Source organism: Streptomyces sp. NPDC047061, from assembly GCF_040643955.1.
GTDB lineage: Bacteria > Actinomycetota > Actinomycetes > Streptomycetales > Streptomycetaceae > Streptomyces.
In genome coordinates, this window is the sequence record NZ_JBEYVI010000016.1 from 1 (window position 1) to 113,684 (window position 113,684).

Here is a 113,684-nt window from a genome sequence, read left to right on the forward strand (position 1 = left end):
GGTGGGGGTGGTGGTATTCGTCATGCGTCCAGCGTGGCGAGAGACCGCCTCCCGGCACCATGGCATGAATGCCAAGTTCCAACGGGATCACGCCAAGGTCCGGAGAAACTCCCCTGGGCCGGCCGGGCCACGGAGGGGAACGCCCCGCCGCCCGGCCGGCACCGACGGCCGGAACCCGGTCTTCCGACCACCGAATCGGTCTCCTGACCGCCACAGGGCCGGGGCGGCAGCCGCCCCGGCCCTGTGTGTTCGCGGTCCCGCCGTCAGATCTTCGTCTTCTCCCGGACCCACGCGCCGATCCGCGCGATCGCGGCGTCGGCCTCCGGAACGCGGCCGGCGCCGAAGACGTACGAGTGCTGACCGCCCGGCACCACCACGGTCGCCGTGTCGATCCCGGCGTCCCGGACCCGCGCGGCGAACTCCTCGTCCTCGCCGGCCAGCACCTCGTAGGTCCCCCATGAGACCAAGGTCGGCGGGAGGCCGGTCAGGTCCGCCCGGTTCAGATTGATCCTGGGATCCGTGAACTCGATGCCCGTGCCGCCGACCCAGGACTCCCGGAAGAACTCCAGCAGGCTCTTGCTGAGGATCTTGTCCGTCCCGGCGTTGGTCTCCATGGTCTCGTTGCCGATCTCCAGGTCACACCAGGGGGAGATCGACACGATGGCGCCGGGCATCTGCTGCCCCTGGTCGCGGAGCCGGAGCGCCAGCGCGACGGCGAGGAACCCGCCGATCGAGTGGCCGATCGTGATGATGTTCCCCGGCTCGTACCCTTCGGAGACCAGCCAGTCGAAGGCCGCCTCCACGTCGTCCAGTTGGGCGGGGTACTTGTGCTCCGGCGACCGCCGGAAGTCCAGGACCAGGACGGGGACCCCGGCGGCTTTGGCGATGTGGCCGGCGAGCTTCCGGTCGACGTAAGCCGACGACAGCACGGAGCCTCCGGCGTGGCCGTGCAGCAGGACATGGCCGGTGTCGGCGCCGACCGGCTCGCACCAGATGCCCAGGACCCCGCCCGCGTCCACCTCCCGGTACGTGACGCCTTCCGGCTCTCGCGCCCTGAGGTGCACGCTCTCCACACGGGTGCGGATCGCGTCCACCTCCGGCTCGGGGACGACCAGGCCCGCCATCCACTCCGCGAACTCGACCGCTTCCCGACTCAGCTGGATGTCGCTCTGATCGGACATGTGATACCTCCTCGTCGCACGTCAGAACATGGTGTTGTCGTTGGCGGAGTACTCCGGCACGTCCTGGACGGCGTCCCAGTGCTCGACGATCCTGCCGCCGCGCACCCGGAAGAGGTCCACGACCGCCTGGCCTCGCTCTCCGGGCACGTTGACGGTGTGGCTGTGCACGGCCACCAGGTCACCTTCCGCGATCACCCGCTTGGGAGTGGCCACCAACTGCGGAAACTGTGCGTAGTAGGCACCCAGCCCGGCCTTCGCGCCCGCCACACCATCGGGGATGTACGGGTTGTGCTGGTGATACTCGGGGCCTACGTAGGTGTCGATGGCAGACAGGTCCTTCTTCACCAGGTACTGCTCGACGAACGCGGTGACCAGCTTCTCGTTGCGCGCGGTGAGGTACGCGGGGCCGGGTTCCTCGGTCCGCGGGCGGCTGATCGTGGAGAACATGTCGTTGCCATTGGCCGTGGTCGCAGGCACGTCCTGCAGCACGTCCCAGTGCTCGGCGATCTTCCCGCCCTGGAACCGGAACATGTCGAACGCGGCCATTCCAGGGGTGCCGGGAACCAGGACGATGCTGGAGTGCATCAGCACCATGTCGCCCTCGGAGATGACACGCCTGATGTCGTACGTGGCGTCCGGGTACTGCTGCCGCCAAGCGGCACCGAAGGCCTTCAACGCCTCCGCGCCGTCAGGGGCGAGGGGGTTGTGCTGGATGTAGTCCGGCCGCACGAAGCGGTCGACCACCGACATGTCGCCTCGCTCGAAAACGCCCCTCATCATCTTGACGGCGACGGTCTTCTGGTAGGCGAGGCGGGCGTTGTCACCATGTCCGCCGACGAGGGTGCGTGCCGCTCCGGCGCTCTCGGGCGCCCGGGACAGCGGACCGGCGACGGCCGAGGGGGCGGCGGCGACCGCGGCGAGGGCGGTGGCCGTGAGTGCGGCAACCAGGACACTGCGGCGGCCGGGTGCTGTGGGGTTCACGGGGTCTGTTCTCCGAACTCGGTTGAATAGCGGGCGTGTTGACGAGTCACGCGCCTGGCGGCGGCGTTCCCCGTGCGTCCAGCGTGACCTCCGCCGCAGAGCGATACCATGGCATGAATGCCAACTATCGACGGGATCACGCCATGACATCCGTTCACCGAGTTGCCGTTCTGGCCGTCGACGGGGTGTATCCGTTCGAACTGGGCATTCCCAGCCGGGTGTTCGGGGCGACAGAGGGTCACTACGAGGTCCTCACCTGCACCGTCGACGGCCGCCCGGTCCGCACCAACTCCGACTTCTCGATCACCACCGAGCACGGCCCCGAGACGCTGAGCACCGCCGACACCGTCGTCATCCCGCCCTTCAGCACCACCGCCGTCACCCCGGAGGTGCCACAGGCCGTGGTGGAGGCGCTCAGATCAGTCGCTCCCGGCACCCGCCTCGTGTCGATCTGCACCGGCGCCTTCGTCCTCGCCGCGGCCGGGCTCCTCGACGGGCGGCCGGCCACCACCCACTGGGTCGTGGCCGACCTCTTCCGCTCGTGGTTTCCCAAGGTCGCACTGGACCCGAACGTCCTGTTCATCGACGACGGGGATGTACTGACCTCCGCCGGCGCCGCCTCCGGGCTCGACGTCTGCCTGCACATCATCCGCAAGGATCACGGCAGCGAGGTCGCCAACCATGTGGCCCGCATGTGCGTCGTCCCGCCCTGGCGCGACGGCGGGCAGGCGCAGTACATCCGCCACCCGGTCCCCGAGGCCACGACCAGCGGCACGGCCACCGCACGCCAGTGGGCGCTGGAGAACCTCCACGAGCCGATGGCCCTGACGGACCTGGCCGAGCACTCCCACATGAGCCTGCGCACCTTCGTCCGCCGCTTCACCGAGGAGGTGGGCACGAGCCCGGGACGCTGGCTGATCCAGCAGCGCGTCGAGCGGGCGCGGCACCTCCTGGAATCCACCGACCTGCCGGTGGACGAGATCGCCGGCCGGGTCGGCTTCGCCGGCGGCACATCCCTGCGCGAGCACCTGCACGCCGCCATCGGTGTCTCACCGCTCGCCTACCGGCGCACCTTCCGCGGCGCAGCGTCGACGTCCTGAACCCACCGCCGGCCTCCGTCTTGCGGCCACCGACTCGACCCACTTAGGATTATGATCGTAAGTCCAATAGTCCGGAGCCGGACCACCCACGGAGGTTCATCCGCAGCATGCCGAGCCAGCACACCCCGAAGCCCGTCCGCGCGGACGCCGCACGCAACCGCACCCGCCTGCTCGACGCCGCGCGTACCGCGTTCGCGTCCGAGGCGCCGGTGTCCCTGAAGCAGATCGCGCGGGACACAGGGGTGGGCATCGCGACGCTCTACCGCCACTTCCCCACCCGGGAAGCACTGGTCGAGGCGATCTACCAGGAGGAGCTGGCGCAGCTGCGTGCCGACGCCGACACCCTGCTCGGCACGGAGGATCCGGCCCGCGCGCTGCGCACCTGGATGGACCGCTTCGCCGACTACGCCGGTACGAACCGGGAGACGGCGCACGCGCTACGCGCGGTTCTCGCGTCCTACCAGGGCCCAGCGTCACCGGCGCGCGAACAACTGCGCACCGCGGTTCAGGACATCCTCGACGCCGGTACGGTCGTGGGGACACTGCGCGACGACGTCCGCGCCGAGGACCTCGTCATCGCCCTTGTCGGCATGCTCACCACGACCTCGCCGGCCGACGGGCGCGAGCAGCTGGACCGCCTGCTCGATCTGCTGATGGACGCGGTCCGGGGTACGGCCCCGCCGGGGCCGTACCCCCCTCCGCCCGCCTGCTGACTACATGTTGATCATGTGGCCGGCCAGCCCGTGCACGGCCTCCTTGACCGCCTCGCCCAGGGTCGGATGGGCGTGCACGTTGCGGGCGACCTCGTGGACCGTGAGGTCCCACTGCTGGGCCAGGGTCAGCTCGGGGAGCAGTTCGGTGACGTCCGGGCCGATGAGGTGGGCCCCGAGAATCTCACCGTACTTCGCGTCACTTATGAGCTTCACGAAGCCGGTGGCATCGCCCAGGCCGTGCGCCTTGGCGTTCGCGGTGAACGGGAACTTGGCGACCTGGACGTCGTAGCCGAGGTCACGGGCCTGGGCCTCGGTGTGGCCGAAGCTCGCGATCTGGGGCTGACAGTAGGTGGCGCGCGGGATCATCGCGTAGTCCAGTTCCATGGTCTCGGCGTCCGCGAGTGTCTCGGCGGCGATCACGCCCATCGCCTCGGCGGTGTGCGCGAGCATCAGCTTCGCCGTCACGTCGCCGATGGCGTAGAGGTGCGGGACGGAGGTCCGGCAGCGGCCGTCCACGTCGATCGCACCGCGCTCGGTGAGCCGTACGCCCGTGTTCTCCAGGCCGTAGCCGGTGACGTTCGGTGCGAAACCGATCGCCTGAAGGACCTTGTCGGCTTCCAGGACCTGCTGGGTGCCGTCCTTGGCGGTGACCGTGACGCGAACCTGCGGGCCGGACTCGTCGATGACGTCGACACGGGTCGAGGTGAGGACGTCGATGCCCAGCTTCCGGTACTGCTTGGCCAGTTCGGCGGAGACCTCGGCGTCCTCCAGCGGGGCGACCCGGTCCAGGAACTCGACGATGGTGACCTTCACACCGTAGTTGTGCAGGACGTAGGCGAACTCGACGCCGATGGCGCCGGCGCCGGCGATCACGATGGAGTGCGGCAGGTCCTCGGCGAGGATCTGTTCCTCGAACGTGACCACGCGCGCGCTGCGCTTGGTGCCGGGGAGCAGCTTCGGAGTTGCGCCGGTGGCGATGATGCAGTGGTCAAAGACGATGGTGCGCGAGTTGCCGTCGTAGCCGGCCACCTGGAGGGTGTGCGGGTCCAGGAACGTGCCGCGCCCGGCGATCTCCGTGATGTTGTTCTTCTTCATCAGGTAGTGGACGCCCTTGACCCGGCCGTCGGCGACCTTCCGGCTGCGGCGGTAGGCCTCCCCGTAGTCGAAGGTGACCTCGCCGTCGGTCCTGATGCCGAAGGTCTTCGCCTCGCGCGTGAAGATGTGCGCGAGTTCGGCGTTGCGCAGCAGGGCCTTGGTCGGGATGCAGCCCACGTTCAGGCAGACACCGCCCCAGTACTTCTCCTCGACGACCGCGACGCGCTTGCCCAGTTGGGCGGCCCGGATGGCGGCGACATAGCCGCCGGGCCCGGCACCGAGTACGACGACGTCGAAACGCTCACCCTGCTCGTCCATGGACGGTTCCTTTCCGCTGGGCCGGCCTGCTCCCGCCAAGGGGCTGACTCGCACCCGGTCGAACAACCTGTTACCTGTTCATCGCTCGGCATCCGGTCTCCCGGACGTCCGGCTTCAGCACCCTTGTGCCGTGATCTATGCCCGCGAACGCCGTCATGGGCGGTGGTCCGACGCCTCGGTGACCTCGTGCACTCCCGCCTCGGCAGCGCCGAGCGCGAGGGTGTCGAGCCCGAATGCCGCGACCGGGCCGTGCGCGCCCGGCTTGAGGACGGCGTCCGGCGCCGCCGCCCGGACGGCGCCCCAGGCCAGCAGGGATCCCGTCATCTCGTAGGGATCAGGTCCGGTGAGGGCCGTCCTGGCGAGATGCCGGCCCGAGTCGTCCCGGGCCACGGCGATCACCAGGGAGCGTCCGTCGCTGTCCGGGTCACGGTGCGCTCCCGGAAGCCGCCCGGACAGCCGGGTCAGCGCGGACCGTACCCGTGCCGACCTGAGCAGGGGTGACTGGAGGGCGGCGGCGATCTGCACCGGACGCGTCCACCGGCCGAACCCGCCCAGTCCGACGTCGACGCTCTCCAACTGCGGGAACAGCTCCGGCAGTCCGAGATGCTCCGAGCCGGGGACGGTCATGGTCGCGCGCCGCACACCGGCGTGGTGGAACATGCGGACGCGCTGGGCGGCACGCTCGTCGACCAGCCGGGGAGAGGCCCCCGGGCGCGGCGGGCGGTAGGCGAACCCCTCTTCGGCCGCCGGCAGGTCCACCCCGAAGCGGTCCGCCACGGTCCTCATCCTGGCGCGGCTGCGCCCGGCCAGGGTCGGCTCCGCACCGCGTTCGAGGAGTTCCCGGAGCACTCGCCGGCCGGTGTACCCCGTAGCGCCCAGCAGGACGATCCTGCGACTGCCCACGATCACGCCTTCCGGACGGACCCGTCGGAGCGGGTTGTCATCACACCCACTCATTGACTCGCGGTCATTCATTGACCCTAGGTCATCGAATATACGATGGTGCACATGAGCAGGCCAAACCGGCGGCAGATGTACGCGGAGCAGACCCGGACGGACCTGACGGCCGCCGCCCGCAGGCTCTTCATGGGCAACGGGTTCGCCGGCACGTCGGTCGAGGCCATCACCGGGGCGGCGATGGTGAGCAAGGGCACCTTCTACCACCACTTCCCTGACAAGAAGGCGATGTTCGCCGAGCTGTACACCGAGCTGATCCAGCAGGTCGCGGCCCTCGGCGCGACGACCGCGAAGGAGGCCGCAGCGACCCCGGGCACCCCCGCCCTGGCGGAAGCCCGTTCTCTCGCCCTCACCTTCCTGCGGCGGTCCGTCGACGACCCGCTGCACCGCGAACTGATGGCCCAGGCACCCGCGGTCCTCGGCGAGCAGTACCGGCACATCAACGAGACGGTCGCCCAGCCGCCGATCGAACAGCTGCTCACCGTCATGGCCGCACGGGGGGAACTGAAGCCAGACACGCCGATCGCCACCACCGCGCGGTTGCTGCTGGCCTGCCTGTGCGAGGGCAACCACATCATCGCGACCGCGGAAGACCCGGAAGACGCCCTGGTCCATACGGGGCGTGCACTCGCCCTCCTGCTTTCGGGCCTGGCAGCCGACGGCGCCTCCCGCTGACGGCGCCCCCCCATAGCGCGCCACCACCCGCGACACTCCGGCCACCGACGAGCCGTCCGTAGACTTCCATCATGGAACGGAAGAGCTTTCAGGACATGACCTGCCCGGTCGCGCTGACACTGGAACGGGTGGGCGAGTGGTGGAGCATCCTCATCCTGCGTGACGCGACCCACGGCATCACCCGGTTCGACGAGTTCCAGAAGAGCCTGGGCATCTCGCCGAACTCCCTGACCCGCCGGCTCGGCGCGCTCGTCGAGGCGGGCCTCCTCGAACGACGCCGCTACAGCGAACGGCCACCGCGCGACGAGTACGTACTCACCGAAGCCGGGCACGCGTTCCGCCCGGTGCTCATCGCGCTGTACGCCTTCGGCCTGGAACACTTTCCGCCGGAGGCGCCCAACATCCGTGTGGTGGACAAGGAGTCGGGCATCGATGTCAGCCCCCTGATGATCGACCGCACGACTGGCCACCCCATCGACGAGGAGCATTCCATGTTCCTGCCGGGCCCGTCGGCCGACGACCGGCTCCGCGCGCTGATCGAACGACGGAACGCGCACACCTCCTGAACCAGAGACCGGATCCGAACGGTGACTTCCATCACTGCAGTTAGTTACTTGCATGATGGTAGTCACCCTCTTACTGTTAGCGCTTGAGCCCACAGGCGAGGACGAGCATGTGGGCGATCCGCTCGGGCCGCACGGCCGAGCACCGCTCCACCGGCCGCCGCCCAGGCGGGGCAGTCACACGACGAGGTGTGCCATGAGCGCTTCAGCAACGAACCGAGCCTTCCGGCCCCGCCGCACGACGATCGCGACGAGCCGCCGTAGTGATCGACGTCAGTACGGTTCGCATGAACGAACCATCGTCACCCGGCAGTGCTTCCGTGCCGGGGCACGGGGTCGCTCGGTCACCCGTTTACTCCCCTGCACGCACACGGATTTCGCATCCGCGTCCGCCGTGAATCCGCGGTCCCGTCCGGACCAACGGTCAACCGCCTGACGCCGGACGGCTGTTCACCACCTCCTGAGAGAGCCTGTCCAACAGGCCTCCCCGCAACGGCACCACCCTCCGAGTCCGGGCCCGTGGTGCGCATTGCCTCTTCCTCCGGCCACGGGTCCCGCCCAGGGACAGCCGTGCCCATCGGTCGTACCCCGACGTCCCGGGGCTGCCAGGGCACCACCCCGAAACACCTCAACCGCAAGGAAAAACCCATGTCGATGACTGCTGTTGTCATGCGCAAGGGCGGGCTCGAACTGATCGAGACGCCGATCCCCCAGCCCGGCCCGGGAGAAGTACTGGTCAAGACCCTCGCGAACGGGATCTGCGGGAGCGACCTGCATGCCGTCGCGCACGGCTCCGAACTGATCGAGGGATACAAGGCGGTAACCGGCATCACCCCGTTCGATCTCGACGCGCGGACCTCTCTGGGTCACGAGTTCTGCGCCGAAGTGGTCGAGTACGGGCCGGGCACCCGCGGTGTGCACGCGCCCGGCACCCGAGTGATCTCGGTGCCGTTCCTGCTCCGGCAGCCGCAGCCGGTGCTCATCGGCTTCGGGGGTGTCGACACCCCGGGGGGTTACGCCGACTACATGCTCCTGTCGGAGGACCTCCTCATTCCGGTGCCGGACAACGTGCCCACAGACATCGCCGCACTGACCGAACCGCTGGCCGTCGCCCTGCACGCCGTCAACCGCGGCGCCCTCGGATCCGACGACGTGCCCATCGTCATCGGCTGCGGCCCGATCGGGCTCGCGGTGATCGCCGTGCTCAAGATGCGAGGTATCGGCCCGATCATCGCCGCGGACTTCTCTCCGACGCGGCGTGCGATGGCCGCCGCACTCGGCGCCGACATCGTGGTCGACCCGCGCGAGACCTCGCCGTACGACTCCTGGCGTTCGGTCGCTGCCGTGTCGGACCCGGCTCGGTTCGGCCGCCGGACGGTGACGTTCCCGGACTCCGCGTTCCGCCCGTCGGTGGTGTTCGAGTGCGTGGGCGTCCCCGGAGTGATCCAGCAGATCCTCGGCGGGGCCGCCGCGTGCACGAAGATCGTCGTCGCCGGGCTGTGCATGGAACAGGACACCTTCTACCCCACCTTCGGTGTCTTCAAAGAGATCGACCTGGTCTTCTCCGTCTCCTACACGGTCGAGGAGTTCGCCCAGACCCTCGGACACCTGGCCGCCGGCGAACTCCACGTCGATCCGCTCATCACCAGCCGGATCGGACTCGCCGACGTGGCCGACGCCTTCGTCAGGCTCCGCGACCCCGAGCAGGACGCCAAGATCATCATCACCCCCCACGCCCGCTGACCCCCACTCACCGCACACGCACCGGAGGAAGACCATGACCGCAGTACAGACCGCGAGCAAAGTGCCCGTCGTCTCGCTCCCGCAGACCGAGCTGCTCACGCTCAACGTGAACGACGTCCCCCTGTTGAAGGACGCGCTCGGCCCCGGGATCAGCTTCCAGCCGCTGTTCCTCGACCCCGAGATGGGCATCTGGTCGATCCTCGGCACCTTCGCTCCCGGGGTGGAGCTGCCCATCCACCTGCACACCGGAGGGGTGCACGGATACACCCTCAAGGGCGAGTGGCTCTACAAGGAGTACCCCGACCAGCGGCAGACCGCCGGCTCCTACCTCTACGAGCCGGCCTCGTCGGTGCACACCTTCGCCGTGCCTCCGACCAACACCGAGGACACGGTCGTGCTGTTCGTCATCAACGGCGCCAACGTCGGCTTCACCGAGGACGGACAGTTCCACTCGGTGCTGGACGCGGTGACCGTCCAGAAGCTGACCGAGCAGTGCGCCGAGGCCCAGGGTCTCGGGCCCGTCAAGTACCTGACGGGCGGCACGGCGAAGTACACCACCGGCTGACCGAGCGAACGGAGAATCCCTGTGCCCGCCGTATTCGTCCATGGCGTCCCCGACACGCACCACGTCTGGGACGACGTCATAGCCCACCTGACACGTACCGACGTCATCGTCCTTTCCCTGCCCGGCTTCGGAAGCCCCGTGCCGGACGGCTTCACCTCCACGAAGGAGGAGTACGCCGACTGGATCATCGCCCGGCTGGCGGAGATCGGCAGCCCTGTGGACCTCGTGGGCCACGACTGGGGCTGCATCCTCACCTCCCGCGTCGCCTCGGTCCGTCCCGACCTGGTGCGGACGTGGGCCGCCGGCGGCGCCCAGATCGCCGGCGCGGACGAGTGGCACGACCTCGCGAAGGTCTGGCAGACCCCCGAGGCCGGAGAGCAGTGGATGGCCGCACTCGATCCGTCGGAACTGAGCAAGCTGCTCCAGGCCAACGGCGTGCCCGCACAGCACGCGGAAGAGAACGCGAGCCGCATGGACGCCACGATGAAGGACAGCATCCTGCGCCTCTACCGCTCCGCGGTCCTGCTGTGGGAGGACTGGCGGCCCGGTCTCGCGGACATCACCAGCCCTTCTCTCGTGTTCTGGGGCAACGACGACCAGTTCGCGCCGGTTCAGTACGCCGAACCCGTCGCGAAGGCCGTCAGGGCCACCGGCGTGATCAGACTGGAGAGCGGGCACTGGACGCCGCTCCAGCGGCCGCGGGAACTCGCCGCCGCGCTGACACAGCACTGGGAGAGCGTGCCCGCCTGAGTGCAGCTCAAGGAGCGAGTGTGCCGGCAGCAACGGACTCTGCTGCACCGGACCCTGCCGGCGCTCTCCTCTCCATTCCCACCGTCGTGAAGAGGAGAGCTCCGTGTCCCGACTGAACCGGGTGACCGTCCTGGGCTCGGGTGCGCTGGGCGGACAGATCGCCTGGCACAGCGCGTTCGCCGGGACCAGGGCCTGCTCGGGCTGCAGACCGGCAAGGGCTACCACACCTACCCCGACCCTGCCTACCAGCGCCCCGATTTCCTCGACGTGCCCCACCTCTCCGCCGTCCCGCGCCTCGTGTCCTTGATCTCGCAGCAGTGACCGCGGCCTTCGCGGATCCGTCACCCACACCTCACGAAACGAAGGAAACCGACATGAGCGGAACCGCCGAGGCGACAGCGAGACTTCAGCACGTCGACGTGCTGATCGTCGGGGCCGGCATCTCCGGCATCGATCTGGGCTACCACCTGACCAAGAAGCAGCCGGGCCGGACCTTCGCCATCGTCGACGGCCGCGACGCGATCGGCGGGACCTGGGACCTTTTCCGCTACCCGGGCATCCGCTCCGACGCCGACATGCAGAGCTTCGGCTTCGAGTTCAAGCCGTGGACCAAGGACAACGCGATCGCCGACGGCAACGAGATCCTCGACTACCTGCACGAGACGATCACCGAGAACGGCCTCGACCGGCACCTGCACCTCGGTCACAAGGTGCTCCGCGCCGACTTCTCCTCCGACACGGTACGCTGGACGGTCACGCTCGAACGAACCAGTGACGGAGAACAGTTCGACGTCACCTGTGGCGTGTTGTTCTCTGCGGCCGGCTACTACGACTACGCCGACGGGTTCACCCCCCACTTCGAGGGACGCGAGGACTTCGGCGGCCTGATCGTCCACCCGCAGCAGTGGCCGGAGGATCTCGACTACACCGGCAAGAAGGTCGTCGTCATCGGCAGCGGCGCCACGGCCATGACGCTCCTGCCGTCGATGGCGGGCACCGCGGGACACGTCACGATGCTGCAGCGCTCACCGTCGTACGTCCTGCCGGTCCCGCGCCAGGACCCGGTCGCCAAGACCCTGCTCCGGCTCCTGCCGGACAAGGTCGCGTACGGGATCACCCGGCGCATCAACATCAACCGTCAGCGCCTGATCCTGTCCCTCAGCCGACGCTACCCACGGCAGATGCGCCGACTGATCCGCCGGGTCAACGCCTCGGCACTTCCCGAGAGTTACGCGGTCGACACGCACTTCAACCCCAGCTACAACCCCTGGGACCAGCGGCTCTGCGTGGTCCCCGACTCCGACCTGTTCAAGGCCATCTCCAGCGGTGCGGCCTCCGTGGTCACCGATCACATCGTCCGGTTCACCGAGCGGGGCATTCTGCTAAGGTCCGGCACCGAACTCGACGCGGACATCATCGTCACCGCCACCGGACTGAACATGCTGCCGTTCGGCGGGATCGCCCTGCACGTGGACGGACAGCCCGTGGAGCTCCACGACCGGCTGATGTTCAGGGCCATGATGGTCAGTGGCGTGCCCAACTTCGCGTTCGCACTCGGATACACCACCAACGCGTGGACGCTCAAGGTCGATCTGGTCTCCGACCACCTGTGCCGACTGCTGGCCCACATGGACCGCTTCGGCTACGCCGCCTTCACCCCGGTCGTCGACGACCCGACGCTCACCCGGCGGCCGTTCCTCGAAATGGACACGGCGTACATCAAACGCGCCATGCACCTGTTCCCGCAGCAGGGGTCCCACGGCCCCTGGACGGTGGACCAGAACTACGCGCTCGACCGTGAGCGGCTGCGCGGCGGACCGGTCGAGGACCCCGCGCTGAAGTTCACCCGTGCCGTGGTGGGTGCGGCGCAGACGCCCAAGGAAACAGTCGCGTGAGCGCCCCCGCCTTCCTCGCCGTCAACGGCCGGCGCATCCGCGTCCGCGTCGACGGCGACCCGGCCGACCCACCGGTGCTGCTGTTGCACGGGATCGGCCGCAGTGTGGAGGACTGGGCCCCGCAGTACCCGCGGCTTGCCCAGGGGTATCGGCTGATCGCCCTCGACCTTCCGGGTTTCGGGTTCTCCGCCCGCTCCCCCGAACCCATCACTCTCGAGGTGCTGGCCCGTGGAGCGCTCGACACGCTTGACGCGCTCGGCGAACGGCGACCGCTGCACGTGCTCGGCAACTCGCTCGGCGGCGCGATCGCCCAGCAGTTGCTCGTCCTGGAGCCGGAAAGGGTGGCCTCGCTGGTACTGGTCAACAGCGCGGGATTCGGCTCCGAGGTCGCACTCCCGCTGCGGCTGCTCGCCCTCCCCGTTCTCGGCCGTATCGCCACCCGACGCACGACCCGTGCCGGAGCGCGGATGGCCGAGCGCCTGCTGTTCGCCGACCCGCTACTGGCCACCAAGGAGCGGATCGATCACGCCTTGGCCATCGCCCGACAGCCCGACCCGAACGCCGTACTGCTCGAGACCGTCCGACAACTCGCCACAGTGCGTGGTACCAGGCTCGGCTGGCAGGCGGACCTGGCTGCCGCTGTCAGGAAGCACCCTCGCCCGACACTCGTCATCTGGGGCGACCGGGACCGAGTCCTGCCCGCCCGCCATCTCGACTCCGCACGTGGGCTCCTCCCCCACGCCGAGACGCATCTCTTCGCCGGGATCGGCCACATGCCGCAGATCGAATGCCCCGACGAGTTCGCCGCCCGTGTCCTGACGTTCCTCGCACACAGCACCAACAGCACCAGTAGTGGAGCCCCTTGATGTTCACCAGCCCGTTTCCCGACGTCGAGATCCCCGAAGTGAGCGTGTATGACATGCTCTTCGCGGACATCGATCAGACCGACCTGGACCGGATCGCGCTCATCGACGCAGCCGATGGCGCGCGGACGACCTACCGGGAGCTGATCGGGCGGGTGAACGCGACAGCCGGCGCCCTCGCCGCCCGCGGGGTCGGCGTCGGGGACGCGGTGGGTCTCCTCGCTCCCAACTCGTCCCTGTTCGCGGTGGCCTTCCACGGCATTCTGCGGGCCGGCGCCACAGCGACCACTGTCAACGCGTTGTTCACCGCCCAGGACATCACCAAGCAGCTCACCGACGCGCGCGCCACGACACTGATCACCGTCGGCGCGCTGCTGCCACAGGCCCAGGAGGCCGCACGGTCGGTGGGGATCGCGCCGGAACGTCTCATCGTCCTGGACGGCGAGGGCGAGACCGCCACCGGCCACCCGAACGCCGACGATCTGCTCGCCCAGGGCGCCCCGGCTCCGCAGGTCTCCTTCGATCCCGCCACGCACCTGGCCGTGCTGCCCTACAGCTCCGGAACCACCGGCAATCCCAAGGGCGTCATGCTGACGCACCGGAACCTGGTGGCCAACATGGCGCAGATCCGGCCCCTGCTGGGAATGAGGTCCGACGACAACATGCTGGCGGTGCTGCCGTTCTTCCACATCTACGGCATGACAGTGCTGCTCAACGCTGCCCTGCAGGCCCGGGCGACGCTGGTCGTCATGCCCCGGTTCGAGCTGGCCGTGTTCCTGGACACCATCCAGGAACACCGGATCACCTACAACTTCATCGCGCCCCCGGTCGCGGTGGCCCTGGCCAAGCATCCGCTCGTCGACGAGTACGACCTGTCCTCCCTGCACACCGTCCTGTCCGGTGCCGCACCACTGGACGCCGAACTCGGGAACGCCGTGGCCGAGCGGTTGGGCGTCCGGGTGCTCCAGGGCTTCGGCATGAGCGAGCTGAGCCCGGTCAGCCACGCCATGCCGCTGGACGGCGGCCAGGCACACTTCGGCGAGGTGGCGCCGCTCAGCTCGTGCGGCTGGCCTGTCCCCAACACTCTCAACAAGATCGTCGATCCCGTCACCGGCCAGGAGGTCGCCTACCCGACGGCAGGCCTGAGCGAGCCGGGCGAGCTGTGGGTCAAGGGACCGAACGTGATGGCCGGCTACCTGGGCAACGCAGCGGCGACCGCCGACACGATCGACGACGACGGGTACCTGCACACCGGAGATCTCGCCCAGGTCGACCGCATCGGCCGGGTGTTCATCGTCGACCGGCTCAAGGAGCTGATCAAGTACAAGGGTTACCAGGTCCCGCCCGCCGAGTTGGAGGCCCTGCTGCTGACCCACCCGGATATCAGCGACAGCGCGGTCATCGGGGTCCCCGACGACGACGGCGAGGAGATTCCCAAGGCCTTCGTGGTCCGCAGGGCCGGGGCCGAGCTCACCGCAGACGAGGTCATCGAGTTCGTCGCCGGCCGGGTCGCCCCGTACAAGAAGGTCCGTCGGGTCGAGTTCATCGACGTCATCCCCAAGTCGGCATCGGGCAAGATCCTCCGCAAGGACCTCCGCACCTCATCCGCCTGACGCCGAACCGGGCCTTCGGCGCACGCACGGCCTCGTGCACAGGGTGCCGTGCCCGTCAACGGGCACGGCACCCTCGGCGATCCCCCGGATCAGGCGGTGCCGCCCCGAGGCAGGAGTGCCTCGCCGAGCATGCGCCAGTACGGCATCGCGGACGCACCCGGCTTGATCCCGATCACCTGGATCGCGACATGATCGGCGCCGGCCCCGACATGGGCGTGGAGCTTCTCCACGATGGTGTCCAGGTCGCCCCAGAACACGAGGTCGTCGACGATGCGGTCGCTGCCGCCCGCGATCTCTTCCTCCGAGTAGCCCAGCCGGCGGAACTTGGCGACGTTGTACGGGCTGTTGAGGTAGATGTGCAGATGCTCGCGTGCGATCGCGCGGGCCTTGCCGGGGTCGGACTCGAAGAGCACCGCGTGCTCGACACCCAGGAACGCGTCCGGTCCGAGAATCTGGCGCGCCTGTGCGGTGTGCGCCACGTTGACGTGATAGGTCTGCGCGCCGGCTGTGCGCTCACCGGCCAGCTGGAGCATCCTGGGCCCGTATGCGGCCATGATGCGGCGCATCGGAGCCTTCGGCAGGGGATTGAGCGTCTTGATCGCGTCCATCTCGTCGAGGTACACGGTCATGGCCGCCAGGGGCTTGGGCGCCGGTCCCAGCCCCGGACCCGGCCCGCCGCCGTATCCGAGACCGAGCACATGCCGGTCGGGATAGGCGTCGGCCAGCAGAAGGCCTGCACCGTACGCCCACCGGGCGCCGCGTGACCAGATCTGCGCGATGCCGTTGACCACGCTCAACCGCTCGGTGCAGGAGAGCAGATAGCCGGCGTGCGTGAACGCGTCGCGCCCGAGAAGTTCGGGAATCCACACCGCTCGCCAGCCGTCTTCCTCCAACTCCTGGACCGACTCGCGGATCCGCGCCGCCGGCTGGGCCTCGAAGTCGAAGGTGTAGACCCCGAACCTGCCGAGATCAAGACCGTCAATGCTGCCCATCAGAACATCTCCTCGCAGTCGACCACACGTTAAGGACAGACAGGTCTGTCTCTAACTTGCGAGTAGACAGACCCGTCTGTTAACTTACACGGCATGAGCACGATGTCCATCCGGCGCCCGGCCCGGGAGCGCATTCTCGACACGGCCTGCGAGCTGTTCTACACCCATGGCATCCACGCGGTGGGAGTGGACAGGCTGATCGCCGAGTCGGGAGTCGCCAAGGCCACGCTGTACAAGCAGTTCCCCAGCAAGGACGACGTGGTCGCCGCGTACCTACGGCGGATGGACGACAGCTGGCGGCGCCAACTGCGGTCGGCGGCACTGGCGGCCGGAGAGGACCCGCGCGAGCAGCTGTTCGGCCTCTTCGTCGCACTGGAGCAGGCGGCCCGAGCGGGCACCTTGGGCTGTGCGTTCATCAACGCGGTGGCGGAGTACGACCCCGGCAGCACGGCGCACGCCATCACCGCCGAACACAAGGCGAACGTCCGCGACTGGGTACGGGGCCTGGCCGCCGCGGCCGGCGCCACGGACCCGGGCATGCTCGCGTTCCAGCTCACCCTCCTCATCGACGGCACCCTGGCGGCCACCCGCGTCGAGCGTGCCGCCGAGGCCGCCGAGGCCGCCAAACAGGCGGCGCGCACTCTGCTCGACGCGGCCTGCGCGGGGCCTGCCTGAAACCACTGGGTCGACAACGCCCGGCTTCTCCCATCAACCAATCACACCACCCACCACGTTGTTCGCGGGCCTAGTAGACAGACCTTTCTGTCTACTAGACAGACCTTTCTGTCTCCATCACCTGCGGAACCCCACCCCTCACCACAAAGGATTCGATCCACATGTCCGAGCAGACTCTCCCCACCACCGCGCACGCCTGGTTCCTGGACTCCCGCCCGGAAGGCCGGCCCAGCGCGGCCAACTTCTCGCTGCGCGAGATCGAGCTCCCCACGCCCGGCCCGGGACAGCTCCTCGTCACCAACGAGTACCTGTCGGTCGACCCCTACATGCGTGGCCGGATGAGCGACAAGAAGTCCTACATCGAGCCCTACGACGTGGACGCGCCGATGGACGGCCCCGCGATCGGCCGCGTCCTGGTGTCCAACGCGGAGGGTTTCGCGCCCGGCGACTACGTGGTCCACGTCCTCGGCTGGCGCGACCACGCCGTCCTCGACGCCGTGGGCGCCCAGAAGGTGGACCCGAACCTGGCCCCGCTCACCGCCTACCTGGGCGTGCTCGGTGTCACCGGCCTCACCGCCTACATCGGCCTTGAGCGGTTCGCGAAGATCAAGGAGGGCGACACGGTCTTCGTCTCCGGCGCGGCAGGCGCGGTCGGCAGCCAGGTCGGCCAGATCGCCAAGCTGAAGGGTGCCGGCCGGGTGATCGGCAGCGCGGGCTCGGACGAGAAGGTCAAGTTGCTGACCGAGGAGTACGGCTACGACGCGGCGTTCAACTACAAGAACGGCCCGGTGGCCGAGCAGCTGGCCCAGACGGCCCCCGACGGCATCGACGTCTTCTTCGACAACGTCGGCGGCGAGCACTTGGAGGCGGCGATCGGCGCGCTCAAGCTGCACGCGCGGATCGTGCTGTCCGGGATGGTCTCGCAGTACAACGACGAGAAGGTCGTGGGACCGCGCAACCTGTGGAACCTGTCCGTGACCCGGTCGGACATCCTGGCCTTCATGTTCAGCGAGGAACTGGACCTCCAGCCCAAGTTCGTCCAGGAGGTCGGCGGCTGGCTCGCCCAGGGCAAGCTCCACTACAGCGAGACGGTTCGAGAGGGCCTCGACAACACCCTGGACGCGTTCCTGGCGATGATGCGCGGCGAGAACGTCGGCAAGATGATCGTCAAGCTCTGAGCGCGCTCCGTAGCCCCGAAGCCTGAGGGGCCCGCCGCACGCACGGCGGGCCCCTCGTCCATTGGGGCTCGGGAGCTCCGGGGTCAAGAAGGGACTCGGGGCGATTCCACCGTCGCCATAAGCGCGGCCCGCTTGCGATCACTCGCCTCACCCTCTTAGCATTATGATCGTAATTCAATACGGGCACGCCCCTACTCCCCAGGAACTCCCCATGGACCTTTCCACCAGCACAGCCCTCGTCACCGGCGCCAACCGGGGCTTCGGGCGGGCTCTCGCCGCCGAACTGCTCGCCCGGGGCGCCACCGTCTACGCCGGCGCCCGCAACCCGGACCAGGTCGACCTGCCCGGTGCCAAGCCGATCGCCCTCGACATCACCGACCCCGCCTCCGTCGCGACCGCAGCCACGGCCACCGGTGATGTGACCGTCCTGATCAACAACGCGGGGTCGAACACCGGCGCCGACCTGCTCGCGGCCGACCCGGCCGACATCCGCCGGGAGATGGAAACCCACTACTTCGGCACTCTTTCGGTGGTCCGGGGCTTCGCACCCCAGATCGCCGAACACGGCGGCGGGGTGATCCTCAACGTCCTGTCGGGTCTGTCCTGGGTCAGCTTCCCGGAGTTCGGCGCCTACTGCGCCGCCAAGTCCGCCGAGTGGTCCCTCACCAACGCCCTGCGCGTGCAGCTCGCCGACCGGGGCATCCGGGTGGCCGGACTGCACGTCGGCTACATGGACACCGACATGGTCCGGGACATCGACGCCGCCAAGTCCGACCCCGCCGACATCGCCCGGATCGCCGTCGACGGCATCACCAACGGTGCCTACGAGATCCTCGCGGACAACGCGGCCCGGCAGGCGAAGGCCGCCCTGTCCGGGGACCTCTCGGTGCTCTACCCCCAGCTCCCCTGAGAGCCGGCCTCTCAGAAGCCCCCGCCCACAGACCTACCGCACAGTACGCCCAGCAAGGAAACATCATGACAGAGCACCGCAGACAACCGGCTCAAAGCGGCAGCGCCGCCTGGGCCATCGTCATCACCAGCGTCGCGGGATTCATCACCGCGCTCGACAACCTGATCGTCACCACCGCCCTCCCTTCCATTCGCAAGGACCTCGGCGGCGGCCTCGAAGACCTTGAGTGGACGGTGAGTGCCTACACCCTCACCTTCGCGGTCCTGCTCATGTTCGGCGCCTCCCTGGGCGACCGCTTCGGCCGCCGCAGACTGTTCGCCGTCGGGCTCGCGATCTTCACCGCCGCCTCGGCCGCCGCCGCCCTCGCCCCCGGGATGAGCGAGCTGATCGCCGCCCGCGCGGCGCAGGGTGTCGGGGCCGCGATCGTGACGCCGCTGACGCTCACCCTGTTGTCGGCCGCCGTCCCGGCCGAGCGGCGCGGCGCGGCCTTCGGCATCTGGGGCGCGGCCAGCGGTATAGCCGTCGCCACCGGACCGCTCATCGGCGGCACGCTCACCCAGCACCTCTCCTGGCAGTGGATCTTCTGGGTGAACGTCCCGATCGGCCTGGCGCTGATCCCGCTCGCCCTGCTCCGGCTGGACGAGAGCCACGGCCCGCACCCGAGCCTGGACCTCGTGGGCACGGTCCTGGTCAGCGGCGGCCTGTTCGGCATCGTCTACGCCCTCGTGCGCGGTAACGCCGACGGCTGGACCAGCACCCCGGTTCTGGGCGGCTTCTTCGCGGGGGCGGCCCTGCTCATCGGCTTCGTCCTGTACGAGCTGCGCGCCAAGCACCCGATGCTGCCGATGCGCCTCTTCCGCCACCGTTCGTTCAGCACGATCAACATCGCCAGCCTGCTGATGTTCCTGGGCATGTTCGGGGCGATCTTCCTGCTCAGCCAGTATCTGCAGACCGTCGGCGGCTACTCGCCGATGCAGGCCGGAGTCCGGATGCTGCCCTGGACCGCCATGCCCATGATCGCCGGGCCGCTGGCCGGGGTGCTCTCCGACCGCATCGGCGGCGGTCCGGTCGTCGCGGTGGGCATGGCCCTGAACGCCGTGGGCCTCGGGCTCTGGGCGCTCGCCGTCGAACCGCAGGTGGCCTACACCCACCTGCTGCCCGCGCTGATCGTCTGCGGTATCGGCATGGGCATGTTCTTCGCGCCCAGTGCGAACCTCGTGATGAGCACGGTCCGTCCGGAGGAGCAGGGCATCGCCTCCGGCGCGAACAACGCGATCCGCGAGGTCGGCGGCGCCATCGGCGTCGCGTCGCTGGCAGCGGTCTTCTCCGCCCAGGGCGGCTACGGCTCCGCCTCGCTGTTCGTGGACGGGCTGGTCCCGGCGCTCTGGGTCGGGGCCGGAGCGGTCGGCGTCGCGGCGGCCCTGGCGTTCCTGATGCCCCGGCGACGCGAGGGCCACGGTCCGGCTGCCGGACTCGCCGCCGAGGACGCGCCGCTCGCGGCCTGATGCGGACAGACCGACGGGCGGCCCAGTCGATCGCGGCTGGAGCCGCCCTTCGGCGCGTCCTGCCCCTGGCTCAGCCGCCCCACGGAATCGTCACTGATCCGCCTGCGTCACCCCGGTCGTCACCGTCGGCTGTCCCATGAACACTCCTCCCCGGCGTCGACCGGCTAACCGTCTTAGACGGTTAAGCTAACGTGCAGAATGGAGGCGTGGCAACGGACGACCTGTGGGTCTGGGACGGCGGGCGGATCTGCCTGGACTTCGTCAACACGCTGCGCTTCCGGTGGCGGACCACGCCCGAGGAGACGCTCCGGAGTGCAGTCGACCTGTCGCGCTGGCTTCAGGAGGCAGGCCTGCTAGCGCCGGATGCGGCCGCCGTGGATCCCGTTGCTACCACTGTTCTGGCGTCGGGCCTACGCCTGCGCGAAACACTCGACCGGACCGTACAGGCGGTAGCCGACGGCCTGATGCCGGACTCTCGCGACGTCACGCTGCTGAACCGCTCCGCGGCGGCAGCCCCTCGGCCCGCTCTGCAGCTGGCCGTCAGGGACGGGCGCCTGGCACCGGCCGGTACCGCGGACCGGGCCTGCGACCCCATGGCCGCGCTGGCGCTGATCGCCCAGGACGCCGTCGCTCTTGTGCTGTCCGACGAGATCCGGCGGGTACGCGTCTGCGGCGCGGAGCGCTGCGCACTGCGCTTCGTGGACCGTTCGCCCGCCCGTAATCGCCGCTGGTGCTCCATGTCCCGCTGCGGCAACCGCGCCAAGGTCCGCCTCCACCAGGCCAGAGCACGGGGCACAGGACCCCGCCCGGACGTGCGGAGCGGGCGTGCACCGGACAGCTGAACGCGGCACCGGCTCGGTCACTTCCCGCCGTTCACCCCACGGGCTTCAGGCGGAACGCAGGGCCGGGAAGGCTCTCGACGTCTTCGGCCTGCACGGCGTGACCTTCTCCGCAGCGGATCTGGACGCCGACGGGTGCGCCGCACTCGCGATGGCGCGTCAGCACGGCCGGCCCCTCGGGGTCGGCGGCGTGCCGGTCCCCCCACTGCAGAAGCCCCATCACCGCCGGCACCAGGTCCATGCCCTTTGGGGTGATGACGTATTTCGGGCGGCTGCGGGAACCGGGCTCCTGATAGCTCTCGGTGGCGAGGATCCCCTCGGCCACGAGCATCCGGAGCCGCGCCGCGAGAAGGTTGCGGGGGCACCCCAGGACGCGTTCGAAGTCGCCGAAGCGGGACGAGCCGTACCAGACCTCACGCAGGATCAGGATCGTCCACTTCTCGCCCACGATCTCAAGAGTCCGCGCGATCGAGCAGTTCGACGTGTCCCGGTCGAGGCGGAGGTCCGCGCCGGTGTCCTTGGCAAGTTCGGTCCACGCAGTCATGGGCATGATTCTAACGCGATCTGAGTTTACTTTTCGATACCTAGAAGCCAGTCCATTCATCCGCTGCGCGCGTCGGCACCGGACCGGCCTCGCACGCCGACATGCCGCCACAACGGCGACGCCGCCGATCCGCAACGGCGGGGCCGCCCGCGACCCCGGCGAGACGAAGAGACCCGGTCGCGTCCAGGAAAGATTCCATCGCCTCCTGGGTTTACTTTCAGATACTCAGGAAGTAGCGTCCAGACCAGCACACCCACCCGGCGGCGTCCGGCGCGGCCGGGCCCGGGACCGACCCGAGCGGGAGCTTCGCCATGGCAAGGCCCCGGGTACAGCACTTCACGCGGTTCGTCGTGAGAGTCGGCGCGCAAGCGGCGAACCCTCGGCCCTGACCTCCCGGTCGTCCGCGACGTCGCCGGATCCCACCGGATCGGCACTCGGCTCAGCCACCACCTCGGCAACCGAGCCGGCAACCGGTTCGCCCCGGGCCCTCCTCCTCGCCTCTGCCCGCCGGTATGCGATAGGGGTGTCCCGTACCGCCCTGTTCACCGCCGCGCCCCGGAAGCGGCACGACCCCGAAGCCACAAAGGAGTGCGCGATGGGAATGTACGAGGATGTCTTCCGTGCCAGCCTCGAAGAGCCGGAATCCTTCTGGCTGAAGGCGGCGGAAGGCATCGACTGGGACACCCCTCCGCGACGCGCCCTGGATTCCTCGGACGCGCCCTTCTACCGCTGGTTCCCCGACGGGCGGCTGAACGTCTGTTTCAACGCGCTCGACCGGCATGTAGAGGCCGGCCGGGGCGAGGAGCCCGCACTGGTCTACGACTCGCCGGTGACCGGCACGCGGCGCACGTACACCTACGCGGAGCTCACGGACGAGGTGGCGACCTTCGCCGGAGCGCTCGCACAGCTCGGCGTGGGGCAGGGCGACCGTGTGGTGATCTACATGCCGATGGTCCCCGAGGCCGCCGTCGCGATGCTGGCCTGCGCGCGGATCGGCGCGGTCCACTCGGTCGTCTTCGGCGGGTTCGCCCCGCACGAACTCGCCCTCCGTATCGACGACGCGGCTCCGAAGGTGGTCGTCTCCGCCTCCTGCGGCATCGAGGGGCAGCGCGTCATCGCCTACAAGCCGCTGCTCGACCGGGCTGTTGAACTGGCGACCCACAAGCCCGACAAGCGCGTGATCCTGCAACGCCCGCAAGAACAGGCCGAGTTGGGGTCGGACGACCTCGACTGGAGCGAACTGGCCGCCGCCGCGCGGCCGGCCGCCTGCGTTCCCGTTTCCGCCACCGCCCCCCTCTACATCCTCTACACCTCGGGAACGACCGGAAAACCCAAGGGAGTCGTCCGCGACTGCGGCGGCTACGCGGTCGCCCTTCACTGGTCGATGGGTGCCGTCTACGACGTGGGTCCCGGCGAGACGATGTTCACCGGCTCCGACGTCGGGTGGGTCGTCGGGCACTCGTACATCGTCTACGCGCCCCTGCTCGCCGGCGCCACGACGGTCCTGTACGAAGGCAAGCCGGTCGGCACCCCGGACGCGGGCCAGTTCTGGCGTGTCGCCGCCGAGTACGGCGTCAAGACGATGTTCACGGCACCGACCGCGTTCCGGGCCATCCGCAAGGAGGACCCGGAGGGCACCCTCACCGCCGGCTACGACCTGTCCGCCCTGCGCCACCTGTTTCTCGCCGGTGAGCGCCTCGACCCCGAGACGTATCACTGGGCGAGCGCTCTGCTGGGCGTCCCGGTGATCGACCACTGGTGGCAGACCGAGACCGGCTGGCCCATCGTCGCCAACCCCATGGGCATCGAGGCCGCTCCTCTCAAGCCGGGGTCTCCGACGCGCCCGCTGCCGGGCTGGGACGTCCGGGTCCTCGACTCTGCGGGCAAGCCGGTGCCCACGGACGTCGACGGCGCGATCGTCGTGAAGCTCCCTCTGCCGCCAGGCGCGCTGCCGACCCTCTGGAACGACGACGAGCGCTACGTCGCCTCCTACCTCTCGGCGTACGAGGGCTACTACCTCACAGGCGACAGCGGCCACATCGACGACGACGGGTACGTCTTCGTCATGGGCCGTACCGACGATGTCATCAACGTCGCCGGACACCGGCTGTCCACCGGCAGTATGGAGGAGGCCCTGGCCGCCCACCCCGACGTCGCCGAGTGCGCCGTCATCGGTGTCGCCGACGCCCTGAAGGGACAGATCCCGCGCGGCTTCGTCGTGCTGAAGGCCGGCACCGACCGCGCACCGGGCGAGGTGGAGGCCGAACTCGTCCGACTGGTGCGCGAGCGCATCGGTGCCGTCGCCTCCCTCAAGGACGTCGCGGTCGTAGCCGCTCTGCCCAAGACCCGCTCGGGAAAGATCCTCCGCAAGACGATGCGCGGCATCGCCGACGGTCACGACGAGCCCATCCCGTCCACGGTGGACGACCCGGGTGTCATCGAGACCCTGCGTCCCGTGCTCCGCCGCCCGGATCACACACCGTGAGCGCCGGCGCGCGGCCCTTCCGCCGGCGGGCGGAGGAACTCCGGCGAACTTCGCAAGGCACGGCCCTGCTACCAGGTCGGGGGTACATTTCGGACATGGGGACTGATGTGCATCTCTTCCTCCGTGATCTCGCCCTGGGGCTCCTGCCGCGGACGGATCACGTGGCGGACGTGGTGCTGCAGCGCCTGCACGGCGAGTTTCCCGAGCTGTGGAAGTACGAGGACATCGCCGCCGCGGCCCCGGCCGGGCTGTCCGAACACGTCGTCGCCGCTCTGGACTTCCTTGCCCGCGGCCGTGACCTGACCGAGGTCAGGACACCGCCCGCGGCCATCGAGTTCGCCAGCCGGCTCGCTGAGCACGGAGTGCCCATCAGCGAGCTCCTGCGCGTCTACCGGATCGTGCACGCGGGTGTGCTGCACGAGTTCTATGCCGAAGCGGCCCGCGTCACCGACTCCCAGGAACTGCTCAGCCAGACCGCCGTCACACTGAGCGCGCTGGCCTTCGAGTATGTCGACCGCACGTCGGACCAGGCTGTCGCCGCCTACCAGAGGGCACGTGACCGGTGGCTGCAGCGACGACTGCTCGTGATCAACGAGGCCGGGACCCGGATCGGAACGACCCTGGACATCGCCGTCACCGCGCAGGAGCTGGCGGACGTCGGAACCGATCACTTCGCCGACCTCGCCACCGTCGACCTGCTCTCCTCCGCCCTCCAGGAGGAGGATCTCTATCCGGCGCCCGCTCCGGCGACCCTGCGCCGTATCGCCCAGGCGACCGCGGCCGGCTACCCGGAGCTGGCATGTGCCGCAGGGCGGACGCACAGCTACCCGGAAGGGTCGGAGCCGGCCCGTGTACTGGCGAACGGACGGCCCCTCCGCCTACACGTCACAGCCGATGACGTTCCCGCCTGGCTGGCGACATCGGCGGACCACGCACTCGCCCTGCGTGCGTGGGGTCCGCACTCCCTGCTCCTGGTCCCCCTGTGGGCCCGCGGCAGTCCGCTGGGACTCGCGCAGTTCGTCCGCCGCCGGACAGCGGATGCGTTCGACGACGACGAGATGCTGCTGGCCCAGGAGATCGCGTCGAGAGCAGCGGTCAACATCGACAACGCCCGTCGCTACACGCAGGAGCGGTCCACCGCGCTCACTCTGCAACGCAGCCTGCTGCCGCACCGCACGCCGGAGGAGTCCGCCGTGGAGACGGCGTCGCGCTACCTGCCCAGCGGATCACGCGCCGGAGTGGGGGGCGACTGGTTCGACGTGATACCGCTCTCCGGAGCCCGCGTCGCTCTCGTCGTGGGCGACGTGATCGGCCGCGGCATCCATGCCGCGGCCACCATGGGCCGACTGCGGACGGCCGTCCGCACCTTGGCCGACCTCGACCTGCCTCCCGACGAACTGCTGACCCATCTTGATGACGTCGTCATCCGGTTGCAGCGCGAGGAGGAGGAGTGCGCGGACGAGATCAGCGCCACCTGCCTGTACGCGGTCTACGACCCCGTCTCCCGCGTCTGTTCCCTGGCCAGCGCCGGACATGTGGCCCCGGCCGTGGTGGCTCCCCTCGCCGGTGACACCGATACCCCCACATCACGCCGGGTCGACTTCCCTGAGCTGCCGGTCGGCCCGCCCCTGGGCCTGGGCGGACTCCCCTTCGAAACGGCCCAGTTCGAGGTGGAGCACGGCAGCCGGCTGGTGCTGTACACCGATGGTCTCGTCCAGAGCCGCACGCGCGACCCGGACCGCACGCTCGCGCTGCTCCACGACGTTCTCGCCAGGTCGCCGGCATCACTCGACGAGACCTGTGACGAACTGCTGTCCGCGCTGCTGCCCCACCGCCCCACGGACGATGTCGCCCTCCTCGTGGCACAGACCAGAGCGCTTGACTCCGGTCACGTCGCCACCTGGGATCTGCCCTGCGACCCGGCCGTCGTCGCCGAGGCCCGCGCCCGGGCGTCCGCCCAGCTGGCCGCCTGGGGTCTGGAGGACCTGGCCTTCACCACCGAACTCGTGGTCAGCGAACTGGTGACGAACGCCATCCGCTACGGCAAGGGCCCCATCCAACTGCGCATGGTCCTTCAGTCCACGCTGACCTGCGAGGTCTCCGACGCCAGCAGTACCGCCCCGCACCTGCGTCGCGCCCGGGTCTTCGACGAGGGCGGCCGCGGCCTGCTCCTGGTCGCCCAGCTCACCGAGCGCTGGGGGACGCGGCACAACCGCGAGGGCAAGGTCATCTGGACCGAGCAGCTGATTCCCAACCCTTCGGCCGAGGCCCCGTCCACTCCGGTGTGAGGGTCCGCACGGGTTCCGCAGGATCCCCGCTTGCCACATCACACAGCCCCACATAATATTACGTTCGTAATTCTACGATCGCGCCGACACACGCTCGGCTGGCCGGCCGGGGTGACTGATCACTGCCTCCCCCGCGCCCCTCGGCGATCCATCACCCCTTGCAAGAGGAATCCCCATGCTCAACGCCCTGTGGAACCCGACCACCGTCGGAGACACCCCCCTGCCGCACCGCCTGGCCATGGCACCCCTGACCCGGAGCCGGGCCACCCCGGAGGGCGTGCCGACCGAGTTGAACGCCGAGTACTACGCCCAGCGCGCCTCGCACGCGCTCATCATCACCGAGGGCACCCAGCCCTCCGCCGACGGCCAGGGCTACCCGGTGACCCCGGGCATCTACACCGAGGAGCACATCGCCGGCTGGCGCAAGGTCACCGACGCCGTGCACGCGGCCGACGGCCGGATCGTCATCCAGCTGATGCACGCCGGGCGGATCGCCCACCCGGACAGCACCCCACACCACCGGCAGCCGGTGGCCCCCTCCGCGATCAGGCCGCAGGGCCTCACCTTCACCCCGTCCGGGATGCAGGAGATGCCCGAGCCGCGCGAGCTGTCCACCGAGGAGGTCGCCGCGACGGTCGAGGACTTCCGCCACGCCGCCGCGGCCGCCATCGCGGCCGGCGCCGACGGCGTCGAGATCCACGGGGCCAACGGCTACCTGGTCAACCAGTTCCTCTTCCCCAGCGCCAACCAGCGCACCGACCAGTACGGCGGCTCCCTCGACAACCGCATCCGTTTCGCGGTGGAGGTCGCCACGGCCGTGGCCGACGAGATCGGCGCCGGCCGCACCGGCATCCGGCTCTCCCCCGGCAACCCCTTCCAGCTGAACGACCTCGTGGAGAGCGACCCGCACGAGCTCTACCCGCACCTGCTGCGCGCCCTCGCCCCGCTCAACCTCGCCTACCTGCACATAGGCCACGGCGGCGACGAGGAACTCCTGCACACCCTGCGCACGCTGTGGCCGACCACGCTGCTCCTCAACCGGGCCGGCGCCGACATCGCGACCCGTGCCAAGGACGTCGAGGACGGCGTGGCCGACGTCGTCACCGTCGGCACCATGGCCCTCGCCAACCCCGACCTCGTCGCGCGCGTACGCTCCGGGGCGCCCCTGAACACCCCCGACCCCAACACGTTCTACGGCGGCGGCGCGGCCGGCTACACCGACTACCCGGCCCTCACCGACTGACCCCGGACCCACACGCCCGGGGAGCCGTCGGCCCGTGTGCTCCGCACTGGCCCCGATAGACGTCGGCCCGGCACCCCGTTCCTTGCCAGGGCTGCCGGGCCGATACCCACAGCGGGCGACGCCGTGCACGCCGCCGACCGGGTTGTGGTGCTCCTCCCCCGGCGTCAGGGAGAAGGACGCCCGGCCTGCGTTCACGCGAGAAGGCGATCGGCCGTGCGCACCACGGCCGATCGCCTTCCTGCCTGCCCTTTTTCAGTGAAGCCGGCCCCCGCTCACCTGACTGCCGACGGTGAAGCCAGGGGCGTGAGGATGGCGCAATGGAGTGGCTTGAGGCGAGCACCGAGAACTGCCCCGTCCAGCGCGCACTCGACGTGGTGGGGGAAAGGTGGACGTTGCTGATCCTGCACGACGCCGTCAACGGGGTCCGCCGGTTCGGCGACTTCCGCCGCCACATCGGCATGTCCGAGGCGATCCTCAGCGATCGGCTGAGGAAGCTGGTCACCGCCGGGATCCTGGACACCGTCCCCTACCGGGAGCCTGGTAGCCGCTCCCGCAACGAGTACCACCTGACCCGCAAGGGCTGGGACCTGTGGCCGACCCTGATGGCGCTGAGTCAGTGGGGCGAGACGTACACCCTCGGCCCCGAGGGTCCCGTGCTGGACATCCGCCACACCGATTGCGACGCGCCGGTCCGCGTCGTCGTGGAGTGCTCCGCGCACCACTCCACCCTGAACCCCGGCGACGTGACCGCCCGGCTGGGGCCTGGCGCTCGACCTCGGCGGTGAGCCGAGGACCGGCCGTTGCCTGACGCCCGCCATCACATTACGTGCGTCAGGCAATCGGTTAGGCTTGTGTACGGGGCAACGGCCTTGAGGGAGCGAACGGAGGACGCCCGTGGTGCGCTACGCCAAGGAGCACAAGCAGGAGACGCGGAAACGCATCATCGAGAAGGCCGGTGAGCGGTTCAAGCTGGACGGGATCGACGGATCGGGCGTCTCCACGTTGATGTCCGACGCCGGGCTCACCAACGGAGCTTTCTACGCCCATTTCGCGTCGAAGGACGACCTCGTCGCCAACGTCGTGACCGACCAGCTGCAGACGCAGCTCTCGCGGTACGACGAGCTGCGGCCCGGCCGTGAGGGACTTGAGGATCTCGTGCGCGAGTACCTGTCGCCGGAACACCGCGACCACCGGGGCGCGGGCTGTCCCTCCGCCGCCCTTCTCGACGAGATCGGCCGCTGCGGGGAGCAGACCAAGCAGGCCTACACCGACGGCGCGCGGGCCATCGTGGAGGGCATCGCTGCCCGTCTGGCGCCTGGTGATCCGCGATCCGCCCGAGGGAAGGCGATAGGGCTCTACACCATGCTGGTGGGAACTCTGCAGCTGTCCCGCGCGCTCTCCGACCCGAAGTTCGCCGACGAGGTCCTTGAACAGGGCATCGAGAACGCCCTCGCGTTCATGCACTGAGCCGGGTATCACCCGGCGTTCGTTCCGGGAATCAGTTCCGCACCCCGATCAGCGACCTCGTGCCGCAGAGCGTTCCACAGGGCACGGACGGCGGGGTGCGCCACCGCCTCGCGACGAACGGCCAGGGTGATGGGAAGCCGGATGTCGATCTCGTCGGCGAGCAGTCGGCGAAGCCGGGTCCGCCGGGCGAGAAAGGCCGGCAGGACCCCGATACCGGCCCCCTGCTCGGTGGCTTCGAGCTGGGCGAAGACGTTCGTCGAGGAGAACGCCGGGCTCACCCCTGGCAGGTGGCGCTCGATGTCGAGGTCGCCGACCTGCAGCATCGAATCGATGTAGAAGACGAGCGGGTGCTCCCGCAGCTCGGCCACCGACTCAGGCTTTCCGTGCCGGGCGAGGTAGGCATCGGAGGCGTAGAGCCCCAGCGTGTAGTCGGTGAGGTGCTCGGTCACCAGACGGCCGCTGGAGGGAACGCCGATGACGAGAGCGAGATCGAAGCCGGACGGGCGCAGGGCGAGCTGCCGTGTCGCGGTGACGAGTTCCACCTGGAGCTGCGGGTGCCGGCGGCGCAGTCGCACCAGGGCGGGCGCGACGAACAGGGTGCCGAAGCCATCGGGTGCACTGACGCGCACCGTACCGCGCAGGGACGGCACGTCCTGGCCCGCCACGGTGTCGACGACGCGGTGCACTGCCTCCTCGATCGCGCGCGCGTTCTCCGAGACGGCCCTTCCGATGTCCGTCAGGGCCCATCCCTCCGTGCCGCGCTCGACGAGGCGAAGGCCGACGCTCTTCTCCAACGCGGCGATACGACGTGACACGGTGGTGTGATCCACTCCCAGTGCGTCGGCGGCGGCCACCAGACGCCCCGTACGGGCTACCGCGAGCAGGTAACGCAGGTCGTCCGCACGGATTTTGCGCGGGTCGACGGAGCGGCGGGCGTCGACCGGTCGCGAGGCCGAGCTCTCGTCCTGCTCGTCCGACTCATGTGCGGAGCGTGGGCGCACGGCAACTCCGTATCTGCGTTTTCGCACAGTTGATGTGCGTTATTGGTGGTTGATTGCACATTGGGCGGGTCGCACAGTCGAGGGGGTGGGCGCGCCGCGCCCCGCCGTTCCTGCTGAAAGGGCCCCCATGATTACCAGCCTTTCCCTGCCCCGGATCCTGCGCGTCGGGCGTGGCGCCGTCGGTGAACTGGGCGATGTGGTCACGGGGCTGGACCTGCGTCGCCCCCTGCTGGTGACGGACGCGTTCCTCGCCGGAACCGGTGCGGCGGAGCGGCTGATGACGACGTTGAGGGAAGCCGGTCTGCAACCGCGCCTGTTCGCCGAAACCGTCCCGGATCCGACGACCGACTCGCTGGGCGCGGGACTGGACGTCCTGCGGGAGCACGAGGCGGACTCGGTGATCGGATTCGGTGGCGGCAGCCCGATGGACACCGCCAAGGCCCTCGGTCTGCTGGGCGTCCAGGGCGGGCGGATGCGGGACTACAAGGCACCGCGCGCCAACCTCGGCCCGGCACTTCCGGTGATCGCGGTCCCGACGACCGCCGGCAGCGGCTCCGAGGCCACCCAGTTCACCGTCATCACCGACAGCGCCACGGACGAGAAGATGCTCTGCACGGGGCCCGCGTTCCTGCCGGTCGCCGCCGTCGTCGACTTCGAACTGACCCTGTCGATGCCCGCCCGCCTGACCGCTGACACCGGCGTCGACGCGCTGACGCACGCAGTCGAGGCGTATGTGAGCCGCAAGGCCAACCCGTTCTCCGACGGCCTCGCCCTGAACGCGATCCGGACCATCGGCCGCCACATCCGCCGCGCCTACGCCGACGGGGAGGACATCGAGGCCCGCGAGGCGATGATGCTCGCCGCGACCCAGGCCGGCATCGCCTTCTCCAACTCCAGCGTGGCGCTCGTCCACGGCATGAGCCGTCCGATCGGCGCTCACTTCCATGTCGCGCACGGCCTGTCGAACGCGATGCTCTTCCCGGCCGTGACGGCGTTCTCCGTGCGCGCGGCCGAGAGCCGGTACGCCGACTGCGCCCGCGCGCTCGGAGCCGCCGACGACAGCGACGACGACGCCGGGGCCGCCGGGAAGTTCGTGGCGGCACTCCGTGCCCTGTGCGCGGACCTCGAGGTGCCCACGCCGCAGACGCACGGCATCGACAAGGACACGTGGCTGGGGTTGTTGCCGCTCATGGCCGAGCAGGCACTCGCGTCCGGGTCTCCCGCCAACAACCCGCTCGTACCCACCGCGGACGAGATCCAGGATCTGTATGCGCAGATCTATGCCTGACACAGCGAGAACGGGCCGTGACGACCCCGGAGTACGGAGCGCCGATCCATGACTGACGCCCTGTACACGGGGCTGGCCACGCACTTCGTCGCCGGGGACAGCCTCGACGCGGTCACGGACGCCCTGGCCGACCGTCCCGGCGACCCGGTGGACGTCGTCCTGAACCGCCTGGCCGGCTCTTCCCCCGTGGCGGGGAGCGGGCTGGCGAAGGTACGCGGCGAAGTGGACTGGGCGTTCGGTGCCCCGCTGCTCGGTGAGATCGAGACACGCCTGCACCACCTCGGCACTCCATGGGCTGCGGCCGCGCTGACCGCATTGGAGGCCGCCTCGCCGCAGAGCCTGGAGATCACCCACGCCCTGCTGACCCGGGGCAGGCAGCAGACGTTGCGCCAGTGCCTGGACACCGAACTCGCCCTCACGCGCACGGTCATCCGGACGCCGGACTTCCTGGAGGGCGTTCGCGCGGCCCTGGTCGACAAGGACCGCAGTCCCGCATGGCGACGCGCGGCGGACGACACCCGCACCCAGCCGTCCTGACGATCTCGGGGTGCGGGCGGGGCGCCGCCCGGCGACTCGGGCGTATCCGAAACCGCCGCGACAACGCCGCATGAAGCGGGCGCAGTTGCGGAGCTGCACCGTTGTGACCGACATTTCGCCAGCTCCTCATGCAGGTGGAAGCGCCAGTGGCCCCGAGCGGACGCCCGGAGACCGACGACCCTGCTCAGCCCGCGGCCGCCGTGGGGGCGCCGACCGCAGGCCGTGCGCCCCCACTCCGGTGCGGAGCGGGGGCGCACGGCCTGCGGTCGGCCCGCTCTCAGTCGTTCTCGGGGACCATCGAGACGACGACCTTGCCGGCCTTGGTACGGCCCTGCTCGACGTGCGCCATCGCGTCGAGCGTCTGGTCGAACGGGAAGACCCGGTCGATGACGGGACGGAGCTGCCCGCTGTCGTAGAGACCGGCGAGTTCGCGCAGCTGGGAGCCGCTGGCCCGCATGAAGAGGAACTCGTAGCGCACACCCAGTGACCTGGCCTGCTTGCGGATCTTCCGGCTGAGCCCGTTCATCACCACACGGAGGAAGGCGGGAGCGCCGAGTTGCTTGGCGAACCCCGCGTCCGGCGGACCGACGACACTGATCGCCAGGCCGCCGGGCTTGAGCACGGTCAGCGACTTCTTGAGGTTCGCCCCGCCCACGGAGTCCAGCACCAGGTCGTAGCCGGACAGCACCTTCGAGAAGTCCTCCTTGGTGAAGTCGATGACGAGGTCCGCGCCGAGGCTCTTGACCAGTTCCTCGGTTCCGGGGCCCGTGGTCGTGGCCACCGTGGCTCCGAGGTGCCTGGCGAGCTGGACGACCGTCGAGCCGAGACCCCCGGAGCCGGCGTGGACAAGCACCCTCTGTCCCGGCTGCACGCGGGCGCGTTCGACGAGAATCTGCCAGGCGGCCAGCGCCACCAGCGGGACCGCGGCGGCCTCCTGGAAGGTGAGCGACTGCGGCTTGGGCGAGACGTCGTCCTCGTGGATCGCGACGAACTCCGCGAAGCCTCCGATCCGCAGGTCACGCGGACGGGCGTAGACCTCGTCGCCGACCTTGAAGTGACGCACGGCGGAACCGACCCTCGTCACGACGCCCGCCACGTCGTGGCCGAGCACGAAGGGGCGCTTGTACTTCAGGAGTTGCTTGAACTCCCCGTTGCGGACCATCTTGTCCAGCGGATTGATGCTGGTGGCGCTCACTCTTACCAGAACGTCGCGATCCCCTACGGCGGGTTCGGGCACTTCCGCAGCGCGCACACCGTCCTTGTCGTACTTCTCGACGACGAATGCCTTCATGTCAGTCAGCCTTCTGCGTGATCTTCTCGGTGGTTCTCTTGCTGGTTCTCTTGGTAGTTCTCTTGGCGATCGATACAGCGGTGAGCTCGTCCTCGGCTCACTTGCCGAGGTGGGTGCGGAGCCAGCTGCCCATCTGCTGGATGGCGTGGTCGACCTCGGGGACGCGTCCGGCACCGAGGACGAAGGAGTGCTGGCCTTCGGGCATCGGGTGCACCTCGGTGGTGACCTTGAAGTCGGCCAGACGCTGGGCGAGCTGGGCGCCGTCCTCGGCGAGGGTCTCGTACTCGCCGTAGTGGACCTGGGTGGGCGGCAGGCCGGTGAGGTCTGCGTGGACGAGGCTGACGGCGGGGTCGGCGAAGTCGAGGCCGGGCTCCTGGAGCCAGGCCCCCCGGAAGAGTTCGAGGGTGGCCCTGCTGAGCATCTTGTCGGTCGGCTCGTTGGCGTTCACGGCGGGGTTGGAGATCGTGAGGTCGGTCCAGGGCGAGACGCTGATGACCGCGCCGGGGGTGGCTTCACCCTTGGCGAGGAGACGCAGGGGGAGCATGACGGCCAGGGTGCCGCCGATCGAGTGGCCGGTGCTGCCGATGTTCCTCGGCTCGTAGCCCTGCGAGAGCAGCCAGCGGTAGGCGGTCTCGGCGTCGTCGAGCTGGGCCGGGTGGGGGTGCTCCGGGGCGAGGCGGAAGTCGACGACGAGGGAACGAGCGCCCGCGGCCTTGGCGATGTGGCCGGCGGCCTTGCGGTCGGAGTGCATGGAGGCGGTCACCGAGCCGCCGAAGTGGAAGTGGAGCAGGGCCTTGTCGGGGTCGGCGTTCTCGGGGATGGCCCACAGGGCGGGGACGCCGCCGGCGTCGACCTCGGCATAGGTGACGCCCTCGGGTTCGGTGGCCGCCTTGTGGTTGGAGTCGACGATGTCGCGGATGATCGCCAGATCCAGACCGGGGGTCGCGGACTTGGCGCTGACGCTTGCGAGGAACTGCGCGAACTGCTGCGCCTCGGGGCTTACTGCCATGGTGATGCTCCTGCTCTGATCCGTGTGCTGAAGGGGGTGTGAGAAGTTCCGCGGCGCATGCCAGGTGTGGCTGCGCGGCTGGATCGATGTGCTGCTCTGGACGCTACTGGCTGAGTATGGGAAAGTAAACCCAGCTCGCCCGACGGATGCCCGGCGCTCCCCGTACCGCGCACCCACTTCCGCCGAGAGGCGCCTACTCGCGCCCGAGGAAGTCGAGGGCCGTCTTCACGAACTCATCGTGGTACTGGAAGATGCCGCCGTGCCCGGCGTCGGGGTAGAGCACCAGCTCGCCGTTCTGCACCCGCCGGGCCAGGTCGACCGAGTTCTGCGTCGGGACCATCCGGTCGGCCTCACCGTTGGCAACGAGCACCGGCTGACTGATGCCGGAGAGGTCGTGGGGCCGCTCCACTCCCCACCGGTGAATAGCCTTGAGCTGGGCACGGTACGCCCCGAGCCGGATCGCCTTGTCCCGGTCGCGGGTGCGCTCCTTGAGCCGGGCCAGGAACTCCTTTCCGGCGCGGCGCCCGTTGGCGGTGCGCGTGAAGAACAGGAACTGCTTCGGGTCCTGAAGGGTGAACAGCGCCCGGACGGTGTCCAGGTTGGACAGCCTGGTCACGTTCTTGATGCCCTCGCCGCCCGCGGGACCGGTGCCCGTGAGGATCAGCTTGCGGACGAGCCGCGGTTCCCTCTCGACGACCACCTGGGCGATCATGCCTCCCATCGAGAAGCCGTGGATGTCCACGTGGTCGAACCCGAGCGCACGGATGAAGGTGACGGCGTCCGTCGCCATCTCCTGGATGGTGCGCGGCGTGGAACCGGTGGAGGCACCGACACCCCTGTTGTCGAACGTGACGACCCGGTGCTTGGCGGCGAACCCGTCGACGACCCGCGGGTCCCAGTTGTCGAGCACCCCGGCGAGGTGGTTGAAAAAGATCACCGGAACACCGGACCGCGGACCGAGGTCGCGATAGGCGAAGGTCACCCCTCCGGCGGCGACCGTGCGGGTGGGAGCGTCCTTGTACGACGTCACCACGCGTTCTCTGGCTTCTCGTGAATCACTCATGGTCATGCCCTTCAATGCGGAGGTTTCCGCGAGCGGGCCCCGACTCCTCCAGAAGGAGGGGGCGCAGAGCGGTCGCCTGCGTCTCCCGGCTACGGCTGCAGCTGCGGGGGGGGGGCGACGATCACGCGGGGCGGACAGAACCACGGGAGCGGCGACTCCGAGTGGCTACGCCCTCCGCATCACGTCACCATTGAATTATGACCGTAATTCCATCAGCCCGCAAGGCGTCCACGTATCCGGTTGGGCAAGAGTCCTCACCTGGGCCGCCCCAGCGCGAACACGCCACCGGCGACGTATCGGCTCCCGACCAGGTTTCCCGGCGGGGCCGTGCGGGCCGACAAAGAGGTGCCGCCTCACGTCACTGTGAAGCGGCACCGGCAACGGGAGCCGACCACCGCCCCCGCGTCGTTCCCGGCGGGCGGCGGAGCGGCGCGGGTCAGGCGGCGAGGAAGTCGGTCACCTGCTTGGCGAAGGCCTTGGCGTACTGGAAGAGGAAGGCGTGACCGGCGCCGCTGTAGAGAACGAGGGTCGCGTTGTCGAGGTGCTGGACCGCGACGTAGGAGTTGTGGGCGGGGATCATGACGTCCTCCAGGCCGTTGGCGTAGAGGACGGGCTGCTTGATGGCCTCCAGCTCCGCCTTGACCTGCTCGAAGGGCGCCGCCAGAAGGGCACCCGCCGCGGTGAGCATGCCCTGTGCCGCCGTCTCGGAGACGGCGGGTCCGCCGGCGGCCAGCCGGGTCGAGACATGGTCGAAGTGCCGCAGCCCCGAGGCGCGGGCCGCCTCCGTCTCGGGATAGAAGAGGAACAGAACGTCCTCCAGGTCGGCGTCGGGCTTGGCCATGATGCCCAGGACCTTCTCACTGAAGTCCGGCGCGCCCGGCACCCAACCGGCCGGGCCGCTGCCCGCCACGACGAGCCTGCGCACCAACTCGGGGCGCCGCAGGGCCACCCGCTGGGCCACGATGCCGCCCAGGGACCAGCCGAGCAGGTCCACGTGCGCGAGGCCGAGCGCCTCGATGAACTCGATGGCGCCTTCGGCGAACCCTTCGAGGGAGTCGCGCGGTTCGCCGTCGGTGTAGCCGACACCCACATTGTCGAACAGGATCACGTCGTGGTCGGCGGCCAGGTAGTCCAGGAACTCCGGGTCCCACCAGTCGATGGTCCCGCGGAACCGGTTCAGCAGGACCAGCGGCACGCCACCCTGCGAACCCAGCCGCCGGTAGGTGAAGCGCGCGGAGGGACCCTCGACCGTGAGGTCCTCGGCCTTGTCTGCCAGATACGTACTCATACTGCCCTTCTCATTTCGGCGGGTGCGTGACATCTCGCAATACCGCTCGCGGCGACACCAGCACGGAGGGGCCGGGCATACGGATCGGAACTCTCCTCGCCGAGCCGGGCACACCGGACCGTCTGGCGCACCAGGCCCTGGTTCCGTCCAGCGAGGCCCGATCCCCGGCTCGGCCACAGCGGCAGTCTTCGCTTCGCCGGCCGCGTCGGCCCAAGAAGGCCAGTCGCCACGGAGGGCGACCACGAACCTTCCAGCCCACCCGGATCACTCACCACCGGCATAGCGAGATAAAATTATGGCCATAATACTATGAAGGGAGGGGCCGCGGCCGCAAGAGGACCGCCGCCCGGGCCCTCGCCGAAACCCCTGGGAGCGGCCGCCGACGGCCGACCTGCCCCTGCACCGGAGGGTGATCAGCCCGACCGACAGACGAAGGAGAATGCGTGCGATACACGGACGAGCACAACCAGGCCACCCGGCAGCGGATCATCGAGGCAGCCGGCCGCCGGTTCAAGCGGGACGGCATCGACGGCTCAGGCATCGCGGCGCTCATGAAGGACGCGGGCCTGACCAACGGCGCCTTCTACACCCACTTCACCTCCAAGGACGAGCTCGTGGCCACCGCGGTCGCCGACCAACTCGAGGCGCAGAACGCCAACGTCGTCGAGCACGCGGCACCCGGCCGCGCGGGACTCGAACAGATCGTGCGCTGGTACCTGTCCACACAGCACCGCGACAACCCCGAATGGGGCTGCCCCTCCGCCGCACTGCTCGACGAGATCACGCGCTGCGCGACCCCGACCCGGCAGGCGTACACCGATGGCGTGCTCGCCGTAGCGGACGGGATCGCCACCCGCCTGGCACCCCACGATCCACTCTCGGCCCGCACCAGGACGCTCACCGCCTACGCCATGATGGCCGGGGCGCTGCAGCTCTCCCGGGCCCTCGCCGACACGAGGCTCGCGGACGAACTCCTCGACCAGGGCATCCGCAACACCTTGACCCTGCTGAACATCGAGCACGATCACGCAGCAACCCCAGAGTGACCGACCCGCGGAGCATACGGAGCCCGACACCGTCGGCGCTCCCGCCACGGCCGGATGCCCCCGCACCACCCGGCCCACAGCACGTTGCGGTTCACCCGTCGACCATTTAGAATTACGAATGTAATTCAATGAATCGCACCCCTGCCCAATGAAGCGCACAGCCCGGTTCGGGCCATCGGACACGGCGAGGCCCGGCGGGAAGGTCATCGGCGCCGTTGTCGACACCGCGTTCGAGTCGGCAGGAGAAGCGCCGGAGCGCCTCGCAACAGGGCGGGCGACGGCCGGCGAGGTCGCACCCAAGACGACGTGAGGCAGCCCCGCAGATCGGTGAAGACCCTCCACAAAACTCCAGGACGACACCGCCGCACGGCGACGAGAAGTGCCCCGAAACCTCGCCACCAGAAGGACCCGACCATGACCACATCGCGGAATTCGCCCACCCACCCGGCGTCGCTGTACACGAACGCGCCGACCCGCACCGTCTCCGTTCAGGGCGTGGACTTCGCCTACCGGGAACTCGGCCCCCGAGAGGGCGTGCCGATCGTCCTGCTGATGCACCTGGCCGGGGTCCTGGACAACTGGGACCCTCGGGTCGTCGACGGACTCGCCGCACGGCGTCGGGTCGTCGCCTTCGACAACCGCGGAGTGGGCGGGTCGGGCGGGTCGACGCCGGACACGATCGAGGCGATGGCTCACGACGCGGTTCTGTTCGTCCGAGCCCTCGGGTTCGACCAGGTCGATCTGCTCGGTCTGTCCATGGGCGGTTTCGTCGCACAGGTCGTCGCGGAGGCGGAGCCGCACCTCGTCCGCAAGGTCATCCTGGCGGGCACCGGCCCAGCCGGCGGCCCCGGCATCGACAAGGTCCCGGCACTCACGCTGCGCGCCACGCTCAAGGGCGCTCTGACCCGCCAGGACCCCAAGCTCTCCCTCTTCTTCACCGATACCGCAAGCGGCCGGCGGGCGGGACGCGCCTTCTTGAGACGTCTGAAGGAACGCACACAGGACCGCGACAAGAACATCTCCCTGCTGTCACTCCGCGCCCAGTTGAAGGCCGTCAAGCGGTGGGGCCGCCAGTCCCCGTCGGACCTGTCGGTCGTCCGCCAACCGGTCCTCGTGGCGAACGGCGCGGACGACAGGATGGTGCCCAGCCAGAACACGCTCGCCCTGGCCGCGCGCCTGCCCCGGAGCGAACTCGTCCCCCTTTTCCCGGATGCCGGACACGGCGGGATATTCCAGTACCACGATCAATTCGTGACGAGAGCGCTCGGGTTCCTCACGTCATGAACCTGAGCGTCGCCGCAAGGGAATGACCGCACAGGACGAGAGCGGCAGCCCGCCGTCGTTGCAGGACATCTCCGTCCGCGACGGGGATGCCCAAGTGTGATCAGAAATCCAGACTCATAACATTACGGTCATGCGTCAATAATCCGGCACATGGCTTCCCACTGTTGCTCACCCAGTCGGCACGGACAGAAACGAGGCTCCCTGTGCATGACCTTCCGTTCCAGTCAGCTGCGGATCAGATCAGCGCAATCGCCTCGGGTGAGGTGTCGAGCGAGGAACTGCTCGATGTCTACCTGAGCCGGATCGGCACCCACAACGCGCGGCTCAACGCGATCGTCACGCTCGACACCGACCGAGCACGGCGTGAGGCCAGAGAAGCCGATGCGAAGCGTGCAAGTGGGGCGGAACTCGGGCCGCTCCACGGGCTGCCGATCACGTTGAAGGACAGCTATGAGACCGCAGGCCTGCGAACCGCCTGCGGCCGTCCCGACCTCAAGGCCTACGTACCCGAACAGGACGCCGAGGCGGTGCGGAGGTTGCGTGCCGCCGGTGCGGTGATCATCGGCAAGACCAACATGCCCGCGGGAAACCAGGACGTCCAGGCAGACAACCCGGTGTTCGGGCCCACGCTGAATCCGTGGAACACCACCCGCACGTCCGGAGGCTCCGCGGGTGGTGGCGCCGTGGCGACGGCCGCGGGACTGACCGCCTTCGACTTCGGCTCGGAAATCGGCGGCTCGACGCGCATCCCGGCACACTTCAACGGCCTCTACGGGCACAAGGCGACCTGGCGTTCCATTCCGCTCATCGGCCACGTCCCGGGGGGACCGGGCGTGGGGCGTTGGGGAGAGATCGATCTCGCCTGCGCGGGCGCACAGGTACGCGAGGCGCGTGATCTCGTTCCGATCCTCCGGGCGACAGTGGGACCGCCGGAGCGCGACGGCGGATTCGGCTACACCCTCGCACCGCCCCGGGCGAGCGAACTGGGCGGCTTCCGGGTCGCGGTGTGGACCGAGGACCCGTCGTGCCCGGTCGACGACGACGTCGCCGCCGCGATGGACGACGCGCTGAACGCCCTCAGGGCGGCCGGCGCCAAGGTCGATGTGAGGCCCACCAGCCTCCCCGTCTCCATGGCGACCAGCCATGACGTCTTCCTGCGCCTGCTCTTCGGCGCGTTCACCTACGACCGGTCCGGACTGACCCCGGCCTCCAACGCCGCGCTGCTCGCGCGAGTCGTCCAACGCCCTCGCGGAGAGGCGATGTACGCGCTGCGGGGAACCTTCCAGTCCCACTACAGCTGGCTCCAGGCGGACGTCGAACGCCATGAACTCCGACAGCGATGGACCGAGTTCTTCCGGGACTTCGACGTCCTGCTCATGCCTGTCACCTCGACGACAGCACCGCCTCACCATGACAAACCGATCGACAGGTTCGGACGCCGGATCCTGGTGAACGGGCAGTCCCGTCCCTACTGGGAGCAGGTCAAGTGGAGCGCGATCGCCAACGTGGCGGGCTCCCCCGCGACGACCGTCCCGGTCCGGACGGGCAGGGACGGCATGCCCGTCGGCCTGCAGGCGATGGGGCCGAGCGGCGGCGACCTCACCACGATCAAGTTCGCCGAGCTCCTGGGCCAGGAGCTCGCGGGCTACCAGCCCCCTCCGGCCTTCGCGTGACCGTCCGTCGGGCCGCACCACCGCCCAGAACCCGGCCCTCCGAGCCGTGCCGACACCACCACCCCGAGAAAACCGCCGATGAACACGCTGGACACCCCGCTCACCCTTCCCAACGGCCAGGTGCTGCCGAACCGTCTGATGAAGTCCGCGCTCAGCGAGGCGCTGGGCGACAGGAACAACGCACCGGACGAGCGTCTGGGACGCCTCTACTCCACATGGGGCAGAGGCGGGTACGGCCTGATGATCACCGGCAACGTCATGGTCGACCGGGCGCAGCTCGGCGAACCGGGCAACATCGTCATCGAGGACGCGCGTGACCTTGACGCGTTCTCGCGCTGGGCCAAGACCGCCCAGGACTCCGGTGTCCCGATCTGGGCCCAGCTCAACCATCCCGGACGCCAGGCCAATCCCCTGGCTCTCGGACACACACCCGTGGCACCCAGCCCGGTCGCACCGAACCTGCCCGGTGCCAGAACACCGCGCGAGCTGCGGCCGACGGAGATCGAGGAGATCATCGAGCGTTTCGCCACGGCCGCGGCCGTGTGTGAGTCTGCCGGCTTCAACGGCGTGCAGGTGCAAGGCGCTCACGGGTACCTCATCTCCCAGTTCCTGTCCCCGCTGTCGAACCGGCGCGACGACGACTGGGGCGGCGACCTCCAAGGAAGAATGCGTTTCGGCCTCGAAGTCGTCCGGCGCATCCGCGCTCGTGTCTCGCCCGGCTTCGCAGTGGGCGTCAAGCTCAACTCGGCCGACTTCCAGCGCGGCGGCTTCACCGAGGACGAGTCACGTGCCGTACTGGCCTCCCTCGCCGGGGAAGGCATCGACCTCGTCGAGGTCAGCGGCGGCAGCTACGAGTCCATGGCCATGAGCGGCGCGGCGGCCCCCAGCACCAGGGCACGCGAGGCGTACTTCCTGGAGTACGCCCGCACGGTGCGCGAGCTCGTGGGGGGCATCCCGCTCGCCGTCACCGGCGGATTCCGCACCCACGAAGCCATGCAGGGGGCCGTACAGACAGGCGAATGCGACGTGGTCGGCATCGGCCGGCCGACGATCACCACGCCGGACGCCGCCAGGCTCATCCTCGACGGGAGCGCCGAGACACTCACCGCACACCGGATCAGCTACGGCATGAGAGGCCTGCTGGGCAGGATCGCCGACCTCAAGGCGCTCGACGGGGTGCTGGACCTCAGCTGGCACACCGACCAGATCCATCGTCTGGGGAACGGACTGCGCCCCGACCTCGGTCGGGGGAGACTCGCCACCACCGTCGCGATGGTGCGGCGAAACGGGCGTACGTCCTTCCGCGCCAAGCGCGGCGGCTGAGGAGAGCCGACCGGCAAATCCCGACCGCTCACGCCCCGTCCTTCCCACCGAGTGGTCGACTCGCCCGACAACACCTCACCCACACCCACAGCCGGACGGCACCACCATCTGGTCGGACCACCAAGTGCCGTTCGGCTCCTGAGCCCTTCACCCACCCGACGCGTACGAGCCTGCGACCGGCTCGATCGGAGACCTCGTGGTCAACGCGCGCTGATGGAGACCCTCTCAGCGCACGTAGAAGGTCGAACTACTCGGCCGCAGACGGTGGCTCACCCGCCTACGGCTGTCCATCCCGCTGTTCCGGCAACGTAGGTACTGCGCATGCTCCATGAGCCGCGGAGCGGTTTGAACGCCGCGAGCCCGAACCCACACAGACGACTGCCCTGGTGCGAACGCGCTCGCGGCGATCCGGGGCGGCGGCCCCGATGCCCGGCGGTCTCAGCTGGTCAGGAGATCCTCACCCACGCGGGCGTCAAGGCTCGCGACGAGGCTCTGGATTTCCCCATCGGCGGCCATGCGAGCATCCAGGACGGGCGAGAGAACGCCGCGAAGAGCCGAGACCGCCGACCATCGGCGGGGGCGGACCACCCTCGCGTCCCGGCGGGAGAGTCCGGCGACGATGGCACGCGCCGCGCTCTCGGGGCTGATCCGCTTGTGGAGCACCTTCGGCAGAGTGTCGAGCAGCGCCCGCGCCGCGGGATCCTCATCGATGCTCTGCCGGATCATGTCCGTATTGATCATGGCGAAATAAGCCGTTGTGACACTGACCCCATGAGCGGCGAGTTCGACCCGCAGGCCTCGCCCAAGCTGCTCGACGGCCGCCTTGCTCATCGCATAGGGCACCGTCCCCGCGCCGTTGACGTAGGCGAACACCGACGAGAGCAGCACAATGCGCCCCGCGCCGTCGATGATGTGCGGCAACGAGGCATGGACGGTGTTGAGCACACCCCCGACATTGATGTCGAAGAGCCGATGCATCCGAGCAGGCGACGAGGCGCGCAACGTGGCCCCCCTGGCGGCCACACCCGCGTTGGCAATCACGATGTCGAGACGGCTGGCCTCCGCTACCACTCGCTCCACGGCTTCCGAGATGTCTCCCAGCTCGGTGACATCACCTCGCAGGACGGTGATGCCGTCGTCGGCCGACCGGCCCGCGTCCGGCTGGAGGTCGACCACGAAGACATGAGCGCCCTTGTCCCTCAGTCGTTGTGCAGTAGCGGCACCCAGCCCCCGGGCCCCGCCGGTCACCAGCGCGACTTCCCTGCTATCGAAGTACTCTGCCCGGATCTCACCATGGCACCTCCCTGAACACACCCCACGTCCCTGGGGTGAAATGCCGATACAACTGCGGGTCCGCGCGGCCCAGCCATAGTATGACGTTCATAATTCATTGCCAAGAGGGTCACGTCGGGGCCTTCCACACCGGCCGCCGAAGGACGCGATGCACACGATGCGCGTCGCATTCGGCGACTCGGGCCCTCCCGAGGGACGAGCCGGTACCGACCGCAGGGAAAGGAGGAACACTTCGACCGTGCGATGAACCCCTGGGACCGACGGAAGGCGGACCCGACCCCTGGCAGCGGCGGTCAGACCTCGGGGAAGGCGTCGCCCGTGGTGTGCCGACTCGCCTGAAACAGCATGGCGTCGGCGGGATCACCTTGCAGGAACACTCCACGCCGATCACGGCGCGTCATGGACCACCGCGCTGCATTACTGCTCTCACCCGAAGCTCACGGCCAGGAATTCGATTGCGTCCACTGCGTGAAGGCCAGGGAGAATGAGGAGGTGACGGATGTGTCGACGACGGCCGTCCGGCGAGCCCATTCGGGCCGCGGAGCAACGGCCTCCTCACCCACCGCCGGCGGGGCGTAGCGAACGACAAACCCCTTTGAGTCGGCATCCCCGCCACCGGCGAGCGCCAGGCCCGTGGGGCCGTCGAACGCGACGTACCGGTATCCGACGGCGTAGTGGACCGGCCGTTCACGATGAACCACGAGTCGGTGTCGTTGTGGCGATCCGGGTACAGCGGTTCGCCGTTCAACCCCAAGCCCGCACAGGGAACCTGCGCGATGCGGCCGTTCCCGTCGACAGCCCGGGGCCCACCGCCAGCAGCTGCACGCCGCTTTCGTCCAGGCCCGACGCACCGCCACCGGACACCTGCACGGCCAGCACCTGACCGTCCTCCTGGACGCCGCCCGTGACGACCTCGGCTCACCCGGGAGCGGAGCCGCCCAGCGGCTGCACGAGGTGCTCCAGCAGATCCGCGCCGTCGTCGTCAACACGGAGGGCACTCACCGCTGACCGTCGTCGGCGAGCGACGACGGTGTTCTCCGCGGCACGGTTCGACGCGCCGACCACGCCCCCGGGACCGGACACAGGCACTCCTGCGTGCTCAGCACCTTTCCCCACCGTCGCGCGGGAACGCCCGTGTATCGGCGCAGTCGGACACGAAGTTGCGCGGTCCGAGGATTGCGCCCTGGACGCTGATGCATCATCAGGCGATGACCACGCCTTCGCCCTCGAACTCTCCTCAACCGAGCGTTTCTGCCCGGGTCCGGTGGTCGGCAACGAAGACCGCGTGTGGCTGTGGCAGCCGGATGAAGAACGTACGGTGGCCCCGTTGCCCGGGTACCGTTCGGGGGGCGGGCGACCGACGAACTGGACCGGGATGGCGAGGCGCGCGCTGTCGCCGAGCTGGTAACCGCACGCTCGGCCCGTCCGTCGCTGGCGGTGGGGCTGTTCGTCGACCGGGGCAAGGGGAAGAGCCACCTGTTCGTGGTCGTGGTCGCCATCGACCCCCGCTGGCTCCTGCGCTGCGTCGCCGCCCACTACCGCGACGTCCTGCACCTGGCCGGCGGCGGACCGCCGGACATGAACGACGCTTGGATCTCCACACCCGCCCAGGACCTGGAGAAGATCTTCCAGCTCGTCCTCGCTCTTCCACCCGTCGACGATGCCGGTTACGCCCGGATGCTCGACGCCCTCATCGCCGTGCCCGCCCCGCCAGCCCCTGCCCCCCGGTCCGTCAAACGTCTGACCAACAGCTACGGTCTGCTGACCGCGCCACGCCAGATCACCGACGCCGCCAGCGCCCACCAGCTCGATCAGCCCATGTTCCTCGGCCTCTGGAAACCGTGCGCCATCCCCGTCGCCCGGCTCTCCTTCCCCGGCCAGATCGTCAAGTACCTGCGGCACACCAACGAAACAAGCAGCGATTCCACACAGCACGGCAGGTTCACCCGCCGGCGACGGTGGCGACGCTACGCAGAACCCGTTGCCGGGCGGCAAGGTCCGTGATCTCGCCCAGGCCGTCGACCAGCACCAGCCAGTGCCGTGACCGGGAACGTTCACGGTCACGGCTGTCCCACCATGGGCCGTTCCGGGCGCACGGCGTTGCAGTGTGAAGCATCCGCAAGCCCCGTTTCAGCCGCCCAGCTTGACCGCACGGTGTACGTCGGCGGCGTAGGCCTCGGGCTGTTCCCAGGCTGCGAAGTGGCCGCCGGCACGGTGTTCCACATAGTCGCAATTGTTCAGGAACGCCTCGGCGTAGCTGCGCGGCTCCGGTTTGATGTCGCGCGGGAACACGGAGAGCACGGTCGGAGTGTCAATCCGGTCAGGGAGGGCGGCCGGTTCGACATAGGTGGTGAAAGACGTGCCGATCGTGCCGGTGACCCAGTAGGCGGTGACCCAGGTGAGAAGTTCGTCCGGAGTGAAGGCCGACTCGTCGGACCAGGACTCCAGTTTCTCGATGATCCAGGCCGCGAGGCCGGCGGGTGAGTCCCCGAGGGCGACGGCGAGTGTGTTCGGCCGCGTCGACTGCTCCGCGATGTACCCGCCTTCGCTCCGGAACCACTGCGCCGACCGGCGGAGGTAGGCCGCCGCGTCGGGCGCGAATTTCGCCGGGTCCGCCGTGAGCGCACGCTGCGGGGCGATGTTCGTGAGGTGCAGGGCAGCCACCCGGTCCGGGTGTTCGGCCGCGAGGAGTTCCGCGACGGTGCCGCCCACATCGCCGCCGGACACCGTGTACCGCGAGTAACCGAGTTCATCCAGCGCGTCCGCGACGATCCCGGCGATCCGGTTGACCGACATGCCGGGAGTGGTGAGCGGGGTCGCGAACGGGTAGCCCGGCAGTGCGGGAACCACCACGTGCAGGTCCGCGAGGAGAGGCAGGACGCGCTCGAACCGCAACACCGAGTCCGGCCAGCCGTGCAGCAGCACGACAACCGGAGCGTCGGGATTCGCGGACCGCTGGTGGATCACACGCAGGCCGGTGTCGCCTGCCTGCACCGTCACCCAGGGGAACTCGCCGATGCGGCGCTCGTGCACGCCCCAGTCGTACCCGTTCGCCCAGCGTGCGAGTAGTTCGTCGAGGTGGGTGCTCTTGATGCCGCGCGTCCCGTCGTCACTCCACGGGGTCGTGACACGCCGCGTCCGCTGGAGTCGATCCCGTATCTCACTGTTCATGTGTACGAGCATACACATGATGTGTATGCTCGTACACATGAATATGCGCAATGCGAGCGCCACCAGGCAGCGGATCCTGGAGCACGCCCGACGCCAGTTCGCCCAGCACGGGTACGCGGCGATCACGGTCAAGGGCGTGGCCGACGCGGCCGGGGTGTCGCCCAACCTCATCACGCGCTATTTCGGAGGCAAGGACGGCCTTTTCCTGGCGGCGACCCGGGTGGAGATTCCGGTATCCGACTCGTTCGACGGTGACCGTTCCGCGCTGGGTTCGCGCCTCGCGGCAAGCATCGTCCAGCGCTGGTTCGGCGCACCCGGGGAGGATCCGCTGCTCGTGCTGCAACGGGCGTCCGGCGAACGCCCGGAGGCTGCGGAGGCGCTGGCCGCCTTCCTCGACACGCACTCGCTGGAGCCGTTGCACCGCTACCTGCGCGACAGCGGCCTGGACGACGCGGACGCCCGCAGCCGAGCCGCAGCGATCGATGCCTTCGTGCTCGGCGTCTCGACCCGCCGCCGGGTCCTGCGTTCCGAACTCGGCGACCCCGCTGATCTCCAGGCCTGGCTGAGCGCCACCATCCAACGCCTGGCCGACGGGTGATGCGCGACGGCAAGAAGTACTGGAACTCCACCACTTCCGGTCAGCATCTGCGGTGCAGTCATCGGCATCTGTCCGGCCATCGCGATCACGGTACTGGCGCCGCGACCAAGCACGTTCGAGGTGTGGGGGCCAGGCTGCTCGGGGGGTGGGGCGGCCAGGACGTCGGGGTGGCGGGCGTTGGCGTTGCGCCAGCGCAGGTAGGCGTGCAGTTTCCGGGTCGGCACGGTGTGGTTCGGGTGGTTCGATCCGGCGATCACGAACGTGCGTAACGGCCCGAACTGGGCCTCGATCGGGTTGGCCCAGGACGCGTAGGTCGGGGTGAAGCGCAGTTCGACCTTGTTCCGGGCCGCCCCACGTTCGGATCTACGCGCCCTTGTGGGCGGACAGGTTGTCCAGGATGACGTAGATCGGTGCCCCGTCCGGCCCGCTCGGCGGATGGATTTGAGTGCGGCGAGGGTGTTCAAGGCGCCTTTGCGTCGGTAGACGACGCCCCAGAGCTGGTCGTCGCCCACGCTGTTGCGGCCGTGGAACTGCCGGACGCCGTGCTGCTTGTGATGGTTCGCCGGCAGCCGGTCGGGATGCCCGGCGGACGCCCACCCGGCACCTGCCCGCGGGCGGATCGCGAGGGGTCCGAACTCATCGAACGCGAACACCCGCTGCGGACAGTGCCCCATGCGCTCGGGGAGCGGGTCACGATGCTCATCGCCACCCGTGAGGGCGACCGACGCTGCAAGCTCCGCCCGTCCCAGCGCGCGATGGTGGCACTGGTGTACCTGCGCGAACACACCACCCTCGCGACGATCGCTGCCGGGTTCGGGATCAGCGAGTCCACGGCCCACGATTACACCAGCCAGGTCATCCAATTGCTCGCCGACCGTGCACCGGGTCTGCTGAAGGTCCTGCGCGAGGCCGATGCCGACTTCGTCCTGCTGGACGGCACCCTCGCCGAGTGCGACCGGGTCGGCGACGGACGGGCCGACCACTCCCACAAACACCGCGGCACGGGGGGGGGACGTGCAGGTGGTCACCGATCCGGACGGTCGGCTGCTGTGGCTCTCACCCGCGTTGCCCGGTCGAGCTCACGACCTGACCGCGGCCCGCACCCGCCGGACCATCCGTATCTGCAAGCGCCAAGGCGTCCCCGTCCTTGCCGATCTCGCCTACCAGGGCGGCCCCTCGGTGACCACGGGCATCAAACGCCGGCCCCTGCAGGATCTCACCCTCACCGAGAAGACCGGCATCATGTCGACGACCAGCGTGGACGCGTGACCGCCGGCAGTCCGTATCGCGCGCAGTTGTTCGGGTGACGGGATGACAGTGCGCGCCGGGTCGCACCGCGGTGCTTTGACCCCGGCAACGGGGTTGTCCGTGAAGAGTCCAGGCCTGTGGGCGTCGAGGAGGATCGCACGCAGTTTGTCGAAGGCGTTGGACTGGGTGGCCAGACCGGCGCCGTTCCGTTCCGTGGTGCGGATGAAGGCGTCGACGACCTTGTGATCGAACGAGTTCATCCGCCGACTGCCAAACACCGGGTAGATGCGGTGCTCCAGGAGCGAGTCGAGGTGCTTGACCGACTGCGCAGCCAGATGCCGTTGCCCGGCCCTCCACTCCTCCGTGCAATCCGCGAAGCGCATGGACCCGTACGGTAGCTTTCACGGGAGCAGGCTTGCCGTCACAGGGCTCGAGGCTCGCAGGGTGCGAAGGCTGAGCGGCCGGCGATCCCGGCTGTCGTCCTGTACGGCAAACGTGCCGATGCTCACTGAGACGGGCGGGTGTGGTCCTGTGCCGTCTCGCCGGGTTTCTCGCGGTCCGGGTCGGTGTCGGAAGCGGGGCGGTGCGCTCGGTTGGTGGCGATGAGCTCGTTGAGAGACTCGAGGGTGCGCGTGAGCCCGGAGATGTGCGTGAGGAGCTTGTCGCGTTCTTCGATCAGGCGGTCGAAAGCGTCGTCGGAGGTGGCGGCGCTGGGCGATTGCAGGCAGGGAAGCAAGCTGACGATAGTCTGGCTGGACAGGCCCGCCGCATAGAGCCGCTGCAAGTATGCGACCCGGTCAACCCCTTCCTCACCGTAGTAGCGATGGCCGCCAGAGCTGCGGCTGCTGTCCAGCAGGCCTTGCTCCTCGTAGTAGCGCAGGGACCGGACGCTCACCCCGGTCCGTGCCGCCAGATCCCCGATCCGCATCCGGTCTCCCGTGTGTTCGTAGTCACAAACAGTTGATTCTCACATCGGTGTGAGGTTCTAGCGTACCCGCCATGACCTACTCGAACCTGTCGACCATCAGCGTCGACATCCAGCACGGCGTCGCGACCGTCACGATCGACCATCCTCCCCTGAATCTGCTCGACGGCAAGCTCATCACGGACCTGACGGCCCTCGCCGCACAGATCCGCAACGACGACACGGTCCAGGTGATCGTGTTCGAGAGCGCCGACCCGCAGTTCTTCATCGCGCACGGCGACATGCACTTCCTCACCGATCCGGCGCTGGTGGCCGCTGACGGCGACCTGCCCGCCGGAACCAACGTGGTGCAGGCAGTAAACGAAGAGATCCGGTCGCTGCCCCAGCTCACCATCGGCAAGATCGCGGGCTTCGCACGTGGCGGCGGCAACGAGTTCGCCATGGCGCTGGACATGCGTTTCGCGGCGATCGGAACGTCCGGACAGGCGCAGCCGGAAACCCTGATGGGCATCTACCCGGCCGGAGGCGGCACGCAGTACATGACCTCCCTCATCGGCCGCGCCCGCACACTCGAGCTGATCCTCGGCGGTGAACTGGCCGACGCGGAGCTTGCCGAGCGCTACGGCCTCGTCAACCGCGCTTTGCCGGCGGACGAACTCGACACCTTCGTCACATCGCTCGCGCGCCGCATAGCCGCCCTGGGCCCGACCATCATCGGCATCGTCAAGACGGCCGTCGACGCTGCCGACTACACCAAACGGGACCTGGCCACAGAGATGAGCCTCGCCGCCCGGCTCTCCTTCCCCGAGGTCGCCGCACTCGCCCACAGACTGCTCGCCGCGGGAGTGCAAACCCGCGAGGGCGAACTCCGCCTGGAAGAGATCCTCAACACGGCCCAGCAGGAAGCGGCGCCGTAACCTACGGACAAGGCACCCACACCCCGCCTCCCGCAGGACCCAGGACGGGGCTCGGACTTCGATCACGGACACTCTCGTTCGGTCTCACCGAGGCTGGGTACTCATACCCCTGCTGCGCCGGGCGGCAGCGACAAGAAGCGTGCCGACCATGTGACGGCTACCGCGCTTCGTCCTGGCAGAACTGCAGGTCACCATTGACCGGGTGACATCTGTCGTGGTTCGACACACGGGTCGGACGGTGGTGTTCGCCGGTGCCCGGTGTGGGCGGGGCAGGATACAGATGCAGGCACAGCGCCGATGATCATGTGGTTGTCGAGACCCATGAGAAGCGAACGAGACCGTGCCTGTCTCTGCATCATCTCCCATGCCCGCCGCGCTGGAGCACCTGGCCCACGCCTCCTCTTCCGCACCCCTCGTCGACGCAGCCGGTCTGCGTCCTTTCCCGGACGCGGTGCCCGACCCGCGGGATGGCAGGGTCCGACTTCACCGACAGGTAGTCAGGTCTCCGGGCGGGCTCCGTTCTCGTCTCACGCACCGCACTCATTCCGGCGTTCCCGGACTCGCACCACGGGTCGCCGACGGAGCGCCCCTCCCTCAGCGAGCAGAAGTTCCCATCCCTCTGGGGAACCATGCTGCCCGCAGCCCCGATTTGAGGGTCTCGACAAACGCAGCACGCAAAAGTCCAGGCTCGTGTCACCAGGCGACGTGCACCATTCCGCATTCGGCCTGCCGGCCGGGCCGGGAACAGCCCCGCGGGCGCGGGGATGCTCCCGGTTCTGTCCGCGGTTCCGTGCATCCCCAGGTCAGAGAGGTGAGCGAGGGATTGTCCCGGCAGCGTATGTCTCGCCATGGCAAACAAGGCGGTCGAGGCTGTGCTGTACCTGCCACCAGCACGGCGGCTGCCCGCACAAACAAGGCGGGGAGGACTCGGTGACCGAGGTGCCGGAGCCGCTCCTGATGCTGTTGCCGGCCACTGAACCGCCCCGCACCCAGATCATCGAACACGCCCGCCACCGCTGCAGCGAACAGGCCTGACGAGGCGCTGTTCGCCGTCTTGAAACGTGTACTGGTGCCGTTTGAGGGGGAGCCTCAGAGATCCTTGAGGGGGAGCCTCAGTGATCCGTGCTCGCGTGGGAGGCCGTCCGGGAGAAGCCGTCGTGCCATGCCGCCTTCGCCCCCGAGTCCCCAATGCGGTAGACGTCCACCACGGCGCCCGCCGCCACGGCGAGCGAGAGGACCACCGTCGCCACGCGCACCGGCGTGGCGGACCAGACGGCCGTGCCCTTGGCGTCCGGCCGGGGCTCGGTGGTTGTGCGGGCACCCCACCAGACCAGGGCTGCCAGAACGAACAGGCCCGCGGTCCACGGGAGCAGGCCGTCTCCGAGCTCGGCGTGCCGCTGCACCAGCGCGTTGTCCGTGACATGTCGCTCCAGCCATTCACCGGCCTGCGTCGTGAGCGGCACGCTGACCAGCGAGACAAGGGCCAGGAGGGGCAGCACCTCACCCATGCGCCGGGCGGCTCGCCGAGAGATCGCCGCGAGCACGAGCACCAGGGCGGTCAGAGGAACGAGCACCACGACGAGGTGCACGAGCAGGACATGTGCGGGCAGGTCGTTTATGAGGGTCATGAACAGGTCCTCGGACTAGACGTTCGCAAGCAGGTACGAAGGCGCGCCAGCGTTGCACAGGAACCTCTCAGTCACCTCTCAGGCAGCTGATACCTCTCAGGCACCGTCCGGGAGCACCAACCGGCAGGTGTCCCCCGGCTCCACGCGGACCGCGCGGTCCGGCAGCCGGATGTCGATCGGCGACCGGTCCGAGGCAGGCACCAGCATCTCCAGCCGTCCTCGCTCCAGGTGCAGCCGTACACCCCAGTGGCCGCGGTAGCGGAGGGAGAACGCGTACGCCGACAACTCGGGCAGCGGCACCGGGTCGAGCCAGAGCGCTCCGTCACGGGTCTCCAGCCCGGTGAGCCCGCGCTGTACGAGGTCGAGGGTGCCCGCCATCGCGCCGAGGTGGATCCCCTCTCCGGTGGTGCCCCCCTGGACGTCGGCGATGTCGCCCCGCAGCGCCTCCTGGACGAAGCTCCACGCGTCCGTGCGCCGGGTGCGGGCCAGGACCCAGCCGTGGACCAGACCGCTGAGGGTGGAGCCGTGGCTCGTGCGGCGGAGGTAGTGGTCGACGGTGCGTGCCCAGATCCCGTCGTCCAGTGAGTAGCCCAACCGCTCGAACATTGCCCGGAGTTCGTTCGGTGAGAAGAGGTAGCCCTCGGCGGTGAACTCGGTGCGCAGGGCGGCCAGCTGCGGGTCGGCCATGTGGACGACGCGTTACTCACGGACGTAGAGCACTCCGCTGTCGATGAGGGCGAAGCGGGTCCGGCGCTCCAGGAGGCCGGTGGCGAGGTGCAGGACCTGCCGGTGGTCGAGCACCGCGGCGGTGTCCGGGGTGAGCCAGTCACCACCCGGCAGCCGGAACCGGAGAGGCAGCCAGTTCGGCAGGTTGACCATGTCCTCGTTCTCGACCCGGTGTCCTGCCACGTCCGAGGTGAGCCGGTTGTAGCAGCCGGCCGCGTAGGTCCCCGGGTGGTGCACGTCGTCGGCGGTGCATTCGGGCAGGGCGCCGCGGGTGGCGAAACAGCCGTTGCCCAGCGTGCACAGGGACTCGCGCAGCCGCTCGTCGGCGGGCAGGTATCCGTCGTACTCCCACGTCCAGCCGTTCACTTCGGCTCCCTCCGTGCAAGTGGCCGGTGTGGACGGCGGGCGGGCCGCTCGGCCAGGGCCGCCCCCGCAGCACCAGGGTGATCACGCGATGAGGCCGAACGGCCATGCGGCGCTCCCCTCCGCTGCAGGAACCGACCGAGCGGGTCAGCCGCTCGGCGTCTGTCGGCAGGTGCGACGATCACTCCGCCTGCGGTACGACCGCCACCGGGCACTGCGCATGGTGAAGCAGTGTGTGGGCCACCCGGCCGAGCTGAAGGCCGACGTGTCCGTGCCGACGCCTCGCTCCCACGACGACGAGGTCGGCGGCGGCCGAGCGGTCCACGAGGATCCGGTGGGCCGGTCCCTCGGCCGTCACGCTGCGGACATCGACCTTCGGATGGGCGGCCATGGCTTCGCCGAGCAGTACGTCGAGCAACGCCGACGCCTTTCCCTCGTACTGGCGGGCGATCTCCGCGAGCGCCAGCTGGTTGCCGACCTCGTGGGCGGGGCAGCGCCAGGCCCGGACGACGTACAGGGCGCATGCGCGGGCCTCGGCCTCACGGAAGGCGAACCGTACGGCTTCATGTGCGGTGGCGGGTTCCCCCGCGCCCAGCAGGATCCGCTCGTGGCCTCCGGTCAGGCCGGCCCTGTCGCCCCGGACCACGATCACCGGGCAGTGCGCCCTGGCCGCCACGGCCAGGCCCACCGATCCGAGGAGCAGGCCGGTCAGCTCACCTCGGCCGCGCGACCCGGTGACCAGAGCATGCGCGTTGTCGCCCTCGCGCAGGAGGGCGTACGCCGCGTCGTCGGGGAGGATGTCGGTGGTGACCTTCACATCCCGGCAGCGCTGTGCGGCGCGCTCGGCCGCGGAGGCGACGATGTGTTCGGCCAGCACACGTTCCGAGGGGCGTTCCGTGCCCTCCGACGGCACTCCGGTCTCGTAGCGCTCCCAGCGGGAGGCGTACACCAACCGCAGCGGAATGTCGTGGCGAGCGGCCTCCTCCGCCGCCCAGTCGACCGCGAGCAGGCTCCCGTCCGATCCGTCGACGCCCACGACCAGGGGAAGTGTCATCGTCCCCACCGCCTTTCGTCGGACTGCCACGTCGTGCAGCAGGGGGCTCCGATGTCACCGTGTCACCTCCCGGCGGCGGGCCGGAGGGGCCACTCGGCCCGTTCGGGTACCCGGTCAGCCCCTGTCGGCGTGGAGCAGTGCGCCGGACGCTGGGCCCGGGCCCACCGGAGGGGAGGGCTTTCGGTACGACCCGTCTCCGCACGGGTCATGGCCTTGAAGGAGGCTCGGACATGAAGCCCACGAAGGTCGGCGCCGTCATGGTCGCCGACGTCGTCACGGCTGGGTACGGCACGCCGTTCAAGGAGTTGGTGCGGCTGCTGGAGGAGCACCGCATCAGCGGCCTTCCGGTGGTCGACGGGGACGGCAAGGTGGTCGGCGTGGTCTCCGAGACCGACCTCATGCAGCACCAGACCCGCGATCCCGAGCAGGACCCTACGCACGTCATGGGCCGAGGGGCTCGGCGCGCGGCCGTGAAGAGCAACGCGGCCACGGCGGGCGGTGTCATGTCGACGCCTGCCGTCACCGTCCGCTCCGATGCCACGGTCGTCGAGGCGGCCCGGCTGATGGCCGGGCACCGTGTCGAACGCCTGCCCGTGGTCGATACGGAGGACCGGCTGGTCGGCATCGTCACTCGTGGCGCCCTGCTCGGGGTCTTCCTGCGTTCCGACGACGAGATCGTGCGGAAGGTCCGGCAGGAGGTCCTCGGCAACGCCCTCTGGCTGGCCCCTTACGCCGTCGATGTCACGGCGCAGGACGGTATGGTCACTCTCAGCGGCCGGCTGGAACGGCGAAGCGAGATGGCCGTACAGGGCCGGCCACCGCTCGGCGGCCGGTGGTGCGCGACCGGACAAGGAGCAGCAGGCTCGGGCGGGAGCCGCGGGCTGGCAGACTTTGTCGTGTGAAACCCGTGGTGAAGCGAACGACGAGCGACTTGCGGCGGCACAACCGGTCCCTCCTCCTGTCCGCGCTGTATGTCCAGGGACCCACCAGCCGGAACAACCTGACCCGTACCTCCGGCCTCAGCTCCGCGACGGTGAGCAACGTCGTCTCCCAGCTCATCGCCGAGGGACTGATCGCGGAGGGCGGCTCCGAGGACTCCGACGGGGGCAGGCCGCGTTCGGTGCTCGAGATCCGCCCGGACTACGGCACCGTGATCGGCGTGGACATCGGCGAGACGCACGTCAGGATCGGGCTGTTCGACTGGACCCTGTCAGTGATCAACTCCGAGGTCTACCCGATCGCCGACACCCGGCTCGACGCCGAATCGGTGGCCGCACTGGTGCTCCGGGGCATCTCCGAAGTGACCCGGGCCGCGGGCGTCGACCCCGCGGACCTGCTCGGCGTCGGCGTCGGCGTACCCGGCGCGGTCCAGCCCGACCTGCGGATTCCCGGGCGCACGCTGGTGCACTCGCCGACGCTCGGCTGGTCCGGCGTCCCGCTCGGGGAGATGCTCGCCCCGGGCATCCCCGCACCGCTCATGCTGGACAACTGCGCCCGCACCCTGGGCCAGGCGGAGATGTGGCGCGGCGTGGGGCGGGGCGCCGACCGCGTGGTCACCGCGCTGATCGGGGTCGGGGTGGGCGCGGCCCTCGCGCCGGGCGCGGAGGGGGGCGTCGCGGGTCTGACCCCTGCCACGATCGAGTGGGGTCATACCGTGATCTACGCCGGAGGGCTGCCCTGCCGCTGCGGCTCGCGGGGCTGCCTGGAGGCATACGTCGGGGCCGAGGCCATCCTCCACCGTTACCAGGCCACGCTGGGCAGCCTGCCGTTCCGTGCTTCCGGGACCGAGAGCCGGCTCGCGGAGCTGACCGCACGGGCGGCCGCCGATCCGGTGGCGACCGAGACCCTGGAGCGGGTCGGGGAGTACATCGGCATCGGGATCGGCAACCTGATCAACCTGCTCCACCCGGATCTCGTGGTGCTCTCCGGATGGGCGGGCTCGGTGATGGGCGGGGTGGTCCTGCCCACCGTGCGCGAGACGGCCGAGCGGCACGCACTGTCGTATCTGCGCGGGCGTACCCGGATCGAGGTCGGGCGACTGGGCCAGGAAGCGGTGGCGATGGGGGCCGCCACGCTGCCGGTGGCGCACTTGCTGGAGACGGGCGGCCGACGGCCGGCGGTCATGTCCGGTGCGTCCGGCGGGTCCGGTGCATCCGCGGCGCAGGCCTGGGCGTAGTTCCGCGGCGATCCCGCCGCCCGGAGGGCTGCTGTGCGGCGGGATCGGTGGAGGACCGGTTGACGCCAAAGACTGTCGCCTCTTGGTTTAAGTCGAAGCCAAAGTCTCCTGACCTCCGTGGAGTCTTCATGACGTCTCAGTTCCCCGTGGCCCAGCTCTACATCGACGGAGCGTTCCGCCCGGCCTCCTCCGGGCGCACCGCCGACGTCGTGGAGAAGGCGACGGGTGCCGTGATCGGTACATACGCCCTCGGCGGGGCCGTGGACGTCGGGCGGGCGGTGACCGCGGCCCGCGCCGCCCAGCCCGGCTGGGCGGCACTCGGCGCTCCCGAGCGCGCCGCCTGCCTAGGGCGGATGGCCGACTTCCTCCAGGCGCACCACGCGGAGCTGGTCGAGCAGAGCATGCGCGAGACCGGCGGGGTGCGGGCCAAGGCCGAGGACGAGGTGTCCACCGGCATCCGCCAGCTGCGGATCTCCATGATCCAGGCGAGCGAGAACGCCGGCGACCTGCTGCCGCCGTACAAGGCGGGAAAGCTCTCGATGTCCCGGGCGGTCCCGCTCGGGGTGATCGGCGTGATCACCCCCTGGAACTACCCGGTCAACCTGGCCATGCGGGCAGTCGCACCGGCGCTGGCCTTCGGCAACACCGTGGTGCTCAAGCCCGCCGAGCTCACCCCGGTCATCGGCGGCCAGGTCCTCGCCGAGGCGGCCCGGGCCGCCGGACTGCCGCCGGGCGTCTTCAACGTGGTGACCGGCGACGGCCTCGACGCGGGGCACGCGCTCGCCGAGCACACCGGCCTGGACCTGCTGGACTTCACCGGCTCCCGCGAGGTCGGCCTCGCGATCGCGGCCTCCGCCGCGGCCACCCTGCGGCCGATCCGGCTCGAACTGGGCGGCAGCAACGCCTTCGTGGTCCTGGACGACGCCGACATCGACCTCGCGGCCTCCTGCGCGATGGTCGCCTCGCTGGAGTTCCAGGGCCAGACCTGCATCAGCGCCAGCCGCCACATCGTCACCCGGGCGGTGGCGGACCGCTACCTCGACGCCCTCACCCGCCGTGCCGCCGCCCTGCGGGTCGGCGATCCCATGAGCGGGACGGCGGAGCTGGGCCCCCTGATCAGCACCCGCCAGCGCGAGCGGGTGCACGCCCTCGTGGCGGCGTCGGTCGAGATGGGGGCGGAGGTGCTCACCGGCGGCACGTTCGACGGGTTCGACGGGCTGTTCTACCGGCCCACCGTGCTGGCCAAGGTGACACCCGAGATGCCCGCCTTCACCGAGGAGATCTTCGGCCCGGCCCTCCCGGTCACCGTCGTGGACGACCAGGAGGAGGCGGTGGCCGTGGCCAACGGGCTTCCCATGCTGATGAACTCGGTGTTCTCCGCCGACCTCGTCCGGGGCCTGTCGGTGGCCGAGCGGCTGGACGCCGGCGAGGTGCACGTGAACGACGCCCATGCGCGACACGGCGCGGACGACCAGATGGCCGGCTTCACGAAACGGCAGTGGATCGGTGTCCAGCGCACACCGCTCACCCTCCCGGCGTGGACCGCCGACCCCGCGACCCGTTGATGGCCGCGGCACGTTCGGCGCTGGTGGTCCGCGGCGGCTGGGAGGGCCACGCGCCACGGGAGTGCACCGACCTGTTCCTGCCCGCGCTGGCCGACGCCGGCTTCGCGGTGACGGTGCGGGAGGACCTGGATGCCTACGCGGACGCGGATCTGATGGCCCGGACCGATCTCGTCGTCCAGTGCTGGAGCGAGGGCCGGCTGACCGACGCGCAGTGCGCGGGGCTCGTGTCGGCCGTCGAGGCGGGCACCGGCTTCGCCGGCTGGCACGGCGGCGTGGTGGCGACGTTCTACGACAGTCCGGCATACCTGCGCATGGTCGGCGGCCTGTTCCTGCACCATCCCGAGGAGCACCTGGAGTACCGGGTCCGCATGCAGCCGGAGCACCGGGAGCATCCGATCGTCGCCGGACTGCCCGACGTGACGGTGGTCACTGAGCAGTACTGGATGCTGACCGACGCGTTGAGCACGGTGCTCGCGTCCACCACCGTCGCCCCGGGCGCCGCCGGGCAGGGCGAGCAGCCTGTCGTCATGCCCGTCGCGTGGACCAGGCGGTGGGGGCGGGGGCGCGTCTTCTTCTCCGCCGTGGGACACCGGCCGGACGACCTGCGCGAGCCCACCGTACGAGCACTCACCACACGCGGACTGCTGTGGGCAGCCCGGTGACGAGCCGGCGGGCGCGGGCGGCCCGGTAACGAACCGGCGGGGACGGGGGCTCCGGCAGCGGATCGGAGCCGAAGGGCGGCAAGGTCCGCCTCACCATGTGGGACTGGGACCCGGGCATGGACAAGGTCGTCGCCCTGTGGAACTCGACGCACCCGGACATCCAGGTCGCCCTCAGCAACCCGGCGGGCGGTGACCAGCTCGTCAGCAAGATGATCACCGCGCATCAGGCGAAGACCGCCCCCGACATCGCGAAGGTCGAGTACCAGTCGCTGCCCGGCCTGGTGGCGAACGGCGTGGTCCGCGACATCACCGCCGAGACGAAGAAGGCGGTCACGGACTTCGACGCGGCGACGCTGGCCCAGACCCGCTTCCAGGGCAAGGTCTACGGCATCCCGCAGGACTTCGCCCCGCTGATGATGTTCTACCGGGCCGACCTGTTCAAGAAGTACGGCCTGCGGGTGCCGACCGCCTGGCAGGAGTTCCAGCAGGAGGCCGCGAAGCTGCGCAAGAAGGCGCCCGGCGCCTACCTGACCAACTTCGACGCCGCCGACCCGGGCTGGTTCACCGGCCTCACCCAGCAGGCGGGGGCGGACTGGTGGACCACCCAGGGCGACTCCTGGCACGTGGACATCAACGGCACGGCCAGCGACAAGGTCGCCGGGTACTGGCAGGGCCTGGTCGACAAGGGACTGGTCAAGAAGAACCCCTCCTTCTCCCCGCAGTGGAACAAGGAGATGAACAACGGCACCCTCCTCACCTGGATCTCCGGGGCCTGGGCCCCCGCCCAGATCGGCGGCATCGCCCCGTCGACCAAGGGGAAGTGGACCGCCGCGCCGCTGCCGGCCTGGACGGCGGGCGACTCCACCACCGGCATCTGGGGCGGCTCGGCCATCACGGTCACCACGGACTCCAAGCACCCCGCCGAGGCCGCGGAGTTCGCGAGCTGGCTCAACACCGACTCCGCGGCGGTGACGGCCCAGGTCAAGAACATCAACATCTACCCGGCCTCGGCCTCGGGGCGCACCCTGCCGGTCCTCGACCAGCCGCCGGCCTTCTTCCCGAACCAGCCGGACTTCTACACCGAGGTGAAGAAGGTCGCACCGAGCGCCCGCAGCTTCTCGATGTGGGGCCCGAATGTCACAGTGACCTTCTCCGCTTACCGGGACAGTTTCGGCGCGGCGCTGCAGTCCGGGAGCTCGTTCAGCGGGGCGCTCGACACCATGCAGAGCGACACCACGGCCGGCATGAAGAAGCTCGGGTTCACCCTCGACTGACCCCGGCGACCCCGACCCGGTCGCCCGGCCGCGGCTCCTGACCCCCGGCCGGGCGACCGTACCGGCACCACCGGCAGCGCGACCGGCACCACCGGTGGCGCTCCACCGACCTTCGAATCCAGTCCTGGCACCACCAGCCACTCATCCGATGGGGACACACGTCGATGGCGACAAGCATCTCGCGGCGGGGCCGACGGGCCGGTCACAGCCGGCTGCCCTATCTGCTGGTCCTGCCCGCGACCCTGCTCCTCCTGCTGTTCGTGGCCGCCCCCGGGGGCTACGCACTGCTCCTCAGCTTCCAGCAGCGCAAGGTCGACGGGGGCCTGCTGGGAACGGGCAGCCGGACGGTCTTCGCGGGTCTGGACAACTACTCCGCCGTGATCCACGACGCCGAGCTCTGGCACAGCCTGCTCCGGATGCTCCTGGTCGGCGCGATCACCGTACCGGCGACCGTGCTCCTCGCCCTGCTGTTCGCACTCCTCCTGGACACGGCGCGGGCCCGGCTCACCCGGTTCGCGCGGCTGGCCATCTTCCTGCCGTACGCGGTGCCCGGGGTCATCGCCACCCTCCTGTGGGGCTTCCTGTACCTGCCCGCGACCAGCCCGATCGGCGGCCGGCACGTCGACTTCTTCGGCAGCTCGATGGTCTATGTCTCGGTCGCCAACATCGCGGTGTGGGGTGCGGTGGGCTTCAACATGGTGGTGATGTACACGTCCCTGCGCGGACTGCCGCCGGAGATCTACGAGGCGGCCAGGATCGACGGTGCCTCGGAGCTGCAGATCGCGCTGCGGGTGAAGGTCCCGCTGGTCCGTCCCGCCATCGCCATGTGCACCCTGTTCACCGTGCTCGCCGCCCTGCAACTGTTCAACGAGCCCAACACGCTGCAGCCGCTGTCGAACGCCATCTCCCTCACCTGGGTCCCCCTGATGAAGATCTACACCGACGCCTTCGTCGACTCCGACATCCATCTCGCGGCCGCCACCTCCATCGTCTTCGCGGCCGGAATCCTCGCCGTCTCCCTGCTCGTCGGCCGCCTCGCGCAGGCCCGGTGGGGCGGCGCCGGAGCCGTAGGCAAGGAGCAACGATGACGATCGACTCGCCCGCCCGTACCGTCGTGTCCCCGGTGACCGCCGCCCGGACCGAGCGGCCTCGCCCCCGGCGTTTCGCCGTCCTGCCCACCGCGGTGCTGCTGCTCGGCGCCGTCTACTGCCTGGTGCCGACGCTGTGGATCCTGATCGCGTCCACCAAGTCGCGCAGCGAGCTGTTCTCCACCGCGACCTATCTGCCGTCGTTCGGCTCGGGGCTGGTGGACAACGTCGCCGACCTCTCCTCGTACGACTCCGGCGTGTTCTGGCACTGGATGCTCAACAGCTTCCTGTACGCGGGGGTCGGCGGGCTCGCCGCCACCGCCGTGTCGGCGGCGACCGGCTACGCCATCGCCAAGTACCGGTTCCGCGGCCGCGCCCTGCTGTTCAACACCATCCTGGCGGGCGTCCTGCTGCCGCAGGTCGTGCTGGCTGTGCCGCAGTACCTGCTGCTGGCCCGCGTCGGCATCACCGACAGCTACCCGGCGGTGATCCTGCCCCAGCTGTTCAACCCGTACGGCATCTACCTGTGCCGGATCTACGCGGCCGCCTCGGTGCCCGACTCGCTGCTCGACGCCGGGCGGATGGACGGGGCGAGCGAGTGGCGGATGTTCTCCGCGATCGGGCTGCGGCTGATGGCACCCGGTCTGATCACCGTCTTCCTGCTCCAGTTCATCGTCATCTGGAACAACTTCCTGCTGCCCTTCGTCATGGTGACGAGCGACGACAAGTTCCCGCTGACGGTCGGCCTGTACAGCCTCCTGCGCCACGGCGCCAACCAGGCGTCCCTGTACTCACTGGTGATCACCGGCACCCTGCTCTCCGTCATTCCCGTCATCGCGCTCTTCCTGTCCCTGCAGCGGTACTGGCGTATCGACCTGGTGACCGGGGGCCTGAAGTAGTCCGGCCACGCAGGTCGCAGCCTCGTCCAGATATGGCCTGAAGCGGGTCATACGAGAAATTGGGTCGCAATTTCGGAAGATTTAGGCGAACTCCCCTGGCACGCTGGGGGCGACGCAGACGGACCGTGCAAGCGGTCGCGTCAAAGCCTTCGCAGTCGACCGGAACGAGGAAACCATGCGATCTTCTCTGGCCAGGGCACTCGTCACCGCAAGTGCCGTCGTCGGCATCGCCGGTGCAGGGCTTGCGGGTGCGGGTGCCGGCGTGGCGGCCCCCCAGCAGGCCGCCACGGCCGCCGTCAGCAGCCGGCAGGTCTCCCTGCTCGCGGTGAACAACCTCGGCCTGAACATGACCCGGGCCAAGAACTGGCAGAGTTGCCTGAACGTCTGGGGCTTCAACGCCGGTACCGAGGACGGACAGCTGGGCACCAACAGCTGGATGGCGGCACAGAGGATGCTCAACGCCTGGGGCTACAACGCCGGTACCGTCGACGGGATCGTCGGGACCAACACGATCACGGCGCTGCAGAAGTTCCTGAACGCCGTCGGCGAGAACGCCGGCACCCCCGACGGGATCGCCGGCCCGCAGACCAGGGCCGCGTTCTGGAACTACAACGCCACGGGCTGCTGAACCAACTCCGCATCCCGCGGCTCGTCTTCCGCGATCCACGTCCGAGGTGAACCTCTCCGTACCCCTGTACGTAGCCAGTGCAGCGCCTGCGGCGATCCCACAGGCCACCCACCGTCGACGGACAGGAACGGATGGACTCAACGATGAGATCCAGGACAGCGATTCGACTCCCGCTCGACCGTCCCGCCCGCTCGCTGGCGAGACGCGGGCGCGCGCTGGGCGCGGCACTGGCCCTCGGCGCGTTACTGGCGTCGGGCGCGACAATGACCCTGGCCGCCCCGGCAGTTGCCGCAGTGGGTGACGTCAAGTGCCCGTCCACGGACTGCGTGCAGATCGCACCGGCGGCCGGCGCTCCGGTCGCCATCGCCCCCGACAACGCCGGCTCGGTGTATCTGGCGTACTCCGGAGGCGATCTGCTCAAGCTCGACCTGGCCACCGGAGCGCTCTCCACGGTCACCACCGGTCTGGGCAACCTCCGCGGGGTGGCCGTCGCCGACGGCAGCGCGTACATCACGAGCTTCGACGGCACGCTTCAGAAGGTCACCCTCGCGACGGGCAGCCGCCGTACCCTGGCCGCCGGCCTGCCCGCGCTCTTCGGCGTGGCCCGCTTCGGCACCACCACCTATGTCACCGACACCAACGGAGAGATCGTCGCCGTGCCGGACGACGGGACGGCACGCGTGGTGGCCACGGGTCTCGGCTTCTCGTACGGCTTCTCGTACGGCCTCGCGTTCGACAGGGCGGGACTCGCCTACACCGCGGACATGGGCCTCGGCCGCATTCTGCAGACGAACGTGGCCACCGGTGCGACGCGTGTGCTGGCCGACGAGGCCTACGAACCCACGTCGATCTCGGTCGGCGGCGACGGCCTGGTCTACTTCCAGGTCGGCGACGAGGTGAAGCGCGTGAACGCCACGACCAGGGTGCAGTCCCACGTCACCAACATCGTCGGGATCAACTCCTTCAGCTTCTCACTGGCGGCGTCCGGGGACGCGTACACCGCCGGCAGCGGCCAGGACGGTCTGTGGCGGATCGCCGGGCTGACGTCGCGATGAGGCGGTAGGAAGGGTGCCCGGCGGGATTTCTCCCGGCCGGGCACCCTTGTGTCACGGCCGGATACCGAAGGGTCCCAGCACACCGGAGTCGATGCGCAGCGACTCCAGCAGGGTGGCCGCGTTGTCGAACGTGAAGACGTCGGCGGCCGCCAGTTTCCCGAGGTACTTTCCGGCGACCGGATCGGCCGCCGTCCGTGCCACCGCGTCGAGGTAGGTCCTGAAGATGGCCCAGGCGTTCCCGCCCGGCCCGTATTCCCGGAAGTACGGCGTGGGGTCCACCGACCTGACGGCGGCTCGGACACCGGCCTCCAGGTCGGCCATGTACTCCTTCTGCAGCTCACCGTCGGCCCGGATCCCGAGGCGGCCGAGATGGCCCGCGACCAAGGTGGTCCAGGGGTAGGACAGCGCCACGTCGTGCGCCTTGATCCACGCGGGTATGTCCTGGGAGACGGCGAGGCTCTTGAACGGGACCCAGCCGGGGAAGAGCACGTCCACGAGCATCAGGGTCCGGTAGGCCGGGGCGTAGACGTAGATGTTGTCCGGCGCGTGATTCGGCCCGTGGTACGCCAGCTCCAGGTGCTCTCCGCCGACGGAGAGGGTGTACCGGCTGTCGAAGGTCACCTTCGGCGCCGGCCGGTTGGGGTCGTCGGCCCGCAGCAGCAGTTCGCGGTTGAGCCTGTGCCCGATGCGTACGACGTCGTCCCCGAACAGGACGGAGGCGCCTATGTGGTCGGCGTGCGCGTGCGAGTGGACGAGGTGGGTCACCTTGCCCGGTCTCCCGTTGGCCCTGGTGACGTCCTCGATGGCACGCAGGAGGTTGGTCCCGATGGTCGGCGGAGCGTCGACGAGCACCACGCCGTGCCGGGTACTGAGGAACATGGCCTGGTAGTAGGCGTCGGTCACCCAGTACAGGTTCCCCTCGATCCGGCCGACGTGGTAGCCGTCCGCGTTGAGCGCCGGGCCCAGGGACCCCGCGGGCACGGGCTCGAAGCCGGGCAGCCCGGCCGTGTCGGCCGCATGTGCGGTACCGGCCTGCGGACCGAACACTCCGGCGCCGACACCGACGGGGACTGCGGCGACGGCGGACGCACGCCTCAGGAAGGTACGCCGGTTCGCGCCGGTGGAACCGGATGCAGTGGAACCGGATGCGGTGGGCTCGGACGTCATGGGTCCTCCTCGGATCAACCTGGTTGAACCATAAACGATTTTCGTTGAACCGTAAACCAATATGTGACGGCCGATCAGTCCCTGTCCTCCCAGGCGCGTGCCGCCCGCTCGCGGGCCGCCCGGATCAGGTTCTTCTCTTCCTGGGTGAGCAGCCGGAGCAGCTTCTCGTTCTTGAACCAGTCGTTCATGAGGGCATGAGATCCGCCCAGACTCAGGGAATAGGCCCACATGCTCCGCCCCCTCCGTTCTCCCTTCCACTCCGTGGCCCATGCCACCAGATGGTGGATCTTCTGGTCCGGCGTGAACTTCGAGATCGACATGACCGCCATCCGTCTGCCGTGACTCGCGGGCCGGGGCGCCGACGCTCCGTCAGGACGGCCGGCGCCCCGTCTCCACCGGGTCAGCGGCGGTGTGCGCCGCAGCGGAGGAGGGCTCGCTCCACCGCCGCGGCCATGGCCTGCTGGCCCTGGGCGTTGGGGTGGGCGGGCGCCGTCGGAGCCGCCGCGACCAGGGGTTCGATCCAGCGTTCCCCGGCCGGCCGGCACATGTCGTGTCCCACGGTCGGGGTGTAGGTGTCGACGTACCGCGCGCCGTGCGCCGACGCCTGGCCGGCGAGCATCGCGTTGAGCTTCTTCTCGGTGTCCCGCAGATAGCCGAAGTCACCGGCGGCCAGCGGCATCACGGAGCTGGTGCAGCCGACCCCGTCGTCCGGGAACAGGTCGGGATAGCCGACCACCAGGACCTTGGCACGGGGCGCCCGCTGCCGTACGGCGTCCAGCGCCGCGGCGATCTTGGGGGCGGTTTCGTCGACGCGCTGTTCCAGCCGGTCGGTGCCGTCGCTCGTGAAGAAGGTCTGGCAGGGGTTGCCCGTCGGGTCCTTGGCGGCGAGCCCGGCGCAGGTGGCCAGGTCGCTGGAGAAACCGATGTCGTTGCCGCCGACGGTCAGGGTGACCACGTCCGTGTCCGCGTCCAGCGCGTCCAGTTGAGGCTGCTGCGCGCCCTGGGGTCCGGCCAGGGCGGTCGTCGTGGCGCCCGCACAGCTGACGTCGGTCAGCCGCGCGTGCGTCGCTGCCGCGAGGAGGGACGGATAGTTCTGGTCGGAGCGCCCGCACGCGGTGTCGACCTGGGTCGGGATGCCGGGGCCGGAGGCGTACGAGTCGCCGAGCGCCACGTGGTCCACGGTGCGCGCGGTGGGTGTCGCGGCGCTCGCCGATATCGCGCCCGCGGTGGACAGGGCCATCGCGCAGCACGCCACCACGGCGCCTCGCAGCAGGCCCCGCCGCACGGGGGATCTCTTGGTCTGGTTGTTCAAGTCCATCCATTCGTCAGGCCCGGGAGCGCTCGTCGAGCCGCTCCGACAAGAGTCGTCAGCCGTGGGGCGATGTGCTGACGTGAGATCAAACGACACCCGTGCCGAAGAGGTTCACTCGACGGCGCGCCGAGGTGATCCACCCACGGATGCGGCGCGGCACGGGTGCGGTATGGGTGGGGCTCTACCGGTGGTGACTGCGCCGCAGGTGGGACTCTGCGTAGGCGTGTGTGCGGAAGGCTGTGGGCGCTCTCCGCGGCGCGGCCGCGCCGGCGCACCGCCGACGGGCGGGCAGGCGGGCCCAGGGCAGGCAGGGGCGGACCGCCCCCGGACGAGCCGTTCGCCGGACTCGTCCCACTGCCGGGTACGAGCCGCATCAGGGCCCGGTTCACCCGTTTCGGGAGGCGGGGCGTCCGCGGGCAGCGGGCAGAACGGAGGGAGTTCCCCGCTCAGGAGTGGGTGGAGCCGCGCTCGGCCAATGCGGTCCGCAGGGCTCTGAGGGCGAGGTGGGTGCGGGACTTGACGGTGCCGCGGGGTATACCGAGGAGCTGGGAGGTCCGTTCCACCGAGTGGTCGAGGAAGTGGGCGTGGACGAGGATCTCGCGGTGCTGGGGGGAGAGGTCCGCCAGGGCCTCGCGGACGATCTTCTTGCTGAGGGTGCGGTCCACGCGTTCGGGGCCGGGCAGGTCGGCGAGGGGGGCGTCGTCGGTCTCCGGGGGGCGGGCCTGGCGGGCGCGGTGGCCGTCGATGACGAGGTTGCGCAGGACGGTGACGAGCCAGGGCCGTACCCCCTCCGCGTCGGGGTCGAGGGCACCGGCGTGCCGCCAGGCCCGCAGGACGGTCTCCTGCACCATGTCCTGGGCCTGATGGGTGTCACCGCTCAGCAGCCCCGTCGCCACTCTCGCCATGAACATCCCGTGCTTGTCGTAGAGGGCACGGACGAACGCCTCGTCGCCCGCCCTGTCCCGGGCACGGCCGCGCGGTCGCTTCTGGTCCGTGCCCCGGTTGCCTGTGCTGTGTCCCATGCCCGCGTTTCCCCGCGCGCCGAGGCCGAACGGACGGCACGCAAACTCGTTGAAAGCTGAACGGGCCAACCTTTCCGGGGGCTGCTTGCCAACCGCTTGCCGTCCGCTCAACCGGCACCGGCCGCGAGGACAGCCGCGTGAAACGGCTGTCCGGACGGGCCTCGGTCTCCCCCATCGACAGCAACCGCACGTGGGCGGTGGCCAGTTCGGCCACCGGCGGCAGGCCGCCCGGTCAGAATCCGGTGAGAGTGGTCTTGCCGATGGCGGCGCCGGTCTCCTGGATGCGGTGCGCCTCACGGAGGTTGGCGGCGTTGACCGGGCCCAGGTCGCGGGTGGCCGTGGTGGTGAGGATGCCGGCGTCGACGAGGCGGGCGACCTGGGTGAGGATGTGGTGCTGCGTGCTCAGGTCGGCCGTACGGAACATCGACCGCGTGTACATGAACTCCTGGTGGAAGGAGATGCTCTTCGCCTTGAGCACTCCGAGCGGCAGCGAGTCGAAGTCGTCGATGGCGACGATCCGGCCGAAGGGGGTGAGCGCGTCGGCGTACGCGGCCAGGTTGTGGTCGGTCGCCGTGGTGCTGAACACGAAGTCGATGCCTTCCGGGGCCACTTCGGCCAGCTGCGCCGCAAGGGGCCTGCGGTGGTCGACGACGTGGTGGACACCCATCCGGCGCGCGAAGTCGACGCTCTCGGGGCGCGACGCCGTACCGATGACGGTGAGGCTGGTCAGGGCGCGGGCCAGCTGCGCGGTGATCGAGCCCACGCCGCCGGCGGCGGCGGTGATCAGCAGGGCACCGGTCTGCTCCAGGGCACCGGTGTGCAGCCCCAGCCGCTCGAAGAGCCCCTCCCACGCCGTGAGCGAGGTCAGCGGCAGGGCGGCGGCCTCGGCGAAGGAGAGGGTGGCGGGCTTTCGGGCGACGATGCGCTCGTCGACCACGTGATAGCGGGAGTTGGCACCGGGGCGGTCCAACTCACCGGCGTAGTACACCTCGTCGCCCACCGAGAAGAGTTCCACCGCGTCACCCACGGCGACGACGGTCCCCGCGGCGTCCCAGCCGAGCACCTTCGCCTCCCCGCCCGGGTCGACGTTCTGCCGGATCTTGTGGTCCACCGGGTTGACGGCGATCGCCTCGACCCGCACCAGCACGTCACGGGGGCCCGGCTTCGGGGTGGGCAGCGTGACGTCGAGCAGGCTCTCGGCATCGTCGACGGGCAGCGACTTGCGGTACGCGACCGCGGGCATCGTCGCGGGGATGTCGTACGTGTCGTTCATGGTGGTCCGGCCTTTCCACGTGTGCGTGATCCGAGGGCTGCGGACGGTGCCCGCTCCGCTCGGGATACATCGAGAAGACGTGGTCGCGCCGACCGGACACGCAGGCAGGGTCCGCGGCTTCGACCACGTCAGCGACAGTACGAAAGGGATGGTGGTTACCCGCAAGGGCCTATAGTTCCCGTTGGGTACTATTGCCGTATGACGACGACAGCACACCTGTGCGACAACCCGAAGAGCGTCTACCTGGCCGCCTGTCCCTGCCGTGACATGCTGGATCTGCTCGCCAACAAGTGGAGCGCCCTCGCCCTGGGCGCTCTGGAGGACGGGCCCCAGCGCTTCGGGGCACTGCGCGCACGCCTGCAAGGCGTGAGCCCCAAGGTGCTCACCCAGACGCTGCGCCGCCTGGAGGACCACGGCCTCGTCCACCGCGAGATCTACCCGGAGGTCCCGCCCCGCGTCGAGTACAGCCTGACCCCGCTCGGCGAGGACGCCTGCCGACCCCTGGCCCACCTGCGCACCTGGGTGGAGGACAACATCGAACGGTTCCCGGCGTCCCGCTGACACAGCGGCTCCACCGCCGTCCCACCACACCGCGCCCACGGGGGGGTGGCAGCGGTGAACCGCCCCGCCTCCCGCTCCTCGGCCTCCGCCCGCCTGTCGGCACCTTGGTAGGGTGCGGCGATGCAGCCGTCACAGGTCCCGCGTGCGGTGGCCGCGGCCATGTCGACCGCCTCGTCACTGGGTCTGGCGGTCGACGACGCGATCGTTCTGCATGACTCGAACAAGCTCACTCTGCGTCTGCTGCCCTGTGACGTCCTGGCCCGGATGGCACCCGTGGCGCATCAGGTCGCACAGTTCGAAATCGACCTCGCCCGGCGGCTCGCCGGATCCGGGTGCCCCGTGGCAGCCCTGGAACCCCGCGTGGAGCCGCGCGTCCACGAGCGTGACGGCTTCGCGGTCACGCTGTGGACCTACTACGAACCGGTGACACCTCGTCGAGAGGTCCCACCGGCCGACTACGCCCGAGCCCTTGAGCGGCTGCACGCCGGAATGCGCGAACTCGACGTCCCGACACCGCACTTCACGGATCGGGTCGAGCAGGCTCAGAACCTCGTGGCGAACCGCGACCGCACTCCGGCGCTCGCCGACGCGGACCGGGAGCTGCTCGGTGACACGTTGCGGAGCCTGCGGAGAGCGATCGGCGGGCGCGGCTGCGCCGAGCAGCTGCTGCACGGCGAGCCGCACCCGGGCAACGTGCTGACCACCGAGAGCGGGCTGCTGTTCATCGACTTCGAGACGTGCTGCCGCGGGCCCGTCGAGTTCGACCTCGCCCATGCGCCCGAAGAGATCGGCGCACACTGTCCGGGGGTCGACCAGGACCTGCTGCGCGAGTGCCGGATCCTCGTGCTGGCGATGATCACCGCATGGCGCTGGGACCGCGCCGACCAGCTCCCCGACGGGCGCCGGCTCGCCGCGGAGTGGCTCGGCCAGATCCGGGCCGCGCTCTAGCAGATGCCGGGAAGGTTCCGGAGACGCTGTCCTGCGGTCCCCTGAGTACGGCTACTCATGCCGCCCCGCGCCGCGGCCGGGACGATGGGCTGGGTCGGTCTGCGGGCAGGAAGTGGGGGGAGACGGGGCATGGGCAGGTTTCTCGGGGCGGTGGCGGCGGTCGTGGCGGCGGCTGCGGCGTTGGTTCTCGCGTATGTGGCGGGGGCGCCGCCCGCGGTGGTGTTCGCCGTGGGGGCGGGGGTACTGAGCCTGCTGTGGCTGCTGCTCCTGCTCACCCTGCCCTGGAACCTGTACTTCCGGGCGCATGCGGTACTCGCCGAGATCGCGGTCAGCCGGGAGAAGGGCATGGACGTCCCGGCGGCCCGGGACGCCGAGGCCGCGCGCATCGCCCGGGCGATGCTCCGGGCGGCGGTCGCGGGACACGTCCTGACGGCGGCGGTCGTCGTCGCGGTCACCTGGGCGACGGGCGAGTTCACGGGGTACTGGTTCGCCGCGTTCTTCCTGCTGAGCACCTTCTTCCGGCCGGCCGGCGCGTACTTCGGCCAGCTCCGCAGGCGCCTGGGCACCCTCCTGAAGGACGTCACCTATCCGCGGGACGACGTCGTCGAACTGCAGGCCCGGCTGAACCGCGCCGAGGCCGGGACCCGGGTCCTGGAGGAGAAGGCCGAGGAGCAGTACCGGGCCCTCGCCGAACTGCGGCGCACCGTCGACGCGTTGGCCATGAGCTCGTACGAGCGGGCCGAGGAGGCGGACCGCAGGATCGCCGCGCTGGGCAGGCAGTTCGAGTCCACGGTGAACCGGCTCACCGACAACCAGGAGATCATCGCGGGCGTCAAGGCGTTCCTGCGGCTGCTGCACTCCGCGGACGCGACCGACGGCACCCCGGCCGCCGGGTGACCGGCCGCCGCCGGCGCCCGCACTGTCTAGGGTTGGAGCATGGACGCCAGTACAACACCCCCCGCCCCGGCCGCCGTTGACCCCGCGGAGCTGCTCGCCGACCCGTACGCCGGGTACGCCCGGCTGCGGGAGGCCGGGCCCGTGCACCGGGTCGCCGGCACCGACGGGCTGCCGGCCTGGCTGGTGACGCGCTACGAGGACGTACGGCAGGCCCTGGCCGACCCGCGGTTATCCCTCGACAAGGCCAACGCCAAACCCGGCGGCTACCGCGGCCTCGCGCTGCCGCCCGCCCTCGACGCCAACCTGCTGAACATGGACCCGCCGGACCACACCCGCGTCCGGCGCCTGGTGTCCCGGGCGTTCACTCCCCGCCGTGTCGCCCTGCTGCGCGAGCCCGTCCGGCGGACCGCCGACGCGCTGCTCGACGCCATGGCGCCCCTCGGCCGTGCCGATCTGATCGCCGCCTTCGCGGCGCCGCTGCCCATCGCCGTGATCTGCGAACTGCTCGGCGTGGCCGAGGAGGACCGGCCGGACTTCCGGTCCTGGACGGACGCGCTCGTCGTCCCGGACCCCGCGCGGCCCGAGCGGGTGAAGGAGGCCGTCGGGGCGTTGCTGGCCTTCTTCGCGGGGCTGCTCGCCCGCAAGCGTGCCGAGCCCGCCGACGACCTGCTCTCCGCCATGATCACCGTACGGGACGAGGAGGACCGGCTCAGCGAGGACGAGTTGATGTCGCTGGCCTTCCTCATCCTGTTCGCCGGGTACGAGAACACCGTCCATCTGATCGGCAACGCCACCCTGGCGCTGCTGCGGAACCCGGCCCAGCTGGCCGCGCTGCGCGCGGATCCGGACCTGCTCGGCCCGGCCGTGGAGGAGCTGGCCCGCTACGACGGGCCCGCGCCGCTCGCGATCCGCCGGTTCCCGACCGAGGACGTCACCATCGGCGGGGTCACCGTCCCGGCGGGCGAGACGGTGCTGCTGTCCCTGGCGGCGGCCCACCGCGACCCGCGCCGCTTCGCCGAGCCCGACCGGCTCGACCTCGGCCGCGATGCCACCGGGCACCTGGCCCTCGGCCACGGCATCCACTACTGCCTGGGCGCACCGCTGGCCCGCCTGGAGACCGAGATCGCCCTGGGCGCGCTGCTGGACCGCTTCCCCCGCCTCGAACTCGACGTGCCGGCGGACCGGTTGGAGTGGCGTCCGTCGATGCGCACCCGCGGGCTGCGCGCCCTGCCCGTGCGTTACTGAGCGGGCCTGAGCGGGCCGGGGCCGGGGGCACGCCGCGGCCCCCCGGTGCTGCCGCGCGGGCATCTCCGAGGGGCTGCGCTCCGGCGTGACCTGCCGTCAGGTGCTGCTGCGCCGACGGGCCGGTGCGCGGGAGGCGGACTTGGGCTCCCGGGGCAGCGGCTTCGCCGGTTCGGTGTCCCCGGCGTCGGACACCTGGGCCTCGTCCCCGGCATCGGCGTCGGACACCAGGTCGCCGTCCTCGCCGGCGAGCACCTGGTCGCCGTACAGGTCCTGCAGCCAGTTGGTCTGGTAGATGGTGTCGAGGTAGCGCTCGCCGAGGTCCGGTGCGACGGCCACCGCGGTGAGGTCACCGGCGTCGTGCCGGGACAGCCAGTCCGTCGCGCCGCTGACCACGGTCCCGGTGGAGCCGCCGAACAGGAAGCCGTGCCGGGCCATGCGGTGGCACATCCGGATGGTGTCCGGCTCCTCCACCCGGATCACCTCGTCGACGAAGGACTCGTCGAGCAGTGGCGGACGCATGCTCATGCCGAGACCCGGGATCATCCGGCGGCCCGGTTCGCCGCCGAAGGCCACCGAGCCCGCCGCGTCCACGGCGACGATCCGCACCGGCCGGTGCCACTCGCGGAAGTAGCGGGCGCAGCCCATCAGGGTTCCGGTGGTGCCGGCGCCGACGAACAGGACGTCCAGTTCGGGGAAGCGCCGGGCGATCTCCGGGGCGGTCGTACGGTAGTGCGCGGTCCAGTTGCCGGCATTGGTGTACTGGCTGAGCCAGACGTACCGGTCGTCCTTCTCGCACAGCGAGCGGACGTACTCGATCCGGGTGCCCAGGAAGCCGCCATTGGAGTCCTGGTCGGCCACGATGTGCACCTCGCTGCCGAGCGCCTCCATCAGGAGTCGGGTCGACAGGTTGCAACGGGAGTCCGTCACACACAGGAACCGGTAACCCTTGCTCGCGGCGATCATGCTGAGTGCGACGCCGAGGTTGCCGGAGGAGGACTCGACGAGGACGGAGTCCGCTTTCAGGATTCCGTCCCGTTCGGCGTTCTCCACCATCTCGTTGGCGGCCTTCAGCTTGATGGATCCGGCGAAGTTGAAGGCCTCGCACTTCAGGTAGAGCGGGTGTCCGCAGATCGACTCCAGGTCGACGTAGAGATCGCCCTCGTTGAAGGCGTAGGGAGCGGAGATGACAGGCACGGCGGGCCTCCTGGTGCCGGGCCGAGGACGACGGCCTCAGCCGTACCGGCGCAGTTCGTGGAAGAAGTCATCGATGAGACAGAGGTCCCCGGCCCGGGACACCTCGTCGTAGACGTACTTGCCGACGGCGAGGTCGAGGACGCCGAGTCCGAAGGGCGAGAAGATCATCGGGCGGTCGTGGGGTGGTGCGGCCCGGCCGCACATGACGTCGCCGAGGGTTCCGTTCAGGAAGTCGCGGCTGCCGGTGAGCTGTTCGGCCAGATGGGGTGACGTGTCGGCCTTGAGGCAGTGCTCGACGTCGTCGACGAAGTTGGCCGCACCCAGCAGGACCTCGGGGGCGAGGTCGCGCAGGGACACGTGCAGGACCAACGGGTTGTGGGTGAACCAGGCCGGGTCCGTGACGTGGGGCCGGCCGGCGATGGTGGCGAAGACCACGAGGTCGCTTTCGCGGACCAGGTCCTCGGCGCTGTCGTGGACGGTGATCCGCGCACCGGTACCGGTCTGTTCCAGGTAGCCGCGGAAGCCGCCGGCGCTGTCGGCGGACAGGTCGTGCACGCCGATCTCGTCGAAGTCCCAGCCGGAGCCGGCCAGGAAGGTGTGGATGTAGCGGGCGATCAGGCCGGTGCCGAAGAACCCGACCCGGGTGGGGCGGGTGTGGCCCCGGCTGAGCCAGTCGGCGGCCAGGGCGGCGGAGGCCGCGGTCCTGGTGGCGCTGATGATCGAGCTCTCCAGGCAGGCGAACGGGTAGCCGGTGTCGTGGTCGTTGAGGACGAGCACCGCGGAGGCCCGCGGGATTCCGGCGCTCACGTTCTCCGGGAAGCTGGAGACCCACTTCAGGCCGTCCACCTGGACCGTCCCGCCGAGCGAGGCCGGCAGCGCGATGATCCGCGAGGTCGGCCGGTCCTCGAACCGCAGGAAGTACGACGGCGGGTTGACCGAGTCCCCGGCGTCGTGCAGCCGGTAGACGGTCTCGACCAGCTCCACGAGCTGTTTCTCGCGCCCGCTCAGCGCGCGCTGCACCTGCGCGCCGGTGATCACCGCGAAGCTCGGCACGGATCCCCGCTCGGGCACGGCCGCCCGGGCGGCGGAGGACAGTACGTCGGTCATCGCTCGCTCGCCTCCAGGGCCGGGCAGTCCTCGGCCGGCCGGACGGGTTCACCCATGCCGACCAGCACCTGCCGGTCGCCGGTGAACGCCTCTCTGCTGTGCGCGGTGCGGATGTTGTCCACCAGCAGCAGGTCGCCGCGCTGCCAGGGTTCGCGCCGGGTGTGTGCCTCGTAGGTGCTGTTGATCAGCTGGACGACGTCCTCGCCGATCGGGCTGCCGTCGCCGTGGCGGGTGTTGAACGGCAGTCCGTCCGCGCCGTAGACGTCCACCAGGTACTCGCGCACCTCGGGGGCGAGGGTCCACTCGTTGAGGAAGGCGATCTGGTTGAACCAGCAGCGCCGGCCGGTCAGCGGGTGCCGTACGACGGCGTTGCGGCGCTGTTCGGTGCGCAGGGCGCCGTCGGGCTGCCAGGTGAAGTCGATGGCGTTGGCCCGGCAGTAGCGCTCGATCTCGGCGTGGTCGGCGGTGCCGAAGGACTCGGTGAGGCTCGCGCCGATCTCGTCGTTGTAGGTGCGGGTCAGGATCCAGCCCTCCCGCTCGAACCGTTCGACGAGCCCGCCGGGCAGCGCCCGCAGGACCTCCTCGGCGTCGGCCACCGCGGTCGCGCCGCCCTGTTCGGGTGCGGTGAGGCAGGCGAACAGCATCAGGCCGGGCGCCTGGAGCCGGTAACTCAGCTCGTGGTGCATGCACATGGGCTGGTTGGCCGGCCAGGGTGTGGACGCGTACACGCCGGGGCGGTGGGTCTCGCGGGGCGCGAAGGCCTCCTGCTCCGTCATGAGTTCCCCGGCCAGGTGTCCGAAGACGGCGCCGACCTGGTCGGGTTCGCGCAGTCCGAGGCCGCGGACGACCAGTGCGCCGTGCTCGGTGACCTGTGCGCGCAGCGCCTCGCGGTGCTCGGCCGCCCACTTCGGTGGGTCGTCGGGGGGATCGACGCACAGCAGTGCCGGCTTGTCCGGCCGCAGCTCCACGTCGAGCGGTGATGCCAGGGATGAGAACGGCATCTCGGGTTCCTTTCGGTCGACCGCCTGGGGTGTGACGGGTCAGGAGGAGGCGAGGGGGAGGACGGTGGTCAGGACGGCCTGCGCCGCCTCGGCCGGGCGGGTGCGCAGGAAGTGGTGGCCGCCGTCGGCGAGTTCGTGCAGCTCGACGCGGTCGGCCAGGAGTAGCCAGTCCCGGTGGCGGTGGGCGTGGCCGGCGGTGTGCGGATCGTCGGCGGCGACGACCACCGTGACCGGCGCGGCCACCTTGCCGGGCGGCGTGGCTTCCAGGGCCGCGGCGAAGTAGCGGTGTGCCGCGAGGCAGTCGTGCCGGTAGGCGGCGCCGATGTGGGCGGCGTTGCGCGGGTTCAGTTCCGCGAGTTCGGTGTGGCCGCCGTCGGCGGTCAGCAGCGCCGCGATGTCGGCGTCGCTCAGGTGCGACAGTTCGGTGACGGCGGCGTGCCGTTCGGGCGCGGTGCCGGGCAGGTGCGCGCCGACGAAGAGCCGTTCCACCCGTACGCCGCGCTGCTGGAGCCGTCTCGCCGTCTCCACGGCCGGTGCGGCGCCGGAGGAGTGGCCCCACAGCATGACCCGGCTCAGTCCGCGTGCGGTGATCTCGGCGGCGACCTGTTCGGCCACCTCCTCGACGGGAGCGAACGGCTCGGGGGGCGCTGCCAGGTTGTGGCCGGGCAGGTCGACGGCGAGGACGGTGAGGCCGCTGTCCGCCAGAGCGGTCGCCATCGGCTGGAAGTTGACCGCGTTGCCGCCCGCGTACGGGAAGCACACCAGGGCGCACCCGGTCGTACCGCTTCCGTCCGTCAGGGTGAGCAGCAGCTCCGGGCGCTGCCGGGCCGCCGGGGCGTCGAGGAGGGCGGCCAGGTCGGCGAGGACCGGGTGACGGGTGATGTCCTTCAGGGACACCGCGCGGTCGAGGGCGAGGCTGAGTTTGACCGCGGTCAGGGAGGTGCCGCCGGAGTCGAAGAAGTGGTCGGTGCGGCCGATCCGTTCCTCGGGCACCCCCAGCAGCTCGGCCCAGGCCGCGGCCAGTCTCCGCTCGGTCGGCCCGAGTTCGTCCCCCGCCGCCCGGTCCGCGGCGCCGGCCGCCCGGTGCGGGTCGCCCGCCGGCGCGGTCTCGGCCAGCCCGGTCAGCGCCTTCTTGTCGATCTTGCCGTTGGCGGTCAGCGAAAGGCTGTCCTGCCAGTGGAAGGCGGAGGGGACCATGTAGGCGGGCAACGCGGCGCCGAGCGCCTCGCGCAGGGTCTCGGGTTCCTGCCGGCTGCCGGAGTAGAAGGCGATGAGCTGCTTGCCTCCGCCGGTCCGCTCGGCGACGACCACCGCGCCGTCCCGTACGCCGGCCACCCGCAGCAGGCAGTTCTCGATCTCGCCGATCTCGATGCGGAAGCCGCGGATCTTGACCTGGCTGTCCCGGCGGCCCAGGAACTCCAGCTTGCCGCCGGGGTGCCAGCGGCCCCAGTCGCCGCCCAGGTAGAACCGTTCGCCGGGCCGGCGCGGGTCGGTGCGGTACGCCTCCCGGGTGCGCTCGGGATCGTTGACGTAGCCGCGGCCCACGCAGACACCGGAGAAGGCGATCAGTCCGGGGGCGCCCAGCGGTACCGGCGACAGGTGCTCGTCGACGACGTGGACGCGGACGTTGCTGACGGCCCGGCCGAGCAGGATCCGGTCGGGCACCTCCCGGAGGAGTTCGTGGTTGGTGTCGTCGGACGTCTCGGTGAGTCCGTAGGCGTTGAGCAGTGCGATGCCCGGCTGGACCGCGAACCAGCGCTGCGTCAGCTCCCGTTTCAGCGCCTCGCCGGTCACCGACACGCACCGCAGGTCGGGAAGGGTGCGCGGGTGCTGTTCGAGGTAGGAGACCACGACCTCCAGGTACGACGGCACGAGCTGGGCCACGCCGACCCGGGCGCGTTCCAGGGTGTCGGTGAACCGGGCCACGTCCGTGATCACGTCCTGCTCGACCAGCAGGGTCCGCCCGCCCACCAGCAGCGGGGCGACGAGCTGCCACAGGGAGATGTCGAAGCACTGCGGGGCGGTCTGGGCGACCACGGTCCCGGCGCCGATCTCCAGGTCGTCGATCTTGGCGTGGAGGTGGTTGAGCATGCCCGCGTGCTCGCACATCGCGCCCTTCGGCTCGCCCGTGGAGCCGGAGGTGAAGTAGATGTAGGCGAGCTGGCCGGGGTCGACGCCGATCCCGGGGTCGTCGTCCGCATGGGGTTCGCCGTACGCCGTGTCGAACGGCAGCTTCCCGACGTCCGGCAGGGCGGCCAGCGCCTTGTCCAGGGTGTCCGTGCTGCCGGGCTCGGTCAGGGCCAGCCGGCAGCCGGCCCGGGACAGGGTGGCCTCGATGCGTCCGGCCGGGAAGTGCGGTTCGATCGGCAGGTACACGCCGCCCGCCTTGAACACCGCCAGCACCGCGGCCAGCCAGTCGAGGGTGCGCTCGGAGACGACGGCGACCACGTCCTCCCGGCCCACTCCCCGGGCCAGCAGGGCGCGTGCCAGCCGGTTGGCGCGCCGGTTGAGTTCGTCGTACGTCCACTCCCGCGTGCCGTGCACGGCCGCCACGGCCGTCGGGTGGGCCCGCACCCGCTGTTCGAAGAGTTCGTGCGCCCGGGCGTCCGGCAGCGGGCGGTGCGGCCCGGCCAGGTCCTCCAGCTGCTCTCGCTGCTCCTCGGCGGACAGCAGACTCTGCCGGCTGTGGTCGGCGTCGGGGTCCGTCGTCATCAGCCGCAGCGCCGTCAGGTGGTAGCCGCCGAGCCGGGTCGCGGCCTCGGCGTCCAGGACGTCCGTGCGGTACCGGAGGTGGAGGGTCAGCCGGCCGTCCCGGTCGGACCAGCGCACGTGCAGGACGCCGTCGTCGGCGTGCGGCTCCTCGGTTCCGAGGGGACCCCAGACGACCTCGTACGGCGGCTCGGTGAGGCCGAGTTCGCGGTGCAGCTCCGCCACCGGGTGGTCCCGGTGGGCGAGCAGCTCCGCCTCGGCGTGCCCGGTGGCCGCGAGCAGGGCCGTCCAGCTCCCCGGGGGGACGGGCACCCGGCACGGCAGCGGTTCGCCGTCCGTACCGGTGGTGTGGCCCGTGACCACCTCCGGCTCGGCGGAGAGCACGGCCAGCACCTTGAGGTGGGCGGCCAGCAGGAGCGTGCCGTGCGGCAGGCCCTGCCGCACGGCCAGTTCACGCACCGCGCGGGTCACGTCGTCGGGCACCGGTGTCCCGTGTCCGGCGTGCCCGGCCGTTCCCGGCACCGGTTCCCGGACCCACCGGGGCACGGTGGTGGCGCCGCCGGCGGTCAGTGTCCGGGTCCAGTACTCCCGGTCCGTCTCCACGCGCGTTCCCATCGAATGGCCTTCCTCAACTCGCGGTCGCCGTGGCGGCGTCGACCGCGGTGGCGACCCGGCCGGTGCCGGCGGACCGGCCCCCGCGGTCGGGTGTGTCCACCGCGGGGTTGCCGCCCCACCGGGCGTTCGGGGGGACTTCCTCGCCCTTCATGAGGAAGGAGTCGGGCGCCAGCACGGAGCCGTCGCCCATGGTCACGCCGTAGTGCACATGGGCGGCGATGCCGAGCGTGCAGGCGGCGCCGAGTGTGGTGACGTCGGACTTGAAGGTGCCGTCCTCCTGCGAGTGGCACTGGATCTTGCTGCCGGCGTTGAGGGTGCAGTCGTCGCCGATGGTGGCGAGGGTCCGCTCGGTCAGGTAGCAGCCGTCGTCGAACACCCTGCGGCCGATGCGTACGCCCAGCAGCCGCCAGACCAGGCTCTTGAACGGGGTTCCGTTGAAGATGTTGAGGAAGTGGTCCGGCACCTTCCACAGCCGTTCGTGCCACCAGAAGTACGGGTCGTAGATGGAGCACAGCCGGGGGCGCAGCGCGCGGAAGGAGCCGAGGCAGCGCTCCACCAGGATGAAGTACCCGGCGGAGAAGGCGAGGGTGAGTGCCAGGTAGCCGCCGATCACCACGTGTCCGAGCACGCCGTACAGGTCCACGGAGGCGAGGCCGAACAGGGTGAGCGCGAAGGTGTGCAGCCAGCGCACGCCCAGCATGAGCGCCATGGAGCGGAGGTTGTAGCGGTTCTTCGCGGCCAGCCGATGACGGAACGTTTCTCCAGTGCGGAGATGGTCGAACCGGGTATCGCGCTCCACCGAGCGGGGGATCTCGAAGCACGGTGAGCCGAGGAGCCCCACACCTTCGCGGACCTCGCCGTCGAGGGGAACCATCACCTTCGTCGCGAGCAGGCAGTTCTCGCCGGTCCTGGCACCCGCCGGATAGGCGATGTTGTTGCCGAGGAAGTTGTGCGCCCCGATCGAGGCCCGGGAGAGCCGGAAGGACGTGCTGGAGAAGTCGGCGTTGAGGACGGAGAGGCCGTCGGCCACCATCGTCCCGCTGCCGACGCTGACCAGCAGCGGTGTCTCGTGCTGCACTTCGGTGCCGAAGTTCGACCCGGTCTGCTCCACCTTCGACAGGTCGTATCCGATACCGCGGAGGTAGCCCACGATGTAGGAGCTGTCGCCGAAGAGCCAGGCGAAGAACTTCACGTTCGTCATGCGGGCCGTGGTCCGCTGCAGCGCGTAGTGGAACCCGTAGAGCGGGTACACCTTGTCGGGCCTGACCACGAGGCCCACCAGACGCGGCAGGGTGCACAGGGCCGCCAGCCCCAGGACGAGGAAGCCGAAGAACAGGACGAGGGAGAGCAGCAGCGCGTCGGGGAGCAGTTCCGACCAGCCGAGCGCGGCCGTGGTCGGGTCGAGTCGCTTGCCGATCGCGGGCACCTCGGTGAACAGCATGTAGACACCGCCGACGGCCAGCGGGAGGTACAGGAAGACCAGCTGGAGCAGCGTGCCGAGGCCGAACCAGGCGCGGCGCAGGGTGCCGCAGTTCACCGGGGCGATCCGGACGTAGTCGGTCCGGGTGGGCTCCGCCGGGGATCCGTGCCAGTGCTCGCCGTCGGGGACGGCCTGGCCGCGGTGCAGGGCGGAGGAGTGGCCGAGCTGCGAGCCGCGGCCCAGGGACGTGTCGATGTCCAGGACGGTCTTCTCTCCGACGAAGGCGTCCGCGCCGAGGGTGATCCGGCCGGTCTGGATGTGTCCGGCGTACGCCCGGTAGCCGAGGAAGAACGAGTCCTTGCGGATCACCGTGCCCGCGCCGATCGTCAGCAGGTCGGTGCAGACGGGGACGGAGTGGGAGAGGATCGTGACGCCCTTGCCGATCCGCGCGCCGAGGGCCCGCAGGTACAGCACGTACAGCGGGGTCCCGGTGAGGAAGACCATCGGGTTCGCGTGCAGCAGCACCTTGACGAGCCAGAAGCGCAGGTACATGGGGCCCCAGACGGGGAACTCGCGGGGGCGCCAGCGTCCGACGAGGATCCATTTCGCGGCGACGGGGAACGCGCACAGCGCCACGAACGCGGCGCCGCCGAAGAGCAGCGACCGCAGATAGACGTCGGCCAGGCCCTTGCCGGAGGCGATCCACTCGTATCCCGCGGCGGTGACGAACCCGGAGACCAGGGAGTAGCCCAGGAAGACCAGCAACTGGAGGGTTCCGCAGAGCAGATGGCTCCACCGGTTCCCGACCGGGCCCGGGGCCGGCGTCGCTGCGGGCGGCTGCGGGGGGTGCGCCGGGTCGGCGGGAGCGGGGGCGGTCTCGCCGAGGGCCGCCGCCAGGCTCTGGATCGTGGGGTACCGGTAGACGTCCCGCATGGACGGCGACGGCAGGTCGGCCGTCTTGCGTATTCGTGCGCAGAACTGGGCCATGACCAGGGAGTTGGCGCCGAGGTCGGCGAAGAAGTGGCCGTCGACCGGGACGGACTCGGCGTCGAGGAGGTCGGCCAGTGTCTGCGCGAGCCTCCGCTCCGTCTCCGCCCCCCTGGGGCCGGTGCCGGCCAGGGCGACGACAGGTTCATCCGGCTCCGACACGACCTCGGAGGACTGCTCCACCATGCGATCTCCTGGAGAACGTGGATGTTCCTGATCACGAACCGGCGGATTCAGTTTGTCCAGATAAGGGCAATGACTGCCACTTGTCCCATTGATCGGGCCCAGCACCCGTCACGAGCCGTCAGGCCTGTATTTCCTTGGTTTCGCGCCGGGAAGGGGGGTGCGCGAATCACCCGAACGGCGGCCCCCCGGCCGGCAGCCCGTATCCGGCGCGGCGGCCGCCGTCGCCGCCTACGGCCTCGCCGCGCCGCCGCACCCGGACCCGTCCCGCGCCGGCGGGAGTCCTCACCGGCGGCGCGGGGCCCGGAACCTCGGGGCAGGTCAGTCGTCGGCACCGTCCGCCGCCGCGGCGGTCTCGTGTGCCGCGATGCCGACGAAACGACGCACGGCCTCCACGGGCATGTCGAGCCCCTCGGAGGCCGCGCGCTCGTCACCGAACGCCTGTACCGCTTCGGCGACGGCCACCGCCAGTTCGGCTTCCGCCTTGCGGACCTTGACCTCGGCCTTGTCCACCGTGTCGACCACCGCCAGCTGGCGGCGCTGCTTCTCCTGGAGTCGCTGTTTGCGAGAAGGTGTCTTGTCAGAGTTCTGCACAGTCACGAGCAAGATCATATGCAGGCCCGCGCACCCGCGTGAAATCGGCAACTCCCGCCCACCGCAGCCCTGTTTGCAACCCGTGAGGGCTCCGGGATCAGGTCGTCAGGGTCGCCCACACCGCATGACCGCTGGTGAGCCTCGAGCGGTCAACGCCCCAGGAGTCGGCGAGCTGCTCGACGAGCAGCAGCCCCCGGCCACCCTCGTCGTCGGGGCCGGGCTCGCGCCGGGGCAGGCCGCGGCCGGAGTAGTCGTGGTCGTGGACCTCCAGCCGCAGGCATCCGTCCGCGATCAGGCCCATGCCGCACAGGATCCGCACGCTCAGCGTGTGGATGACGGCATTGGTGGCCAGCTCGGACACCAGCAGCACCGCGTCCTCGCACAGCTCGCGGGAGAGCCCCCACTCACCGAGCCGGGCTCTCACGGAGCGACGGGCGACTCTGACGCTGGAGCGGTGCGAGGGCAGCTCGATCCAGTGCGCCCGGTCGGGCGCGTCTACGTCTAACAGGTCGCGGGGGGAGGTCACGTGGGGGGACACGATGGCTGCCTTCCGTAAGGCGGGCGCGGCGGAGAGCGGGCGGAGCGGGCGGAACAGAGCAGGCAGAACGGCAACGACCGCACGGGGAGCGGGGCATCGCCCGTGGCCGTGACCGCGATTTACTCAAGTAATCATGCGCGCAGGCAAGTTCATGCTGCAACCGACTCCCTGATAATTTCAGGATGTCGGTATCGGTCTGGTCGCTTCATCAAGTGCCTGTCACACTCGTCCGGGTGACAGTCCCTCAGGAGGTAAGGGCGTGAGCGAAGGCCGTTCGAGCGCGGGCACCACCAGTGCGCCCACCGTTCTCCGCATGATCCTGGGCCGCAGGCTCCAGGAGCGGCGGCTGGGCGCGGGCGTGTCACTGGAGGACGCGGCACGGGCGCTTCGGGTCACCCCCCTGACCATCCGCCGGCTGGAGAAGGCGGAGGTGACGCTCAAGCCCCTCTATGTGGAGAAACTCCTCGAGACCTACGGTGCCGACCGGCAGGAGCGGGAGGAGTTCGTCGCCTTCGCCGAGCGGGCCAACGAGCCCGGCTGGTGGCACACGTACCGGGATGTGCTGCCCACCTGGTTCAGCGCCTATGTGAGCCTGGAGACCGGTGCGAAGACCCTGCGCACCTACGAGCCGCACTACGCCACGGGGCTGTTGCAGACCCGGGAGTACGCGCGTCACGTGCTCAGCGGCGGTTTCCCGAACGACAGCGACGAGGACCTGGAGCGGCGGGTGAACCTGCGGCTGCGCCGTCAGGTCCTGCTGGAGCGCTCCGACGCGCCGACGCTGTGGGTGGTGATGGAGGAGGCCGTCCTGCACCGGGTGGTCGGCGGGCCCGAGGTGATGCGCGGGCAGATCGAACGGCTCCTGGAGGCCTCGGAGCTGGCGCACGTCAGCGTCGACGTCGTGCCGTTCACCGCCGGTGCCCATGTGGGCGTGTGCGCACCGTTCACCTACTTCCGTTTCGCCGAGCCCGAACTGCCGGACGTCGTCTACACCGAGGTCCTCTCCGGCGCGATGTACCTGGACCAGCGCTCCGACGTCGTCGCCCACCTGGAGGCGCACAACCGCATGTCCCTGCTGACCTCCGACGCACACAGCAGGGCGCTCCTGAACCGCATGCGCAAGGAGTACTCATGACCACCTTCGACTCCTCCTTCGACTCCTCCTGCGACACCACCTTCAACACCTCCTTCGACGGCAGCGCCCACGACGTGTACAACGGCATGCCCGCATCGGACCTGGGGGAACAGGGCTGGGAGTCGCCCTGGAGCGGCCCCAACGGCGGTCAGTGCGTGCAGACGAAGCAGCTCGCCGACGGCAGGATCGCGCTGCGCCAGTCGACGGATCCGGCCGGCCCCGCGCTGATCTACACCCCGGAGGAGATCAACGCGTTCGTCGCGGGGGTCAAACGCGGCCTCGCCGACCACCTGACCACCGGCTGACCCCTCCCCCACGCTCCCCCCTCTGAAAGGTTCAGGATGACCAACTCGCCCGTGGCCCGGGACATCGACACCAGCAGGCCCCACTCCGCCCGCATGTACGACTACTACCTCGGGGGGAAGGACCACTTCGAGGTCGACAAGCAGGCGGCCGAGACCGTGGCCTCCGCCTACCCGGGCATCTTCGTGTGCGCGCGGGAGAACCGTGCCTTCATGCACCGGGCCACCCGCGTCGTCGCGCGCGAGCACGGCATCCGGCAGTGGCTGGACATCGGCACCGGCATCCCCACCGAGCCGAACCTGCACCAGGTGGCCCAGTCCGTGGCCCCCGACGCCCGGGTGGTGTACGCCGACAACGACCCGCTGGTGCTCAAGTACGCCGAGCGGCTGATGCGCAGCACGGCGGAGGGCCGAACCACCTACATCGAGGCGGACGTCAACGACCCGCAGTCACTGCTCGACGCCCCTGAACTGGCGGAGGTCCTGGACCTCGGCCGACCGGTGGCGCTCTCCCTCAACGCCCTGATGCACTTCGTGACGGACGCGCAGGACCCGTACGGCATCGTCGGCCGGCTGCTCGACGTGCTGCCCTCGGGCAGCGCACTCGCCCTGAGCCACTGCACGCCCGACTTCGACCCGGACACCTGGCAGAAGGTCACCGACATCTACAACAACGCCGGAACGCCGGTGCAGTTCCGCTCGCGAACGGACGTGGCGCGCTTCTTCGACGGGCTGGAACTGCTCGATCCCGGCGTCTCGGTCGGCCACCGCTGGCGCCCGGACACCGAGCCGACCGCCACCGACGCGGAGGTCAGTCTGTGGACCGGGGTGGGCATCAAGCCGTAGGACCACTGCGAGGGGGGAAGCGCCTCTGGGCTGTCGTACCGCATGGGGGTGCGGTACGACAGCCCGGGGGCCGTCAGCCGATGTGGTAGCTGTCGCCGTACACCTTCCAGTCCAGCGGGATGTTCAGGCACAGGTTGCCCTTGTTCAGGAAGACCCGCTGCTCGGTGTCGACCCGGGTGGTGTCGCTGTGCGCCTCCTCCTGCTTCATGGCCCACACCCGGGCGTCGAGGAAGGCGTTGAGGTACGTCGTCTCGTTGCCGCCCTGGGCCGGCGGCTTGGCCTTGGCGAGGGCGCGCTTGCGTATGTTGCGGAAGCTGGTGGCGTCGTCGCCGTCGCCGTGCATGACGATGGCGTCGTAGTAGGTGAACTGCCCCAGCGTGCCCAGCCCGTCCGTCTTGCCCTGCTGTACGGCCGGGTTGAAGTAGACGCGGTCGCGTTCGTCGTTCTGGGCCTGCTGGAAGGCGGTGTCCTGGGCGGCCTTGCGCCAGTCGGCGGGGAAGTTCGGGTCGAGGCCGCTGTGCGAGTCGGTGCCGTTGACCCGGCGCAGCGCCGGCAGGTACTTGGCGAGCACGTTGGAGGGCTTGCGGTCGGTGTAGAGCTGGACGAGGTCGAGCATGTCGCCGGTGCCGGAACAGAAGCCGATGATCCCGGCGGTGTAGCCGCGGCCGTCGCCGATGTCCTCGATGTACTTGTACTGCGCCTTCCAGTCGAGCGAGGAGTTCTCCGCGCTCGACACCAGCTTCATGGCGATCTCCTTCTTCGCCGGGTCGTCGAGGCCCACACAGCTCGCGGCCGGGGCGGCGGCGGAGGCGTGTGCCGGGCGCAGCAGCACGGCTCCGGCACCGACGGCGGACGCGCCCAGCAGGGCGAGCAGGGTACGGCGGGAGGTCAGGACGGGGTTCGTGGCGGTGGTGTCGTTCGGATTCCGCACAGGGGCTCCAGTGGGGGGTTGGGGAGAGTTCCGTTAGGAAGGTTTCCTATCAGTAGCGGGCGCTGATGTGTACCCGTCACACAGAAAGTTCGTAGAGTCGAACAAGTCCGCGGTGCGGTCCGGGGCGTGCGGCGCGGGTCAGCCGGTGGCGGTCCATGCCTTCGGCCCGATGCCGCGCCACTCGATCAGCTCGGGGTCATCGACCGTCGTACTGGCCTCGGGCAGCCCGGCGCGACGCAGGAACTCGACGACGTCGAGCAGGTGGTACGCGATGCCGACGTACTCTCCGCGGATGGTGACCCGCCGGCCGCCGTCGGGGCCCGGCGGCTGCACGATCACAGGCGCGCCTTCCATAGTGACCGCATGCCCCCTGACGGCACGGATCATGCCGCGAACAGGGCCACCCGGCGGATGCCCGCGAACGGTGACGAGGCCCTCCGGGAGGCCGCTCCGGCGGGTGGGGCCTGAATTCGGCGGTTGGCCGAGAGTTTCGGGGGCGGAGTGACGGGACGGCGGTTCGGTGCATCCGATACGCGCCACGACCTCGCGCAGATCCCACGGCTGCTCGCCGACTTCGACTTCGCGGTGAACGAGGAGTGCGGCCAGTACGACGAATGCGCGCGCCTGACCCCGTTCGTCAAGGCGGGCAAGGCGGTCTTCCACGTGGAGTACGGGGAACCGACCAGCGCCTTCTGCGCCGAGTCCCGGCGGCTGGGTCTGTCGTCCATGCGGAAGAAGCTCGACCTGGGGGTGTGGCGCGAGCCCTGCTGACGGCGGCGCGGGCCGGGTCAGCGGACGACGTCGAAGACGTTCTTCTGCACGCCGTTCGAGTAGACCTCGTGCTCGACCAGCTTCAGCTTCTGGGTGTCCTTGTCCGAGGCGCTGAACAGCCGCTTTCCCGCACCGAGCAGCAGCGGGTAGACGAGCAGGTGGTATCGGTCGATCAGGCCCGCGTCGGACAGGGCGTGGTTGAGCGCGGCGCTGCCGTGGACGATGACCGGGCCGCCCTCGGTCTCCTTCAGGGCGGCGACCTCGTCGAGCGAGCGCAGGATCGTGGTCTCGCCCCAGTTCGACACCAGGTCACCCTCGGCGAGCGTGGTGGAGACGACGTACTTCGGCAGCGTCCGGTAGTGCGCGAACTCCGCCATGTCCGGCCACACCGGGCTGAACGCCTGGTAGCTGGCCCGGCCCAGCAGGACCGCGGCCGACTCCTTCTGCTCCCGCTCCTTGATCTCGAAGGCCTCGGGAGCGAACTCGACGTCCTTGAAGGTCCACCCGGAGTTCCGGTAGCCGGGCTCGCCGCCCGGGCCCTCGACGACACCGTCGAGAGAGATGAAGGCAGTGCTGATCAGGGTACGCATCGGGGTTTCCTCGCCGTCTCGGGTCTGGTGCGGTTCTCCGCGGTACCAGCCTCCAACCGACAAATAAAATTGTCAAGGAAACTCATCTTGTCGGTCGATCGACCCCTTGCGGGATTGGTGGAATTTTCAACCAACTCGGTCTGTTGTCAGCGCCGAAGGAGGTCAGAGTGGACACGACGTACGACACGGCATACGACACGCCGTACTACGACCAGGGAACCGCCGCCGAACGGTGGGCGCGGGCCCAGCTGTTCTTCGACGCCGAGGACTACGCGGGCGCGGCCCGGGTGCTGGCCGGGCTGGTCGAGGAGGCTCCGGAGCAGACCGGTCCCCGGCTGCTGCTGGCGCGGTCCTACTACCACTCGGCCCAACTGCGCCGCGCGGAGGCCGAGTTGCGCGAGATCGTCGAGCGCGACCCGGTGGAGCACTACGCCCGGCTGATGCTGGGCCGAACGCTCCAGCGGCAGGCCCGGCACGAGGAGGCGGAGCCGCATCTGCGGATCGCCTCGGCGCTGGCCGGGGACTTCCCGAAGGAATGAGCAGTGACCGAAGAGGGCCCCCGGATCTCCGGGGGCCCTCCGGCCGTCACAGCGGGGTGGCGGCTTGCAGGACCAGGAACGCGAGGCCGACCGCGGTGAACGTGGCGGGCCGGCCGCCGGCCGGCCGGGCGACGGGTCACGCGGTGAGCGGCAGGACCAGGGGCAGGAAGACGAAGACCCCCATGGGCGGTCAGTCCTCCGTACCGCCGTGGTCCGCGGGCGAGACGTTCCGAGTGTTCACCAGGCCCGGTCCGGCGGCCTCCAGCAGGGCCCGCAGCACCTGCTCGTCACCGGGCGGCAGGGCGGTGACGAAGCTGGTGAGCACGGCCTCACGGTCCCGTTCGCCGTCGAGGAGCCGGCGCATCCGCAGGGCGGCGAGCCGGGCCACGTCGGCGGTGGGCGTCCACAGGAAGGAGCGGCCGTGCCGCTCGCGGGCGACGACGTCCTTGGCGAGCAGCCGGGTCAGGATGGTGACGACGGTGGTGTAGGCGAGGTCGCCGCCGAGCCGCTCCTGCACCCAGGCGGCGGTGACGGGCCCGCCGGCGTCGCGCAGCGCGCCCAGCACCTGGCCCTCGAGCTCCCCCTGCCCCCGCCGGGCCCGCGCCATGGTCCCCGTCTCCCTCCGGCGTCAGCGTGTCTGTCCACGCTACTTCACGCCGGCGCCCCGCCCGTAGGACCGCTGCCCGCCACGGTGCGCGATCTCGCCGAGGACGATGTCCACGGCGAGGAAGGCGGCCAGCGGGATCCCGAGGAGCGGCACGAAGTAGCCGAGGACCGCGATCACCGCCATCGCCGGGACGAGCAGGTACGGCGGGACCTCCGCCCAGGCCCCGCGCGGGATCGGCCGGCCGAAGGACGAGCCGCGGCCGCGCTGCCACCACATGCGGTAGCCCCACAGGATCAGCAGGATCAGGGAGAGCGCGAGCAGGGCCAGGGCGAGCTGGTTGACGAGGCCGAAGAGGATGCCGGTGTGCAGGTCGATGCCCCAGCGGGTGAGCTTGGCGAGCAGCGGGTAGTCGGCGAACCTCAGGACGTCGGTCACCTCGCCGGTGCTCGGGTCGACGGCGACGGAGTCCTGCTTCTCGGGCCAGCTGCGCTGCACCTGCCTGACCACGTAGGCGCTGTTCGCGTCGGCGGGCGGGACGATCTCGACGGGGTCGCCGAGCCCCTCGGCGCGGGCGGCGGCGAGCACCTTGTCCAGGCCGACGCCGTGCTCGGCGTCCCCGCCGGTCCCGGCCGCCGTGCCGTGTCCGGCGTGCTCGCCGCCGCTCGCGGCCGCCGCCGAGACGGACGGGGTGGCCTGGCCCAGGGAGGTGCGCAGTTCGTCGATGTTGGCGCCGGCGTAGGTGGACCAGGTCAGGCCGGTCGCCGAGAGGAAGACGAAACCGGCGGCGGCCCAGACGCCGACGGTGCCGTGCAGGCCCAGCGTGCGCCGCCGCCCGCTGGTGCCGCGCACCTTGCGCAGCGCCCGTCGCCGGGAGAACCAGAGCACCAGGCCGCCGCCCGCGATCACCCAGAGCCAGCTCGCCGCGAACTCGCTGTAGAGCCGCCCGGTGTCGCCGAGATGGAGGTCGCGGTGGAGTTCGTCGATCCAGGTGCGCAGCGGGAGTGCGCCCGTCGAGCCGTACTGTTCGAGCGCGCCGCGCACCTTGCCGGTGTACGGGTCGACGAACACCGCGAGGGTGTGGTCCGGGTTCACGCCCGCGACGCCCGAGAGCAGCACCCTGGTGGTCGCGTCCGCCTCGGGCGCCGGGCGTATCGCGGAGACCGTGCCCTCGGGGTGGGCCTTGCGGGCGGCGGCGACCTGCTCGGAGACCGGCAGCCTGGTCTCGCCCACCGGGACGGTCAGCTCATGGGCGTACATCAGCTTCTCGGCCTGGAAGGAGAAGGCGTACAGCAGGCCGGTGGTGGCGGCGACGAGCAGGAAGGGGGCGACCAGGACGCCGGCGTAGAAGTGCAGGCGCAGGACGAGGGGGCGCAGCGGGGCCCAGCGGCTCGGGGACGCGGCCGGGACGGTGGGTTGCGGGGCCTCGTCCGATGGGGGTCCCCCCGATCGGGCGGAGCCGGGATTGGGGGAGGTCGAGGAAGCGGTGGGCATCGGCGGGCTTCTCCGGGGACTCGGGGCTGAGCGGTGACGGTCCAGTAGTCGGAGGGCGCGGGGCCCGAGTTCCCGGCATTCGAAGTGACCCGTGTCACACTCGTCTCCATGGCATGCTGGCGCGATGGCATCTCCCCGTGATCGCGCACCCCTTGCCGAACGGGTCGAGGAACTCCTCGGCCTGGGCGGCCCGTTGCCCATCGTCGCGGCCGGCGACCCGGTCCTGCGGCGTGGAACCGAGCCGTACGACGGCCAGTTGGCCCCGGCCCTGCTGGCCCGGTTCGTCGAGGCGCTGCGCGTCACCATGCACGCGGCCCCGGGCGTGGGCCTGGCCGCGCCCCAGGTCGGCGTCCCGCTCCGGATCGCCGTGATCGAGGACCCGGCAACGGTGCCGACGGAGGTCGCGGCGGCCCGGGGCCGGGTCCCGCAGCCGTACCGGGTGCTGGTCAACCCGGCCTACGAGCCCGTCGGCACCGCCCGCGCCGCGTTCTTCGAGGGCTGCCTGAGCGTGCCGGGCTGGCAGGCGGTGGTGGCCCGGCACGCGAGCGTCCGGCTGACCGGCGCGGACGAGCACGGCCGCGCGCTCGACGAGGAGTTCACGGGCTGGCCGGCCCGCATCGTCCAGCACGAGACCGACCACCTCGACGGCATGCTGTACCTGGACCGCGCGGAGCTGCGCTCACTGTCGTCGAACGAGGCGATGGCGGCCCGCTGGACCCAGCCGACTCCGGCGACGGCGGCAGAGGAGCTGGGCTTCGAACTGACCTGAGCGCACAGCGCCCCGTCAGGGGCGCGGGGCTGTATCCGATATGCGGCTTCGCCGCGTGGGCGCGACCAGCCCCCACCGGCCCGCAGACGACCCACGCGCCCCTTCCTCGCCCTTCGGCCCTAGCCCCGGTACGCCTCCAACAGGCGCAGCCACACCTCGCTCAACGTCGGATAAGACGGCACCGCATGCCACAACCGGCTGATCGGCACCTCCCCGGCCACGGCGACCGTCGCCGAGTGGATCAGCTCGCCCACCCCCGGCCCCACGAACGTGACGCCGCGCAGGATCTCCGCGTCCAGGTCGACGACCATCCGGGCGCGCCCCTTGTAGCCGTCGGCGTACAGTCCCGCCCCGGCCACGGAGGAGAACTCGACGTCGACGGCGCGCACTCGGTACCCGGCCTGCTCCGCCTCCGCGAGGGAGAGCCCGACGGCCGCCGCCTCCGGGTCGGTGAAGACGACCTGCGGTACGGCGTGGTGGTCGGCGGTGGCCGCGTGCGCACCCCACGGCCCGTCCAGGACCGGCGTGTCCGCGGCGCGCGCCGCGATCGCCGCGCCCGCGATCCGGGCCTGGTACTTGCCCTGGTGGGTGAGGAGCGCCCGGTGGTTGACGTCCCCGACGGCGTAGAGCCAGTCGGTGCCCTCGACCAGGAGCGTGTCGTCGGCCGACAGCCAGGACCCCGGTTCCAGGCCGATCGTGTCGAGGCCGATGTCGTCGGTGTGCGGGACGCGCCCCGTCGCGTAGAGGATCTCGTCGGCCTCGATGCGGTCACCGGTGTTGGTCACGGCCACCACCGTGCCGTTCTCGCGGGTCACCGACTCCACGGAGGTGCCGATGCGGACGTCGACGCCGGCCTCCTTCAGCGCCTCGGCGACGAGTTCGCCGGCGAACGGCTCCATGCGGTTGAGCAGGCCCTTGCCGCGGACCAGGAGGGTGACCCGGGAGCCGAGGGCCTGCCAGGCGGTGGCCATCTCGGTGGCGACGACACCGCCGCCGACGACGACCAGCCGGCCGGGTGCCTCCTGGGCGCTGGTGGCCTCGCGGCTGGTCCAGGGCTTCACCTCGGCGAGGCCGGGCAGGTCGGGCAGCTGGGCGCGGGTGCCGGTGGCGACGGCCACCGCGTGCCGGGCCGTGAGGGTGGTGAGGGTGCCGTCGGGGCCGGTCACGGTGACCGTGCGGGGTCCGGCGAGCCGGCCGTGGCCGCGGTACAGGTCGGCGCTGATGCCGTCCAGCCAGGCGACCTGACCGTCGTCCTTCCAGTTCGAGGTGAAGTAGTTGCGGCGGGCGAGGACCGCCGGGGTGTCGAGGGGGCCCTGGACCGCCTGGGCGAGGCCGGGCAGGCGCCGGGCGTCGGCCTGGGCGATGACCGGGCGCAGCAGGGCCTTGCTGGGCATGCACGCCCAGTACGAGCATTCGCCGCCGACGAGTTCGCTCTCCACGACCGCGGTGGTGAGGCCGGCCGCACGGGTGCGGTCGGCGACGTTCTCCCCCACGGGCCCGGCCCCGAGCACCACGACGTCGTAAGCGATGGATTCCGTTTCCGTCATGGGGTCAGTCTTGCCGGTGGTGTGCGCCCGGGCCACACGGGTAGGGGCGGAATACCTGCCCGGCCGGACATGTTGTGCGGACGGTTCCGTCCCGTCCCGGGGCGCCCCCCACGTCAGGAAGAGGGAAGCACGCATGAGCAGCACCGTGGAACTCACCAAGGAGAACTTCGACCAGATGGTCACCGAGAACGAGTTCGTTCTCATCGACTTCTGGGCGGCCTGGTGCGGCCCGTGCCGGATGTTCGCCCCGGTCTACGAGAAGGCCGCGCAGGACAACCCCGACCTGGTGTTCGGCAAGGTGGACACGGAGGCGCAGCCGGAGCTGGCCCAGGCCTTCGGCATCCAGTCGATCCCGACCCTGATGATCGTGCGCGACCAGGTCGCCGTCTTCGCGCAGCCGGGCGCCCTGCCGGAGGCCGCCCTGACGGACGTCATCGGCCAGGCCCGCAAGCTGGACATGGACGAGGTCCGCAAGAGCATCGCCGCGCAGCAGGGCAGCGCTCAGGCCGAGTGAGACCCCCTGACGGAAGTCAGGGGTCCTGACAGGCACGAGAACCTGACAGGCATCAGAAGGGGTACGGTGCCACCTCCCCGCGTACGGTCGTCCACCGCACGTCCGTGAAGGCCTCCAGGTTGGACTCGCCGCCGAACCGGGCTCCGGTGCCGGAGGCGGCGACTCCGCCGAAGGGGGCCACGGCCTCGTCGTTCACGGTCTGGTCGTTGATGTGGACGATGCCGGTGGGGATGCGCTCGGCGAGGTCCAGGCCGCGAGCGGCGTCCCGGGTGACGATGCCGAGCGAGAGACCGTAGGAGCTGTCGGCCGCGAGGGCGGCCGCCTCGTCCGCGTCGGCGAAGGCCCGGACGGGCGCGACCGGGCCGAAGACCTCCTCGGCGTAGGCGGGGGTGCGGTCGTCGACCCCGGTCAGGACCGTCGGCCGGTAGAAGAGGTCCTCGTGGGTGCCGCCGGCGGCGAGCCGTGCGCCCCGGGCGGTGCTGGACTCCACCAGGCCGTGGATCTTGGCGAGTTGACCGGCGTCGATGATCGGGCCGAGGTGGACCTGTTCGCGGTACGGGTCGCCGACGGCGAGCGAGTCGGCCTTGGCGGCCAGGCGTTCGACGTACTCCTCGACCAGCGAGGCGTGCACCAGGTGCCGTCCGGTGGTCATGCAGATCTGGCCCTGGTGGAAGAAGGACCCCCAGGCGGCCGTGGAGATCACCGCGTCGAGGTCGGCGTCCTCCAGGACGATCAGGGCGGAGTTGCCGCCGAGTTCGAGGTGGGCGCGCTTGAGAAGGCGGCCCGCGGCCTCGCCGACCGCGCGGCCCGCGGCGGTCGAGCCGGTGAAGGAGATGACCGGCACCAGCGGGTCCTCGACCAGCGCCGCGCCGACGTCGGCCCCGCCGGGCAGCACGTGCAGCAGCCCCTCGGGCAGTCCGGCCTCCGCGAACACCGCGGCGAGCGCGAGCCCGCCGCAGACGGCGGTGCGCGGATCGGGCTTCAGAAGGACCCCGTTGCCGAGGGCGAGGGCGGGCGCGACCGAGCGGATGGACAGGATCAGCGGCGCGTTGAACGGCGAGATCACCCCGACGACACCGACCGGGACCCGGCGGGTGTACGACAGCCGGGGCGCCTCGCTGGGCAGTACCTGGCCGGCCGGGCGGGAGGCGAGGGCGGCGGCCTCGTAGCACTCCTGGGCGGCGACATGCAGTTCGAAGTCCGCCTTGCCGGGTATGGAGCCGGACTCACGGACGATCCACTCGCGCAGTTCGTCGGCGTGCTCCGTGAACAAGTCGCCCGCCCTGCGCAGGACTTGGGCCCGGACGAAGTGCGGTGCGCGGGCCCAGTCGCGCTGCGCGGCGCGGGCGGCCGTGGCGGCCTTGGCGACGTCCGCGGGGGCGGCCAGGGCGACCGTGCCGAGCGTGTCGCCGGTGGCGGGCTCGGTGACTTCGTACTGCGCGCCGGACAGGGCGCTGGCCTGCCAGGTCTTCGGGTCGGGCAACGGCATGACGGCTCTCCGATCGATCACCGGGATTGCGCGGCCCACGGCACGCCCATGAGCCGTTTTGGTTGAGCGCGCAACATCCTAGTCAGGGGGCCCGGAAAAGCACCGCCCCCGACCAGGGTCGCCCATCAGCTGGACTCGCGCTGGACCACCGAGGCGCCGAGCGCCGGGTGGATCTCCGGTTCGCCGCCGGGGTCGCGCACCACGCGGTCGACCAGTTCGGCGAGGTCGCGGCCGGAGGGCAGGTCGATGTGGATCGTGGAGAGCCGGGGCCGCAGCAGCCGGCCGAGCATGAGGTCGTCGGCGCCGAGGACCGCGGTGTCCTCGGGGATGCGGACGCCCGCGTCCTGGAGGGCGCGCATGAAGAGCATCGCGTACTCGTCGTTGTACGCGAACACCGCGTCGATCCCCGACTCGCGCCAGCGGGCGGCGAGTTCGGCCGCGGACTGCTCGGTGTAGCCGAGCGGCAGCCCGGTCACCTCGGCGTCGGTGCCGCGCAGGGCCTGGCGTACGCCTTCGAGGCGTGGCCGCGCATACATCTCCAGGCCGGCCACCTCGGGGACGATCACGCCGATCCGGCGCCTGCCGCGGGCATACAGGTGGCTGCCGGCGCAGCGGCCGACGGCGTCGTTGTCCATGAGCAGGGCGTGGGCGCCCTCGACGCGTTCGGGGCCGAAGGTGACCACGGCGCGGGCACCGGCCCGCTTGAGGATCGCGACGCCCTCGGGGCCGAGTTCGGCGTCGGGAACCAGCACGGCGACCGGCCTGAGCTCGGCCCAGGCGCGGGCGGCCTCGTCACCGCGCAGGCCCGCGGTGCCGTACTGGACGACCGTGTAGTCGAGGCGGCTCAGGGCCCACTGGAGTTCGTTGATGAACTGCCCGTACAGCGGGCCCATCGGGATGGCCGGGGCGGGCATCAGCACCATCCGGCTGTGGCCGGCGCGCAGGCTGCGGGCGGCCGCGTGGGGGACGTAGCCGAGTTCCTTCGCGGCCTCGTGGACCCGGCGGCGGGTGGGCTCGCTGATCCGGACGGCACTGGTGTTGTTCAGGACGTAGGAGACGGTCGCGCGGGAGACGCCCGCCAGGCGGGCCACATCGGCGCTCGTGGGGACCGAGCGCGGGACCGGCGACGCTGCCGAGGGCGGTTTCGGGATGTGCACCATGACGTACGGCATCTTGGCAGAAGCCCGGGGAGGGGGGACCGGCGGGGCAAGGTGGTTGAGGGTTCGACGAGTTGAGACCTAGATCATCCGAAGCGCGGGCTCGTCGCACCACCTGATGAGCCGACTCGTCACGCCATCCGATCAGCAGGCTAGTCGCATCGTCGGAATCACGCACGCATGGACGAACACGTTCGTCCCGAACTTGTTCGCAACGAACATGTTCGTTACAGTGGAACGCATGCCAGCAACTCCCCGTTCCCGTCGGGAGCGTCCCGCCAAGCCCGCCCTGACCAGGGAGGGCATCGTCGCCGCCGCCGTGGAGATCCTGCGCGCCGAGGGCCTGCAGAAGGTCACCATGCGGCGCCTGGCCCAGGAGCTCGACACCGGCCCGGCCTCGCTGTACGTCTACGTCCGCAACACCGCCGAGCTGCACGCGGCGGTCCTGGACGAGCTGCTCGGCACCGTGGGCCCGGCCCCGGCGGAGGGCGGCTGGCGGGAGCGGCTGGAGCAGGTGCTCGTCGCCTACACCACGATGCTCCTGGAGCATCCGAGCCTGGCCCGGTCCGCGCTGACCTCCTGGCCGAGCGGCCCGCACTACCTGAACCTGATCGAGACCCTGCTGGGCCTGCTCGACGAGGGCGGGGTGCCGCGCGAGCGCGCCGCCTGGGGCGTCGACCTGCTGCTCCAGCGCGCCACCGCGACCGCCGCCGAGCACGCGGGCGGGGCGTCCCAGGAGGACTGGGACTCCCTCGGCCGGGCGCTGGGCGAGGTGTCGTCCCGTACCCATCCGCACATCGCCGCCGCCTCCGGGGCCCTTCTGTCGGGCGCGCCCGAGGCCCGCGTGTCCTGGGCGTTCCAGGCCCTGATCAACGGCATCGAGCACACCGCCGTACCCGAACCCCATGACTAGGAGACCCTCATGTCCACTCCCCACCACCCCGTGACGATCGTCGGAGCCGGACTCGGCGGGCTCACGCTCGCCCGGGTGCTGCGGGTGCACGGCGTCGAGGCGGCCGTCTTCGACCTCGACGCCTCCCCCGCGGCCCGCACCCAGGGCGGCATGCTCGACATCCACGACGACACCGGCCAGGTGGCACTGCGCGCGGCCGGGCTGCACGACGCGTTCCTGGCGCACGTCCACGCGGGCGGCGAGGCGACGCGGGTGCTGGACAAGGACGCCCGGGTCCTGCTGGACCAGCCCGACGACGGCACCGGCGGACGGCCGGAGATCGACCGGGGCGAGCTGCGCCGGCTGCTGCTCGGCTCCCTGCCCGAGGGCGTGATCCGCTGGGGCGCGAAGGTCACCGGCGCCCGCCCGCTCGGCGGCGGCCGGCACGAGGTGACCCTGGAGGACGGCGGCTCCTTCACGACCGATCTGCTGGTCGGCGCGGACGGCGCCTGGTCCCGGATCCGCCCGCTGGTCTCGGCCGCGGTGCCCGCGTACACCGGGATCTCGTTCGTGGAGACGGACCTGCCGGACGCGGACGTACGGCATCCGGTGAGCGCCCAGGTGGTCGGCGGCGGCATGCTCTTCGCGCTCGGCGCGGGCCGGGGTTTTCTCGCCCACCGGGAGAGCGACGGCAGCCTGCACGTCTACACGGCGGTGGAGGCGCCCGAGGAGTGGCTGGACGGGATCGACTTCAGCGACGCCGATGCGGCCAGGCGGGCCGTGCTCGATCATTTCGACGGCTGGGACAAGAGCCTGCGGGCCCTGGTCGCGGACGCCGAGGGCACACTGGTGCCGCGGCGGATCCACGCCCTGCCGATCGGTCACCGCTGGGACCGGACCCCCGGGGTCACGCTGCTCGGCGACGCCGCGCACCTGATGTCGCCGTTCGCCGGCGAGGGCGCCAACCTGGCGCTGATCGACGGCGCCGACCTGGGCCTCGCGCTCGTGGCACACCCGGACGACCCCGAGGCCGCCCTGGCCGCCTACGAGGAGAAGATGTTCGCGCGCGCCGAACGGTCCGCGGCGGACTCCGCCCAGGGCGGGGACGTGCTGTTCCGTGCCGACGCGCCGCGGGGCCTGGTCGACATGTTCACCGGCGGCCGGGCGGAGGACGGCGGGTCGGCTCCGTCCGCGTGACTCAGCGGGTCGGCGCCGTCCGCGTGACGCGGTCGACCAGGTCGGTCCAGCCGGCCTCCAGGCGCTCCATCGGCATCCCGCACTGCCTGGTCAGATGGTGGATCTGGGCGGGGTCGAGATACGCGAGGAGCGTCTGGGCCAGCAGTTCGCAGTCGGCGCCGGGCTCGATCTGCCGCAGCAGCATGGTGATGTGCGTGCGCAGCGCCTGGATCGGCGGATTGGCATAGCGCCGGGTGGGCTCGGGCTGGGCGGCGAGCTGGAGGTCCAGCTGGTCCGCCGAGCGGTAGAGCACCGCGACGCCGAACGCCCGGAGCCGGTCGACCGGCGGGGCGCCGGGGCCGAGGGGCGGCGGGCCGCCCAGGAAGTCCGCCTGGAGCTGCCGCGAGGAGTGGTCGAGCAGCGCCATCAGCAGTCCGGTGCGGTCGCCGAAGCGGCGGAAGACCGTGCCCTTGCCCACCTCGGCGGCCGCGGCCACCGCCTCCATGGTCACGCCGGCCACCCCGTGCTCGGCGATCAGCCGGGCGGCGGCCTCCAGCAGCCGGGCACGGTTGCGGGCCGCGTCGGCACGCAGGCACGGCTCCTCGGGAGCCGGCCCGACCTCGAGCAACTGCGGGGCGTCGAAGGGCTCCTGGGGCTGCGGGAGGGGCGGCAGGACGCTGGACATGAAGACAGCGTAAAGCATGGGGAACAGAACTGGACCGGAGTCCGCTTATGGTGTTAGAAATTAAGCGGACCTCGGTCCGGATTCGTAACGGCAGTGTTTCACCCCCCTGGAGTTCCCCATGTCTGTCCGCATCCTTGCGCTCGTCGGCAGCCTTCGTGCCGGTTCGCACAACCGCCAGCTCGCCGAGGCGGCCGTCAAGCTCGCCCCCGAGGGTGCTGTGGTCGAGGTCTTCGAGGGCCTGGCCGACATCCCGTTCTACAACGAGGACATCGACGTCGCGGACAGCCTCCCGGCCGCCGCCGCGAAGCTGCGCGAGGCCGCCCAGGCCGCCGACGCCTTCCTGCTCTTCTCCCCCGAGTACAACGGCACCATCCCGGCCGTGCTGAAGAACGCCATCGACTGGCTGTCCCGCCCGTACGGCGCCAGCACCTTCGGCGGCAAGCCGGTCGCCGTCATCGGCACCGCCTACGGCCAGTACGGCGGCGTGTGGGCGCAGGACGAGGCCCGCAAGGCCGTCGGCATCGCCGGCGGCAAGGTGATCGAGGACATCAAGCTCTCCATCCCCGGCTCAGTGGTCCGCTTCGCCGAGACCCACCCGGCCGACGACACCGAGGTCGCCGCCCAGCTGACCGAGGTCGTCGCCCGCCTGCACGGCAACGTGGGCGTGGCCGCCTGAGGCACCACCTGCCCAAGGCACCGCCCGAAAGGGGCCGGCACTTCGCCGGCCCCTTTCGCGTCTCCCGGGTCCCGCCCCGTCGGTCCCGCTCGTCGGTCCCGCCTCGTCGCTTCCGCCCCGTCACTCGATCCCGGCGAGCCGCTGGACGGCCGGAGCGGCGAAGGTCTCCATCCAACCCGAGGTCTCGCCCAGGCGCGGGGACAGGATGACGGTGTCGACGCCGAGCTTGGCGTAGCCCTCGATGTCCCGGGTGAAGGCGTCCAGGTCGCCCGCGGTGACCGGCTCGGCGCCGTAGGCGATGGTCTTGCGGATGGTGTCGTAGTCCCGCCCGACGGTGTCGCAGTGGCCGCGCAGCACCTCGAGCTTGTGCCGCAGCTCCTCCGGGGAGGAGGGGATGAGGTTGCAGGCGTCGGCGTACTGGGCGACCAGGCGCAGGGTCTTCTTCTCCCCCTGGCCGCCGATCATGATCTCGGGGTGCGGGGTGCTCACCGGCGCGGGAACGCAGAGCGTCTCGGCGAGCTGGTAGTACCGGCCCTCGAACGGGCCGTTGTTCTCCGGGTCCCACATCTGCAGGCAGATCCTGAGCGTCTCCTCCAGCCGCTCGAAGCGCTCCGAGATCGACGGGTAGGGCACGCCGAGTCCGTGGTGCTCACGGTCGTACCAGGCGGCGCCGATGCCCAGGGTGGCGCGGCCGCCCGACACCACGTCCAGGGTGGTGGCGATCTTGGCGAGGAGCCCGGGGTGCCGGTACGTCACACCGGTCACCAGGGCGCCGAGCTGCACGGTGGAGGTGCGGCCGGCGAGGTAGCCGAGGGTGGTGTAGGCCTCCAGCATGGGGTCCTCGGCGCCGCCGTTGAACTCCATCTGGAAGTAGTGGTCCATCACCGAGACCCAGCTCACGCCCGCCGCCTCGGCCGCGGCACCGGCGGCGGCGAGCTCGGCGCCGAGGGCGGGTCCGCCCCCGGGGTGGTTGAACCGGTTGATGTGCACACCCACACGCATGCCCGTTCTCCGTTCCGCGTTACGTCGTCTGCCTCCTCGACGCTAGGTCCTGGAGCACACTCGAAGTCAAGCCCGGCACCGGCGGTCCGACGTGTCGCGGGCACCTCCGCGGACCGGCACCCGCCGGATGGCGGGGAGCTTCCGCCGTCCGGCGGCCCCCGGGCATCACCCGTCCACACGGATCATGTGCGTACGAGCCGCAGCGCACCACCGCGAGGAGCCGCCATGACCGCCGTACCGCCCCCGTTCGACCCCGAGCTCTCCGCCGCCCTGGAGCTGATCAAGGACGTGATCTCTCCGGCGTTCACGATGGCGGACATCACCGCGATCCGGGAGGGCGAGGGCATCCGGCTGCTCGCCGAGCTGGACCTCACCATGGACGGGGCGTTCGAGGTGGCGGAGCGCACGGTGCCCGGCCCATTGGACGCCCCCGAGATCTCCCTCCTGATCTGCCGCCCGGTCGCCGCCTCCGCGCCCGGTCCGCTGCCGGTGATCTACCACGTGCACGGCGGCGGCATGGTGCTCGGCAACAACCGGGTGGGGCTGGACGTCCCGCTGGCCTGGGCGAAGGAGCTGGGCGCGGTGGTGGTGTCGGTGGAGTACCGGCTGGCGCCCGAGCATCCGCATCCGGCGCCGGTGGAGGACGTGTACGCCGGGCTGCTGTGGACGGCGGAGCACGCGAAGGAGATCGGCGGCGACCCGGAACGGATCGTGATCGTCGGCGCCAGCGCGGGCGGCGGCCTCACCGCGGCCCTGGCCCTGCTCCTGAGGGACCGTCAGGGTCCGTCCGTGATCGGCCAGATGCTCATGTGCCCGATGCTCGACGACCGCAACGACACCCCGTCCAGCCACCAGATGAAGGGCCTCGGCGTCTGGGACCGCACGTCCAACGACACCGGCTGGACCGCCCTGCTGGGCGAGGACCGCGGCGGCCCCGGCGTCTCCCCCTACGCGGCCCCGGCCCGCGCCACCGACCTCACGAACCTCCCCCCGGCCTTCCTCGACGTCGGCTCCGCCGAAACCTTCCGCGACGAGACCGTCGCCTACGCCTCCCGCATCTGGCAGTCCGGCGGCGTCGCCGAACTCCACGTCTGGCCCGGCGGCTTCCACGGCTTCGACGGGTTCGCCCCGCAGGCCGCCCTGTCCCAGTCGGCCAGGGCGGCCCACGTGGACTGGCTGCGCCGGCTGCTGGCGCGCTGAGCGGGGGTCAGCCGGTGGACACGGGCTGACGTGCGGGGGTCCGGCGGTCCGTCATCCGGTCGAGGTGGACCGCCACCGTGCCGTAGAACCGCTGTACGGCGTCGTCGACGCTGCGGATGAACCCGGTCTCGGCGCTTCCCCGGCCACTGCCCATGCCCTTGAGGAGCGAGAGCCGGAAGCCGGTGATCCGGGCACCGTCCGCCTTGGGCAGCAGGTCGGCCGGTTCGGGCCGGAGCCGTTCGAGCGTGCCGCGCGGTCCGGCGGTGTCGCCCTCGACCAGGGTCTCGATGTGCAGGTCGGCCGGCGCCTCCGCGAGGGACCGCACGAGCCGCTTGGCCCAGCTCAGCGGGTAGCCCTGCTCGGGGGCCGGCACCTCCAGGGAGGTACGGAGCCTGCCGGTGCGCAGATCGGCGGTGACCGCGAGGACGCCGGGCGCCCCCTCGATGCGCAGCTCGGCCTGGAGCCTTCCCTGGCTGCACAGCCGGTCGGCGAGGAGGCTGCGGCGCTCCCGTGGGTCCCGGCCGCCCCGGGAACCGCGGACCGGGAGCACCTTCTGGCCGAGTTCGCCGCCCAGGCCCAGACAGACCTGGCGGATGAGCCGTTCCCAGCTCTCCACCACGTCGAGCGCGCGCGGATCTCCCTCGCACAGGGTCTCGTCCTCGATGCCGTTGCGCACCGGGACCCACGCGGGGCCCATGTTCTGGAATCCGTGGCAGCCGGAGTTCTCGTGCTGGAGGTAGTGCAGCAGTTCCTGGAGGAGCCAGGCATGCGCCTTGTTGCCGACGCCCTCGTGCCGGAGCAGCATCCGGGCCTGGTGGGCTGCTTCGGCCCAGGAGAGGTGCCGCAGCGCCACCTTGTGCTTGCGCCGGCCGTCGATCTTGACGTCCACGAGCGGGCTGCCGTCGAGGGCGACGTCGTTCGACAGCGTGATCACGGCTTCGTAGCCGCGCCGGGCCGCGATGTCCATGTACGCCTGCACCTGGTCGGCCTTCAGGGCGTTGCCGTTGGTCTTCGTCTCGACCAGCGCCGTCCACAGCTTGCCGGCCCGCTCGACGCGCACGACTCCGTCGGGCCGCCGCGGGGTGTCGCCGTGCGGCAGGGACACCTCGGTGTACGTCTCCATGCGTCCGGCGGGTGCGCCGAAGCCCGCGGTGAGCCGCCGGCCGAACTCGGGTACCTGGGCCATCACCGACAGCAGGACCGAGGTGGCGCGTGTCTCGCGGTCCCGGTCGCTCTTGAGGGCGGAGACGGGGAAGAGCCGGGCCTCCCGCCAGGACTCGTTCTCCGCGAGGGACTTCCTGGCCGTCTTCGGCAGGGTGACCTTCTTCTTCGCCGTGCGGGGACGGGCGGCAGGCTTCTTCACCGCGGCCTCGTCCGCGGGCGGACGCGGCGCCGGGACGCCGTCCAGGTTCGGGGCCGGCTTCCCGACCTCCGGTACGGGGTCCGCGTGTTCGTCGTCGGCGGGGTCCGGCGGCGCGTCCTGAGGTTCGGCGTCGTCGTCGATGTCCACGCCGAAGTCGGTGGCGAGACCGGCGAGTCCGGCGGCGTACCCCTGGCCGACGGCCCGGAACTTCCACTCGCCCGACCGCCGGTACAGCTCCCCGAAGATGACGGCGCTCACCGCGTCGGCGTCCTCGACCGTGAACCGGAGCAGCGGATCGCCCGCCGCGTCGGCCAGTGTGACCGTGAGGTTCTCCAGTTCGCCGAAGCGCGCGTCCTGGTAGCGGCTCGCCGCGACGACCATCCGGTCGACGTCCTGCGGTACGGCGGTCAGGTCGAAGCCGATCCGGTCCTCGTCCCCCGTCTCCGTGGGCGTCTTGCCGAGCAGTTGCACGCTGCCGTCGGCTGCCACCGGGTTGTTGTAGAAGTAGAAGTCGCAGTCCCCGCGCACGGTGCCGTTCGAGCCGACGAGCAGGACCGACACATCCGCGTCGCCCTCGCCGCTCGGGCTGACCCAGCCCAGGCTGACGACGACCGAGCCCACGTTCTCGCTCAGGGCCGACAACGTGACATTCGACCCCTTCGCCATTTCCTGCATGAATCTCCCCCAGAAACCCCACCGTTGAGCGCGGCCAACTGTAGTGCGCACCGAGCTCGACGGTGACTTCGGTACGAAACCGACCGATTTTTTGCGACCCTGACCGATCGGGCGAGGGCGGTTGCGGAGGCGTCGGCCGATCGTCCATGCCCGGGTGTCTTCGGTCGCCGTTCGCGCGTCGGGGTGGGAGGAGCGGGGCCGGGACTCAACCCCCGTTCGCCGCCGCCTTCTTGATCGCCTCCCTGATCCTGGAGTAGGTGCCGCAGCGGCAGACGTTCTCGATGGCGTCGATGTCGGCGTCCGTCGGGTGCGGGGTGCGTTTCAGGAGGGCGACGGCCGCCATGATCTGGCCGGGCTGGCAGAAGCCGCACTGGGCCACGTCGCACTCCAGCCAGGCCTGTTGGACGGGGTGCAGGGTGTCGCCGTCGGCGAGGCCCTCGATGGTGGTGACCGCCCGGTCCGCGCAGTCGGCGACCGGGACCGTGCACGGCTGGATCTCCGCCCCGTCCAGGTGGCCGGTGCAGGCGCGGCAGACGCCCACCCCGCAGCCGTACTTGGGGCCGGTGACGCCGAGCAGGTCGCGCAGGACCCACAGGAGGGGCATGTCGGCGGGGGCCTCGACCGTCACCGGTTTGCCGTTGAGGACGAACGAATACGAACGCATCGGTGCCTTCTGGGAGTTGGGGAGGCGGTGGTCAGAAGTCGAGGGGGAAGCTGCGGGGTTTGCGGCCGGTGGCGCGGGCGTAGGCGTTGGCGACCGCGCCCGCCGCCGCGGGGACGCCGAGTTCGCCGGCGCCGCCCGGTTCCCCGCCGGACGGGATGATGTGCGCCTCGAACTCCAGCGGGGCGTGCCGCTGGCGGGCGTAGTGGAAGTCGGCGAAGCTGCCCTCGCGGACCGCGCCCCGGTCGATGTGCAGCCCGGCGCGCAGCACGGTGGAGATGCCGTCGACGGCGGTGCCCATGAGCTGCGCCTGAAGGCCCCGCGGGTTGACGGCCGTACCGACGTCGGCGGCCATCACCACCTTGGTGACCCGGGGGTTCTTCGGGTCGGTGGCGTCGATCTCGGCCAGGCAGGCCACGGCGGACCCGTACTCCTCGTGGACGGCGACACCCTGGGCGGTGCCCGCGGGCATCCGGCGCCCCCAGTGCCCGGCGGCGGCCGCCTTGGCGAGGACGGCCTTCACCGTCCTGCTGCGCAGGGTGGTACGGCGGAAGGCGACCGGGTCCCGGCCCAGCGCGCGGGCGATATCGTCGACGACGATCTCCTCCGCCGTGCGCATGGTCCCGGAATCCACCGAGCGCCAGGCGCCGAGCGGTATCGGCAGTTCGATGCCGCCCGAATCGCCGCCCACCCGGCCGAAGTTGTACAGCCCGCTGTCGCTGGGCAGCGGCCGTACCGCACCGGACTTCGCGGTCAGGCCCTGCTCGTCGGAGGACTCCCCCACCGAGGCCGACATGTGCTGGAAGGCCACCACCCGGCCGCCTGCGACGCTGGCCCGGATCCGGTGGTGGTCGGCGGGGCGCATCCTGCCGTGCCGGATGTCGTCGTTGCGGCTCCACATCAGTTTCACCGGCCGACGGGCCGCCTTGGAGATGAGGGCCGCCTCGGTCGCCTGGTCGAAGTTGAGCCGCCGCCCGAACGAGCCGCCGCCGCGCATCACATGGACCCGTACGGCGGTCTTCGAGAGCCCCAGCAGGCCGGCGACGGTCTCACGGGCCTCCATCGGGGTCTGGGTGGCGAACCACAGCTCGGCCCGGTCGGCGCGGACGTCGGCGACGGCCGTGAGCACCTCCATCGGGGCATGGCTGACGAACGCGAACGCGAACTCGCCCTCGATCTGGGTCGTTCCGTGCGGCGGGGTACCGAGCCGGGGCACCGCGGCCCGCAGCCGGGCCCGGATCTCCTTGTCGGACAGGGACACCAGCGGGCCGTCGGCCCAGGTGATCCGGAGCGCGTCGCGGGCCTGGAAGGCGTGGTGGAAGGTGTCCGCCACGACGGCGACCCCGCCGGGGATCTTCACCACCGCGTGGACGCCGGGCAGGGCGCGGGCCGCCGTGTCGTCGAGGGAGACGAGCTTGCCGCGCAGCGTCGGCGGCCGGGCCACCACGGTCGGCTTCGCACCCGCCACCGCCAGGTCGCCGGCGTACTTCGCGGCGCCTGTGACGATGTCCCGGGCGTCGATCCTGGTCGTCGGCTTCCCGATCACCCGGTGCCGGGAGGCCGGCTTGGGCTTGCTCGACACGTCCGGGGTGCGGATCCGGGCGGCGCTCGCGGTGAGGGAGCCGAAGGTGGCGGTCCGGCCGTCGGGGGCCACGACCATGGTGTTCCAGGTGCGCAGGATGCGCGCCGGGAGCCGCCAGCGGCGGGCGGCCGCGGTCACCAGCCTGGCGCGCGCGGTGGCGGCCAGCTGCCGGGCCGGGCCGTACAGCGAACTGACCGAACTCGATCCGCCGGTGTACTGGTTGCCCCTGCTGCGGGCGTCGGCGAGCGGGATCCGGACGTCGGCGAGGCGGGCGTCCAGTTCCTCGGCGATCATCATGGCGACGGCGGTGGTGATGCCCTGGCCGACCTCGACCCGGGGCAGCCGTACGACGACCTCGTTGGCGGCGGTGATCTCCAGGACGAGCATCTCCTCGTCGGTGCCGGTGACCAGGACGTCGGACGCCGGGGTGGCGCCGTCGGCCCGCGGGGTGTCGCAGCCGAGCGGGGCGGCGACCGTGAGGGTGGCCGCGGCCACCGTGTAGACCATGAATCTCCGGCGGGACGGTCCGGCGGCGGCCCGCGGGGGCTCGTTGCGGTCCAAGCGGGGGCTCCTTGTCCAGGGGCGCTGTGTGGGTTGCCCAGGGGGCTCTGTGTCGGTTGTCCAGAGGGCTCTGCGTCGGTTGCCCAGGGGGCTCTGTGTCGGTGTTATGCCTCGACAGCTAGGAGGGGCGGGCGGGCGCGGGGGTTGCCTGCCGTGCCGGGCTCTCCTCGTCGTACGGCCGGATGGCGCATCATGGCCGTATGAAAGAGCTGGCGGGGCGGCTGGCCGCGGTGGACCCGGATGCCGGGGCCGCCGTCGCGGTCATCGCCTACTTCGACCGGCTGGCCGAGACCCGGGCCGGTCTGGAGGCGCTGGTGCGCGGGGCCGCCGTGCTCGCGGGGTGTCCGGCGCGGCTGGCCGACGAGGAGCGGCGGGTCCGGCTGCGGGTGGAGCCGGACGGACGCCGGACGGACGTGGTGGGCGCGCCCGAGCCCGGGTGGCCGTGTGCGCCGCTGCTGCCGGACGGGCCGCCGGCGCTGTGGCTGGAGCGGGCCGGGGCCGACGGTCCCAGTGTCGTCGACGCGGTGATCCTGGAGCGGGCCTCGGCGGCCGTACGGTCCGTGCTCGACCGCACCCGGGGGCGGGCCCCGGGGCCACGGCCGGACGACCCCGCGCTGGTCGAGACGGTCCTGGACGCGGGCGCCCCGCTACCGGCCCGGTTGCACGCGGCCCGTCGGCTCGGCCTGGACACCGCCGACCCGGAGGCACGGTTCCGTGCGGTGGCGGTGGCCGGCGGACCGCCCCGGATCGTGGCCGACGGACCGACATCCGCCCTGCCCGCGGGACGTGCGGGCGTGGGGACGGCGGTGGCCGCCGTGGACCTCCCCCGGTCCTGGTCGGCGGCCCGCACCGCGCTGCGGTTCGCCTCCGACGGCGGCGCGCGGGAGCCCGGCGGCCCGCCCGTCGTGCACGCCGACGAACTGGGCGGGGTCGCGCTGCTCGCCGATCTCGTCGTACCCGGTGCGGAACCGGCGCCGGACGTCCGTGCCGTGCGGGCCGCCGCGGCGGACGCGCCCTGGATGCTGCGCACGCTGCACGCGATCGCGTCGACGGCCAGCCTGCGGGCGGCGGCCGCCGAGATCAGCGTCCATCACTCCACGCTCCAGGACCGGCTGACGCACGCCGAGCATCTGCTGGGCTGGTCGGTGCGCACCCCGCAGGGCCGGTTCCGGCTCCAACTCGCCCTCACCATGCACCACCTGATGGAAAGTCAGTGATCGATCACCAGCCGATCAGCAGGCGCTCGGCAGGCGCTCAGTAGACGTCCCGGACGTAACGCCGGTCCGCGGCCAGCTGCTTGACGTACACCGTCGCCTCGTCCCCGGTCAGTCCGCCGTGCACGGTGGCGATGTCCTTCAGGGCCCGGTCGACGTCCTTGGCCATCCGGGAGGCGTCGCCGCAGACGTAGAAGTGGGCGCCGTCCTGGAGCCAGGACCACAGCAGCGGGCCGTGTTCGCGCATCCGGTCCTGGACGTAGACCTTGGCGCGTTGGTCGCGGGAGAAGGCGGTGTCGAGGCGGCTCAGGGTGCCCTCGGCGAGCAGGGCGGCGAGCTCCTCCTCGTAGTAGAAGTCGGTGGCCCGGTGCTGTTCGCCGAAGAACAGCCAGTTGGGGGCGCGGTGGCCGCGGGCGCGGCGCTCCTGCAGGAAGCCGACGAACGGCGCGACGCCGGTGCCGGGGCCGACCATGACCATGGGGGTCGCCGGGTCGGCGGGCGGGCGGAAGTGCGGGGAGCGCTGGACGTGCACCGGGACCGGGGTGCCGGGTTCGGCGTCGGCGAGGAACGGCGAGCAGACACCCTGCCGGGGCAGACCGCGCAGGTTCTCGTAGCGGACGACGGAGACGGTGAGTGAGACCTGGTGGGGGTCGGTGAGCGGACTGGACGAGATCGAGTAGAGGCGCGGCTGCAGCCTGCCGAGGACGCCCGCCCACGCGCCGGCGTCGGCGCGGATCCCGAACTCGGCGACGACGTCGACCGCCTGCCGGCCCCAGGACCACTTGGCCAGCTCGTCCTTGTTGTCGGGGCGCAGCAGTTTCCGCAACTCACGCGGGTCGCGGGTGCGTTCGGAGGCGAAGCGGAGCAGGTCCGGGGTGACGCGGGTGATGTCCAGATGACGGGAGAGGGCCTCGGCGAGGGGGACTTCACCGACTCCGCCGATCTCCACCCCGGTTGTGGCGTCGAGACCGGTGACGGTCAGCCACTCCGCCACCAGGTCGCGGGAGTTGAGAGGACGGACGCCGAGCGCGTCGCCCGCCTCGTAGACCAGCGGGGTCTCGCTGTCGCGGCTGTCGAAGGTGAAGCGGCGGACCTCCTTGCCCGCGCCGGGCAGGCTGAGCAGCTGGTTGCCGACGAGCCGGGCGGTGACGGGGGCGGGACGCCGGGACGGGGCGGGGGCGGGGGCGGGCGCCGGCGTGGGGGTGGCCACGGATCCGCCCTTTCCGTCCTTTCCGTCCTTTCCGTCCTTGAGAGCGGTGAGCACCTGGTCGAGCCAGGCCTCCGCCCGGGGCTCGTAGTCCGGTTCGCAGTCGGTGCGCGGCGCGAGCCGGACTGCGCCGAGTTCGTCCAGCCGGCTGTCCAGGCGCCGCCCGTGTCCGCAGAAGTCGTCGTAGCTGGAGTCGCCGAAGGCGAGCACGGCGTACCTGCGGCCTTCTAGGCGCCCGGCGTCGAGGGCGGCCAGCCCGTCCCAGAAACCGGCGCCGTTGTCGGGGGCGTCGCCGTCGCCGAAGGTGCTGGTGATCAGGAGCAGGTCGGCGCCCGTGGGCAGGGCCGCCGGGTCGGCCTCGTCCATGGCGACGAGGGACGCCGCGTGGCCGCCCGCGGTGAGGCGCTCGGCGGTGGTGACGGCGAAGTCCTCGGCGTTGCCGGTCTGCGAGGCCCAGAGGACGACCACCTGCCGGGTCGGCATCGCCGACGCGGTGACCGGGGCGGCGGAGGTACGGGAGTACATGCCGGCGAGGGTGCCGTTGACCCACAGGGCGTGCTCGGGGCTGAAGGGCGCGTCCGGCGGCAGCACGGGGACGCCCGGGGCGCCGACCGGGATACCGGCGAGGAAGCCGACCAGGTACTGCCGTTCGCGGTCGGTCAGGACCGGCGGGGGCGCCGGGTCGAGGCCGAACACGGCGGCCGCGGAGGGCAGCACGGCCGTGGGCGCGACGCCGGCGGGTACGACGGAGGTGGCAGCGGGTACGACGGTGTCGGCAGCGGGTACGACGGACGCGGCGGCCGGGGTCCGCTCGGCCCCCGGCACCCGCACGCTCACCGGTGTGGCCACCCTGGTCAGCGACACCGCGCACACCTTCAGCTCGGGCTGGAAGGACAGCGGGTCGACCGCGTCGCTGGTCACCGCGTTGACACTGAGGTACTCGCCGAACAGGTCGTTCCAGTGGAACGGCGCGAAGCAGGACCCCGGCAGCACCCGGTCCGTGACGACCGCCGGCAGCACCGCCCGGCCGCGCCGGGAGGCGACCTCCACGGAGTCGCCGTCGGCGATCCCGAGCGCGGCCGCGTCCTCGGGGTGGACCTCGACGAAGGGGCCGGGGTTGAGCTTGTTCAGCTTGGCGACCTTCGCGGTCTTGGTCAGGGTGTGCCACTGGTGCTGGAGACGGCCGGTGTTCAGGACGAACGGGTAGTCGTCGTCCGGCATCTCGGCGGGGTCCACGTGCGGCCGGGCGTGGAAGACGGCGCGTCCGGAGGCGGTGGCGAAGGTGAGGGAACCGTCGGCGCCGACGTACCGGACGGGGTTGCGGTCGGGGCCGTCGGCGGTGGCGGCCGGCCACTGGACGGGCGTGGTGCGCAGCCGGTCGTAGGTCACGCCCCGCAGGTCGTAGCCGGTCTGCGGGTTGTGGAAGCGCTTGATCTCCTCGAAGATCTCCTCCGCGCTGTCGTAGGAGAAGCCGTCCTCGAAGCCCATCGCGCGGGCGACGCCGGCGATCAGCCGCCAGTCGGCGGTGGCCTCGCCGGGCGGGTCGGCGGCGGGGCGGGCGAGGGTGAGGTTGCGCTCGCTGTTGATGAGGACGCCCTCGGTCTCGGTCCACAGGGCGGCGGGCAGGACGACGTCGGCGTAGGCGTTGGTCTCGGTGTCGGTGAAGACGTCCTGGGTGACGACGAACTCGGCGGCCTCCAGGCCCTCGATGACGGTCCGGCGGTTGGCGACGGAGGCGACCGGGTTGGTGCAGATGATCCAGCAGGCCCTGATCTCGCAGTCGGCCATCTTCTGGAACATCTCGACCGTGCCCTTGCCGACGCCGTCGGCGCGGATCGTGCCGGGTTCCAGTTCCCACCGCTCCTCGACGAAGGCGCGGTCGGCGTCGACAAGGACCGACCGCTGGCCGGGCAGGCCCGGTCCCATGTAGCCCATCTCCCGGCCGCCCATGGCGTTGGGCTGGCCGGTGAGGGAGAGCGGGCCGCTGCCCGGGCGGCAGATCTTTCCGGTCGCCAGGTGCAGGTTGACCAGCGCGTTGGTGTTCCAGGTGCCGTGCGTGGACTGGTTGAGGCCCATGGTCCAGCAGCTGGTCCACTCCCCCGCCTCGCCGATCAGCCGGGCCGCCTCGCGCAGGTCGGCCTCGGGGATCCCGGTGATCTCGGCGACGGCTGCGGGCGGGTAGTCGGCGAGGAACTCCGGCATCGCCTCCCAGCCCTCGGTGTTCGCGGCGACGAAGTCGGGGTCGGTGTGCCCGTTCTCGTGCAGGAGGTGGAGCAGGCCGTTGAGGAGGGCGAGGTCGGTACCGGGTTTGACCTGGAGGAACAGGTCGGCCTTCGCGGCGGTGGCGGTGCGGCGCGGGTCGACGACGATCAGCTTGGCGCCCGCCTTGACCCGGTCCATCAGGCGCAGGAAGAGGATCGGGTGGCAGTCGGCCATGTTGGCGCCGATGACCAGGAAGACGTCCGCCTTGTCGAGGTCCTCGTACGAGCCGGGCGGGCCGTCGGCGCCGAGCGACAGCTTGTAGCCGGTGCCGGCGCTCGCCATGCACAGCCGGGAGTTCGACTCGATGTTGTTGGTGCGCAGGTAGCCCTTGGTGAGCTTGTTCGCGAGGTACTGGGCCTCCAGGCTCATCTGGCCGGAGACGTAGAGGGCGACCGCGTCCGGGCCGTGCTGGTCGACGATCGCGCGCAGCCGCCGCGCGGTCTCGGCGACCGCCGCGTCCACGGCCGACGGCACCGCTTCCTCGCCCCGCTCGGGCCGCAGCAGGGCGGTGGTCAGCCGGCCGGGCGCGGCGAGCATGTCGGCGGTGGTGGCGCCCTTCGTGCACAGCCTGCCGAAGTTCGCCGGGTGCTCCTTGTCGCCGGAGGCCTTCAGGACGGTACGACGGCCGTCCGGGCCCCTGCCGATGTCCAGGACCATGCCGCAGCCGACCCCGCAGTACGAGCAGACGGTCCGCACCCTGCCGGTGTCGGTGCTGCGCGAGTCCGGCGCGGCCACGGGCGCCCCCTGTTCCTGCTGGTCAGCCTCTTCCATTCGACACCGACGGTATGTACGTCTGATTACGCCGGCGTCACCGCTCCCGATCAACGGGGGTTAAGGCCGCCGCACAGACCCGCTCCGGGCGATGTGAGCGGAGGCGTCCGGGACACCGGCCGGTACGGTCCCAGGATGCCTGGCGAAGGCCACGCGCGGCCGCCCGGACCGGCCCCGCGACACCCCGTACGGCAGCCTGCCCGGTCCCGGGATGCGCCGTGCCGGGACCTGTTGCACGATGAGGGCGGCCGAGGGAGGGGCAGGCGAGGAGGACCGGGTGGACAGGGACACCTCCTCACGACGACCGGCCACCCCGGCTCCGCCGCCCGCTCCGGGGCCCCCGGCCGCACCGGCTCCACCGGTCGCCCGAGGCACACCGACACCCTCTGCGGCACAGGCACAGGCGGCGCAACGGGGAGCGGCACCGGCGGCAGTGGGCGCGCCCCCCACCGACATCGGCTACCTCGACATGCTGCGCGGCATCGTCGAGGGCGCGGCCGTCGGTTTCGCGGTCCTCGACACCCGTCTGCGCTACGTCTACGTCAATCCGCACATGGCCCGGATGACGGGCCTGCCCGCCGCCGCGTACCTCGGCCGCACCCAGCACGAGGTGCTCCCGCACATCCAGCGGCCCGACCAGGTGCTGCTGGACGTCATCCACGACGGACGGCCGCGCGAGGCCATCGTGACCGGCCGCACCTGGGTGGACTCGCCGTACCAGGTCCGGGAGTGGCGGTGCGTGTACCACCGGCTCGTGGACAGTACGGGCAAGGTCGTGGGCGTCGCCGCGGTGGGCCTGGAGATCAGTGAGCCGCAGCAGTACGTGTACGAGCTGGAGCGGGCCCACCGGCGCCTCGCGCTGCTGGACTCGGCCGCGTCCCGGATCGGCACCGGCACCGATGTCGCCGGGACCTGCCGGGAGCTGGCGGAGTTCGTCGTACCGGAGCTGGCGGACGCGGCCGGGGTGGAGCTCAGCCCGCCGGACACGGCGTCGGCGCGGCGGGCGCCGACCCGGCTCGCGGCGTACGCCACCCGGCCGGGGCTCGTGACCGGCCTCGCGGCCCTCGACGCGCGCGGTGAGCTGGTCGGCTGGCCGCGGGGCACCGGGACCCGGCGGAACCTGGCGGCGGGCCGGATCTGGCGGCGCGACGCGATCACCGCGGCGCAGTGGCGGTCGTTGATCCCCCGCTGGCCGCCGGCCCGGGCGTGTCTGACCGCCCGGGTGCACTCGGTGCTCCTCGCCCCCCTGGTCTCGGACGGCCGGGTGCTCGGCATCCTGATGCTGGCCCGGGCCGGGGACTCCGGGACGTTCTCGAACGAGGACGCCACGGTCGCCCGCGAACTCGCCGCCCGCGCCGCCCGCGCCCTGGACCGCGCGGTCCGCTTCGAACGCGAGCACACCATGGCCCTGGAACTGCAGCGGGCCCTGCTGGCCGAGCCCGGCCAGCTGCAGCAGCACGCCGGTGTGGAGACCACCGCCCGCTACCGCCCCGCCGACGACGGCTCGATGATCGGCGGCGACTGGTACGACGTCCTGGCGCTGCCCGACGGCCGCACGATGCTGGTCATCGGGGACGTGATGGGTCACGGTGTGGACGCGGCGGTGGCGATGAGCCACTACCGTTCGACGCTGCGCGCGCTGGCCCTCGCGGGGCTCTCGCCGCGCCGGATCCTCCAGCACGCGGACCGGATGGTCGCCGACTCCGGCTTCGAGCGGGTGGCCACCTGTTTCCTCGCGCTCGGCGACTCGGACGTCGCCACGCTCACCTACGCCAGCGCCGGCCATCTGCCGCCGGTCTGGCTCACCCCGCAGGGCGACATACAGCTGGTCCCGGTGCCGGTCGGCCCGCCGCTGGGCAGCGGGCTCGGCCGGTACGAGCAGCGCGTCACCCCGGAACGCGGCGGTGTGCTGCTGCTGTACACGGACGGGCTGGTGGAGCGGCGCGGCGAGGACATCGACTGCGGCCTGGCACGGCTCACGGGACTGTCGCTCTGCCCCACCGACCCCCTCGACAAGATCCTCGACACGGTCCTCGCGCGCCTCGCCACCGGTTCCGAGGACGACATCGCGCTGCTCGCGGCCCGCGCCGTGCGCAGCTGAGCGCACGTCCGTGCACCGGGGCGCGTGCCCGCCGCGCCACCGGCCGCCGGGTGACACCGCCGAGGCGGGGCTCGTTCACCGCCAGGAAAACGATCAGCAGTGAGGACAGGACCGGGGATGCGGTACGAGGAGAACGGCGCGGCGGCGGCCGTGGAGCAGGCACTGCGGGTCTGGTTGTCCCGGGCCGCCGGGGATCCGCTCACGGAGGTGCACCGCTGGGCGCTGCACCCGCCGGGCAAGCTGCTGCGGCCGGTGCTGCTGCTGGAGTCGGCGGCGGCCGTGGGCGGGTCGTACGAGCGGGTGATGCCCGCGGCGGTCGGGGTGGAACTGGTGCATGTGGCGAGCCTGTTGCACGACGACATCCTCGACGACGACCAGCTGCGCCGCGGCAAGCCGTCGGGGCACGCCAGGTTCGGGTCCGGCGCGGCCGTCCTGGGCGGTGACGCGCTGATGTTCGCGCTGTTCGAGCAGGTGGTGGAGTGCGGTCGGCGCGGGGTGCCGGACGCGGCCGTGACCCGGGCCGTGGGCACGCTGGCGCGGGCCGGCCGGCGGATGGCGCAGGGGGTGGCCCGGGAACTGGACCCGGTCCGGGCACCGGACGCGATCGGCGGGTATCTGGAGATGGTCCGGCTGAAGACCGGGGCGCTGCTGAGCGCGTGCTGCGAGGCGGGTGCGGTGCTGGGCGGCGGCTCGCCGGGACAGGCACGGGCGCTGGCCGGGTACGGCGAGGCGCTCGGGGTGGCGTTCCAGATCCGCGACGACCTGCTGCCGTACGGGCCGGAGGCCGGGCGGGAGGGCAAGCCCGCCGACAGCGATCTGCGCAACGACCGGCCCAGCCTGCCCCTGCTGCTGGCCGGGCCGGTCTCGAAGGATCCGGAGAAGGTGGGGCGGCTGCTGGTGGAGACGGGCGCGCTGGAGGAGTCCAGGCGGCTGGCACGCACGTATGCGGAACGGGCCCGCCGGGAGCTGGACCCGCTGCCGCAG

At 70.7% G+C, this 113,684-nt stretch carries 97 protein-coding genes and 4 pseudogenes (1 of these 101 running past the window's edge); 57 read left to right on the forward strand and 44 right to left on the reverse strand.

Annotation, left to right across the window (positions count from 1 at the left end; genetic code table 11):
- Positions 1-263: 263 nt before the first annotated feature.
- Together ABZ887_RS23040 and ABZ887_RS23045 are read right to left on the reverse strand one after the other, a co-directional pair.
- Positions 264-1,181, reverse strand: coding sequence for an alpha/beta hydrolase (locus ABZ887_RS23040; RefSeq protein WP_361292323.1), 918 nt, complete (start codon positions 1,179-1,181; stop codon positions 264-266).
- A 21-nt stretch (positions 1,182-1,202) separates the two neighbouring features.
- A complete protein-coding gene (locus ABZ887_RS23045; protein ID WP_361292325.1) occupies positions 1,203-2,162 on the reverse strand; it encodes a nuclear transport factor 2 family protein in 960 nt (319 codons plus the stop codon).
- Positions 2,163-2,305: 143 nt separating this feature from the next.
- Between ABZ887_RS23045 and ABZ887_RS23050 the strand changes: the two genes are divergently transcribed.
- Complete coding sequence (locus ABZ887_RS23050) at positions 2,306-3,262, forward strand: helix-turn-helix domain-containing protein (RefSeq protein WP_361292327.1); 957 nt, start codon at positions 2,306-2,308, stop codon at positions 3,260-3,262.
- A 107-nt stretch (positions 3,263-3,369) separates the two neighbouring features.
- Complete coding sequence (locus tag ABZ887_RS23055) at positions 3,370-3,975, forward strand: TetR/AcrR family transcriptional regulator (protein WP_361292329.1); 606 nt, start codon at positions 3,370-3,372, stop codon at positions 3,973-3,975.
- On the opposite strand, the gene lpdA is transcribed toward ABZ887_RS23055, so the two are convergent.
- Together lpdA and ABZ887_RS23065 are read right to left on the reverse strand one after the other, a co-directional pair.
- Entirely contained in the window at positions 3,976-5,388 is a 1,413-nt protein-coding gene (gene lpdA / locus ABZ887_RS23060; protein ID WP_361292331.1) for a dihydrolipoyl dehydrogenase, read from the reverse strand.
- Between the two features lie 153 nt (positions 5,389-5,541).
- Entirely contained in the window at positions 5,542-6,291 is a 750-nt protein-coding gene (locus tag ABZ887_RS23065) for a hypothetical protein (protein WP_361292333.1), read from the reverse strand.
- A 105-nt stretch (positions 6,292-6,396) separates the two neighbouring features.
- On the opposite strand from ABZ887_RS23065, the gene ABZ887_RS23070 reads away from it, so the two are divergent.
- The 8 genes from ABZ887_RS23070 to ABZ887_RS23105 all read left to right on the forward strand — a co-directional run bounded on the left by ABZ887_RS23070 (position 6,397) and on the right by ABZ887_RS23105 (position 15,012).
- Positions 6,397-7,020, forward strand: a complete 624-nt coding sequence (locus ABZ887_RS23070) for a helix-turn-helix domain-containing protein (protein ID WP_361292335.1) — start codon at positions 6,397-6,399, stop codon at positions 7,018-7,020.
- Between the two features lie 71 nt (positions 7,021-7,091).
- Positions 7,092-7,586: a helix-turn-helix domain-containing protein gene (locus ABZ887_RS23075; protein ID WP_361292337.1), complete on the forward strand. Its 495-nt coding sequence runs from the start codon at positions 7,092-7,094 to the stop codon at positions 7,584-7,586.
- A gap of 645 nt (positions 7,587-8,231) precedes the next feature.
- Positions 8,232-9,326, forward strand: a complete 1,095-nt coding sequence (locus ABZ887_RS23080; protein ID WP_361292339.1) for a zinc-binding dehydrogenase — start codon at positions 8,232-8,234, stop codon at positions 9,324-9,326.
- 34 nt (positions 9,327-9,360) lie between these two features.
- Positions 9,361-9,891, forward strand: a complete 531-nt coding sequence (locus ABZ887_RS23085) for a 2,4'-dihydroxyacetophenone dioxygenase family protein (RefSeq protein ID WP_361292341.1) — start codon at positions 9,361-9,363, stop codon at positions 9,889-9,891.
- Positions 9,892-9,912: 21 nt separating this feature from the next.
- Complete coding sequence (locus ABZ887_RS23090) at positions 9,913-10,641, forward strand: alpha/beta hydrolase (RefSeq protein ID WP_361292343.1); 729 nt, start codon at positions 9,913-9,915, stop codon at positions 10,639-10,641.
- Between the two features lie 374 nt (positions 10,642-11,015).
- Positions 11,016-12,536: an NAD(P)/FAD-dependent oxidoreductase gene (locus ABZ887_RS23095; protein ID WP_361292345.1), complete on the forward strand. Its 1,521-nt coding sequence runs from the start codon at positions 11,016-11,018 to the stop codon at positions 12,534-12,536.
- Complete coding sequence (locus ABZ887_RS23100; protein WP_361292347.1) at positions 12,533-13,402, forward strand: alpha/beta fold hydrolase; 870 nt, start codon at positions 12,533-12,535, stop codon at positions 13,400-13,402. The genes ABZ887_RS23095 and ABZ887_RS23100 overlap by 4 nt, the downstream gene beginning before the upstream one ends.
- On the forward strand, positions 13,402-15,012 hold the full coding sequence (locus ABZ887_RS23105; protein WP_361292349.1) for a 4-coumarate--CoA ligase family protein: 1,611 nt from the start codon (positions 13,402-13,404) through the stop codon (positions 15,010-15,012). The genes ABZ887_RS23100 and ABZ887_RS23105 overlap by 1 nt, the downstream gene beginning before the upstream one ends.
- 89 nt (positions 15,013-15,101) lie before the next feature.
- On the opposite strand, the gene ABZ887_RS23110 is transcribed toward ABZ887_RS23105, so the two are convergent.
- Positions 15,102-16,004, reverse strand: a complete 903-nt coding sequence (locus tag ABZ887_RS23110; protein ID WP_361292351.1) for a TIGR03620 family F420-dependent LLM class oxidoreductase — start codon at positions 16,002-16,004, stop codon at positions 15,102-15,104.
- A 93-nt stretch (positions 16,005-16,097) separates the two neighbouring features.
- Here ABZ887_RS23110 and ABZ887_RS23115 point away from each other — a divergent pair, with 93 nt between their 5' ends.
- The 5 genes from ABZ887_RS23115 (at position 16,098) to ABZ887_RS23135 (ending at position 21,114) form a co-directional block, all read left to right on the forward strand.
- The gene (locus ABZ887_RS23115; RefSeq protein ID WP_361292353.1) at positions 16,098-16,679 is read left to right on the forward strand and encodes a TetR/AcrR family transcriptional regulator; all 582 of its coding nucleotides are present in this window, start codon (positions 16,098-16,100) and stop codon (positions 16,677-16,679) included.
- Between the two features lie 161 nt (positions 16,680-16,840).
- Complete coding sequence (locus ABZ887_RS23120; protein ID WP_361292355.1) at positions 16,841-17,857, forward strand: NADP-dependent oxidoreductase; 1,017 nt, start codon at positions 16,841-16,843, stop codon at positions 17,855-17,857.
- Between the two features lie 211 nt (positions 17,858-18,068).
- A complete protein-coding gene (locus ABZ887_RS23125) occupies positions 18,069-18,767 on the forward strand; it encodes an SDR family oxidoreductase (protein WP_361292357.1) in 699 nt (232 codons plus the stop codon).
- Between the two features lie 65 nt (positions 18,768-18,832).
- A complete protein-coding gene (locus ABZ887_RS23130) occupies positions 18,833-20,272 on the forward strand; it encodes a DHA2 family efflux MFS transporter permease subunit (protein WP_361292359.1) in 1,440 nt (479 codons plus the stop codon).
- A 206-nt stretch (positions 20,273-20,478) separates the two neighbouring features.
- Positions 20,479-21,114, forward strand: coding sequence for an ABATE domain-containing protein (locus tag ABZ887_RS23135; RefSeq protein ID WP_361292361.1), 636 nt, complete (start codon positions 20,479-20,481; stop codon positions 21,112-21,114).
- Between the two features lie 31 nt (positions 21,115-21,145).
- On the opposite strand, the gene ABZ887_RS23140 is transcribed toward ABZ887_RS23135, so the two are convergent.
- Positions 21,146-21,655: a helix-turn-helix domain-containing protein gene (locus ABZ887_RS23140; RefSeq protein WP_361292363.1), complete on the reverse strand. Its 510-nt coding sequence runs from the start codon at positions 21,653-21,655 to the stop codon at positions 21,146-21,148.
- A gap of 595 nt (positions 21,656-22,250) precedes the next feature.
- Between ABZ887_RS23140 and ABZ887_RS23145 the strand changes: the two genes are divergently transcribed.
- The 5 genes from ABZ887_RS23145 to ABZ887_RS23165 all read left to right on the forward strand — a co-directional run bounded on the left by ABZ887_RS23145 (position 22,251) and on the right by ABZ887_RS23165 (position 29,138).
- Entirely contained in the window at positions 22,251-24,140 is a 1,890-nt protein-coding gene (locus tag ABZ887_RS23145; RefSeq protein WP_361292365.1) for a propionyl-CoA synthetase, read from the forward strand.
- 95 nt (positions 24,141-24,235) lie between these two features.
- Positions 24,236-26,428: a SpoIIE family protein phosphatase gene (locus ABZ887_RS23150; protein ID WP_361292367.1), complete on the forward strand. Its 2,193-nt coding sequence runs from the start codon at positions 24,236-24,238 to the stop codon at positions 26,426-26,428.
- Between the two features lie 175 nt (positions 26,429-26,603).
- Positions 26,604-27,671: an alkene reductase gene (locus ABZ887_RS23155; RefSeq protein WP_361292369.1), complete on the forward strand. Its 1,068-nt coding sequence runs from the start codon at positions 26,604-26,606 to the stop codon at positions 27,669-27,671.
- Positions 27,672-27,988: 317 nt separating this feature from the next.
- Positions 27,989-28,456, forward strand: a complete 468-nt coding sequence (locus ABZ887_RS23160) for a helix-turn-helix domain-containing protein (RefSeq protein WP_361292371.1) — start codon at positions 27,989-27,991, stop codon at positions 28,454-28,456.
- Between the two features lie 109 nt (positions 28,457-28,565).
- Positions 28,566-29,138, forward strand: a complete 573-nt coding sequence (locus ABZ887_RS23165) for a TetR/AcrR family transcriptional regulator (protein WP_361292373.1) — start codon at positions 28,566-28,568, stop codon at positions 29,136-29,138.
- Positions 29,139-29,146: 8 nt separating this feature from the next.
- Here the strand turns inward: ABZ887_RS23165 and ABZ887_RS23170 are convergent, their stop codons facing one another.
- Positions 29,147-30,139 carry a LysR family transcriptional regulator gene (locus tag ABZ887_RS23170; RefSeq protein WP_361292375.1) on the reverse strand — a complete coding sequence of 331 codons (993 nt, stop codon included), beginning with the start codon at positions 30,137-30,139 and terminating at the stop codon, positions 29,147-29,149.
- Between the two features lie 127 nt (positions 30,140-30,266).
- On the opposite strand from ABZ887_RS23170, the gene ABZ887_RS23175 reads away from it, so the two are divergent.
- Together ABZ887_RS23175 and ABZ887_RS23180 are read left to right on the forward strand one after the other, a co-directional pair.
- A complete protein-coding gene (locus tag ABZ887_RS23175; RefSeq protein WP_361292377.1) occupies positions 30,267-31,427 on the forward strand; it encodes an iron-containing alcohol dehydrogenase in 1,161 nt (386 codons plus the stop codon).
- A gap of 48 nt (positions 31,428-31,475) precedes the next feature.
- Positions 31,476-31,964: an enoyl-CoA hydratase/isomerase family protein gene (locus tag ABZ887_RS23180; RefSeq protein WP_361292379.1), complete on the forward strand. Its 489-nt coding sequence runs from the start codon at positions 31,476-31,478 to the stop codon at positions 31,962-31,964.
- 277 nt (positions 31,965-32,241) lie between these two features.
- Here the strand turns inward: ABZ887_RS23180 and ABZ887_RS23185 are convergent, their stop codons facing one another.
- The 4 genes from ABZ887_RS23185 to ABZ887_RS23200 form a co-directional block, all read right to left on the reverse strand.
- Positions 32,242-33,255 (reverse strand): NADP-dependent oxidoreductase, encoded by a 1,014-nt coding sequence (locus ABZ887_RS23185; RefSeq protein WP_361292381.1) that lies wholly within the window; start codon positions 33,253-33,255, stop codon positions 32,242-32,244.
- A gap of 97 nt (positions 33,256-33,352) precedes the next feature.
- Positions 33,353-34,264 carry an alpha/beta hydrolase gene (locus tag ABZ887_RS23190; RefSeq protein WP_361292383.1) on the reverse strand — a complete coding sequence of 304 codons (912 nt, stop codon included), beginning with the start codon at positions 34,262-34,264 and terminating at the stop codon, positions 33,353-33,355.
- A gap of 193 nt (positions 34,265-34,457) precedes the next feature.
- Positions 34,458-35,327 carry an alpha/beta hydrolase gene (locus ABZ887_RS23195; RefSeq protein WP_361292385.1) on the reverse strand — a complete coding sequence of 290 codons (870 nt, stop codon included), beginning with the start codon at positions 35,325-35,327 and terminating at the stop codon, positions 34,458-34,460.
- A 436-nt stretch (positions 35,328-35,763) separates the two neighbouring features.
- Positions 35,764-36,615 carry an alpha/beta hydrolase gene (locus ABZ887_RS23200; RefSeq protein ID WP_361292387.1) on the reverse strand — a complete coding sequence of 284 codons (852 nt, stop codon included), beginning with the start codon at positions 36,613-36,615 and terminating at the stop codon, positions 35,764-35,766.
- 443 nt (positions 36,616-37,058) lie between these two features.
- On the opposite strand from ABZ887_RS23200, the gene ABZ887_RS23205 reads away from it, so the two are divergent.
- The 4 genes from ABZ887_RS23205 (at position 37,059) to ABZ887_RS23220 (ending at position 41,941) form a co-directional block, all read left to right on the forward strand.
- Positions 37,059-37,661: a TetR/AcrR family transcriptional regulator gene (locus ABZ887_RS23205; RefSeq protein WP_361292389.1), complete on the forward strand. Its 603-nt coding sequence runs from the start codon at positions 37,059-37,061 to the stop codon at positions 37,659-37,661.
- Between the two features lie 414 nt (positions 37,662-38,075).
- Entirely contained in the window at positions 38,076-38,945 is an 870-nt protein-coding gene (locus ABZ887_RS23210) for an alpha/beta hydrolase (RefSeq protein ID WP_361292391.1), read from the forward strand.
- Positions 38,946-39,031: 86 nt separating this feature from the next.
- Positions 39,032-40,618, forward strand: a complete 1,587-nt coding sequence (locus tag ABZ887_RS23215; RefSeq protein WP_361292393.1) for an amidase — start codon at positions 39,032-39,034, stop codon at positions 40,616-40,618.
- Between the two features lie 78 nt (positions 40,619-40,696).
- Entirely contained in the window at positions 40,697-41,941 is a 1,245-nt protein-coding gene (locus tag ABZ887_RS23220) for an NADH:flavin oxidoreductase/NADH oxidase family protein (protein WP_361292395.1), read from the forward strand.
- A 438-nt stretch (positions 41,942-42,379) separates the two neighbouring features.
- On the opposite strand, the gene ABZ887_RS23225 is transcribed toward ABZ887_RS23220, so the two are convergent.
- Positions 42,380-43,255, reverse strand: a complete 876-nt coding sequence (locus ABZ887_RS23225) for an SDR family NAD(P)-dependent oxidoreductase (RefSeq protein WP_361292397.1) — start codon at positions 43,253-43,255, stop codon at positions 42,380-42,382.
- Between the two features lie 897 nt (positions 43,256-44,152).
- Entirely contained in the window at positions 44,153-44,317 is a 165-nt protein-coding gene (locus ABZ887_RS23230) for a hypothetical protein (protein WP_361292399.1), read from the reverse strand.
- A 354-nt stretch (positions 44,318-44,671) separates the two neighbouring features.
- Here ABZ887_RS23230 and ABZ887_RS23235 point away from each other — a divergent pair, with 354 nt between their 5' ends.
- The gene (locus ABZ887_RS23235; protein WP_361292401.1) at positions 44,672-45,238 is read left to right on the forward strand and encodes a hypothetical protein; all 567 of its coding nucleotides are present in this window, start codon (positions 44,672-44,674) and stop codon (positions 45,236-45,238) included.
- A gap of 126 nt (positions 45,239-45,364) precedes the next feature.
- On the opposite strand, the gene ABZ887_RS23240 is transcribed toward ABZ887_RS23235, so the two are convergent.
- A complete protein-coding gene (locus tag ABZ887_RS23240) occupies positions 45,365-46,405 on the reverse strand; it encodes an epoxide hydrolase family protein (RefSeq protein WP_361292403.1) in 1,041 nt (346 codons plus the stop codon).
- A gap of 37 nt (positions 46,406-46,442) precedes the next feature.
- Here ABZ887_RS23240 and ABZ887_RS23245 point away from each other — a divergent pair, with 37 nt between their 5' ends.
- The gene (locus ABZ887_RS23245) at positions 46,443-47,003 is read left to right on the forward strand and encodes a helix-turn-helix domain-containing protein (RefSeq protein ID WP_361292405.1); all 561 of its coding nucleotides are present in this window, start codon (positions 46,443-46,445) and stop codon (positions 47,001-47,003) included.
- Positions 47,004-47,152: 149 nt separating this feature from the next.
- On the opposite strand, the pseudogene ABZ887_RS23250 reads toward ABZ887_RS23245, so the two are convergent.
- Positions 47,153-47,665 (reverse strand): annotated as a pseudogene (locus tag ABZ887_RS23250) (transposase); the annotation flags it as partial.
- A 33-nt stretch (positions 47,666-47,698) separates the two neighbouring features.
- On the opposite strand from ABZ887_RS23250, the pseudogene ABZ887_RS23255 reads away from it, so the two are divergent.
- Positions 47,699-48,239 (forward strand): annotated as a pseudogene (locus ABZ887_RS23255) (transposase family protein); the annotation flags it as partial.
- A 517-nt stretch (positions 48,240-48,756) separates the two neighbouring features.
- Here ABZ887_RS23255 and ABZ887_RS23260 read toward each other — a convergent pair.
- The gene (locus ABZ887_RS23260) at positions 48,757-49,179 is read right to left on the reverse strand and encodes a MerR family transcriptional regulator (RefSeq protein ID WP_361292407.1); all 423 of its coding nucleotides are present in this window, start codon (positions 49,177-49,179) and stop codon (positions 48,757-48,759) included.
- A 71-nt stretch (positions 49,180-49,250) separates the two neighbouring features.
- Here ABZ887_RS23260 and ABZ887_RS23265 point away from each other — a divergent pair, with 71 nt between their 5' ends.
- Entirely contained in the window at positions 49,251-50,093 is an 843-nt protein-coding gene (locus ABZ887_RS23265) for an enoyl-CoA hydratase/isomerase family protein (RefSeq protein ID WP_361292409.1), read from the forward strand.
- Positions 50,094-51,205: 1,112 nt separating this feature from the next.
- Here the strand turns inward: ABZ887_RS23265 and ABZ887_RS23270 are convergent.
- From ABZ887_RS23270 to ABZ887_RS23280, 3 genes and pseudogenes are all read right to left on the reverse strand, one after another.
- Positions 51,206-51,721, reverse strand: coding sequence for a DUF2231 domain-containing protein (locus tag ABZ887_RS23270; protein WP_361292411.1), 516 nt, complete (start codon positions 51,719-51,721; stop codon positions 51,206-51,208).
- Between the two features lie 96 nt (positions 51,722-51,817).
- A pseudogene (locus tag ABZ887_RS23275) lies at positions 51,818-52,813 on the reverse strand (glycosyl hydrolase family 65 protein).
- Positions 52,814-52,991: 178 nt separating this feature from the next.
- A complete protein-coding gene (locus tag ABZ887_RS23280; RefSeq protein WP_361292413.1) occupies positions 52,992-53,864 on the reverse strand; it encodes a universal stress protein in 873 nt (290 codons plus the stop codon).
- Positions 53,865-54,094: 230 nt separating this feature from the next.
- Here ABZ887_RS23280 and ABZ887_RS23285 point away from each other — a divergent pair, with 230 nt between their 5' ends.
- The 9 genes from ABZ887_RS23285 (at position 54,095) to ABZ887_RS23325 (ending at position 63,211) form a co-directional block, all read left to right on the forward strand.
- Positions 54,095-54,766 (forward strand): CBS domain-containing protein, encoded by a 672-nt coding sequence (locus ABZ887_RS23285; RefSeq protein ID WP_361292415.1) that lies wholly within the window; start codon positions 54,095-54,097, stop codon positions 54,764-54,766.
- Positions 54,763-56,040 (forward strand): ROK family protein, encoded by a 1,278-nt coding sequence (locus ABZ887_RS23290; RefSeq protein ID WP_361292417.1) that lies wholly within the window; start codon positions 54,763-54,765, stop codon positions 56,038-56,040. Before ABZ887_RS23285 ends, ABZ887_RS23290 begins: the two co-directional genes overlap by 4 nt.
- 128 nt (positions 56,041-56,168) lie before the next feature.
- Complete coding sequence (locus ABZ887_RS23295) at positions 56,169-57,605, forward strand: aldehyde dehydrogenase family protein (RefSeq protein ID WP_361292419.1); 1,437 nt, start codon at positions 56,169-56,171, stop codon at positions 57,603-57,605.
- The gene (locus ABZ887_RS23300) at positions 57,578-58,267 is read left to right on the forward strand and encodes a ThuA domain-containing protein (protein WP_361292421.1); all 690 of its coding nucleotides are present in this window, start codon (positions 57,578-57,580) and stop codon (positions 58,265-58,267) included. Before ABZ887_RS23295 ends, ABZ887_RS23300 begins: the two co-directional genes overlap by 28 nt.
- A 95-nt stretch (positions 58,268-58,362) precedes the next feature.
- The gene (locus ABZ887_RS23305; protein ID WP_361292423.1) at positions 58,363-59,541 is read left to right on the forward strand and encodes an extracellular solute-binding protein; all 1,179 of its coding nucleotides are present in this window, start codon (positions 58,363-58,365) and stop codon (positions 59,539-59,541) included.
- Positions 59,542-59,705: 164 nt separating this feature from the next.
- On the forward strand, positions 59,706-60,629 hold the full coding sequence (locus tag ABZ887_RS23310; RefSeq protein WP_361292425.1) for a sugar ABC transporter permease: 924 nt from the start codon (positions 59,706-59,708) through the stop codon (positions 60,627-60,629).
- Positions 60,626-61,528 carry a carbohydrate ABC transporter permease gene (locus ABZ887_RS23315; protein ID WP_361292427.1) on the forward strand — a complete coding sequence of 301 codons (903 nt, stop codon included), beginning with the start codon at positions 60,626-60,628 and terminating at the stop codon, positions 61,526-61,528. The genes ABZ887_RS23310 and ABZ887_RS23315 overlap by 4 nt, the downstream gene beginning before the upstream one ends.
- Positions 61,529-61,703: 175 nt before the next feature.
- Positions 61,704-62,156: a peptidoglycan-binding domain-containing protein gene (locus ABZ887_RS23320; RefSeq protein WP_361292429.1), complete on the forward strand. Its 453-nt coding sequence runs from the start codon at positions 61,704-61,706 to the stop codon at positions 62,154-62,156.
- A 143-nt stretch (positions 62,157-62,299) separates the two neighbouring features.
- On the forward strand, positions 62,300-63,211 hold the full coding sequence (locus ABZ887_RS23325; protein WP_361292431.1) for a hypothetical protein: 912 nt from the start codon (positions 62,300-62,302) through the stop codon (positions 63,209-63,211).
- Between the two features lie 51 nt (positions 63,212-63,262).
- Here ABZ887_RS23325 and ABZ887_RS23330 read toward each other — a convergent pair whose 3' ends face one another.
- From ABZ887_RS23330 to ABZ887_RS23345, 4 genes are all read right to left on the reverse strand, one after another.
- The gene (locus ABZ887_RS23330; RefSeq protein WP_361292433.1) at positions 63,263-64,378 is read right to left on the reverse strand and encodes an MBL fold metallo-hydrolase; all 1,116 of its coding nucleotides are present in this window, start codon (positions 64,376-64,378) and stop codon (positions 63,263-63,265) included.
- A 400-nt stretch (positions 64,379-64,778) separates the two neighbouring features.
- A complete protein-coding gene (locus ABZ887_RS23335; protein WP_361292662.1) occupies positions 64,779-65,618 on the reverse strand; it encodes an SGNH/GDSL hydrolase family protein in 840 nt (279 codons plus the stop codon).
- A gap of 518 nt (positions 65,619-66,136) precedes the next feature.
- Positions 66,137-66,712 (reverse strand): sigma-70 family RNA polymerase sigma factor, encoded by a 576-nt coding sequence (locus ABZ887_RS23340; RefSeq protein WP_361292435.1) that lies wholly within the window; start codon positions 66,710-66,712, stop codon positions 66,137-66,139.
- Positions 66,713-66,944: 232 nt separating this feature from the next.
- The gene (locus ABZ887_RS23345) at positions 66,945-67,955 is read right to left on the reverse strand and encodes a zinc-binding alcohol dehydrogenase family protein (RefSeq protein ID WP_361292664.1); all 1,011 of its coding nucleotides are present in this window, start codon (positions 67,953-67,955) and stop codon (positions 66,945-66,947) included.
- Between the two features lie 228 nt (positions 67,956-68,183).
- Between ABZ887_RS23345 and ABZ887_RS23350 the strand changes: the two genes are divergently transcribed.
- The 4 genes from ABZ887_RS23350 to ABZ887_RS23365 all read left to right on the forward strand — a co-directional run bounded on the left by ABZ887_RS23350 (position 68,184) and on the right by ABZ887_RS23365 (position 71,636).
- Entirely contained in the window at positions 68,184-68,546 is a 363-nt protein-coding gene (locus ABZ887_RS23350; RefSeq protein ID WP_361292437.1) for a helix-turn-helix domain-containing protein, read from the forward strand.
- A gap of 120 nt (positions 68,547-68,666) precedes the next feature.
- Positions 68,667-69,494 carry an aminoglycoside phosphotransferase family protein gene (locus ABZ887_RS23355; protein WP_361292439.1) on the forward strand — a complete coding sequence of 276 codons (828 nt, stop codon included), beginning with the start codon at positions 68,667-68,669 and terminating at the stop codon, positions 69,492-69,494.
- 129 nt (positions 69,495-69,623) lie between these two features.
- The gene (locus ABZ887_RS23360; RefSeq protein WP_361292441.1) at positions 69,624-70,391 is read left to right on the forward strand and encodes a hypothetical protein; all 768 of its coding nucleotides are present in this window, start codon (positions 69,624-69,626) and stop codon (positions 70,389-70,391) included.
- 39 nt (positions 70,392-70,430) lie between these two features.
- Positions 70,431-71,636 carry a cytochrome P450 gene (locus ABZ887_RS23365; RefSeq protein WP_361292443.1) on the forward strand — a complete coding sequence of 402 codons (1,206 nt, stop codon included), beginning with the start codon at positions 70,431-70,433 and terminating at the stop codon, positions 71,634-71,636.
- Between the two features lie 96 nt (positions 71,637-71,732).
- On the opposite strand, the gene sbnA is transcribed toward ABZ887_RS23365, so the two are convergent.
- The 7 genes from sbnA to ABZ887_RS23400 form a co-directional block, all read right to left on the reverse strand.
- A complete protein-coding gene (gene sbnA, locus ABZ887_RS23370; protein WP_361292445.1) occupies positions 71,733-72,830 on the reverse strand; it encodes a 2,3-diaminopropionate biosynthesis protein SbnA in 1,098 nt (365 codons plus the stop codon).
- A 36-nt stretch (positions 72,831-72,866) separates the two neighbouring features.
- The gene (gene sbnB / locus ABZ887_RS23375) at positions 72,867-73,937 is read right to left on the reverse strand and encodes a 2,3-diaminopropionate biosynthesis protein SbnB (protein WP_361292446.1); all 1,071 of its coding nucleotides are present in this window, start codon (positions 73,935-73,937) and stop codon (positions 72,867-72,869) included.
- Positions 73,934-74,938, reverse strand: a complete 1,005-nt coding sequence (locus ABZ887_RS23380; RefSeq protein ID WP_361292448.1) for a TauD/TfdA family dioxygenase — start codon at positions 74,936-74,938, stop codon at positions 73,934-73,936. The genes sbnB and ABZ887_RS23380 overlap by 4 nt, the downstream gene beginning before the upstream one ends.
- Positions 74,939-74,977: 39 nt before the next feature.
- The gene (locus tag ABZ887_RS23385; RefSeq protein WP_361292450.1) at positions 74,978-78,262 is read right to left on the reverse strand and encodes an amino acid adenylation domain-containing protein; all 3,285 of its coding nucleotides are present in this window, start codon (positions 78,260-78,262) and stop codon (positions 74,978-74,980) included.
- A gap of 13 nt (positions 78,263-78,275) precedes the next feature.
- On the reverse strand, positions 78,276-80,855 hold the full coding sequence (locus ABZ887_RS23390; protein ID WP_361292452.1) for a Pls/PosA family non-ribosomal peptide synthetase: 2,580 nt from the start codon (positions 80,853-80,855) through the stop codon (positions 78,276-78,278).
- 318 nt (positions 80,856-81,173) lie between these two features.
- The gene (locus ABZ887_RS23395; RefSeq protein ID WP_361292454.1) at positions 81,174-81,452 is read right to left on the reverse strand and encodes a hypothetical protein; all 279 of its coding nucleotides are present in this window, start codon (positions 81,450-81,452) and stop codon (positions 81,174-81,176) included.
- 91 nt (positions 81,453-81,543) lie between these two features.
- Complete coding sequence (locus ABZ887_RS23400; protein ID WP_361292456.1) at positions 81,544-81,984, reverse strand: ATP-binding protein; 441 nt, start codon at positions 81,982-81,984, stop codon at positions 81,544-81,546.
- Between the two features lie 259 nt (positions 81,985-82,243).
- Between ABZ887_RS23400 and ABZ887_RS23405 the strand changes: the two genes are divergently transcribed.
- The 3 genes from ABZ887_RS23405 to ABZ887_RS23415 all read left to right on the forward strand — a co-directional run bounded on the left by ABZ887_RS23405 (position 82,244) and on the right by ABZ887_RS23415 (position 84,267).
- Positions 82,244-83,119: a helix-turn-helix transcriptional regulator gene (locus ABZ887_RS23405; protein ID WP_361292458.1), complete on the forward strand. Its 876-nt coding sequence runs from the start codon at positions 82,244-82,246 to the stop codon at positions 83,117-83,119.
- An 86-nt stretch (positions 83,120-83,205) separates the two neighbouring features.
- The gene (locus tag ABZ887_RS23410; RefSeq protein WP_361292666.1) at positions 83,206-83,424 is read left to right on the forward strand and encodes a DUF397 domain-containing protein; all 219 of its coding nucleotides are present in this window, start codon (positions 83,206-83,208) and stop codon (positions 83,422-83,424) included.
- Positions 83,425-83,460: 36 nt separating this feature from the next.
- Positions 83,461-84,267: an SAM-dependent methyltransferase gene (locus tag ABZ887_RS23415; protein ID WP_361292460.1), complete on the forward strand. Its 807-nt coding sequence runs from the start codon at positions 83,461-83,463 to the stop codon at positions 84,265-84,267.
- Positions 84,268-84,340: 73 nt separating this feature from the next.
- Here ABZ887_RS23415 and ABZ887_RS23420 read toward each other — a convergent pair whose 3' ends face one another.
- On the reverse strand, positions 84,341-85,198 hold the full coding sequence (locus ABZ887_RS23420) for a chitosanase (RefSeq protein ID WP_361292462.1): 858 nt from the start codon (positions 85,196-85,198) through the stop codon (positions 84,341-84,343).
- 138 nt (positions 85,199-85,336) lie between these two features.
- Positions 85,337-85,552: a hypothetical protein gene (locus tag ABZ887_RS23425; RefSeq protein WP_089106243.1), complete on the reverse strand. Its 216-nt coding sequence runs from the start codon at positions 85,550-85,552 to the stop codon at positions 85,337-85,339.
- A 180-nt stretch (positions 85,553-85,732) separates the two neighbouring features.
- Between ABZ887_RS23425 and ABZ887_RS23430 the strand changes: the two are divergent.
- Positions 85,733-85,969 (forward strand): annotated as a pseudogene (locus tag ABZ887_RS23430) (endo alpha-1,4 polygalactosaminidase); the annotation flags it as partial.
- Positions 85,970-85,986: 17 nt separating this feature from the next.
- Here the strand turns inward: ABZ887_RS23430 and ABZ887_RS23435 are convergent.
- On the reverse strand, positions 85,987-86,559 hold the full coding sequence (locus tag ABZ887_RS23435; protein WP_361292464.1) for a dihydrofolate reductase family protein: 573 nt from the start codon (positions 86,557-86,559) through the stop codon (positions 85,987-85,989).
- 167 nt (positions 86,560-86,726) lie between these two features.
- Between ABZ887_RS23435 and ABZ887_RS23440 the strand changes: the two genes are divergently transcribed.
- The gene (locus tag ABZ887_RS23440) at positions 86,727-87,098 is read left to right on the forward strand and encodes a tetratricopeptide repeat protein (RefSeq protein WP_361292466.1); all 372 of its coding nucleotides are present in this window, start codon (positions 86,727-86,729) and stop codon (positions 87,096-87,098) included.
- A gap of 190 nt (positions 87,099-87,288) precedes the next feature.
- Here ABZ887_RS23440 and ABZ887_RS23445 read toward each other — a convergent pair whose 3' ends face one another.
- Positions 87,289-87,705 (reverse strand): BlaI/MecI/CopY family transcriptional regulator, encoded by a 417-nt coding sequence (locus ABZ887_RS23445; RefSeq protein WP_361292468.1) that lies wholly within the window; start codon positions 87,703-87,705, stop codon positions 87,289-87,291.
- 39 nt (positions 87,706-87,744) lie between these two features.
- A complete protein-coding gene (locus ABZ887_RS23450) occupies positions 87,745-89,196 on the reverse strand; it encodes a PepSY-associated TM helix domain-containing protein (protein WP_361292470.1) in 1,452 nt (483 codons plus the stop codon).
- 124 nt (positions 89,197-89,320) lie between these two features.
- On the opposite strand from ABZ887_RS23450, the gene ABZ887_RS23455 reads away from it, so the two are divergent.
- Positions 89,321-89,965 carry a peptide deformylase gene (locus ABZ887_RS23455; RefSeq protein ID WP_361292472.1) on the forward strand — a complete coding sequence of 215 codons (645 nt, stop codon included), beginning with the start codon at positions 89,321-89,323 and terminating at the stop codon, positions 89,963-89,965.
- Positions 89,966-90,084: 119 nt separating this feature from the next.
- Here ABZ887_RS23455 and ABZ887_RS23460 read toward each other — a convergent pair whose 3' ends face one another.
- Positions 90,085-91,512, reverse strand: coding sequence for an NAD(P)/FAD-dependent oxidoreductase (locus ABZ887_RS23460; protein WP_361292474.1), 1,428 nt, complete (start codon positions 91,510-91,512; stop codon positions 90,085-90,087).
- Positions 91,513-91,645: 133 nt separating this feature from the next.
- Between ABZ887_RS23460 and trxA the strand changes: the two genes are divergently transcribed.
- Positions 91,646-92,026 carry a thioredoxin gene (gene trxA, locus ABZ887_RS23465; RefSeq protein ID WP_361292476.1) on the forward strand — a complete coding sequence of 127 codons (381 nt, stop codon included), beginning with the start codon at positions 91,646-91,648 and terminating at the stop codon, positions 92,024-92,026.
- A 52-nt stretch (positions 92,027-92,078) separates the two neighbouring features.
- On the opposite strand, the gene ABZ887_RS23470 is transcribed toward trxA, so the two are convergent.
- Complete coding sequence (locus ABZ887_RS23470; protein ID WP_361292478.1) at positions 92,079-93,515, reverse strand: aldehyde dehydrogenase family protein; 1,437 nt, start codon at positions 93,513-93,515, stop codon at positions 92,079-92,081.
- Between the two features lie 125 nt (positions 93,516-93,640).
- On the reverse strand, positions 93,641-94,687 hold the full coding sequence (locus ABZ887_RS23475) for a LacI family DNA-binding transcriptional regulator (RefSeq protein ID WP_361292480.1): 1,047 nt from the start codon (positions 94,685-94,687) through the stop codon (positions 93,641-93,643).
- Positions 94,688-94,913: 226 nt separating this feature from the next.
- Between ABZ887_RS23475 and ABZ887_RS23480 the strand changes: the two genes are divergently transcribed.
- Together ABZ887_RS23480 and ABZ887_RS23485 are read left to right on the forward strand one after the other, a co-directional pair.
- Entirely contained in the window at positions 94,914-95,585 is a 672-nt protein-coding gene (locus ABZ887_RS23480) for a TetR/AcrR family transcriptional regulator (RefSeq protein WP_361292482.1), read from the forward strand.
- Between the two features lie 9 nt (positions 95,586-95,594).
- Positions 95,595-96,761, forward strand: a complete 1,167-nt coding sequence (locus tag ABZ887_RS23485) for an NAD(P)/FAD-dependent oxidoreductase (protein ID WP_361292484.1) — start codon at positions 95,595-95,597, stop codon at positions 96,759-96,761.
- Between the two features lies 1 nt (position 96,762).
- Here the strand turns inward: ABZ887_RS23485 and ABZ887_RS23490 are convergent, their stop codons facing one another.
- Positions 96,763-97,443: a TetR/AcrR family transcriptional regulator gene (locus ABZ887_RS23490; protein WP_361292486.1), complete on the reverse strand. Its 681-nt coding sequence runs from the start codon at positions 97,441-97,443 to the stop codon at positions 96,763-96,765.
- 100 nt (positions 97,444-97,543) lie between these two features.
- Between ABZ887_RS23490 and ABZ887_RS23495 the strand changes: the two genes are divergently transcribed.
- Complete coding sequence (locus tag ABZ887_RS23495) at positions 97,544-98,101, forward strand: NADPH-dependent FMN reductase (protein WP_361292488.1); 558 nt, start codon at positions 97,544-97,546, stop codon at positions 98,099-98,101.
- 120 nt (positions 98,102-98,221) lie between these two features.
- On the opposite strand, the gene ABZ887_RS23500 is transcribed toward ABZ887_RS23495, so the two are convergent.
- Positions 98,222-99,103, reverse strand: a complete 882-nt coding sequence (locus ABZ887_RS23500; protein WP_361292492.1) for an LLM class F420-dependent oxidoreductase — start codon at positions 99,101-99,103, stop codon at positions 98,222-98,224.
- A gap of 225 nt (positions 99,104-99,328) precedes the next feature.
- On the opposite strand from ABZ887_RS23500, the gene ABZ887_RS23505 reads away from it, so the two are divergent.
- Complete coding sequence (locus tag ABZ887_RS23505; RefSeq protein ID WP_361292494.1) at positions 99,329-100,303, forward strand: alpha/beta hydrolase; 975 nt, start codon at positions 99,329-99,331, stop codon at positions 100,301-100,303.
- A gap of 7 nt (positions 100,304-100,310) precedes the next feature.
- Here ABZ887_RS23505 and ABZ887_RS23510 read toward each other — a convergent pair whose 3' ends face one another.
- The 3 genes from ABZ887_RS23510 to ABZ887_RS23520 all read right to left on the reverse strand — a co-directional run bounded on the left by ABZ887_RS23510 (position 100,311) and on the right by ABZ887_RS23520 (position 105,091).
- Entirely contained in the window at positions 100,311-102,341 is a 2,031-nt protein-coding gene (locus tag ABZ887_RS23510; protein WP_361292496.1) for a TerD family protein, read from the reverse strand.
- Positions 102,342-102,546: 205 nt separating this feature from the next.
- Positions 102,547-103,005, reverse strand: coding sequence for a (2Fe-2S)-binding protein (locus ABZ887_RS23515; protein ID WP_361292498.1), 459 nt, complete (start codon positions 103,003-103,005; stop codon positions 102,547-102,549).
- 31 nt (positions 103,006-103,036) lie between these two features.
- Positions 103,037-105,091: a molybdopterin cofactor-binding domain-containing protein gene (locus tag ABZ887_RS23520; RefSeq protein WP_361292668.1), complete on the reverse strand. Its 2,055-nt coding sequence runs from the start codon at positions 105,089-105,091 to the stop codon at positions 103,037-103,039.
- Positions 105,092-105,345: 254 nt separating this feature from the next.
- Here ABZ887_RS23520 and ABZ887_RS23525 point away from each other — a divergent pair, with 254 nt between their 5' ends.
- Entirely contained in the window at positions 105,346-106,362 is a 1,017-nt protein-coding gene (locus ABZ887_RS23525) for a helix-turn-helix domain-containing protein (protein ID WP_361292500.1), read from the forward strand.
- Between the two features lie 37 nt (positions 106,363-106,399).
- Here the strand turns inward: ABZ887_RS23525 and ABZ887_RS23530 are convergent, their stop codons facing one another.
- Positions 106,400-110,563: a bifunctional nitrate reductase/sulfite reductase flavoprotein subunit alpha gene (locus ABZ887_RS23530; protein ID WP_361292670.1), complete on the reverse strand. Its 4,164-nt coding sequence runs from the start codon at positions 110,561-110,563 to the stop codon at positions 106,400-106,402.
- Between the two features lie 469 nt (positions 110,564-111,032).
- Between ABZ887_RS23530 and ABZ887_RS23535 the strand changes: the two genes are divergently transcribed.
- Complete coding sequence (locus ABZ887_RS23535) at positions 111,033-112,700, forward strand: SpoIIE family protein phosphatase (RefSeq protein ID WP_361292502.1); 1,668 nt, start codon at positions 111,033-111,035, stop codon at positions 112,698-112,700.
- 117 nt (positions 112,701-112,817) lie between these two features.
- Positions 112,818-113,684, forward strand: partial view of a polyprenyl synthetase family protein gene (locus ABZ887_RS23540; protein WP_361292504.1) — the 5' portion only. It continues 78 nt past the right edge of the window; the window shows 867 of its 945 coding nt (coding positions 1-867); it begins with the start codon at positions 112,818-112,820; its stop codon lies off the right edge, out of view.

What these genes read in the sequence shown, in the direction of transcription:
- ABZ887_RS23125 (WP_361292357.1), top strand. Translation starts at nt 18,069, where the DNA reads ATGGACCTTTCCACCAGCACAGCCCTCGTCACCGGCGCCAACCGGGGC.
- ABZ887_RS23515 (WP_361292498.1), bottom strand. Translation starts at nt 103,005, where the DNA reads ATGCGTTCGTATTCGTTCGTCCTCAACGGCAAACCGGTGACGGTCGAG.
- ABZ887_RS23295 (WP_361292419.1), top strand. Translation starts at nt 56,169, where the DNA reads ATGACGTCTCAGTTCCCCGTGGCCCAGCTCTACATCGACGGAGCGTTC.
- ABZ887_RS23175 (WP_361292377.1), top strand. Translation starts at nt 30,267, where the DNA reads ATGATTACCAGCCTTTCCCTGCCCCGGATCCTGCGCGTCGGGCGTGGC.
- ABZ887_RS23050 (WP_361292327.1), top strand. Translation starts at nt 2,306, where the DNA reads ATGACATCCGTTCACCGAGTTGCCGTTCTGGCCGTCGACGGGGTGTAT.
- ABZ887_RS23410 (WP_361292666.1), top strand. Translation starts at nt 83,206, where the DNA reads ATGCCCGCATCGGACCTGGGGGAACAGGGCTGGGAGTCGCCCTGGAGC.
- ABZ887_RS23070 (WP_361292335.1), top strand. Translation starts at nt 6,397, where the DNA reads ATGAGCAGGCCAAACCGGCGGCAGATGTACGCGGAGCAGACCCGGACG.
- ABZ887_RS23415 (WP_361292460.1), top strand. Translation starts at nt 83,461, where the DNA reads ATGACCAACTCGCCCGTGGCCCGGGACATCGACACCAGCAGGCCCCAC.
- ABZ887_RS23260 (WP_361292407.1), bottom strand. Translation starts at nt 49,179, where the DNA reads ATGCGGATCGGGGATCTGGCGGCACGGACCGGGGTGAGCGTCCGGTCC.
- ABZ887_RS23330 (WP_361292433.1), bottom strand. Translation starts at nt 64,378, where the DNA reads ATGACGTCCGAGCCCACCGCATCCGGTTCCACTGCATCCGGTTCCACC.
- ABZ887_RS23355 (WP_361292439.1), top strand. Translation starts at nt 68,667, where the DNA reads ATGCAGCCGTCACAGGTCCCGCGTGCGGTGGCCGCGGCCATGTCGACC.
- ABZ887_RS23105 (WP_361292349.1), top strand. Translation starts at nt 13,402, where the DNA reads ATGTTCACCAGCCCGTTTCCCGACGTCGAGATCCCCGAAGTGAGCGTG.
- ABZ887_RS23495 (WP_361292488.1), top strand. Translation starts at nt 97,544, where the DNA reads ATGTCTGTCCGCATCCTTGCGCTCGTCGGCAGCCTTCGTGCCGGTTCG.
- ABZ887_RS23490 (WP_361292486.1), bottom strand. Translation starts at nt 97,443, where the DNA reads ATGCTTTACGCTGTCTTCATGTCCAGCGTCCTGCCGCCCCTCCCGCAG.
- ABZ887_RS23085 (WP_361292341.1), top strand. Translation starts at nt 9,361, where the DNA reads ATGACCGCAGTACAGACCGCGAGCAAAGTGCCCGTCGTCTCGCTCCCG.
- ABZ887_RS23460 (WP_361292474.1), bottom strand. Translation starts at nt 91,512, where the DNA reads ATGACGGAAACGGAATCCATCGCTTACGACGTCGTGGTGCTCGGGGCC.
- ABZ887_RS23380 (WP_361292448.1), bottom strand. Translation starts at nt 74,938, where the DNA reads ATGCCGTTCTCATCCCTGGCATCACCGCTCGACGTGGAGCTGCGGCCG.
- ABZ887_RS23470 (WP_361292478.1), bottom strand. Translation starts at nt 93,515, where the DNA reads ATGCCGTTGCCCGACCCGAAGACCTGGCAGGCCAGCGCCCTGTCCGGC.
- ABZ887_RS23305 (WP_361292423.1), top strand. Translation starts at nt 58,363, where the DNA reads ATGTGGGACTGGGACCCGGGCATGGACAAGGTCGTCGCCCTGTGGAAC.
- ABZ887_RS23110 (WP_361292351.1), bottom strand. Translation starts at nt 16,004, where the DNA reads ATGGGCAGCATTGACGGTCTTGATCTCGGCAGGTTCGGGGTCTACACC.
- ABZ887_RS23385 (WP_361292450.1), bottom strand. Translation starts at nt 78,262, where the DNA reads ATGGGAACGCGCGTGGAGACGGACCGGGAGTACTGGACCCGGACACTG.
- ABZ887_RS23500 (WP_361292492.1), bottom strand. Translation starts at nt 99,103, where the DNA reads ATGCGTGTGGGTGTGCACATCAACCGGTTCAACCACCCCGGGGGCGGA.
- ABZ887_RS23390 (WP_361292452.1), bottom strand. Translation starts at nt 80,855, where the DNA reads ATGGTGGAGCAGTCCTCCGAGGTCGTGTCGGAGCCGGATGAACCTGTC.
- ABZ887_RS23520 (WP_361292668.1), bottom strand. Translation starts at nt 105,091, where the DNA reads ATGGTCTACACGGTGGCCGCGGCCACCCTCACGGTCGCCGCCCCGCTC.
- ABZ887_RS23365 (WP_361292443.1), top strand. Translation starts at nt 70,431, where the DNA reads ATGGACGCCAGTACAACACCCCCCGCCCCGGCCGCCGTTGACCCCGCG.
- ABZ887_RS23080 (WP_361292339.1), top strand. Translation starts at nt 8,232, where the DNA reads ATGTCGATGACTGCTGTTGTCATGCGCAAGGGCGGGCTCGAACTGATC.
- ABZ887_RS23140 (WP_361292363.1), bottom strand. Translation starts at nt 21,655, where the DNA reads ATGACTGCGTGGACCGAACTTGCCAAGGACACCGGCGCGGACCTCCGC.
- sbnB (WP_361292446.1), bottom strand. Translation starts at nt 73,937, where the DNA reads ATGACCGACGTACTGTCCTCCGCCGCCCGGGCGGCCGTGCCCGAGCGG.
- ABZ887_RS23210 (WP_361292391.1), top strand. Translation starts at nt 38,076, where the DNA reads ATGACCACATCGCGGAATTCGCCCACCCACCCGGCGTCGCTGTACACG.
- ABZ887_RS23055 (WP_361292329.1), top strand. Translation starts at nt 3,370, where the DNA reads ATGCCGAGCCAGCACACCCCGAAGCCCGTCCGCGCGGACGCCGCACGC.
- ABZ887_RS23350 (WP_361292437.1), top strand. Translation starts at nt 68,184, where the DNA reads ATGACGACGACAGCACACCTGTGCGACAACCCGAAGAGCGTCTACCTG.
- ABZ887_RS23270 (WP_361292411.1), bottom strand. Translation starts at nt 51,721, where the DNA reads ATGACCCTCATAAACGACCTGCCCGCACATGTCCTGCTCGTGCACCTC.
- ABZ887_RS23155 (WP_361292369.1), top strand. Translation starts at nt 26,604, where the DNA reads ATGCTCAACGCCCTGTGGAACCCGACCACCGTCGGAGACACCCCCCTG.
- ABZ887_RS23325 (WP_361292431.1), top strand. Translation starts at nt 62,300, where the DNA reads ATGAGATCCAGGACAGCGATTCGACTCCCGCTCGACCGTCCCGCCCGC.
- ABZ887_RS23195 (WP_361292385.1), bottom strand. Translation starts at nt 35,327, where the DNA reads ATGAGTGATTCACGAGAAGCCAGAGAACGCGTGGTGACGTCGTACAAG.
- ABZ887_RS23445 (WP_361292468.1), bottom strand. Translation starts at nt 87,705, where the DNA reads ATGGCGCGGGCCCGGCGGGGGCAGGGGGAGCTCGAGGGCCAGGTGCTG.
- ABZ887_RS23475 (WP_361292480.1), bottom strand. Translation starts at nt 94,687, where the DNA reads ATGCCGTACGTCATGGTGCACATCCCGAAACCGCCCTCGGCAGCGTCG.
- ABZ887_RS23450 (WP_361292470.1), bottom strand. Translation starts at nt 89,196, where the DNA reads ATGCCCACCGCTTCCTCGACCTCCCCCAATCCCGGCTCCGCCCGATCG.
- ABZ887_RS23150 (WP_361292367.1), top strand. Translation starts at nt 24,236, where the DNA reads ATGGGGACTGATGTGCATCTCTTCCTCCGTGATCTCGCCCTGGGGCTC.
- ABZ887_RS23335 (WP_361292662.1), bottom strand. Translation starts at nt 65,618, where the DNA reads ATGGCCCTGTCCACCGCGGGCGCGATATCGGCGAGCGCCGCGACACCC.
- ABZ887_RS23505 (WP_361292494.1), top strand. Translation starts at nt 99,329, where the DNA reads ATGACCGCCGTACCGCCCCCGTTCGACCCCGAGCTCTCCGCCGCCCTG.
- ABZ887_RS23190 (WP_361292383.1), bottom strand. Translation starts at nt 34,264, where the DNA reads ATGGCAGTAAGCCCCGAGGCGCAGCAGTTCGCGCAGTTCCTCGCAAGC.
- ABZ887_RS23320 (WP_361292429.1), top strand. Translation starts at nt 61,704, where the DNA reads ATGCGATCTTCTCTGGCCAGGGCACTCGTCACCGCAAGTGCCGTCGTC.
- ABZ887_RS23245 (WP_361292405.1), top strand. Translation starts at nt 46,443, where the DNA reads ATGAATATGCGCAATGCGAGCGCCACCAGGCAGCGGATCCTGGAGCAC.
- ABZ887_RS23180 (WP_361292379.1), top strand. Translation starts at nt 31,476, where the DNA reads ATGACTGACGCCCTGTACACGGGGCTGGCCACGCACTTCGTCGCCGGG.
- ABZ887_RS23455 (WP_361292472.1), top strand. Translation starts at nt 89,321, where the DNA reads ATGGCATCTCCCCGTGATCGCGCACCCCTTGCCGAACGGGTCGAGGAA.
- ABZ887_RS23185 (WP_361292381.1), bottom strand. Translation starts at nt 33,255, where the DNA reads ATGAAGGCATTCGTCGTCGAGAAGTACGACAAGGACGGTGTGCGCGCT.
- ABZ887_RS23115 (WP_361292353.1), top strand. Translation starts at nt 16,098, where the DNA reads ATGAGCACGATGTCCATCCGGCGCCCGGCCCGGGAGCGCATTCTCGAC.
- ABZ887_RS23220 (WP_361292395.1), top strand. Translation starts at nt 40,697, where the DNA reads ATGAACACGCTGGACACCCCGCTCACCCTTCCCAACGGCCAGGTGCTG.
- ABZ887_RS23360 (WP_361292441.1), top strand. Translation starts at nt 69,624, where the DNA reads ATGGGCAGGTTTCTCGGGGCGGTGGCGGCGGTCGTGGCGGCGGCTGCG.
- ABZ887_RS23240 (WP_361292403.1), bottom strand. Translation starts at nt 46,405, where the DNA reads ATGAACAGTGAGATACGGGATCGACTCCAGCGGACGCGGCGTGTCACG.
- ABZ887_RS23130 (WP_361292359.1), top strand. Translation starts at nt 18,833, where the DNA reads ATGACAGAGCACCGCAGACAACCGGCTCAAAGCGGCAGCGCCGCCTGG.
- ABZ887_RS23200 (WP_361292387.1), bottom strand. Translation starts at nt 36,615, where the DNA reads ATGAGTACGTATCTGGCAGACAAGGCCGAGGACCTCACGGTCGAGGGT.
- ABZ887_RS23040 (WP_361292323.1), bottom strand. Translation starts at nt 1,181, where the DNA reads ATGTCCGATCAGAGCGACATCCAGCTGAGTCGGGAAGCGGTCGAGTTC.
- trxA (WP_361292476.1), top strand. Translation starts at nt 91,646, where the DNA reads ATGAGCAGCACCGTGGAACTCACCAAGGAGAACTTCGACCAGATGGTC.
- lpdA (WP_361292331.1), bottom strand. Translation starts at nt 5,388, where the DNA reads ATGGACGAGCAGGGTGAGCGTTTCGACGTCGTCGTACTCGGTGCCGGG.
- ABZ887_RS23480 (WP_361292482.1), top strand. Translation starts at nt 94,914, where the DNA reads ATGCCAGCAACTCCCCGTTCCCGTCGGGAGCGTCCCGCCAAGCCCGCC.
- ABZ887_RS23095 (WP_361292345.1), top strand. Translation starts at nt 11,016, where the DNA reads ATGAGCGGAACCGCCGAGGCGACAGCGAGACTTCAGCACGTCGACGTG.
- ABZ887_RS23215 (WP_361292393.1), top strand. Translation starts at nt 39,032, where the DNA reads ATGCCCAAGTGTGATCAGAAATCCAGACTCATAACATTACGGTCATGC.
- ABZ887_RS23075 (WP_361292337.1), top strand. Translation starts at nt 7,092, where the DNA reads ATGGAACGGAAGAGCTTTCAGGACATGACCTGCCCGGTCGCGCTGACA.
- ABZ887_RS23310 (WP_361292425.1), top strand. Translation starts at nt 59,706, where the DNA reads ATGGCGACAAGCATCTCGCGGCGGGGCCGACGGGCCGGTCACAGCCGG.
- ABZ887_RS23280 (WP_361292413.1), bottom strand. Translation starts at nt 53,864, where the DNA reads ATGACACTTCCCCTGGTCGTGGGCGTCGACGGATCGGACGGGAGCCTG.
- ABZ887_RS23425 (WP_089106243.1), bottom strand. Translation starts at nt 85,552, where the DNA reads ATGGAAGGCGCGCCTGTGATCGTGCAGCCGCCGGGCCCCGACGGCGGC.
- ABZ887_RS23120 (WP_361292355.1), top strand. Translation starts at nt 16,841, where the DNA reads ATGTCCGAGCAGACTCTCCCCACCACCGCGCACGCCTGGTTCCTGGAC.
- ABZ887_RS23160 (WP_361292371.1), top strand. Translation starts at nt 27,989, where the DNA reads ATGGAGTGGCTTGAGGCGAGCACCGAGAACTGCCCCGTCCAGCGCGCA.
- ABZ887_RS23145 (WP_361292365.1), top strand. Translation starts at nt 22,251, where the DNA reads ATGGGAATGTACGAGGATGTCTTCCGTGCCAGCCTCGAAGAGCCGGAA.
- ABZ887_RS23285 (WP_361292415.1), top strand. Translation starts at nt 54,095, where the DNA reads ATGAAGCCCACGAAGGTCGGCGCCGTCATGGTCGCCGACGTCGTCACG.
- ABZ887_RS23340 (WP_361292435.1), bottom strand. Translation starts at nt 66,712, where the DNA reads ATGGGACACAGCACAGGCAACCGGGGCACGGACCAGAAGCGACCGCGC.
- ABZ887_RS23510 (WP_361292496.1), bottom strand. Translation starts at nt 102,341, where the DNA reads ATGCAGGAAATGGCGAAGGGGTCGAATGTCACGTTGTCGGCCCTGAGC.
- ABZ887_RS23525 (WP_361292500.1), top strand. Translation starts at nt 105,346, where the DNA reads ATGAAAGAGCTGGCGGGGCGGCTGGCCGCGGTGGACCCGGATGCCGGG.
- ABZ887_RS23345 (WP_361292664.1), bottom strand. Translation starts at nt 67,955, where the DNA reads ATGCCCGCGGTCGCGTACCGCAAGTCGCTGCCCGTCGACGATGCCGAG.
- ABZ887_RS23265 (WP_361292409.1), top strand. Translation starts at nt 49,251, where the DNA reads ATGACCTACTCGAACCTGTCGACCATCAGCGTCGACATCCAGCACGGC.
- ABZ887_RS23485 (WP_361292484.1), top strand. Translation starts at nt 95,595, where the DNA reads ATGTCCACTCCCCACCACCCCGTGACGATCGTCGGAGCCGGACTCGGC.
- ABZ887_RS23435 (WP_361292464.1), bottom strand. Translation starts at nt 86,559, where the DNA reads ATGCGTACCCTGATCAGCACTGCCTTCATCTCTCTCGACGGTGTCGTC.
- ABZ887_RS23315 (WP_361292427.1), top strand. Translation starts at nt 60,626, where the DNA reads ATGACGATCGACTCGCCCGCCCGTACCGTCGTGTCCCCGGTGACCGCC.